The organism is Hydrogenophaga sp. (assembly GCF_026125785.1).
Taxonomy (GTDB): Bacteria; Pseudomonadota; Gammaproteobacteria; order Burkholderiales; family Burkholderiaceae_C; genus Hydrogenophaga.
This window is the reverse complement of sequence record NZ_JAHCKL010000013.1, coordinates 1-107,542: the sequence shown is the minus strand read 5'-3', so window position 1 is coordinate 107,542 and position 107,542 is coordinate 1. Positions and strand designations below refer to the sequence as shown.

Sequence of the window (107,542 nt, the reverse complement as noted above, 5' to 3'; positions counted from 1 at the left end):
AGAGCCGACGCCGCGCGAAGCTTCGTCTCGGCATGCAATGAGTTCGTGGTGCTGGGCACAGAAGAAGACCCCAACGACCGGCAGCGCCTCTCCGTCTCGACACCTCACGGCTGATACCACCAACCCGCCCGAGCAGAAAATTACCGCTCGTCCGGAAACGCCCCGAAATGGCGCTATAATCTGAGGCTGTTCCCTGATAGCTCAGTCGGTAGAGCGACGGACTGTTAATCCGCAGGTCCCTGGTTCGAGTCCAGGTCGGGGAGCCAGAATAAGTGATCGATTTGCAAGGCCTTCTTCGGAAGGCCTTGCTGCTTTTGGGTCGCTGGTAAGACGTTTGCTAGCGCAGCCTTGGCGACGAACAACAGAACTGCCCAGTTTCCGGGGTGCCTTCACCGCGACACATATCGCTTGTTGTCGATCAGCAGCGTCTGCCCATCGAAGCTGCAGCGCACGGTGCCGCTGGGCACACTCATGCGCTGCAGCACCTTGCCTGACACCGCCTCGCGGTACGTGCCCTCACCGTATACGAAGCGGATGTCGTTCTTGGTGGCGCTAAAACGGAAGTCGATGTCGAACTGGTAGCGGGTGGCTCCCCCACGCGTGATCTGGCGCAGATGGCCACTGCCGCTTCCCCGGCCTTGTAGTGTCAGTACGGTGCCACTGTCGTCGTTCAGAACGAAACGCCCGCTGGCCTGCGCGCAGCCACTGGCTTTGTCGTCGGCCTCAGGCACTGTGGCACCTGCCGCTTTTTCCATCGCGCGCGCGCCTCGCGCGGCTTCATCGGCCAGGCGCTGCTGCTCCACCAAGCCCGCCAGTTCCTGCGCCGATGCCAGTTTTCTGCCTCCGAAGTAGTAGCACTGTCCTTCCGACACGGTTTCTCCTCCGCACTGAAAGGTACCCGTCAACTGTTCGACCGAGCTGCCATCCAGCACATCCGTCCAGTCGCCGTTGAACCAAGTCATGCGTCCTCTGCCTGCGGGGCGCAGTTGGCTCACCGGTCCCGTCCATTGGCGGCCATCGGCCAGCCTCAAGCGGCCTTGAGAAGGCTGTACGCCCTGGTAGCTGCCGACAAAACTGCGGCCGTCCTGCCATGTGGTGTGTGCACCTTCGGGTAGCTGGAAATCCGCTCCCAGACTGGCCTGCGTGGTCCGCCCGTCTACGAAGCGCATGTCCCCTTCGATGGTGGTGGCGCCAAAACGGGTGTTGCGCACGGTGAGGACCGGCGTGCCAGACTGAACCAGCACAAGTTCGCCGCCATCCTGCGCCTGTCCCTGGTACTGCGGGCCGGCATACCGGGCCTGCAGTGCCCCGGTTTTGACGAGCTCGAAGGGCTCAAAGGTGGTCTGCCAGGGCACTGCGACGCCGGAGGCGTTCAGCGCCAGGCGCGTCATGCCATCGTTGGCCGCAGGGAACAGTTTCACCTCGGAAGTCAGGAGTCCTATGTCGGCCAGCAAGGAGGTGGATCGATCCGGCAGGACCTCCACCCACCCTCGGTACATCTCGTCGCCCCGGTTTGTGACGCGTACCAGGTAGCGGTCCGCCCACAGGAGAAATCGCGCCGCCTCGCCCACCTGCAGGGATTTGCTGGCCTGGGGCCTGAACCCCTGGCTGCGCTCGGCACGCAGCAGTTCGATGCGCCAACCCGAAGACGGGCCCACGCCTGCATTCGACAAGAGAAACATCAGCAGCCCGGGCGAGGACTTGTCCACCACGGCGGGCGCAACGCTGCGGGTCGGCGTCAACTCGGCCACCGTCGGACGTGGCGTTGTGCTCATGGTTTCACATCCTGCCAGCATCAGGACAGCAGGTGCCAGTGCCATCGATACGGCCGCATTTCCGTTGATTCGCGTGCCCATGGTTCCAGGCTCCCCCTACGCAAAAGGGCTCAACTTACCACAGCGAAGGGGGGTTCCTTTCGAAGGCTCCTCACATGACGACGGCGTCCAGCGCCGCTACACGATGGCCGGCATGTGTCGGCATCTGCCAGCATCACGCAACGACCGCTGCAGCGACAAACCTGATCCTCCTTGCGCATCAGGATTTGAGTTTCACTCCTGCGCCAACGTCGTCACCAGCGCCCGGACCATGGTGTCGCGCTCCGCGCGCGCGTCCGGGTCGGATGAGCGGGGCCAGACGGCGGTGTGGACCACGACCAGATCCTGGGCCGGGAAGACGGCGACCATCTGGCCGTAGACGCCTTGCATGAGGAAGCCGTCCTGCACCAGCCAGTACTGCCAGCCGTAGCCAAAGCGGGGGCCGGGTTCGTTGAGGCGAAAGCCTGGGGGCTGGCGGGTGTGGTCGGTGGCGCGTTGCAGAAAGGCTTCGGGGACGATCTGCTGGCCGTCGCGCCGGCCGCCCAGTGCGAGCAGGCGGCCCAGGCGGGCGTAGTCGCGGGTGGTGGCGTTGAAGCCGCCGCCGCAGTATTCGATGTCCTGCCAGCCGACGAGCCAGGCCGCGTCGGCCTGGGCACCCAGCGGTTGCCACAGCCATTCGGTGGTGAGGTCGGCGGCGTTGCGCTTTGTAGCGCCCTTGAGCACGTGGCAGAGCACCTGGGTTTCGCCGGTGCCGTACTTGAAGCGTGTGCCCGGTTCGGCGTCCATGGGGCGCCGCCGCGTCAGCACCTGGGTGGGGTTGCCGCCGGCGTGCACGCGGAACAGCGCTCCCCAGAGGTCGCTGACGTCGTCGCGGCCGCTGTAGTCTTCGTTCCAGCGCACGCCAGAGGCCATCTGCAGCAGGTGGGCGATGGTGCTGTCCCCGTAGGCGCTGCCGGCGAGTTCCGGGGCATAGACCTCGGCCTTGTCGTCGACCGACTTGATCAACCCACGCTCCAGCGCGATGCCCACCAGCAGCGCGGTGACGCTCTTGGCCATGGAGAACGAGGCGAAGCGGTGGTCGGCGTTGCGGCCGTACTGGTAGCGCTCCAGGCGGATCTGGCCTTTGTGCAGCACCAGCAGGCTGGTGACGCGCCGGCGGTCGAAGTAGGCGTCCAGCGGCAGCGTGGTGCCGCGAAAGTTGTAGCTCACTGGGGGCAGTGGCTTGCCCTCCTCCAGCACCCACACCGGGCCGCCCCTGAGGCTGGGCCGGCTGGGCAGGATCTCGGCCAGGGCGCTGAAGCTGCCCACCTTGTAGCGCTCTTCGGTCACCTGCTGCGGCGTGCCACGCGGGTAGCCCGCGTCGGCGCCCAGAAAGCTTTCGTCCGGCGCGGCATGCGCCAGAGTGGTCGCCGCTGCCAGCAGCGCCATGATGGTGGCCCGGCCTCGCCGGGCGTTCTGCCAGCCTGTCTCGTTCAAGCCCATGCTCGTCTCCTCCACGTGGGCAGCGCCTGCCCTGGGCGCCGGCCGGCCTATCGTAGTGCGAAGGGCGGCAGCGCGCACGCCTGGTCGTACTCGTCGCTCAGGCGCTGCACGAGCGCCTGCACGGGAGGAATGTCGTGAATGAGGTCTATGCCCTGCCCTGCGCTCCACACGTTTTTCCAGGGCGCAACGCCTTCGGGCAGGTGGTCGTGCCGCATGCTTTTGCCCAGGGGCCGGGGCAGGTTCTGCGGGTCCAGGCCGGCATCGCGGATGGACTGCACCAGCCAGTTGGCGTGCACGCCGGCGATGCCGTCGGTGTAGCTGAGGTCGGCCGAGGTCTGTGACACCAGCAGGTCCTTGTAGGCCTGCGGTGCGCGCGACTCCTGGGTGGCGATGAAGCGGGTGCCCAGGTAGGCCAGGTCCGCGCCCAGGACTTCGGCGGCGCGGATGGTGGCGCCGTCGGACACGGCACCGCCCATGACGATGGTGCCGCTGTAGATGGCGCGCACGGTGCGGATGAGCGCGAGGTGGCTGATGGTGCCGGAGTGGCCGCCACCGCCCGCGCCGATGCAGTTGAGGCCGTCGGCGCCTGCGGCGATGGCTTTTTCGGCGAAGCGGATGGAGGTGATGTCGTGGAACACCTGCAGGCCGGCGTCGTGCGCGCGGCGGATCAGCGCCGTGGGATCGCCACCCACGGTGATGACGATCTTCACGCCATGGCGCGAGCAGGCGTCGAAATGCCGGCCCAGTTCTTCCTCTGGCACGCGGGTGGCCAGGTTGACGGCCACCGGGCCGGTGGTCTGGCCTGTGCGCTGCGTGTGTTCATCCAGCGCGCGGCGGATGCTGCCCAGCCAGTTGTCGAACTCTTCAAAGCTGCGCGCGTTCTGGCGCGGCAGCCCGCCGACGATGCCGGCCTTGCAGGCCTCGGTCACCAGTTCCGGGCCGCTGACCAGGAACATGGGCGCGCAGACGGCGGGCAGCCTCAGCGAGGCGCGCAGCTCGGGATGCAGTGCCATCTTCAGGCCCTCACGACCAGACCGTCGACCGCCACCACGCGTGTAGCGCCGCAGATGATGGGGTTGACGTCGATCTCGGCGATGCGCTCGCGCTCGCCGTGGATCAGCAGCGAGATGCGCGAGACGGCCTCGGCCAGCGCCTCCACGTCGGCCGGCGCGCTGCCGCGGAAGCCCTGCAGAAGGCGGTAGCCACGCAGGCGGCGCAACAGCTCGTGCGCGGCGGCGGGGCTCACCGGAGCCAGCGCGGCCGCGGTGTCCTTGAGCAGTTCCACCAGGATGCCGCCCATGCCCACCACCACCATGGGGCCGAACAGCGGGTCGACGCGCGCGCCCACCATGATCTCCACACCGGGCGGGATCATGGGTTGCACCAGCACGCCGTTGATGCGCTCGGCGGTGGTGGCCTTGAGCGCGTTGGCCATGATGGCGGCGTAGGCTTCGCGCACGGCGGCCTCGTCCTTGAGGTTCAGGCGCAGCACGCCGGCATCGGTCTTGTGCGGCAGGTCCGGCGTCTCGACCTTGAGCGCGACGGGGTAGCCCAGCACACCCGCGGCGGCCACGGCGCCTTCGGCCGAATTCACGAGCTGGTTGTTCACCACCGGCACGCCGCAGGCCTCCAGCACGCGGCGCGACGGGCCTTCGGGCAGGGTGCGCTCGGCACCGGCGGCCTGCAGCGCCGCTTCGACACCCTGGCGCTGCGCGGGGGTGAGCGCGGGTGGCTCGCCGGCATCGGCCGGCTGTGCCTGGCGCCGCGACCACTGGTGCCAGGCGGACAACGTGCGAAAACAACTGGCGGTGGAGCGGAAGACGGCGAGGTCGGGGCTCATTTCCATGTCACGCACGCCGGGCCCTTCCATCCAGCCGGTCAGCTCGAAGATGCAGGCCATCTTGCCGTGCGCGCGCACCTGCCTGCCCAGGTCGATGTTGCGCTGGGCGCTGGCCTGAATGGCGGTGGTGTACGGGGTGACGATGGCGCCGATGTGGGCTTCCTGCAGGAAGGCCTCGGCGCAGGCGGGGAAGGAGGCCGGGTTGTTGAGGATCTGGGCCGTGACGTCGCAAGGGTTGCGCGACGAGCCGAACTCCGGGATGTGGGACTCCAGCACCGCGCGCAGCGCGGGTCCCGGCTGGGGCAGCTCCACGCCGAACACCTCGGCCTGGTCCGCCGCCATGATGCCGGCACCGCCCGATGGCGTGAGCACGGCCACGCCATCGGCCTTGGCCGGCGGCGCCTTGGCGAAGAAGGCCGCTGCCTCCAGCAGGTGTTCGTACTGATCCACCACCACGAAGCCGGCGCGCTCGAACAAGGCGTTGTAGCCGGCGGCCGAACCGGCCAGAGCGCCGGTGTGAGAGAGCGCGGCCTCGGCACCGCTTTCGCTGGTGCCAATCTTGTAGACGACCACGGCCTTGCCCGCGCGGCGGGCGATCTCGCCGGCCTCGATCAGGCGGCCGGGGTCGGTGACGCCTTCGAACACGCAGGCGATCGCATCGCAGTCGGGGTCTTCCGCGAGGTAGGCGATCTGGTCGGCCGCGTCCACGTCGCAGCCGTTGCCGGAGGTCAGCACGTGGCTGAAAGACACGCCCCGCTCCACCGCCTGCGCCATGCCCACACCCAGCGCACCCGACTGGCTGATGAGGCCGATGGAGCGGCAGCCTTCGATGCGCAGGCGCACGGGGATGTGGGTGAAGGTGCCCAGCGCGCCATTGACGGCGTTCATCATGCCCAGGCAGTTGGGGCCCAGCAGGCGGGTGCCGGTGTGGCGCGTGAGTTCGACGATGTCGCGCTGCAGGGCCTGGTGCGCGGGGTTGCTGCTCTCGCCCAGGCCGGAGGCGAAGATCACCACGCCACCCACGCCCAGGCGCACGCATTCTTCCACCACCGCCTTGACGCCGTCGCGCGGCACGGCGACGAAGGCGCAGTCCGGCACCTCGGGCAGGTCAGACAACGAGGCGTGGCAGGCGCGGCCGTCGATCTCCTTGTACTTGCCGTTGATGAGGTGGATGGGGCCGCCAAAGCTGTGCAGGTTGCCCAGCGTGCGGGCTCCGAAGGACGCGGGATTGGCGGAAGCGCCAACGATGGCGATGCTGGCGGGGGCGATGAGGCGGCGGGTCTGTTCGCGGCGGTAGACGGGACGGCTGGAAACGGGTGGCATGACGGGTGTTCAGGAAGAAGATATCTCGGCGTGTCCGTGGGAGAGCACCACCACGTCGCGCTCGGGCACGCGGGCACGGAAAGCGACGCCATCGGGCTGGCGCCAGCATTCCACGCGAACCGTCTCGCCCGGGTACACGGGAGACGACATGCGCGTGCGCATCGCCTTGAGCCGCGCGGGATCGTTGCCGCAGAAGGCGGCCAGCAGCGCGCGGCAGGTGACGCCGTAGGTGGCCAGGCCATGCAGGATGGGTTTGGGGAAGCCCGCGCGCGTGGCGATGTCGGGGTCGGCGTGCAGCGGGTTGAGGTCGCCCGAGAGGCGGTAGAGCAAGGCCGCGTCCGCGCGCGTGGGCAGGTCCACGCTGATGTCGGGCGCGCGCTCGGGCGTGGCGACCAGCGCGGGCCCGGGTTCGTCACCACCACCCCCCACCTTGGAAAAGCCGCCGTCGCCACGGCAGAACACGGACTGCTCCACGGTGGCGAGCAATTGGTCGTTGGCGGCGTCGAAAAGTTGCTTCTCGGTCTGGATGATGGCGCCCTTGCCCTCGCCCTTGTCCACGATGCGCGTGACGCGGGTGCGCCCGATCACCGTGCCGGCCGCCGGCAACGGCGCATGCAGGCTCACGGCCTGTTCGCCGTGCACCAGCTTCACGGCGTCGATGCCGAGCTCTTTGTGCTCACGCATCCAGAAACCCGGCGAGGCCAGCACGCTGGCCATCACCGGCACGGCGAGCAGGTCTTTCTCGTAGACGAAGCGCAGCTCGCCGCGGTCCAGCGGGTCGGCGCCGAAGCCTATGCCCAGGGCATAGAGGATGGTGTCGCGCGTGGTGTAGGTGTGGCGCACATCGTCGAACTTCAGATGGCGCGTTTTCTGGTAGTCAAGCATGAGGGAGGGCTCAGTTTTTCTCGGGGAAAGGTTCACGGGCCGGCCAGCGGAACTGCGGCGGCTCCTTGGCGACAAAGCGGCGGGCGGATTCCTTGAGGTAGTCGCTGCTGGCGGCCACCGCCTGTCCGGTGGCTTCGAGTTCCAGCATGGTGGCCAGGTCGCTGCCCAGGGATGCATTGAGACCACGTTTGGCCAGGCTGAGGGCGGCTTCGGACGCGCCGCAGAAGCTGGCGGCCATGGCCAGGGCCCGGGGCATCAGGTCCTGCGGCGGCAACACCTCCATGGCGATGCCCATTTGCAGCGCCTCCTGCGCGCCGATCTCACGGGCGGAGAACACCAGTTCCTTTGCCCGCTGCAGGCCCACGCAGCGTGGCAGCGTGTACAGGGCACCGAAGTCCGGTATCAGCCCGATGCGCTGGAAGACCATGCACAGCCGTGCGCGGTCGCTCAGCAGCACGATGTCGGCCAGCAGCGCCAGGCTGAAGCCGGCGCCGTAGGCCACACCGTCCACCGCCGCGATGACCGGTCTGTCCATGTTGATGAGCGCCTCGGTGGTGCGGCGGTAGCGTTCCATGCCGGCACGCACCTGCGCCGACGTGCGCGGGCCGGCGTCGTTCATGCCACGCACGTCGCCGCCGGCGCAGAAGGCGCCACCGGCGCCCGTGAGCACCACCGCCCGCACCGCCGGGTCGGCCTTGGCCTCCAGCACCGCCTCGCCAAGTTCGCGCGAGAGCGTCGGGCTGATGGCGTTCTTGGCCTCGGGACGGTTCAGCGTGATGGTGGCCACGCCACCGGACACCTCGTAGGCAATGGTCTCGAATGTGCTCATGTCACTGCAGCTTGATGTTGTTCTCGCGGATGACCGTGGACCACTTCTGCATCTCCTCGTCGAGCTGCTTCTTGAAGGCTTCCGGCGTATTCGTCATGGGTTCCCAGCCAAAGCTCACCACCTTGGCCTGCACTTCGGGGGTGGCCAGGACCTTGGCCACGCCCTGCGCGTACTTGTTGACGATGGCCGGCGGCGTGCCGGTGGGAAGGAACAGGCCTGTGAAGCCCGCCAGGTTGGCCTCGGGATAGCCGGCCTCGCCCAGTGTGGGCACATTGGGAAACGCCTTGAGCCGGTGCGGGCTGGCCACTGCCAGCAGCTTGACCTTGCCGCCGGAGAGGTGGTTGGCGTAGAAGCCGACCGAGCCCCAGGCGGTGGTCACGCGGCCGTTGACCAGGTCGGCGAAAGAATCCGTCTCGCCCTTGTAGGGGATGTGCGTCATGTCCACGCCGGCCTTCTTGTTGAGGGCCACGCCGATGATGTGCGCACCCGAACCCACGCCGTAAGAGCCGTAGCTCACGCTGCCAGGTTTCTGCTTGGCCATCGTCAGCAGTTCGGCCAGATTGGAGGCCGGCAGTTGCGACGGTGCGGCCAGTGCGATAGGCAGCACCGCGACCATGGAGACCGGCGTGAGCTCTTCCATGCGGTAGCCCGGGTTGGGCTGCAGCAGCAGGTTCTGCACGATGCTGCTGAGCGACATGTAGATGGTGTAGCCATCGGCTGGCGACTTGGTCAGCGCCTGCGCGGCGATCATGCCGTTGGCACCGGTGCGGTTCTCCACCACCACCGGCTGGCCCCAGGCCTGGGTGAGGCCTTCGGCGATCATGCGCGCGGTCGCGTCGGCGCTGCCGCCGGGCGCGGTGGCCACCATGAGCTTGATCGGGCGGTTCGGAAAGTCGCCCGACTGCGCGTTGGCCGTCAGCGGCATGCTGAAAGACACGCCCACGGCGGCGGCGAAGGATGCCAGGAAGGCGGTAGGACGAAAGGCCGGGAACTTCATGGTTTGTCTCCTGTTGTGATGGTCAGGTTGGGGCTAACGGCTGCGCGGCCAGGTGCGAGAGCTGGCTCGCACTGTCGCCGAACAACTGGTCGATCACCGTGATGCGCCGCAGGTAGTGACCCACGGCGTACTCCTCGGTCATGCCGATGCCGCCATGCAACTGGATGGCGTTCTGGCACAGGGTGCGGCCGTGCTGGCCGATGATGTATTTGGCGCGCGCGAGATCGCCCGGCTGCACCGAATCGGGGTCGTCGATGGCAGCCGCTGCGAGCAGAGCCATGCTGCGCGCGATCTCCAGGTCGACCATCATTTCGGCCACGCGGTGGCGCAGCGACTGGTACTCGCCAATGAGGCGCCCAAACTGCTTGCGCGTGTTCAGGTAAGCGGTGGTGAGCTGGTAGGCCCCTTCCATGGCGCCGACGGCGTCGGCACACACGGCGGCGAGGCCGGCGCGCTGAACCGAGGCGATGGCCGCGCCCGCACCACGCGGATCGCCCAGCGCACGCGCGACGACGCCGTCCAGATGCAGCTCGCCCGCGGGCGTGTCGTCCACCAGGGTGTAGTTGCGGCACACCAGCCCGGGCGAGCGGGCCTCCACCAGGAACAGGCCCAGGCCGTCGTTGTCTTGCGGCGAACCCGAGAGGCGTGCGCTGACCACGAAGGCGTCGGCCTGCGCCGCGTGCAGCACCAAACACTTGCTGCCCGAGAGGCGCCACTGCCCGTCCATCTGGCGAGCGGTGGTCTCCACCCACAGCGGTGCATGGCGCGCGCCCGCCTCGTCGTGCGCCCAGGCCAGCACGCGTTCGCCGCTGGCCACCTGCGGCAGCCATTCGGCGCGCACCGCCGCGTCGCCAGCCACGGAGAGCGCCGTCGCGCCCAGCACGGCGCTGGCCAGGAAAGGTTCGTTAAGCAAGGCCTTGCCAAAGACCTGCATCACCGGCAGCAGGTCGGTCGCGCGGCCGCCGAAACCACCATCGGCCTCGGCGATGCGCAGGCCGCATACGCCGAGCGCGGCCAGTTGGCGCCACACCGCCGGGCTGGTACCGCCTTCGCTGGCGGCGATGGCACGGCGCTGCTCAAAGCCGTAGTTGTCCGACAGCAGGCGCTCCACGCTGTCGCGCAACTGCACCTGGTCTTCGTTCAATTCAAAGTTCATGCCGTCCTACCCCAGGGCCGCCTTGGCCAGGATGTCTTTCTGGATTTCGCTGGAGCCGCCGTAGATGCTGGCCGCGCGCGACTGGAAGTAGCGCGGTGCCGCCGGCGCGGCCCAGTGTTCGCTGCCCGGGCCGTCGCCGGGTCGGCGCTCCAGGCCGGTCGGGCCGGCCAGGCGCGCAATCAGCGCCACCAGCGCCTGCTGGATTTCCGTGCCCTTGAGCTTGAGCACCGAGGCAAAGGATTCGCCGGCCAGCGCCGTTCCCGGCGCCAGCAGCATGCGCCAGTTGGTCACCTCCAGCGCCCGCACCTGCGCATCGAGTGCGGCCAGCTCGGCCTGCAGTACCGGGTCCTCGGCCAGCGGCCGGCCAGCCTGGGTGATGGTTCGCGCCAGGTGGCGCGCATGTTCCAGGCGTTCGCGGCAGTAGCTCACGTTGGCGATGCCGGTGCGCTCGTTGCCCAGCAGGAACTTGGCGCAGGCCCAGCCCTTGCCCTCTTCGCCCACGAGATTGGCCACGGGCACGCGCACGTTGTCGAAGAACACCTCGTTGAGGTGGTGCGCGTGGTCAATGGAGACGATAGGACGCACCGTCAGACCGGGCGTCTTCATGTCGATCAGCAGGAAGGTGATGCCGTCCTGTTTGCGCGCGGCCTGCTCGGTGCGCACCAGGCAGAACATCCAGTCGGCCTGGTGGGCCGAGCTGGTCCAGATCTTCTGGCCGTTCACGACGTACTCGTCGCCCTCGCGCCGCGCGGAGGTGCGCAGCGAGGCCAGATCGGAGCCGGAGCCGGGCTCCGAGAAACCCTGGCAGAACCAGAGGTCGGCGTTGGCCAGCTTGGGCAGGAAGTGGGTGCACTGCGCCTCGGTGCCATAGCGCAGCAGCAGCGGCCCCAGCATGACCACATTGAAGATGGCGGGCATGGGAGCCGGTGCGCGCTGGATCTCTTCCTGCAGGATCAGCCGCTCGGCCTGTCCGAGGTCGGCCCCGCCGAACTTCTTCGGCCAATGGGGCGCGGCCCAGCCACGCTCGTGCAGGATGCGCTGGAACCGGACCACGTCCTCCTTGCGGGCGGGGTGTCCGTTGCGCAGGCGTTGACGGATGTCGTCGGGCAGGCGCTCCTGTATGAAGGCGCGCACCTCGGCACGAAAGGTCTGCTGTTCGGGTGTCAGTCGGAAGTCCATGGGGCTCAGTCCACCTTGATGTTGTTCTGCTGGATCACCCTGGACCAGGTGTCCACTTCAGTGGCGATGTAGCGTGAGAACTCTTCCGGCGAATTGCCGACGGACACGAACCCGACCTCCTGGATCTTGGCCTGCATGTCGGGCATGGCGATGATGCGGCGCACCTCGTCGGAGAACTTGGCCACCACCGCCTTGGGCGTGCCGGCCGGCAGGAAGAGCCCGTACCAGCCCGGCAGGTTGGCCCCTGGGTAGCCGGCCTCGGCCAGCGTGGGGATGTGCGGGTAGCGCGCGACCCGCTTGGGCCCGGTGACCGCCAGCACCTTGACCTTGCCTGCGGCTTCCTGCGCGGCATAGAAGCCGGCCGAGCCATAGCCCACGGTCAACTGCTCGCTGAGCAGATCGGCCAGCGAACTCACCTCGCCCTTGTAGGGGATGTGGGTCGCCTGGAAGCCTGCCGCACCCGCCAGCGCGGCACCCACCAGGTGCGAGCCCGAGCCGGTCCCCGACGTGCCGTAGGTGATGCCATTGGGCTTGGCCTTGGCGTACTTCACCAGATCGGCCACCGACTGGATGTTCAAGGTGCTGCTGACACCGAACGCGATGGGAATCGTGGCCACCAGCGTGACGGGGGCCAGCTCTTCCATCTTGTAGCCCGGGTTGGGCCGCAGCAGCACGTTCTGCACCACCGAGCTGATGGAAAGGTAGGCCACGTGCCCGTCGGGCGGCGCCTTGGCCAGCGCCGAGGCGGCGATCATGCCGTTGGCCCCCACCCGCTGCTCCACCAGCACCGGCTGCCCCCAGGCCGCGCTGAGCTTGTCGGCCATCAGGCGCGCCAGGATGTCGGTGGCACCGCCGGGCGCCGTGGCCAGCATCAGCCGCACGGGCTTGGTGGGAAAGGCCACCTCCTGTGCCGTGGCCGGCAGGCCCAGCCCCAGCACGCATGCCGAGGCCAGCAGGGAAAAGAGAGCGCCGCGCCGTCGGCGCGTGTGCTTGGGTGTCATGGCTTGTCTCCGTGTCGCTTGTTCTGATCGGGCCAGGGGCGCTTTGCCTTACACGCTGATGTGGAAGCCGCCGTTGACGCCAATGTGCTGGCCGGTGATGTAGGAAGAGCCGTCAGACAGCAGGAAGCACACCGTCTTGACCACCTCCTCAGGCGTGGACCAGCGGCCCAACGGAATCTGCGCGAGCATCTGGTCGCGGAATTTCTCGCCGCGCACCACCTCGGTCATGGGCGTTTCCACCACGCCGAAGCAGACGGAGTTGGTCCGCACGTTGTAGCGGCCCCATTCCTTGGCCGCGGTCATGGTCACGCCGAACATGCCGGACTTGGCCGCCGCGTAGTTGATCTGCCCGATCGAGCCCTTGCGCCCGGCATCGGAGGAAATGTTGACGATGGAGCCACCGGTGGTGTCGCCCTCCCGGGCGCGAGCCACCATGTGGCGCCCCACCGCCTGCAGCCAGTAGAAGGTGCCACTGAGGTGCACGTCGATGACCTCCTGCCACTGCTGCAGGGTCATCTTTTCGATCATGGCCGGGCGGATGATGCCGGCGTTGTTCACCAGGCCGTGCACCGCGCCGAAGCGGGCCACGGCGTCTTCCACCGTCTTGGCGGCCAGGGCCGCATCGGCCACGCTGCCGGCGACGGTCATCACGCGGTCGGCCGGCAACGCGCCGGCCAGCGCCTGCAGCCCGGCGGCATTGAGATCCACCGCGACGACGTTGCCGCCCAGTTCGATGGTCCATTCGGCGATCGCCTTGCCAATGCCTTGCGCGGCGCCGGTCACCACGACGGTGCGGCCCTGGAGCGAAACGATAGGTGTCATGAGCTTGTTCCTTGTCCTTTTGACGGTTCTTGAGATCGGTTGAAAATTCAATTAGTTTTAAGGTCAGACCAATGGTAACATCAGCCAGACCGCCCTTCGACCAAGGGAAATCCCTAGCCGAGGGGCGTGTTCGCAATCCACCCATACGAGGAAAGGCAAGGCACCAGCCATGACGATCAAGAAGAAGGCCTGCATCGCGGGCGCGTGGGAGCACCCCACCCGCAAGGCCCCGGACAAGACCACCCCCCAACTGCATGCGGAATGCGCACGCGGCGCGCTGCAAGACGCCGGCCTGTCGCTGTCGGATGTCGACGGCTACTTCTGCGCCGGCGATGCGCCCGGTCTGGGCGCGCTCAGCATGGCCGATTACCTGGGCCTGAAGCTGCGCCACACGGACACCACAGACACCGGCGGCTCGGCTCCCCTGATCCATGTGGCGCATGCGGCCCAGGCCATCGCAGCGGGCAAGTGCGACGTCGCGCTGGTCACACTGGCTGGCCGGCCGCGCAGCGAGACCAGCGGCGTGGGCGTGCAACCGCGCAACGTGACGGCGGCCACGCCGGACGTGGCTTTCGAAATGCCCTACGCGCCGGTCACAGTGAACATGTACGCCCTCGCCGCGGCCCGCCACATGCACGAGTACGGCACCACCAGCGAACAGCTCGCATGGATCAAGGTGGCCGCCTCCACGCACGCGCAACACAACCCGCACGCCATGCTGCGCGACGTGGTCACGGTGGAGGACGTGCTGAACTCGCCCATGATTTCCGACCCGCTGCACAAACTGGACTGCTGCGTGGTCAGCGACGGTGGTGGCGCGCTGGTGATCGTGCGCCCGGAGATCGCGCGCTCGCTCAAGCGTCCGGTGGTGAACATCCTGGGCGCAGGCGAAACCATCAAGGGCCAGAACGGCGGGCAGATCGACCTGACCTGGTCGGGCGCCGCCATCTCCGGCCCCATCGCCTTCGCCGAGGCCGGCGTCAAGCCCTCGGACATCCAGTACGCATCGATCTACGACAGCTTCACCATCACGGTGCTCATGCAACTGGAGGACCTGGGCTTCTGCGAAAAGGGCCAGGGCGGCCGCTTTGTCGCCGACGGCAACCTGATCTCCGGCGTGGGCCGACTGCCCTTCAACACCGACGGCGGCGGCCTGTGCAACAACCACCCGGCCAACCGCGGCGGCATCACCAAGGTGATCGAAGCCGTGCGCCAGTTGCGCGGCGAAGCCCATCCCAAGGTCCAGGTGCCCGATTGCCGGCTTGCGCTGGCCCAGGGCACGGGTGGCCTGCTGACCTCGCGCCACGGCAGCGCGACCTTGATCATGGAACGGGAGTGAACACGATGAGCCAGACGAACTACCAGGAACGCCCGCTGTCGCCGGTCGTCAAGGACGCGGCCACCGAACCCTATTGGCAGGGCGCGCGCGAAGGCGTGTTGCGGATCAAGCGCTGCACCGCCTGCGGCAAGGTGCACTTCTATCCGCGCGCGCTGTGTCCGTTTTGCCTGGGCGACACCGAATGGGTGCAAGCCAGCGGCAAGGGCACCATCTACAGCGTGAGCGTGGCGCGCCGAGTCGGCCCCATCCCGTACGCATTGGCCTACGTCCAACTGGAGGAAGGCGTCGCGATGCTCACCAACATCGTGGATGGCGACCTGGACCGCCTGCGCATTGGTGACCCGGTGGAACTCTGCTTCAAGGAAGCCGAGGGCGGAGACAAGGTGCCCATGTTCAGACCCGCCACCTAGCGCGGCGGGCCGCTGAGGGCGCTGTGCGATCATCCAGGCTCAGCCACTCGTCCGCTTCCGCCTGCTCCATGCGCCGCACCAGCACCCCGCCCCCGACCACCCTGTCCGATCCGGTCACGACCGACGCGGACATCCTCGCGGGGCTGGGCCTGCGCGAGGTCCGCAGCCAGCGCGGCTTCGAGGCGGTGTGCGAGCAGATCCGCCAGCAGGTCGCGCGCGGCGAACTGCGCACCGGTGACCGCCTGCCCGGCGAGCGGGATCTGGCGGAGCAACTCGCCGTCAGCCGCAGCGTGGTGAGGGAAGCCATCCGCAGCCTGGAGTCCATGGGCGTGGTGGAGTCCCGCATGGGCGCGCATGGGGGCATTTACATCCGGGCCAGTACGTCGCAAGGCATCACCCAGGCCATGAGCGACATGGTGGCGCTCGCGCAGATGCCCATCGGCCAGGTGACCGAGACCCGCATCGAACTCACCTGCACCGCCATTCGGCTGGCCTGCGAACGCGCCACCGAGGCGGACCTGGACGCGATCGAGGCGGACATCGAGATGCACGCGGAACTGTTCCGCCAGGGCCATGGCTCGCGCAACGCGCGCTCCATGGGCCACTTCTACCGCCTGCTGGCCCAGGCCACTCACAACGACCTGATGGTGATGCTGGTCGATTCGGTTTCCGAGGTCATGCGCATGTTGCTGCTGCGCATCGACCCACGCCCCCACCCGGACATGATCCCCGTGCGGCGCAAGGTACTGCGCCTCATCCGCGCACGCGACGCCGAAGGCGCCTGCGAAGCGCTGCGGGTGCACCTGCAGCACCTCACGGCCTACCTCGAATCCGAGAGCAAGACCGCGCCTCGCGTGGACACGTCCAGCGCAAACGCTCTTTGAACCACCGCATGCTCCTCCTGCGCCTCATCCAGGCCGGCTTCTGGCTCAGCGTAGCCGGCCTGACGACCGCCTCCCTGCTTCCCGTGGACATGCTGCCGCCCCAGACCTTCGATATCTGGGACAAGGCCCAGCACGCCGGCGGCTTTGCCTGGCTGGCCTTCTGGGGGCTGGTGGGCTACCCGGCGCGGCCCGGTCGGCTGGCGCTGTGGCTGCTGGTGCTGGGCGGCGCCATCGAACTGGCGCAGGCCGCCACCGGCTGGCGCTACGGCGAATGGAGCGACTGGCTGGCCGACGCGGTGGGCATCGCCGCAGGCGCCGCCCTCTGGTGGCCATTGCGCCACCACACGCCCGGCAGGGCTTGAAGCCCGCCCCGCACTGCGCACAATAGGGGCCATGTCACACACGCCCCCCACCCGCGCCCTGCCCTGGCTGGAGCCTGGGCAGGCCTTCCCGCCCGTCCATACCGCCTGGGGAGAAAACGATCCCGCGCCAGGACTGCTCGCCGCCGGCGGCGTGCTGGACGTGCCGACCCTGATCGCCGCGTACTCACGCGGCATCTTTCCCTGGTACAGCGCGGGCCAGCCCATCCTCTGGTGGAGCACCGATCCCCGTATGGTGCTGGAGACTGCCGCCTTCCGGCTGCACCGCTCGCTGCGCAAGACCATCCAGTCCTTGCTGCGCGAGGGTCGCCTGCAGGTGCGTTTCGACAGCGACTTCGAACGTGTCATCCGCGCCTGCGCCTACACGCCACGCGCCGGCCAGAACGGCACCTGGATACTGCCGGCCATGGTGGAAGCCTACCTGCGCCTGCACGAAACCGGTATGGCACACAGCGTGGAGACCTGGATAGACGGCGACCTCGCAGGTGGGCTGTACTGCATCAACCTCGGGCAGATGGTCTATGGCGAGTCCATGTTCACACGGCGCAGCAACGCCTCCAAGATCGCTCTGGCCGCACTGGTGGCCTTCAGCCGCGCGCAAGGCGTGCCCCTGATCGATTGCCAGCAGGACACCGCGCACCTCGCTTCGCTGGGCGCCCGACTGATGCCGCGCGCCGAATTCTGTGACCATGTCCGCATGGCGCTGCCGCGCCCCGCGCCTGCATGGGAATTCCTCCCCGTATACTGGGCCCCACTCCTCCAGGATGACGGTCGTCTGGCGTGACCCACCTCAAAGAACTTCCCCTGCAGGCGCTGCAGTTCTATGCCACGGCGCCCTACCCGTGCAGCTACCTGCCGGACCGCCAGGCCCGCTCCCAGGTCGCCACGCCCAGCCACCTCATCCACAACGACGCCTACTCCGACCTGGTCACCCACGGTTTCCGGCGCAGCGGCATGTTCACCTACCGTCCCTACTGCGACGGCTGCCAGGCCTGCGTCCCGCTGCGCGTACCCGTGAACCGCTTCCAGGCCAGCCGCAGCCAGCGCCGCACCCAAGCCCGACACGGACACCTGCAGACGCGCGTGCTCAAGCTGTGCTTCATTCCCGAGCACTACCAGCTCTACCTGCGCTACCAGAACAGCCGCCATGCGGGCGGCGGCATGGACCATGACAGCATCGACCAGTACACGCAGTTCCTTCTGCAAAGTCGCGTCAACTCGCGGTTGATCGAATTTCTTGAGCCCGCCACCAACGGGCAACCGCCTCGCCTGAAGATGGTGTCCATCGTCGATGTGCTCAACGACGGCCTCTCGGCGGTCTACACCTTCTACGAACCCGAGGACCGGGCGAGCTACGGCACCTACAGCGTTCTCTGGCAGATCGAACAGGCCAGGGCCTTGGGCTTGCCGCACGTCTACCTTGGCTACTGGATCGGCGAGAGCAACAAGATGAACTACAAGGCGGGTTTCCAGCCGCATGAACTGCTGATCGACGGCCGCTGGACACCTTCCGTCTGAGCTCGGGCGCTCTATTGCGCCCCGCCTCACGGATTTCAATTTCATCTTGTAAAATTGCGGCCAACCGATTGCCGCCCATGACCAAACGCACCGAAACCCTCCCCAGCACCCCCACCGTGCAGGTGATCGAACGCATGTTCAACCTGCTGGAGGTGCTGGCCTCTCGCGAAGAGCCGGTCTCGCTGAAAGAAATCAGCGAGAAAACCGGCCTGCATCCCTCCACCGCCCACCGCATCCTCAACGACCTCACGATAGGCCGTTTCGTCGACCGGCCCGAGGCCGGTAGCTACCGGCTGGGCATGCGCCTGCTGGAACTGGGCAACCTCGTGAAGGCGCGGCTGAGCGTGCGCGACGCCGCCCTGCAACCCATGCGCGAGTTGCACAAACTCATCCAGCAGCCCGTGAACCTCAGCGTGCGCCAGGGCGATGAAATCGTCTATGTGGAGCGGGCGTACAGCGAACGTTCCGGCATGCAGGTGGTGCGGGCCATTGGAGGGCGCGCACCACTGCACCTGACTTCCGTGGGCAAGCTGTTCCTGGCGGATGACGAACCGCCCAAAGTGCGCGCCTACGCCACCCGCACCGGCCTGGCCGGCAACACCCGCAACAGCCTCACCCAACTGGCCACGCTGGAACGTGAACTCGCCCAGTGCCGCCAGGCCGGCGTGGCGCGCGACAACGAGGAACTGGAGTTGGGTGTGCGGTGCATGGCCGCGGGCATCTACGATGACCAGAGCAAGCTGGTCGCGGGGCTGTCGATCTCGGCGCCGGCCGATCGCATCGATGAAAGCTGGCTGCCCAAGCTCAAGGCCACGGCGGCCGAGATCTCCACGGCCCTGGGCTGCCCCAAGGTGCCCGCGCCCGCCAGCGCCGCCCGTTGAGCCGCGTTCAGCCCTGCGGCTGGTGGCGCACCATGGTGGCGCGAGGACCGTTGTGCAGCTCCACCCAGCGGCGCACGCGCTCGGCATCCTGCACGCGGGCCAGTTTGCCTGCGGAGTCCAGGAACACCATGATCAGTTGGCGCCCCGCCACCTTGGCCTGCATCACCAGGCAGCGGCCGGCCTCCGAGATGTAGCCGGTCTTCTGCAGGCCGATGTCCCAGTCTGAATTGCGGATCAGGCGGTTGGAGTTGATGTACTGCAGCGTGCGGCGTCCCAGATCGACCTCATAGCCGGGCGAGGTCGAGAGGTTGCGCAGGATCGGGCGCTCATAGGCCACCGAGACCAGAGTGGCCAGATCACGGGCACTTGAACGGTTGTCGCTGGACAGCCCCGTTGGCTCCACGTAGTGCGTATCGGCCATGCCCAGGGAAGCTGCCTTCTGGTTCATCAGCCGCACGAACTCGCGCAGGCCACCCGGGTACGTGCGGCCCAGCGCATGGGCCGCGCGGTTCTCGCTGGACATCAGCGCCAGATGCATCATCTCGCCCCGGCTCAGAGTGGTCCCCACAGCCAGACGCGAACGGCTACCCTTGACCGTGTCGATGTCGTCGCTGGTAATGGTGATGGATTCGTTCATGTCCAGATTGGCATCGGCGATCACCAGTCCGGTCATGAGCTTGGTGAGCGAAGCGATCGGCAGCACCGCGGAGTCGTTCTTGCTGAACAGCACCTCGTTGGTCTCTTGATCAATCACCAGCGCCACGCTGGAGTTGAATTCGAGCGCGTCGTCCTTCTCGCGCAGACCCAGCGATTCACCCACCGAGGGACGGTGCTGGATGGCGGCACGCACCACGGATGCCTGCTGGCGGGTTTCCGGCTTGCGCTTGACCGAGACGGCGTGCATGGTGGTGGCCTTGCCCCCGGCCATCTGCACCTTGACGCGTTGGCCGGCCTTGCTGGAAGCGGCCACCTTGGCCGAGCCCGAACGGCTCTTGCTGGCGACGGGGCTCTTGCGGGAAACGTCCTTGCGCTGGGCGACCTTCTCGCGCTGGGTGGACTTCTTGGCCACCGGAACCTTCTTCTGGCTCTTGACGACCTTGGTCTTGCCCTGGTTGCTGGCGGCCTGGGCAACCTGGGGCACCCCCAGCCATGTCAGACAGGCAACCAAAGTTGCACCCAGGAGGGCATTCTGGATCCGACCGACAGCTTTGACCATGACTTCACTCCGCAAACAAGAACCACGCCGGAGCGAAGTATAGTCAGCAGCAAAAAAACTAGCAATATCAAAAGCTTGGAAAATGTTCTTCAATGAACGGTAGAACAGATGGTACTTTTGGCATCATTTTTCGCGTTCATCGACAACATGTTCCCAAGTCTTTGATTCAGAACGAATTTACCCTTGCGCTGCGACCCGTTCGCCCTTGCTGTGCAGCTTGTTCAAGGCACTGAGGTACGCCTTGGCCGAGGCCACGACGATGTCCGGATCGGCACCCACGCCATTGACCACGCGGCCACCGTGCTGCAGACGCACCGTCACTTCGCCCTGGCTTTCGGTCGAGCCACTGGTGATGGCATTCACCGAATACAGCAGCAGCTCCGCCCCGCTCTTGACGTGTTGCTCAATGGCCTTGAGTGAAGCATCCACCGGACCGTTCCCATCGCTCTCGCCGAGAAACTCCTTGCCATCGACTGTGAACACCACACTGGCGTGAGGGCGCTCGCCCGTTTCGCTGCGCTGTGACAGCGACACCAGGCCGTACTGCTCCTTCTCGGGCGTCACGCTCTCATCGCTGCACAGGGCCAGAATGTCCTCGTCGAAAATCTCGCTCTTGCGGTCGGCCAGTTCCTTGAAGGCCGCGAAGGCGGTGTTGATCTCACCTTCCGAGGCCATTTCGATGCCCAGCTCCTGCAGGCGCTGCTTGAAAGCATTGCGGCCGCTCAGCTTGCCCAGCACGATCTTGTTCGCACTCCAGCCCACATCCTCGGCGCGCATGATCTCGTAGGTGTCGCGCGCCTTGAGCACGCCATCCTGGTGGATGCCGCTGGCATGCGCGAACGCATTGGCCCCCACCACCGCCTTGTTGGGCTGGACCACGAAGCCCGTGGTCTGGCTCACCATGCGGCTGGCCGGCACGATCTGTGTCGCATCGACGCCGACCGACAGGCCGAAGTAGTCCCGGCGCGTGCGCACCGCCATCACGATCTCCTCCAGCGAGCAATTGCCAGCCCGCTCGCCCAGACCGTTGATGGTGCACTCCACCTGGCGCGCACCACCGATCTTCACGCCAGCCAGAGAGTTCGCCACCGCCATGCCCAGGTCGTTGTGGCAATGCACGGACCAGACCGCCTTGTCGGAGTTGGGGACGCGCTCGCGCAGGGTGCGGATGAATTCGCCGTACAGCTCGGGCACCGCGTAGCCCACCGTGTCGGGAATGTTCAACGTGGTCGCCCCCTCCTTGATAACCGCCTCCAGCACACGGCAAAGAAAGTCCACGTCGCTGCGGTAGCCGTCTTCCGGGCTGAACTCGATGTCGTCCACGAGGTTGCGTGCAAAGCGCACCGACTGGATGGCCTGCTCCATCACCTGTTCGGGCGTCATGCGCAGCTTCTTTTCCATGTGCAGCGCGCTGGTGGCAATGAAGGTGTGGATGCGCGCACGGTTGGCGCCCTTGAGCGCCTCCGCGGCCCTGGCGATGTCGCGGTCATTGGCACGTGCCAGCGAGCAGACCGTCGAATCCTTGATGGTGTTGGCAATCGCCTGCACGCAATCGAAATCGCCATTGGAACTGGCCGCGAAGCCCGCCTCGATCACATCCACCTTCAGGCGTTCCAACTGGCGTGCAATGCGCAGCTTTTCGTCCTTGGTCATGGAGGCGCCGGGCGATTGCTCGCCGTCGCGCAAGGTGGTGTCGAAAATGATCAGTTTGTCGCTCATGGGGAAAGCTCCGTGGAGAGGTCGGTGGAGGCGCTGGTCTGTTCTTGTAGGCTGCACGCGCAAAGCGCATCAGGATACCCGAAGCGCGTCGGTCCGACGGCTGTGCGCCATACGCTGCAGGCCCGAGACGATCGCCTTGAAGGACGCGGACACGATGTTGGCGTCCATGCCGACGCCAAACACGGTATGGCTGTCGTCGACAAGCATTTCCACATAGGCCACAGCCTGGGCATGCGCGCCCGAATCGATCGCGTGCTCGTGGTAATCCAGCACGCGCAACGTGCGCCCCGTGGCCACCGTGAGACCGTTGACAAATGCATCGATCGGGCCGTTGCCGGCACCATCGATCGACACGACGCCGCCAGACAGCGGGACGCGGGCCGTCACGCGCACGCCTCGCCCCAAGGTGTCTTCCATGACCGGATGCAAGGGGGCCTGCACCTGATCCAGACCGTACTCGCGGGCAAAGATCTGCCAGAGATCCGCGGCGGACAACTCCTTGCCGTGGGTATCCATCACCGACTGCACCACCTGGCTGAACTCGATCTGCAGGCGACGGGGAAGCTCCAGGCCGTACTCGGTCTCCAGCAGATAGGCCATGCCCCCCTTGCCAGACTGGCTGTTCACGCGGATCACGGCCTCGTAGCTGCGCCCCAGGTCCTTGGGGTCGATGGGCAGGTAGGGAATGTTCCACACGTCGCCTTCGCGCCGCGCCGCGAAGGCCTTGCGGATCGCATCCTGATGGGATCCGGAGAAAGAGGTGTAGACCAGATCCCCCACATACGGATGGCGCGGATGCACGGGCAATTGGTTGCAGTGCTCTACCGTGCGGCGGATGTCGTCGATATCAGAGAAATCGAGCCCGGGCGAGACACCCTGCGTGTAGAGATTGAGCGCGACGTTGACGAGATCCAGGTTGCCCGTGCGCTCGCCATTGCCGAAGAGGCAGCCTTCGAGACGCTCGGCACCGGCCATGAGCGCGAGCTCTCCTGCCGCCGTGCCGGTTCCCCGGTCGTTGTGCGGGTGCACGGACAGAACAATGGCGTCGCGCCGCGCGAGGTGCCGGTGCATCCACTCGATCATGTCGGCAAACACGTTCGGCGTGCTGTGCTCCACCGTCGAGGGCAGGTTGATGATGCACTTGCGCTCAGGTGTGGGCTGCCAGACCGCCGTCACCGCATCGACGACACGCTTGGAAAAAGCCATCTCCGTACCAGAGAACATTTCGGGGGAGTACTGGAAGGTCCATTGTGTCCCCGGCTGCTGGGCCGCGAGCTCGCTGAACAGACGCGCGTGAGAGGCGGCGAGCTCGACGATCTGGTCCTCGTCCATGCCCAGGACCACCCGCCGCATCACGGGTGCCACCGCGTTGTAGAGGTGAACGATGGCGCGCGGCGCACCCTGCAAAGCCTCGAACGTGCGGCGGATCAGCGGTTCGCGGGCCTGCGTGAGCACCTGGATGGTGACGTCATCGGGAATCAGCCGCTCGTCGATCAGCCGGCGCAGGAAATCGAACTCCGTCTGTGAAGCCGAGGGAAAGCCGACCTCGATCTCCTTGAAGCCGATCTTGACCAGCAGACCAAACAGGCGCAGCTTGCGCTCGACGTCCATGGGCTCGATCAGGGCCTGGTTGCCGTCCCGCAGGTCGGTGCTCAACCAGATCGGGGCCCGGGTGATCACCGCATCGGGCCAGGTGCGGTCTTTCAGGCCCACAGGCTGGAAGGCGGCGTACTTGCTGGCGGGTTGCTTCAACATGATGGTCTTTCGTTGGAGGAAGGACCCGCAGCCCCAAATGAAAACGGCCCGCTGCGGGTGCAAACGGGCCGTTTGTAGGAAATCGCTCGCGCGCTACCAGTCCCGCCCGTGATGGACACCCAGTAGTAGCGAGAGCGAAATCTGGAACATGGGGAAGCAATGTATCACAAAGCGCGGGCAGGCCGCTCAGTCGTGCAGGCCGCGTTCGTCGGGCTCGTCCGTGGAGGTGCTGATCACGCTGGTAGGACGGCCTTTGGATTTGCGCCAGAAATAGAGCCCATAACCGGAAAGGCCATAGATCACGAACAAGCCGAACAGCACAGTAGGCGGGTGGATATTGATGACCGCGATGGCCAGCGCCACCAGCACGATTGCAGCAAAAGGCACGCTCTTGCGCAGGCTCAGATCCTTGAAGCTGTAGAACGGCACATTGGTGACCATGGTCAGCCCTGTATAGAGCGTGAGGGCGAACATCACCCATGTGACCTCCTGGGGCGGCACCTCAAGCTCGGTCATGAGCCAGATGAAGCCCGCCACCAGCGCCGCTGCCGCAGGTGACGGCAACCCTTGGAAATAGCGCTTGTCCACCACACCGGTGTTCACGTTGAAACGGGCCAGGCGAAGCGCCGCACAGGCGCAGTAGACAAAGGCCGCGATCCAGCCCCAGCGCCCCAGATCGCGCAGGGTCCACTCGTAGGCGATGAGCGCGGGAGCAGCACCGAAGGACACCATGTCCGAGAGCGAATCCATCTGCTCACCAAACGCACTTTGCGTGTTGGTCAGCCGCGCCACGCGGCCATCCAGGCTGTCCAGCACCATGGCCACGAACACGCCCACGGTGGCCAGGTCGTAGCGGCCATTCATGGCCATGACCACCGCGTAGAAGCCGCCAAACAGCGCCGCCAGTGTGATCATGTTGGGCAGCATGTAGATACCCTTGGGTCGCCGGGGGCGATCCTCGCCGATGGGTGTCTGGGGGTCGGTGCCGTCGTGCATATGTGTCTTGGGAGTCACCGGTCGGGCCCGGCACTGCTGAAAGCCGCAGTGTAAGCGAGTCGGGCAAAAGAAAAAGGCCACCGAAGTGGCCTCTTCAAAGCGCGCTGAGCAGCGCAGGCAGCAGCGCAGGCTGCTCCGTCAGTTCCGCGTCTGATCGACCAGCTTGTTCTTGGCGATCCAGGGCATCATGGCGCGCAGTTGGGCACCCACCACCTCGATGCTGTGATCGGCGGTGTTGCGGCGACGGGCCGTCATGCTCGGGTAGCCGGTACGGCCTTCCAGAATGAACATCTTGGCGTAGTCGCCATTCTGGATGCGCTTGAGCGCATTGCGCATGGCCGCGCGGGACTGCTCGTTGATGACTTCGGGGCCGGTCACGTATTCGCCGAACTCCGCGTTGTTGGAGATCGAGTAGTTCATGTTGGCAATACCACCTTCGTAGATCAGGTCCACGATCAGCTTGAGCTCGTGCAGGCACTCGAAGTAGGCCATTTCAGGGGCGTAACCGGCCTCGACCAGGGTCTCGTAACCCATCTTGATCAGCTCGACGGCGCCACCGCACAGCACGGCTTGCTCGCCGAACAGGTCGGTCTCGGTTTCTTCCTTGAAGTTGGTCTCGATGATGCCGGCCTTGCCGCCACCATTGGCCATCGCGTAAGACAAGGCCAGATCACGGGCCTTGCCGCTCTTGTCCTGGTGCACGGCCACGAGGTGGGGCACGCCGCCACCCTGGGCGTAGGTGCTGCGCACGGTGTGACCAGGCGCCTTGGGGGCCACCATCCACACATCCAGGTCGGCACGCGGGACGACCTGGTTGTAGTGGACGTTGAAGCCGTGCGCGAACGCCAGCGAACCGCCCTGCTTGATGTGGGGCTCGACGTTGTTGCGGTACACCTCGGCGATCTGCTCGTCGGGCAACAGGATCATGACCACGTCGGCCGCCTTGACGGCGTCATTCACTTCCATCACGGTCAGGCCCGCCTTGCCGACCTTGTCCCAGGAGGCTCCGCCCTTGCGCAGGCCCACGACGACCTTCACGCCGCTGTCGTTGAGGTTCTGTGCGTGTGCGTGCCCCTGGCTGCCGTAGCCGATGATGGCCACGGTCTTGCCCTTGATGAGGGACAGGTCACAGTCTTTGTCGTAGAAAACTTTCATGTTGGCTCCAGTTGAAGGCGTTTTTCAGGTTGTCTGAGAAGGGATTGTTCTGGTGAACGGCGGATTGTCGCTCACACCCGCAGGATGCGTTCACCGCGACCGATGCCGCTGGCACCGGTGCGCACGGTTTCCAGGATGGCCGCGCGGTCGATCGCCTCAAGAAAGGCGTCGTTCTTGGCCTGGTCGCCGGTGAGCTCGATGGTGTAGCTTTTCTCGGTCACGTCGATGATGCGGCCACGGAAAATGTCGGCCATGCGCTTCATCTCCTCGCGCTCCTTGCCCACCGCGCGCACCTTCACCATCATGAGCTCGCGCTCGGTGTAGGAGCCTTCGGTGAGGTCGACCACCTTGACCACTTCGATCAGGCGGTTGAGGTGCTTGGTGATCTGCTCGATGACGTCGTCCGAACCCGTGGTCTGGATCGTCATGCGCGACAGACTGGGGTCCTCGGTGGGTGCGACGGTGAGCGACTCGATGTTGTAGCCGCGGGCAGAGAAGAGCCCCACCACGCGGGACAGGGCGCCGGGTTCATTTTCCAGCAGGACAGCGATGATATGTTTCATGTGCGATTCCTCTTTTCGTCGCCCTCCCCCACGCACGGTAATGCGTGGGCTTGGCGAACAATAGATTCGTCTGGGGGAGGTCGAGCGTCGAGCGTGCGGCGTTGAGCGTGTTTCCCGCTCGGTACCGGACGCTCAACGCCCAACAGCGGATGTTCAAAGGTCTTCGGACCCCAGCAGCATCTCGGTGATGCCCTTGCCGGCCTGGACCATGGGGAACACGTTTTCCGTCGGGTCGGTGCGGAAGTCCATGAACACGGTGCGGTCCTTGAGCTTGCGCGCCTCGCGAAGGGCGGGCTCCACGTCCTGCGGACGCTCGATCAGCATGCCCACGTGGCCATAGGCCTCGGCGAGCTTCACGAAATTGGGCAGGGCATCCATATAGCTGTGGCTGTAGCGGCCTTCGTAGTCAAGCTCCTGCCACTGCCGCACCATGCCGAGGTAACGGTTGTTCAACGACACGATCTTGATCGGCGTGTTGTACTGCAGGCAGGTGGAGAGTTCCTGGATGCACATCTGCACCGAACCCTCACCGGTCACGCAGTAGACCTCGCTGTCCGGCTTGGCCAGCTTGATACCCATCGCATACGGAATGCCCACGCCCATGGTGCCCAGGCCGCCGGAATTGATCCAGCGGCGCGGCTCATCGAAGCGGTAGTACTGCGCGGCCCACATCTGGTGCTGCCCCACATCGGACGTGACGTAGGTGTCGGCGTCCTTGGTCATGTTCCACAGCGTCTCCAGCACGAACTGCGGCTTGATCACGTCCTGGTTGGTCCGGTCGTACTTCAGGCAGTCGCGCGAACGCCAGCCTTCGATGGTCTCCCACCAGGCCGCCAGTGCCTTGGCGTCGGGCTTGGAAGTGCTTTCGCGCACCATGCCGATCAACTCGGTGAGAACGTCCTTGACGTCGCCCACGATAGGCACGTCGACCTTGACCCGCTTGGAGATGCTCGAAGGGTCGATGTCGATGTGGATGATCTTGCGCTCGTTCTGAGCGAAGTGCTTGGGGTTGCCGATCACGCGATCGTCGAACCGCGCACCGACCGCCAGCAGCACATCGCAGTTCTGCATGGCGTTGTTGGCCTCGATGGTGCCGTGCATGCCCAGCATGCCCAGGAACTTGCGGTCCGAGGCCGGGTAGGCGCCCAGGCCCATCAGGGTGTTGGTCACCGGATAGCCCAGCATGTCGACCAGCGCACGGAGCTCCCCCGTGGCCTCGCCCAGGATCACGCCGCCGCCGGTGTAGATGTAGGGACGTTTGGCCGACAGCAGCAGTTGCAGCGCCTTGCGGATCTGCCCGCCATGGCCTTTGCGGACCGGGTTGTAGGAGCGCATCTCCACCGACGTCGGGTGCCCGTGATAGGCAGTCTTGTTGAAAGACACATCCTTGGGAATGTCGACCACCACCGGCCCGGGACGGCCGGTACGGGCGATGTGGAAAGCCTTCTTCAGCACCTCGGCCATCTGCCGCACATCCTTGACGAGGAAGTTGTGCTTGACGATAGGGCGCGTGATGCCGACGGTGTCGCACTCCTGGAAGGCGTCCAGGCCAATGGCGGCCGTCGGCACCTGGCCCGAGATGATCACCATCGGGATGGAGTCCATGTAGGCGGTGGCAATGCCAGTCACGGCATTGGTAAGGCCGGGACCCGAGGTCACGAGCGCCACGCCGACTTCGCCGGTGGCGCGCGCATAGCCGTCCGCCGCATGCACTGCGGCCTGCTCATGGCGCACCAGCACATGCTGAATGGTGTCCTGCTTGTAGAACGCGTCGTAGATGTGCAGCACCGCACCACCGGGATAGCCCCAGATGTACTTGACGCCCTCTGCCTGAAGGGACTTGACGAGGATTTCCGCGCCGCGGAGTTCTTGGGTGGCACCGCCGTGAGCGGCGGCAGCCGAGGCCAGTTCGGCCTTGCTGATTTCCATGATGAACCTTTCGAGAATTTCTCTGACGAAAAACCTTGGGTGCCTCTAGACCAACCCTTGTGGAGCGGTGTCGAGACTTGAGACCAATGGCCATGGGCGGACACATACCCCGCCGGACCCTGATCCGTTTGCCTTGTGTTGAATTGCAGCCGGGATTATCGCACCGCAACATCGCGTTGCCGCGTCCGCGCGGGACGGTCATGCAAAAAAACCGTCGTTTCGGGCGGCAATGCGACAATTCCGGACTTTGCACGGCTATCCGCCACTTTTTCGCGCCATGCCCGCTTCGTCAGCGCCGTCCTCTGCCTCCTCGCTTCCCTCGCCCGACCTCGTGGCGCCGCCGCTTCGTCGGCGCATGGCCTGCTGGCTCTATGAAGGCATGCTGATGTTCGCCGTGGTGTTCCTGGCGGATTACCTTTTCAGCTCGCTCAGCCAGAGCCGCCATGGCCTGGACAACCGCCTGCTGCGCCAGTCCTACCTCTTCGTGGTATTTGGCATCTACTTCACCTGGTTCTGGCACAAGGGCCAGACCCTGGCCATGAAAACCTGGCAGATCCGCATCGTGGACCGGCAGGGCCTGCCCGTAAGCCAGCCACGTGCTCTCTGGCGCTACGTGCTGGCCTGGTTGTGGCTGCTGCCGCCACTGGCCCTCGCGGGAGCCTTGCGGGCGTCTGGCGGCGAGTTGCTGGTGCTTTTGATCGGCTGGGTGCTGGTCTGGGCGTTGCTCTCGCGCTTCCATCCGCAGCGCCAGTTCCTGCACGACGCCCTGGCAGGCACCCGCCTGATCGCCGTGGTCGCCGTCCCCGCTCCTCGCACCACCACGCCCTGATCCACCCGCCATGCGAGAACCAGCCAATCGGGAACCCGTCAACGCCCAGAAGCAGCGAACCGGCCTCTCGCGCCTGTGGCATGCCTTCGGCTATTCCCTTGCCGGCCTGCGCGCGGGCTGGGGCGAGACGGCCTTCCGCCAGGAAGCCATTGCCGCCCTGTTGCTGCTTCCGGCGGCTTTCTGGCTGGGCCAGAACTGGCTGGAAACGGCCTTGCTGGCATCCGTGGTGGTGCTGGTCATGGTGGTCGAACTGCTCAACACAGGGATTGAAACCGCCATCGACCGCATCGGCCCCGAATGGCACGATCTCTCCAAACGCGCCAAGGACATGGGCAGCGCTGCCGTGCTGCTCAGCCTTCTGTTGTGTGCCGGCGTCTGGCTGGCCGCACTCTGGGCGCGCATGGGCTGACCCCTCACCTACCGCCCCAGTTTCCGATGAGCTCTCCCGCCTTTTCACTCTGCATCTACTGCGGCTCCCGTCCCGGCGCAGACCCTGCCTTCGCGGCCGTGGCCGAGCGCGTGGGCGCGTGGATCGGCCAGCGCGGCGGCCAGCTCGTTTACGGCGGCGGCCGCAACGGGCTCATGGGTATCGTGGCCGAAGCCACCCTGGCCGCCGGCGGGCGGGTGGTGGGCATCATTCCCAAGGCGTTGGTCGAAAAGGAATGGGCGCACCAGGGTTGCAGCGAACTGCATGTGGTGGACACCATGCACGAGCGCAAGCGCATGATGGCCGAGCGCGCCGATGCCTTTCTGGCGCTTCCTGGCGGCATCGGCACCTTCGAAGAATTCTTTGAAGTCTGGACCTGGCGCCAACTGGGCTACCACGACAAACCGGTCGGCCTGCTCAACACCCAGGGCTACTACGACGGCCTGATGGCCTTCGCCCGCAGCGCAGTGGCGCAAGAGTTCATGAACCCCTGGCAGATGGACCTCATCCGCGTGGACGACGATCCTGCCCGTCTGCTGCCCGAACTGGTCCAGGCCGCCGGCCTCGCGCCAGAAGCCCGCATCGAAGCCATCTGAAGCGGCGATCGGCCCCTCGGGAAACCGCGAAGCGGCGGAGCGTGGAGGCTATCGATCCGGCGCCGGGCCGCCTCCAAGCCGGATCAGCCCCCCTGGGGGGCAGCGACCCGCGCAGCGGCGGAGCGTGGGGGGTCTGTTCACACCGCCGTTTCGTCTTCTTCGCCAGTGCGGATGCGCACCACCCGCTCGACGGGGGTCACAAAAATCTTGCCGTCGCCGATCTTGCCGGTGCGGGCGGCGCGGATGATGGCATCCACACAGCGGTCGACGTCGTCGGTCTTGACCACCACTTCGACCTTGACCTTGGGCAAAAAGTCCACCACGTACTCGGCACCGCGGTAAAGCTCCGTGTGCCCTTTCTGGCGGCCGAAGCCCTTGACCTCGGTCACGGTGAGGCCGGTCACTCCCTGTTCGGCCAGCGCTTCGCGCACCTCTTCCAGTTTGAACGGTTTGATGACGGCGGTGATCTGCTTCATGCGGTGTCTCCGGAGCTGTGCAAAGAGGGTGACGGACGATTATGCCCAAGCCCCCGAGGGCCCTTCGTACACTCGGACATTGCCCGCTGGAGACCTTCATGCCCGCCGCCACCGCCCTGCCCCGCCATGTGCCTGTCGCCGTCGCTTACCGGGGCGGCCATCCGGAGAACATCCACCATGGCTCCGTCGCCGTGGTGAACACGCGAGGTGAGCTGCTGGCCAGCGTGGGTGACGTGGAGACCCCGCTGTTCACCCGATCCGCCCTGAAGCCCTTCCAGGCCATGCCGCTGGTGGCCCGCAATGCAGAAACACAGCGGCTGGAAGATGCCGACATCGCGCTGCTTTGCGCCAGCCACAGCGGTGAACCCATGCATGTGGAACGCGCGGCTTCGCTGCTGGCGCGCATTGGCGCGGACGAAACAACCCTGGCCTGCGGCACCCACGTGCCGTTCTTCTTCGGCGCCAACGGCTTGACGCCGCCACCCGAGGCGCGCTTCAACCGGCTGCACCACAACTGTTCAGGCAAGCACACGGGCATGCTGCTGCTGGCCGACGCCCTGGGGGCACCGCTGTCAGGCTATCTGGACAGGGCCCATCCGGTGCAGCAGGAGATCGCGCGCAGCGTCAGCCACTTCATGGACGTGCCGATGCATCGGTTGGTGCTCGGCACCGATGGCTGCAGCGCACCCAACTACGCAGTGCCGTTGAGGGCGCTGGCGCAGGGTTTCGCGCGCCTCACGCTGGCCACGCCGGACGCGGCCTACGGCGAAGCGCCCCTGCGCGTCGCACGCGCCATGAGCCGTCATCCCGAACTGGTCAGCGGCCGGGGCCGCAACGACCTGAGCCTGATGCGTGCGGGCCGTGGCGACTGGGTCAGCAAGGTCGGCGCCGACGGCGTGCAGGCCCTGGCGAGCTTCAGCCGCGGCATAGGCATCGCCGCCAAGGTGAGCGACGGTCAGCTCACCCCGCTCATGGTGGCCGTGATCGAGGTGCTGGAGCAACTTGGCTGGCTCGACGACGACAGCCGTACTGCGCTGGCCCGCCTCATGCCTGCGCCACTGAAAAACGCCGCCGGCATCGAAGTCGGCGAGATGCGTGCTGTGCTGTCCCTGTAAGGCCACTGCGGCGGGACGCGCCGTCTAGGCCCTGTACTTGCTGGTGATCGGATAGCGCCAGTCCTTGCCAAAGCTGCGGTGCGTGACGCGGATGCCCACCGGAGCCTGCCGGCGCTTGTATTCGTTGATCCGGATCAGCCGCACCACCTTGTCCACGTCGGCGCGCGCATAGCCTTCTGCCACGATGCTCTCCGGACTGTGGTCGTCTTCCATGTAGCGCGCGATGATCGCATCGAGCACGGCGTACTCGGGAAGGCTGTCCTGGTCTTTCTGGTCCGGGCGCAGTTCCGCACTGGGTGGCCGGGTGATGATGCGCTCGGGTATCGGGTTGGCACCGGTTCCAAAAGGGTCGTGCGCATTGCGCCAATGTGCCAAGCGGAACACCATGGTCTTGACGACGTCCTTGATGACCGCGAAGCCGCCGGCCATATCGCCATACAGCGTGCAGTAGCCGGTGGCCATCTCGCTCTTGTTGCCAGTGGTCAGCACGATGCTGCCAAACTTGTTCGACAACGCCATCAGCAGCGTTCCGCGGATACGCGCCTGCAGGTTCTCCTCGGTGGTGTCCTCGGGCAGGCCGGCGAACTCACTGGCCAGGCTGGCCTTGAAGGCCTCGAACTGCGGCCCAATGGCGATCTCGTCGTAGCGAACGTCCAGGCGAGCCGCCATATCGCGCGCATCGATCCAGGAGATGTCGGCGGTGTAGGGCGAGGGCATCATCACCGCGCGCACCTTGTCCTTGCCCAGGGCATCGACCGCGATGGCGAGCACCAATGCGGAGTCGATCCCACCCGACAAGCCCAGCAAGGCACCGGGAAAACCGTTCTTGCCGATGTAGTCGCGCACGCCCAGCACCAATGCGTGCCAGAGATCGGCCTCCGGACTGTGGGCGCGATCGGTCTCAGCGCTTATCTGCCACCCTGCGCCCGCGCGTGAAAACGCCACGTCGAACAGGGCCTCCGCAAAGCTCACGGCGCGCCCGGCCAGCGAGCCGTCGGCGGCGAGCACGAAGCTGCGCCCCTCGAACACGATTTCGTCCTGACCGCCCACCAGATGGGCGTAAACCATGGGCAGCCCCGTGGCCAGCACACGCTCGCGCATCGTGGCCTCGCGCTCGCCGCCCTTGCCCGCATGGAAGGGGGAAGCGTTGATCACCACCAGCAGTTCGGCACCGGCCGACTTGCAGTCGGCGGCGGGCGCGTCGAACCAGGCGTCCTCGCAGATGAGCAGGCCCGCACGCACCACACGGCCATCGTCCCCGGTCACGTCGAACACGCAAGGCTTGGCGCCCGGCTGGAAGTAGCGCCGCTCGTCGAACACCTGGTAATTGGGCAGCTCCCGCTTGGCGTAGGTGTGCGTGATACGCCCCTCGCACAGCACGCTGGCGGCGTTGTGCAGCCGGGCCACCGCCACGCTGCGTTCGCGCCGCAGCGCCTCGCCCTCGACCAACCGCGCCGGATGCCCCACCACGATGCACAGGCCTTTGAGGGCGGCCGTCTCACGGGCCACGGTTTTGAGGGCATCATCACAGGCATCGATGAAAGCCGGACGCAGAAACAGGTCCTCGGCGGCGTAACCGCACAGAGCCAGTTCGGGCGTGAGCAACAGGCGCACGCCGCGCGCATGGGCTTGCTGAGCGGCGTCGATGATTTTCCGGGCATTGCCCGCCATGTCGCCCACCACGAAATTGAGCTGGGCCACACAAATGGAGAGAGTCATGAGGTCTGGAAAACGGGCAGAGAAAGCGGCGCGCGGGCCGCGCGCGGGGGCCGGGCTTGGCTGAAAACGATTATGTCACCCGGGTCCTGTCCTCGCCGGCGGAGGTCTGCGCCGCGGACTGGAATGCCCTGCTTTCACGGGAAGCCGACCCCAGCCCCTTCATGCGCCACGAGTACCTGCTGGCACTGCACGACAGTGGCTGCGCGAACGAAGCCACCGGCTGGCAGGCCCGGCTCCTGACACTGTGGAGCGGCGCAGAGGAGCTGCAGGCGGCATGCCCGCTCTACCTCAAGAGCCATTCCTACGGGGAATACGTCTTCGACTGGGCCTGGGCGGACGCCTATGCGCGGCATGGCCTGCGCTACTACCCGAAAGCGCTGGTGGCCGTGCCGTTCACGCCAGTGCCCGGCGCCCGGTTGCTGGCCCGTGATGCGCCCGCGCGCACGGCGCTGCTGCATGCCCTGCTCGCCCTGGCGGAGGACGAAAAGCTCTCATCGCTGCACCTGTTGTTTGCCCAGCCGCAGGACGTGGCAGCGGCGCAGGCAGCAGGCCTGCTGTTGCGGCAAACCGTGCAGTTCCATTGGGAAAACAAGGCGCCTCATCTCCCGGCTGCGCCGGGGTCGGCCCCCTACTACCGGGACTTTGAGCACTTCCTGGCCGGCCTGCAGCAGGAGAAGCGCAAAAAGATCCGCCAGGAGCGGCGCAAGGTGGCCGAGGCCGGCGTGCGCTTTCGCTGGGCGCAGGGCACCGACATCACGCATGCAGACTGGGACTTCTTCTACCGCTGCTACGAACGCACCTACCTCGAACATGGCAACGCACCCTACCTCAGCCGGGATTTCTTCGAGCGCATGGCCAGCACCATGCCCGAGAACTGGCTGCTGTTCGTGGCCGAACACGAGAGCCAACCCATCGCCAGCAGCCTGATCGGCATTGACCCGGTTCGCAAGGTGGCGTACGGGCGCTACTGGGGTGCGCTGGCGCGGGTCGACTGCCTGCACTTCGAGGCCTGCTACCACCAGCCGCTGGCCTGGTGCATCGCGCACGGCTACCTGCGCTTCGAAGGCGGCGCGCAGGGTGAACACAAGATGGCACGCGCTCTTTTGCCGGTGGCCACGACCAGCGCGCATTGGCTGGCCCACCCGGGCTTTGCCGAAGCGGTGGAGCGCTACCTCGCGCGCGAGGGTGAAGGGGTCGGGCAGTACCTGGCGCATCTGGCGCAACGCTCGCCGCTCAAACAGGCGCCCCCCTCGCCTATAAACTCCGACTGATGGACGACGCCGACGCCTTCTTCACCCAGACCATCGTGGGTCCGCCCGTGACAGTGCTGCTTGGCCACCGAATGGACACGGCACAACTGGCGGCAGAGGGCCTGCGGGTGCAGCCGGCCACGGGTCTCGCACAACTGAGCGAGCAGTGGCTGTCCTGGGTGCTGCTTGGGCACGGCGCCACACCCGATGGACGGCCACGCCGTCGACCAGGCATCTGGCGCCGGCGGCTGGAACGCCACGCCCTGTGGCTGGCCGCCCTGGGGCTGCTGAGTCTGATGGCCACCCTTCTCGTTGTGCTGATGGCCCGCGCGGGCTGGATTCCACTGGGCTGACCATGGACCCCAAGGCGACTCAGGACACGCTCACCATCGATCCGATCGCGATGGCGGTGGTCAGCCGGGTCGCCGCGGGCAGCGTGCTCAGCGGCGACCTGGAGTTCGATGGCGGCCTGCTGGTACAGGGCACGCTCTCGGGCAACATCCGGGTTCGCGGACGACTCATCATCTGGACCGGCGGCTCGGTGCGAGGGCGCGTGCAAGTCGATGGCGACCTCTATCTCTTCGGTCAGTTGGGCGCCAGCGGCGCCAGCCCGCACGAGACCCACCTCGAATGCCAGGGCATGGTCTACATCTCCAAGACCGGGGTTTCCACCGGCACCCTGCTCGCGCGGCGCCTGCAACTCTACGAGGGAGCGAGCTTGCAAGGCCCTTTCAAGACGCTCAAACTCGACGCCAGCCCGCCAACACCCACGCAACGGCCCTGAACCCCATTTGCCATGAACGACTCCTACACCCCTTCCATCGTTGACGTTCCCGTGCCCCAGCATGCACCCCACCCACCCGTGCTCCAGGTGCCGGTGGGCAATGCCCTGAGTGCTGGCGCACCGCCCCAGGTGCAGCCGGTGGTGCTGACCGACGTGATCGACGGACCGCCCACGCGCAGCCTGATTGCCGAAGGCATGCTGTTCACCGGCAACGCGCAGTTGCGCGGCCCGTGCAGCATTGCCGGCGTGGTCGAGGGCAACCTGAGCCAGGCACCCGGCTCCGAGGCCGCCGTGGTGGTCACCGAGACTGGCCGTGTCAAAGGCGACATTTCGGCGGTCAAGATCTCCGTGATGGGACAGACCGAGGGCATTCTCGACGCTGGCCAGGGTGAGGTTTCGCTGCACGACACCGCGCGCGTGCAGGGCACCATCCGCTACGGTCGCATCCAGGTCAATGGCGCCGATCTCAACGCCACGCTGGAACGCGCCCTGGCGCCAGGCCAGACAGGCTGAGCCCCATCACCCCGTGAGCCACGTCCACCGTGACGCCCGAACCGCTGCCCTCCTCGCAGGCCCCGCACCCGCAGGCCGAGGCCATCCGGGTGGCCGCGCTGCAGGCGAGCTGGCGGCGCGACCGCCAGGTAGGCCGCAGGCGCCTCGCCTTGCGCTGGCTGGCATGGGCCTTCTGGCGCTATGGGCTCGCCTTGCTGCTGGTCCTGGCCTTTGCCGCCGCCGTAGGCCTGTGGGTGCATGGTGCCTCCCGGCCCACCCCGGCCATGCCCCGTTTCCTGGTATTGCCCCATACGCCCGCCACGGTCGAGCCGCCTGCACAGCCACCGCGCGCCCCATCCAACACACCTTGAAACGCCTGGAGCCCTAAGTCCATGACTGCCCAACCCGCCCCCACCCGGCTCGTCCCGGCCGAGCGCCTGAGCGCGATCACCAGCCTCATCGCCGAGGGTTCTGCATTCGAGGGCCATTTCCAGTCCAGCAGGGACCAGGGCATCAAGGTCGACGGCCACCTGCGCGGCAACATCAGCTTCGAATCCGGCGGCACCTTGCACGTGGGGGCCACCGGTGTGATCGAAAACACCCGCCTGGAAGCGGACTACGTGTTCATCGAGGGCAAGGTCACCGGCACGGTGATCGCCCGCAAGGCGCTGGAGATCGCCGGCTCGGGCACCCTGGTGGGAGACGCGAGCTACGACGACCTCATCGACCTGCACCCGCGCGCGCGAGTGCGGGGCAAGATCGAGTACCGCGGCGAACTCTGAACGCGCGGGGGGCGTTCAGCCCTTCTGCTGCTTCTGGTAGTTCGCGATGCCCTCGAGGATTTCCTGGTGGGCAGCTTCTTTCTCTTCCCAGCCCAGCACCTTGACCCACTTGCCAGGTTCCAGGTCCTTGTAGTGCTCGAAGAAGTGCTGGATAGTCTTGAGGCGCATCGGATTGAGGTCCGACGGTTTCTGCCACTGGGTGTAGATCGAAAGAATCTTGTCGATGGGCACGGCCAGCACCTTGCCGTCCTCGCCTGCCTCGTCCTGCATCTTCAGGATGCCGATGGCGCGGCACGGCACCACCACGCCCGGAATCAGCGGCACCGGGGTGATCACCAGCACGTCCACCGGATCCCCATCGCCCGAGATGGTCTGCGGCACATAGCCGTAGTTGGTGGGGTAGTGCATCGCCGTGCTCATGAAGCGGTCGACGAAGATCGCGCCGGTTTCCTTGTCGACCTCGTACTTGATGGGGTCGGCGTTCATCGGGATTTCGATGATCACGTTGAAGGATTCCGGAACGTTCTTGCCGGGAGTGACTTTGTCGAAGGACATGTTCGGAGAAGGCTTGGTTGAGAAAGACGTCGGACCACCGTGAAAGATGGCCGCCGAGGCGCCCGGCTATCGCGCGTGGGACCCGGACCCCTAGGATTTACCCTGATTTTACTGATTCCAGGCTGACATCCCGGGCCCCGCGCTGGTGCATCCAGGCCAATTGCCGCTAAATTCACGCCGTTGGCCAATCGTCCTGCTCGAGTACCGCTCACTGCGGTACCTGCCGGCAGCGAGGAAGCAACGCAGCGGGGGCATCCCCGGAGGCGTTGCCCCCTCCAAGTCGAAACAAGCAGGAGTCATTCATGGTTGGACAAAGTGCGTTGGTGTTCGCGCTGGTGTGCGGGCTGGTGGCCGTGGTCTACGGTTTCTGGTCGCGCAGCTGGATCCTTGCGCAGGACGCGGGCAATGCCCGCATGCAGGAAATTGCCGGAGCCATTCAGACCGGCGCCGCGGCCTATCTGGCCCGGCAATACAAGACGATTGCCATCGTGGGCGTGGTGATCACCATCCTCATCGGCATCTTCCTCGGTCTCACATCCGCCATTGGCTTCCTGCTGGGCGCGGTGCTCTCGGGAGCCTGCGGCTTCATCGGCATGAACATTTCGGTGCGCGCCAACGTGCGCACCGCCCAGGCGGCCACCAAGGGCATCGGCCCGGCGCTGGACGTGGCCTTCCGCGGGGGCGCCATCACCGGCATGCTGGTGGTGGGCCTGGGCCTGCTCGGCGTGGCCGGCTTCTTCTGGTTCCTGATCGGCGGCGGCGCTGCCGCTTCGGGCACCAGCCTGGCCGCCACGCTGAACCCACTGATCGGCTTCGCCTTCGGGTCCTCGCTGATCTCCATCTTCGCGCGCCTGGGCGGCGGCATCTTCACCAAGGGCGCCGACGTCGGTGCCGACCTGGTGGGCAAAGTCGAGGCGGGCATCCCCGAGGACGACCCGCGCAACCCCGCCGTGATCGCCGACAACGTCGGCGACAACGTGGGTGACTGCGCCGGCATGGCGGCCGACCTGTTCGAGACCTACGCGGTCACCCTGATCGCCACCATGGTGCTCGGCGCGCTGATGGTCGCGGCCGCTCCCATGCAGGCCGTGCTCTATCCGCTGGTTCTGGGCGGCGTGTCCATCATCGCATCCATCATCGGCTGCTTCTTCGTCAAGGCCAGCCCCGGCATGAAGAACGTGATGCCCGCGCTCTACAAGGGCCTGGTCATTGCCGGCGTGCTGTCGCTGATCGCCTTCTGGTTCGTCACCGCATGGATCATCCCGGACAACGCCATCGCCGCCAGCGGCAGCCAGTTGCGTCTCTTTGGCGCCTGCACCGTGGGCCTGGTGCTCACCGGCCTGCTGGTCTGGATCACCGAGTTCTACACCGGCACCCAGTACAGCCCGGTCAAGCACATCGCGCAAGCCTCTACCACCGGCCACGGCACCAACATCATTGCCGGCCTGGGCGTGTCCATGCGATCCACGGCCTGGCCGGTGCTGTTCGTCTGCGCCGCCATCGTGGCCGCCTACGCACTGGCGGGCCTCTACGGCATCGCGGTCGCGGCCATGGCCATGCTGAGCATGGCCGGCATCGTGGTGGCACTCGACGCCTACGGCCCCATCACCGACAACGCCGGCGGCATCGCCGAGATGGCCGAACTGCCCAGCAGCGTGCGCGACATCACCGACCCGCTGGACGCCGTGGGCAACACCACCAAGGCGGTGACCAAGGGCTACGCCATCGGCTCGGCCGGCCTGGCTTCCCTGGTGCTGTTTGCCGACTACACCCACAAGCTGGAAACCTACGGCGCCAAAGTCAGCTTCGACCTCAGCGACCCGCTGGTCATCATTGGCCTGTTCATCGGCGGCATGATTCCCTACCTCTTCGGCGCCATGGCCATGGAAGCGGTGGGCCGCGCGGCCGGCTCTGTGGTGGTGGAGGTGCGGCGCCAGTTCAAGGAGATCCCCGGCATCATGGAAGGCACGGCCAAGCCAGAGTACGGCAAAGCGGTGGACATGCTGACCTCCGCGGCCATCAAGGAAATGATCGTGCCCAGCCTGCTGCCGGTCGTGGTTCCCATTCTGGTAGGCGTTTTCCTGGGGCCGAAGGCCTTGGGCGGCCTGCTCATGGGCACCATCGTGACCGGGCTCTTCGTGGCGATTTCCATGTGCACCGGTGGCGGCGCCTGGGACAACGCCAAGAAGTACATCGAGGATGGCCATCATGGCGGCAAGGGCAGCGAGGCCCACAAGGCCGCCGTCACCGGCGACACCGTGGGCGATCCCTACAAGGACACGGCGGGACCGGCGGTGAACCCGCTCATCAAGATCATCAACATCGTGGCCCTGCTGATCGTGCCGCTGCTGCCGCTGGCCGGCTGACGCGGGCCACCCAGCCCGATGCTCAGGAGGCCCGCTTCGGCGGGCCTTTTTTCCGCCCGGCGTGCGGGCCCGCCAGCCTGCGCACCACCTCGCTGGCCGCAGGCACCAGGCGATTCAGTTGCGCCGCCTCGCCTCGCTCGATGGCCAGCAGAATCAGCTCATGGATGCCGCCAACCGCTGCCACGGCCATCTCGGGCGGCAGGGACGCTCCATCCGCATCGATGGTCTGCAGCATGAAATCCGCGAGGTGCTGCATCACCTCGCGGCGCACCTGGTCACCAGCGGGCCCGAGGTAATGGATCTCGACGAACAGCATGCGCACCAGTTCGGGACCAGCCGCCAGGTGCGCCAGGTAGGCACCCAGCGCACGCTCCAACTGGTCCTGCCACGGCTGCTGGGCATCCACCGCGTCGCGCAGTGTGCGCAGTGCGGAGGCACTGGCGGCGCGGTAGAGCGCGAGGAAACAGTCTTCCTTGCCGGTGAAATGCTCGTAGAAGGTCCGCTTGGACACCCCGGCCTCGGTCACCACGGACGCGATGGACGCCGCAGCCAGGCCCTGGCTGGCCGCCACGCAAGCCATGGCCTCCAGCAGGCGGTTGCGGTGGTCGCTGGCGGGGGAAGCGGCGTGGGACTGCGGCGTGCGGCTCATCGCGCGATTATCCGTTGGCTGGCTTGACAGACCGGCTCCAGGCCCTCACCATGGCGAGTTGGTACCGATTGGTACCAACCCCTTCCCCATTCGATTCAGAACCATGACAGAACTCGTCGTCCGCCGTCTCCTGATCGACCTGGAACAGCCGGTGCCACGCCATTGGTGCGCCAACGATGCGTTCCTCACCGCCTGGTTCAATGCCTTGTCCATGAGCTTTCCCATCGGAGAGCAGTTTTTCATCGACTCGGTGCGCCAAGGTTTGAAAGCACTGCCCCCCGACCAGCAGGCCGCATGGCAGGCGGAGGTGCAGGGCTTCGTGGGCCAGGAGGCCACGCACCGGCGCATCCACGCGCTGTTCAATGCGCAGATCGAAAAACACGGCCTCGCCAATGCCTGGGAGCCCCGTGCGCGCCAACGGCTGCAGCTTCTGCAAGGTACCGATCCGCGGCACGGCCTGGCCATCACCGCCGCCAATGAGCACTTCACGGCGCTGTTCGCGGAATGGCTGCTGTCGCACCCCGGTGTGCTCGACGGCAGCGAGCCGCGCCTGAAGACCCTGTGGCTTTGGCACAGCGCGGAAGAGGCCGAGCACAAGTGCACCGCCTTTGACCTCTACATGGCGCTCGGCGGCAGCCACCACTGGCGCGTGAAATGGATGCGGCGCGTGACGCTGATCTTCCTCACCGATGCCCTTCGCCAGACCGTGAACAACCTGCGGCATGACGGCACCTTGTGGCGCTGGAGCACTTGGCGCAACGCGGGGCGCCACCTGTTCGCGCGCGACGGACTGCTGCGAACCAGCCTTCGCCCGTGGCGCGCCTACTTCCGCCCGGACTTTCACCCCGCGCAGCAGCACAGCGAACTCTCGGCCCGGTGGCTGGAGAACAACCGCGACGCCTACACGCCGGTGGGCCGCCCGGAACCGGCCTGACACGGCCGGCCGGCGCTCGCCCAGGCGCGCCGGGAATACCCGCATGCCACAGGCATTTGCGGTCCGCACGCGAGCCCCTCGCCCATAATCTGCCCATGTCCGAACGCGTCATCCCCCTGATTGACCAGCGTCTGGTTTCACAGGCCGCCGCCATTCCGCCGCACCCCATCCCGGCCACCGGTCTGCTGGGCGATGCCTTGGGCCGGCCGCTGCGCGACCTTCGCATCAGCGTGACCGACCGCTGCAACTTTCGCTGCAGCTATTGCATGCCCAAGGACATCTTCGACAAGGACTATCCCTACCTGCCGCACAGCGCCCTGCTCAGCTTCGAGGAGATCACGCGCGTGGCACGCCAGTTCGTGGCACACGGCGTGCAGAAGATCCGCCTCACTGGCGGAGAACCGCTGTTGCGCAAGAACCTGGACATCCTGATCGGGCAGCTCGCCGCACTTCGCACGGTGCAAGGCGCGCCGCTGGACATCACGCTCACGACCAACGGGTCCTTGCTGGCGCGCAAGGCCAGCGCACTCAAGGCCGCAGGACTGCAGCGTGTGACGGTGAGCCTCGACGGGCTGGACGATGCCGTGTTCCGCGGCATGAACGATGTGGACTTTCCTGTCACCGACGTGTTGCAGGGCATCGAGGCGGCGCAGGCGGCGGGGCTCGGCCCGATCAAGGTCAACATGGTGGTCAAGCGTGGCACCAACGACCATGAGATCGTGCCGATGGCGCGCCACTTCCGCGGCAGCGGCATCGTGCTGCGCTTCATCGAGTTCATGGACGTCGGCGCGACCAATGGCTGGCGCATGGACGAGGTGCTGCCCAGCGCGGAGGTGGTTCGCCGCGTCCACGAAGCGTTCCCCCTGGTGCCGCTGCAGGCCTCTGCCCCGGGCGAAACGGCCGAGCGCTGGGCCTATGCCGACGGCGCGGGTGAGATCGGCGTCATCAGCAGCGTCACCCAGGCCTTCTGCCGGGACTGCAACCGCGCGCGCCTGTCCACCGAAGGCCAACTCTACCTCTGCCTGTTCGCCACCCAGGGCCACGATCTGCGCCACCTGATCCGCGGAGGCGCGAGTGACGAGGAACTGGCCAGTGCCATCGCGGCCATCTGGCAGCGGCGGGACGATCGCTACTCCGAACTGCGGGCCTCGCTCCCGCCCGAAGCGGCTGGCGGCCGGCGTCGCGTCGAAATGAGCTACATCGGAGGCTGACATAGGTCCTGGCGATATCACCGGTGTGGTGCTCGCGGGCGGGCGAGGCTCGCGCATGGGCGGCATCGACAAGGGCCTGCAACCCTTCCTGGGCAAGCCCCTGGCCCTGCACGCGCTGAGGCGCCTGCAAGCGCAGGAAGGCGATCTGCTGGGCCACCACCTGCTCAATGCCAATCGCAACCTCGACACCTACCTCGCCTTTGGTGTGCCCGTACATGCCGATGCGCTGCCCGACTTCGCCGGCCCGCTGGCGGGGTTCCTCAGCGGGCTGGCGCACAGCGAGTCGCCCTACGTGCTCACAGTGCCCTGCGACACACCGCTGTTTCCGCTCGATCTGGCGCGGCGCCTGGCGCAAGCCTTTGACCGGCCAGGCACCGAGATCGCCATGGCCGCCGCGCTGGAGGAAGACGGACAACTGCGCCCGCAACCCGTGTTCAGCCTGATGCGTCGCGGGTTGATGGACAGCCTGCTGCGCTTCACGCAAACCGGTGGACGCAGGGTGGACCACTGGACCGCCGAACATGAAACGCGGCTGGTGGCCTTCGACAAACCCACGGACAACCCGCGCGCCTTTTTCAACGCCAACACGCTGAGCGAGCTGAAGGCACTGGAAGACGACCCCGACCTGACATGAAGACCCTGGAGCAGATCGCTGCCGCCCTGGACAACTACGAACCCACGGCGTTGCACGCCGATGCCGTGGGGCTGTTTCTCGCCCGCTGGGTCGAGCCCCTGGCGCAAACGGAAGAACTCGGCATCCTGGAAGCCTTGGGGCGCGTGCTGGCGCAGGACGTGATCTCGCCCATCAGCGTGCCGCCCCACGACAACTCGGCCATGGATGGCTTCGCGCTGGATGGCGCGCTGCTGCGCGCCGGGCGGCCGCTTCGTCTGCGCGTGGCCGGGACCGCCCTTGCGGGCCGGGCCTGGAGCGGCCGGCTGGCTGGCGACGAATGCCTGAAGATCATGACCGGCGCCATCCTGCCGGCGGGCCTGGACACCGTCGTACCGGTGGAGCGCGTGCGCCTGGACGGGGCCTACGTGGAACTACCGGCCGACGCCGTCCGAGCAGGCGACAACCGCCGCCTGCTCGGCGAAGACCTGCGGGCCGGGCAGGCGGCTCTGCGCCAGGGTCAGGTCCTGGGCCCCGCCGCGCTGGGCCTGATCGCCAGCCTGGGCTTGCCCACGGTGCGTGTGTTCCGTCGCGCGCGCGTCGCCTGCTTTTCCACTGGCGATGAAATCCTCAGCCTGGGCGAGGCGCCGCGCGAAGGCGCCGTCTACGACAGCAACCGCTACACGCTGTTCGGCCTGCTCAGCCGCCTGGGCGTCGAGGTGGTCGATCTGGGCGCGGTGAAGGACGAGCCGGCACAACTCGAAGCGGCCTTCCGCGAAGCGGCGGCCAGGGCCGACGCGGTCATCACCACCGGTGGCGTGAGCATGGGAGAGGCGGACCACACCCGAGCCATGATGAAAAAGCTGGGCGATGTGGCCTTCTGGCGTATCGACATGCGACCCGGCAGGCCCATGGCGGTGGGTCGCATCGTTCAAGAAGACCGCAGCGCACTGCTGTTCGGCCTGCCTGGCAACCCGGTCGCGGCGATGGTGACCTTCCTCGCGTTCGTCCGCCCCGCCCTGCAGCGCCTCATGGGCTGCACGGCCTGCGCGCCGGTGCTGCTGCAGGCGCACTGTGCGGAGCCGCTGCGCAAGAAACCTGGCCGCACCGAGTACCAGCGCGGCATCGTCTCACGCACGGCAGAGGGTCAACTGAGCGTGCGCACCACCGGCCACCAGGGCTCTGGCGTGCTGCGCTCCATGGTGGAAGCCAACGGCCTCATCGTGCTGCCGCACGACCGCGGCGATGTTGCGGTGGGCGACACCGTCGAGGTGATGATGTTCGAAGGCGTGCTGTAGAGGCTCGCCGCCCCTCCTCCCACTGCCCCCATCGCTCACTTCGCCGGTATCGCGCCGGTGGGCTCTTCGTGGGTGGGCTTGGCTGGCTGGTGAGCCCGGTCGCGGGAGAGCAGTGTGTACATGGTGGGCACCACGAACACCGTGAGCAGCGTGCCCAGGCTCATGCCGCCCACGATGACCCAGCCGATCTGCTGGCGGCTCTCGGCGCCCGCGCCAGTGGCCAGCGCCAGCGGTATCGCGCCCAGCACCATGGCGCCCGTGGTCATCATGATCGGGCGCAGACGCAGGCCAGCCGCCTTCTTCACCGCCTCCAGTTTCTCCATGCCCTGCTCCCTGAGCTGATTGGAGAACTCCACGATCAGGATGCCGTGCTTGGTGATCAGCCCCACCAGCGTGATCAGCCCGATCTGGCTGAACACGTTGAGCGTGCCTCCCGTGAGCTTGAGCGCAAGCAAGGCCCCGAGCATGGACAGCGGCACCGACAGCATGATGATGAACGGGTCGATGAAGCTCTCGAACTGCGCCGACAGCACCAGGTAGATGAACAGCAGGGAGAGCACGAACACCATCGCCAGCGAGCCCGACGCATTGCGGAACTCCCGGCTCTGGCCGTTGAGATCGGTGGCGTAGCCCGCGGGAAGGATCTCGCGCGCGGTCTGTTCCATGAACTGAAGCGCTTCGCCCAGCGAGTAGTTGGGCGCGATGTTGGCGGTGATCGATGCGCTGCGGCGTTGGCCAAAGTGATTGAGCTCGCGCGGCACCACCACTTCGCGCGTGGTGATCAGCGAGGCCAGCGGAATCATGGCGTCACCGCGGCCACGCACGAACAGGCGGTCGATGTCCTCGGGCGTGCTGCGGTTGGCCGAGACGGTCTGCACCACCACGTCGTACTGCTCTCCGTCGCGCTTGTAGCGGGTGACGATGCGCCCGCCCAGCATGGTCTCGACCGTGCGCGCGATGACGTCCACGCCCACCCCCATGTCGGCGGCGCGTTCGCGGTCCACGTCCATGCGGATCTCGGGTTTGTTCAGCCGCAGGTCGGTGTCCACCTGCACCAGGCCGGGGTTCTGCGCCATGCGCTCCTGGAACTGGCGAACCACCGCCGACAGGTTCTCATAACTGTCGCCGGTGACGATGACGAAGTTCACCGGCCGCTCGCGAAAGCCCTGGCCCAGCGAGGGCGGCGTGATCGGGTACGCGCTGATGCCCGGCAGGCGCCCCATGGCCGGCGACATCGAGCGGGCGATGTCCATCGTGGTGCGGTCACGCTCTTCCCAGGCCTTACCGCGCATGACCACGCTGCCCTGCGCCACCGAGGGGTTGCCTACCACCGTGAAGATGCGGTCGAACTCGGGCTGCTCCATCGCCATTCTCTCGATGGCCTCGGCGTAGCGCCGCGTGTAGGCCAGCGTGGCGCCGTCCGGGCCGTTGATGTTGGCCAGCACCACCCCTCGGTCTTCCATGGGGGCGAGTTCGGAACGCGTGCTCTGCAGCAACCACCAGCTTGCGCCGGCACTGGCCAGCATCACGCCCACGACCAGCCAGCGCACCTTGAGCGAAGCGCCCAGTGCGCGCTCGTACCCCGATGTCAGCCGCACCAGCACGGACTCCATGAAGCGGTCGAAGCGGCTGGGCTTGTCCACATGGCGCAGCAGCTTGGAGCACATCATGGGCGACAGCGTGAGCGCGACGAAGCCGGAAACCACCACGGCACCGGCCAGGGCCAGCGCGAACTCCGCGAACAGCCGGCCTGTGCGGCCGGGCGTGAACGCCAGCGGCGCGTACACGGCCGCCAGCGTGAGCGTCATCGCGACAATGGCAAACCCGATCTCGCGCGCCCCTTTGATGGCGGCGTCAAAGGGTTTCATGCCTTCCTCGATGTGCCGGTAGATGTTTTCCAGCATCACGATGGCGTCGTCCACCACCAGGCCGATGGCCAGCACCAGCGCCAACAGCGTGAGCGTGTTGATCGAGAAGCCGAACAACGCCATCAGCGCGAACGAGCCGATCAGGCTCACGGGAATCGTGATCAGCGGGATCACCGAAGCGCGCAGCGTGCGCAGGAAGACGAATATCACCAGCGCCACCAGCACCACGGCTTCCAGGATGGTGGTGTAGACCGCCTTGATCGACCGGTCGATGAAGATAGAGTTGTCGTTAGCGACCTCGATGCTCACGCCCGCAGGCAGCTCTTCCATCACGCGCGGCAGCATCTGCTGCACGGCAGCGGAGAGCTCCAGTGGGTTCGCGGTCGCCTGGCGGATCACGCCCAGCGAGACCGCGTCGCGCCCGTTGTAGCGCACGGAGGTGCGTTCATCCTGCGGCGCCTGCTCCACGCGTGCGACATCACCAATGCGGATGGTCTGCCCGTTGATGGTGCGGATGCCGATGGCACGGAACTGCTCAGGCGTCTGCACGTCGGTCGCGGCGGTGACGTTGAACTCGCGCAGTGAACTCTCGATACGGCCGGCGGGCACCTCCAGGTTGGAGCGGCGCAGCGCATCCTCCACGTCCTGCACCGTAAGGCTGTAGGCCGCCAGGCGGTCCGGGTCCAGCCAGATGCGCATGGAGAAGCGGCGCTCGCCCCAGATGCGCACGTCGGCCGCGCCCGGCGCGGTCTGCAACCGGGGCTTGATCAGGCGGTTGGCCAGGTCGCTGAGCTCCAGCGGAGAGACGTTGTCGGAATTGAGCGCCAGCCAGATCACCGGCGTGGCATCGGCCTCGACCTTGGCGATCGTGGGCTCGTCCACGTCGCTGGGCAGCCGCTGGCGCACGCGGCTGACCTTGTCGCGCACGTCGGCGGCGGCGGAGTCCGGGTCGCGTTCGAGCTTGAAGCGCACCGTGATCTGGCTTTGTTCCTGGCGACTGATCGAGGTGATGATGTCCACGCCCTCGATGCCCGCCAGCGAGTCCTCCAGGACCTTGGTCACCTGCGACTCGATCACTTCGCTGGAGGCCCCGCCAAAGCGTGTGGTGACGGTGACGGTGGGTTCGTCGATGCGAGGGTATTCACGCACCGTCAGACCGTTGAAGGACACCAGCCCCACCAGCAGGATCAGCAGGGAAAGCACCGAGGCGAAGACCGGGCGCCGTATCGACAGTTCAGGCAGTTGCATGGAGACTCCCGTGCGAGGGATGCGTCATCGGGTCAGGGCTTGGTGCGGTTCTGGGCCGCTGGCGCGCCGCGCGCCATGTCGACCACGCGCACCGCGGTGCCATCGCGCTGCAGGCGCTGCTGGCCTGCAACCACCACCGTGTCGTTCGCGCCCAGGCCTTTGACGATCTCGACATCGGCGCCGCGCCGCATGCCCAGTTCGACCTCCACGCGGCGAGACACCATCTTTTTCGCGTCTCCCTGCCCTTGCTCGTCCAGCACGTAGACGAACTGCTTTCCACCCTGCGGGACCATGGCCTCCTCAGGCACCACCAGCGCGCCGTCGTTGACGGAGAACACAATGAGCACGCGCGCGAACATGCCAGGGCGCAGGTCGGAACCGCCGGTGCGCGGCATGGCGGCGCGCACGGAGATCGAGCGGCCGTTCGCGTCCAGCAAGGGATCCACCGCCACCACCTTGGCCTCGAAGCTTTTGCCGGGCAGCGCATCCAGCTGCACCTGCACCGCCTGGCCCGGTGCGATACGACTCTGGTAGCGCTCCGGCAGACGGAAATCCACCGTCAGCTGCGACGTGTCCTCGAGGTTGACCAAGGCATCGCCATCCTTGACGTACTGGCCTAGGTTGATGCTGCGCAGGCCCAGCGTGCCATCGAATGGGGCCGTGATGCGCATGCGCTGCAGGCGCGCTTCGGCCAGCGCAACCTGGGCCTCGGCCACCTGCAGATTGGCCTGGCTCTCATCCACCACGCGCTGTGCCACGAAGTTCTGCGCCACGAGTTCCTGGTTGCGTTTGAGGTTGGCCCGCGCAATGGAGAGCTGGGCCTGGGCCTGGCTGAGTTCGGCACGCTGCAGGGTGTCGTCGAGCTGCACCAGCACCTGGCCTGCGCGCACCTGGGCGCCGTCCGCGAACGCGATGCGGGCAACGCGCCCGGCGGTCTCGGGCTTGACGGTCACGCTCTGGCGCGAGCGCAGGGATCCCACAGCTTGCGCATCGTCCCGCAGCGAGACCGTCTTCACCTTGGCGACCTCCACGCTGGGAGCGCCCCCTGCACCGCCGCCACTTCCGCCGCCTCCCTGGGGTGCCGATGCCGGCACCTTGGCCGCTGACCCGGCGCTGGCGCCAGCACGGTGCTGGTTCTGGTACCACCAGGCCGCACCCGAGGCCAGGCCGATACCGGCCACGGCCACCACCACATACAGCGCCTTGTTCGCCATGAATGAATACGCCCCAGGGGAAATTGCACACCCAACGACCGAGCCAACTGGACGTTGACACGTCAAAGAAACGAAATGTAGCAGTGCTGAGCCACGGCGGCAGTGAGAAGTTCCTCATTCCGAGCGCACTGAGGGTCCATGGCCCAGGCACCCCAACGCTCGGTCGTCAATTCGGCACCCCGCGGTTGGCCAGGGCATCGGCCCGCTCATTGCCGGCATTGCCTGCGTGCCCCTTGACCCAGTGCCATTCGATCTGGTGCACGCCGCTGTGCACCAGCGCGTCCAGCTTCTGCCACAACTCGGCGTTCTTGACCGGCTGTTTGGCCGCCGTGACCCAACCCTTGCGTTTCCAGCCGTGAATCCACTCGGTGATGCCCTTGCGCACGTACTCGCTGTCCAGATAGAGCGAGACCCGGCACGGGCGCTTGAGGGCGCTCAAGGCTTCGATCACGGCGGTGAGTTCCATGCGGTTGTTGGTGGTGCTGGGCTCGCCGCCCCAGAGTTCCTTCTCCAGCCCGTCGGACTTCAGGTACGCACCCCAGCCGCCAGGGCCAGGATTTCCCTTGCACGCGCCGTCGGTGTAGATCACCACATGTTTCAAGCCAGGCTCCTTCAAAAATGCAAAAAGTAAAGATGGTGTAAAGCAGCCCGCAAACGGACTCAGCCGGGCGTCTCAGCGGCGGTTGGCCACCTGCACGGGTGCCGCCGCGCCGGCCCGGCGGGGCTTCCAGGCCGGGCCCAGCAGACGCATCCCGCGCACGCGCTTGACCGCCACCATGAAATACACGGCGCCAAAGATCGGCCAGGAGCGGGCCCCGGCGCGGTCCAGCCAGGCGTAGCGCTGCAGCCATTTTTCGCTGCGCACCGCCGGCCGGTAACAGCCGAAGCGGTCGGCCTCCACCTCGAAGCTGAGCAGCCGCAGCCAGTCGCGCAGGCGCCAGGGGCCGATGAATTCGCCCGCTTCGGGCAGGTAGAGACTGGACGCACCCAGCGCGGTAATGCCCAGCTGCGCGCACAAGCGGCCGCGCGCCTGCCGAAAACCCCACAGGCTGGCCGGGTTGAAACCCGACACCACCACGCGCCCCTCGGGCACCAGCACGCGCTCCACCTCGCGCAGCACCTGATGGGGATCGGCGCTGAGCTCCAGGGTGTGGGGCAGCACCACCAGGTCCAGGCTGGCCGCGGGAAACGGCAGCGCGGCCGCGTCGGTGACCAGGGCTGCGCGCGGGCTCGGGGCGGGCTCGGATTCCGGGGCCAGCGGCAACTCGGGCGCCGCCAGCCAGCGGTGCGGCATGCGGTTGCTGCGCAGCGTTTCCAGCTCGGGCAGTCCCAGTTGCAAGGCATTGAACCCAAACAGGTCGACGGCGGCCTGGTCGAATTGGGTCTGCTCCCAGTCCAGCAGGTAGCGGCCTGGCGCGGTCCCGAACCACTCGGTCAACCCTATAATTTTTGCGGTCATGGTGTGTAAAGCCGGGCGCGCGCCCGGCCCGAAGTCTGCGACACTGCGGGACGCCGCAACGGCCAGCCCGCACTCTACACGCCCCCACCCGAAATCCAGCGCCAGCCGATGCACCTCACCCCCATTCCCGCCTTCAGCGACAACTACATCTGGGCCTTGCACGATGGTGAACGGGCGCTGGTGGTCGATCCGGGCGAGTCAGAGGGTGTGGTCGCCTGGCTGCGGCGCCAGAACCTGCGGCTGGAAACCATCCTCATCACCCACCACCACCCGGACCACACCGGCGGCGTGGCCGCGCTGCGCGAGGCCACGGGCGCCCAGGTGACAGGGCCGGCGCGCGAGCGCATGCCCGAGCCGCTGCGCCGCGTGGGCGGTGGCGACGAGGTGAACGCCATGGGCCTGCGCTTCGAAGTGATCGATGTGCCCGGCCATACCGCCGGGCATATCGCCTACTACGCGGCACACGCCGAAGGCGCGCCACTGCTGTTCTGTGGCGACACCCTGTTCTCGGGCGGCTGCGGCCGGCTGTTCGAAGGCACGCCCGCCCAGATGCTGGATTCACTCTCCCGCCTGGCCACGCTGCCAGACGACACGCGCGTCTGCTGCACGCACGAGTACACGCTGTCCAACCTGCGCTTCGCGCGAGCGGTCGAACCGCACAACGCCGACCTCGCGGCCTACCAGCGCAGCTGTGAAGCCCTGCGCGCGCAGAACTTTCCCACTCTGCCCAGCTCCATCGGCCTGGAAAAACGCATCAACCCCTTTCTGCGGGCAACGCAGGCCGAGGTGGTGCGGTCCGCCCAGGCCCATGCGCCGGGCCAACCCACCGATGCCGTGAGCGTGTTCGCCACGCTCCGGGAATGGAAGAACGTATTTTGATGACCCTTTCCCCGCCTGCCAGGACCCCATCCCGCTGGCTGCTGAGCGCCGGCATCGCACTCCTGCTGGTGCTCTCGGGCTGCGCCACCTCGCTGCCGCCGTCCGCACCCGCATCCACCCCCGCACCTCAAAGCGCCCCCGCCGCATCTTCGACCCCCTCGCTGCCGGTCTATCCTCAGGCCCCGCTGAGTTCCATCGGCACCGCCGAGACCCGCCCTCCCGCCGTGGCCAGCCTCGCCGCCCCCGCGGATCTCTGGGACCGCATCCGCCGCGGTTTCGCCATGCCCGACCTGCAGGGTGACCTCGTGCGCGACCGCGAACAGTGGTATGCCACGCGGCCGGACTACATCCAGCGCATGACCGAGCGCTCCAGCCGCTACCTGTTCCACATCGTCGAAGAGATCGAGCGCCGCAACCTGCCCATGGAGCTGGCCCTGCTGCCCTTCATCGAGAGCGCGTTCAATCCGCAGGCGGTCTCCAGCGCGCGTGCCGCCGGCATGTGGCAGTTCATGCCGGCCACCGGCGAGTCGTTCGACCTCAAGCAGAACGTGTTCCGGGACGACCGGCGCGACGTGCTGGCCTCCACCCGCGCCGCGTTGGACTACCTGCAACAGCTCTACGCCCGCTTTGGCGACTGGCACCTCGCGCTGGCCGCCTACAACTGGGGACAGGGCAATGTGAACCGCGCCATCACCCGCAACCAGCGCCAGGGCGAGCCCACCGGCTACACCGATCTGGCCATGCCCGCAGAAACCCGCCTCTATGTGCCCAAGCTGCAGGCGGTCAAGAACATCATCGCCCGGCCCGAGGCCTACAACACCACCCTGCCCTTGATCGGCAACCACCCCTTCTTTGACACCGTCACGATCAGGCGCGACATGGACGTGGCCGTCATCGCCAGGCTGGCGGGCATCAGCGAGGCCGATTTCCGCGTGCTCAACCCCTCGCTCAAGCAACCCATGGTGATGGCGGCGGGCACGCCCAACATCCTGCTGCCCTGGGACAACGCGGTGATCTTCGAGGACCACCTGCAGAGCTACGCCGGTCCCCTGGCCAGTTGGACCGCATGGGTGGTGCCCAGCACCATGACCGTGGCGCAGGCGGCCGCGCGCACCGGCATGACCGAAGCCGAGCTGCGCCGCGTGAACAACATCCCGCCGCGCATGCAGGTGCGCGCGGGCTCCAGCCTGCTGGTACCGCGCTCGGACCGCCACCATGGCGACGTGCCGGTGCACGTGGCCGACAACGCCAGCCTCAGCCTGCAGCCAGAGATCGTGCTCACGCGCACCACGGTGCGCGCGCGCCAGGGCGAAAACCTTGCGCGCCTGGCGCGTCGGCACGGCGTGAGCCCGGTCAGCGCGGCCGAATGGAACAAGCTCGCCGTCAATGCCCCGCTCAAGGCGGGTCAGCGCATCACCCTCCTGTTGCCCAAGCGGGCCGCGGTGGCCAGTGCCGCCAAGAAGGCACCCGCCCAGCGGACGTCCACCGCCAAGGCCTCGGCCAGCAAAGGCAAGACCCAGGCCACCACCACCGTGGCCAGCAAGACCGCCAAGGGCAAGACCAAGGCCAGCAGCAGCGGCCACAGCAACAGCAAGACGCGCGTCGCCTCCAGCACCAAGCCAGAGCGCAAGCCCTGAAACAGCCACAGGCTTCAGGGCTGGTCAGGCCCTGAAGCGCGCCTTGGCTTTGCGGGCGAAGTCATTGGTGAAGGTGCGCGCGAGGTCCACGCGCCGCACCGACTCGGGCTCCTCGAACAGTGCCAGCATGCGCGCTGCGGTGGCAGGACCGGCCTCGGGCATGAGACCGTCCACCGTCCAGGCCTCACGCACGCGCGCAAACGCTGCGAGGTAGAGCGCACGGTCTCCGTGGAAGTAGCGCTCGGGCACCGCCTTGATCAGATCCGACGGACCTGCTGTCTGTAGCCACTTCAACGCGTGCACCAGGGCATCGGCCATGGCCTGGCTGACCTTGGGTTGCTGGGTCAGGAACTCGACCGGCGCACACAGGCAGCCCGAAGGCATGGGCCCACCGAAAACCTCGGCCGTGCCGCGCGTGCTGCGCGTGTCGACCACCACCCGCAATTCGCCCCCCTGCTCCAGCTCGGTCACAGTCGGATCGGTGTAGCTGATGGCATCCAGTTGGCCCCGCCGAAAGGCCTGCAGGGCCAGAGCCGGCGATGGCTGGGCCACGTACTGCACCTCACCAGGCCGCAAGCCGGCCTTGCCCAACACGAGGCTGGCCACGCGGTGCGAGGCCGAGCCGTCGGCGACCACGCCCACGCGCCGCCCGCGCAGGTCGGCCAGTTCGCGGAAATGCCCCATGGTCTTGATCGAGATGCCCAGCACCACCTGCGGTGCCCGACCCTGCAGCACGAAGGACTGGAAGCTCTGCCCCCGGGCCTGCAAGCTGATGGCGGAGCTGTAGGAGGCAGAGAGCACCTGAGCCGCTCCACCCAGCACCGCCTGCGTGGCTTGCTGGGCGTCGGCGAACTCGCGCACATCCACGTCCAGCCCTTCCTGCGCAAAGAAGCCCAGCCGCTCCGCAATGGTCAGTGGCAGGTAGCAGAACGAGGCGCGGTCATAGGCCGCGATCACCTGGCGTGCGGCGGCGACCCGCGCAGCCGGGGCAGAGGCGCCTTGCGCACGCAGGGGCGGCAGCGCGGTGGCCAAGGCCCCCAGCGCAAAGGCTCGACCCCAATGTCGGCGACTCCACATGACCCGGCATTCCTCTCTGGATAAGCTGCGTATATCGGGTCTTGAGACTAGAGGCGGGGCGCGAGTTCCGCATCGGGACCATTCCCGACCGGGTTTGTACCGAGCCCAAAAGCACGCGCCGATGTAACAAAAAGACCTTGCCCGTTTCGGCGGGTTTCAGGCAAAAAGAATGGCAACGTTCACCAGAAACGCCAGCGCCCAGATGAGGCTGCGCGCAGTGGCCATGTCGGCCACGTACATCATGATGTAGAGCAGGCGCAGCACGACGAACACGAAGGCCAGCACGTCCACACGGATCTGCGTGGCGCCCAGTTGGTGCGCGATGACCACCGCGCCGATGAAGAAGGGCAACGCCTCGAAGCTGTTGGCCTGCGCGGCGTTGGCGCGTGCGCGCCAACCGGTCTGGCGCGACATCCAGGCACGCGGATCGTGGTTGTCGAACCCGCCCTCGCGCCGCGGCTTGCCCAAAGCGCCCGACTTGGCCAGCCAGCCACACACCAAGGGCAGCAGGGCCGCCACCAGCACCGACCAGTAGGCCACCGTCAATCCAGCGATCTTCATGGGTTCCTTCCTCGCGGACCGCTCAGCGCCGGTCCACCAGTGCATGGGCAATGGTGCCCAGGTCCACGTACTCCAGCTCACTGCCCACCGGCACCCCCCGCGCCAGCCGCGTCACCTGCACGCCACTGCCCTTGAGCGCCTGCGCGATCAGGTGGGCCGTGGTCTCGCCTTCGGCGGTGAAGTTGGTCGCCAGAATCAGCTCGCGCACGGCGGGCTCCTCGGGCACGGTGCCCGCGACGCGGTCGAAAAGTTTCTGCAATCCGATGTCGCGCGGGCCCACGTCATCGAGCGGACTGAGCTTGCCCATGAGCACGAAGTACAGCCCCTTGTAGGCCCCGGTGCGTTCCATCGCCGCCTGGTCTGCCGGCGTCTCCACCACGCACAGCTGCCCGTGGTCACGCCGCGGGTCGCGGCAGGTGGCGCAGACCTCGTCTTCCGTGAAGGTGTGGCAGAGCGCGCAATGCTTCACCGTGGTCACGGCGTGGTCCAGCGCACGCGCCAGTTGCTGGGCGCCCTGCCGGTCGTGCTGCAGCAAATGAAAAGCCATGCGTTGCGCCGACTTCACCCCCACACCCGGCAGGCGGCGAAGCGCCTGCACGAGCACCTCCAGCGAATGGTTGTCGGCCATGGCGAGCAGGCGGCGGACGTGCTCAGAACGGGAACTTCATGCCGCCAGGCAGGCCCGGCATGCCGGCGGTGATCTTGCCCATCTTTTCGTTGGAGGTTTCTTCTGCCTTGCGCACGGCGGCGTTGAAGGCCGCGGCCACCAGGTCTTCGAGCATGTCCTTGTCATCGGCCAGAAGACTGGGATCGATGGTCACGCGCTTGACGTCGTGCTTGCAGGTCATGACCACCTTCACCAGACCCGCGCCGGACTCGCCCGTCACTTCGATGTTCGCCAGTTCTTCTTGCGCCTTCTTGAGGTTGTCCTGCATCGCCTGGGCCTGCTTCATGAGGCCGGCGAGTTGTCCTTTGTTGAACATGGTCTTCCTTGTGTCTGTCTGAATGAGAGAGAAATGGCCAGCGCGCCTCAGACGCTGCTGGCCTTGAGCGTGCCGGGCACGATTTTGCCGCCAAAGTCGCGCATCATCGCCTGCACGAACGGGTCGCCCAGGATCACGGCCTCGGCTTCCTGCTGACGCCGCTGGGCCTCGTAGGCCAGACGGCGCGCAGGTGAGTCGGTGACGGTCCCGATCTCCACCGCCAGACGCACCTCGTGGCCCAGGGTCTTGAGGGCGTTCGCCAGCCGTTCGCGGCCATTGCCCTGGTTGAGCGATTCGCGCTCCACGCGCAGCAGCCACTGGCCCTCGTCACGCGCCACGAGCTGCGACTGCAGCCCGAGTTCGCGCACCAGCGCGGTAATTGCTTCGGCCTTGACCAGTTGCATCACCGTCTCGAACCAGAAATCCCCCTCCACGCTGCCGCCAGGGGCCGCCGGCAGCAAGGCCAGCGCACCGCGCTCGGCGCGCGGTTGCGGCTGGTCCAGCGGCCCGGGGTCGCCGGCATCGCGCACAGGCACGGCCACCACGCGGCGCGGCGCCGGGCTGGCTTCCTCCCAGGGTGGGCCATCGTCGTCAGGCCAGGGGGCCTCGTCCAGTTCGGCCGGTGGTGCGGGCTCGGCGGCGCGGGGTGGTGTGCTCACGACCGGCACGGCGCGCGTAGGCGGCACGGGCACCACGGCAGGCGGCCGGGCCACCACCGGCATCGGCACCGGCACCGGCGCCGCAGGCGCCACCGCCGGAGCAGCCGCCACCACGGGCGGCGTTTCAGCCGTTTTCAGTGTTTTTTTTTCCGCCGGGGCCGCCGCGGCCGACCCACCGGGCTTGAAGGCCAGCAAGCGCAGCAGCACCATGGTCAAGGCGGCGTACTCGTCGGGCGCGAGGCCCAGCTCCGCACGGCCATGCAGGCACAGGCTGTAGAGCAGTTGCGTCTCGTCGGCCGGCAGCGCCTGGGCCAGTTCGGCAATGCGCAGCTCGTCCGGGTCGTCATGGTCTTCGGCTGGCGCACGCCCAGGCACGGCCTGCAGCACCGCCATGCGCTGCAACACACCGGTCATTTCCTCCAGGGTGGACGCCGCGCTCAGGCCGTTGACGCGCAACGCCTCGGCCGTATCCACCACATCGGCTCCGTCGCCACGCGCCAGCGCATCGATGAGGCGCAGCACATACGAGCGGTCCACCGCCCCCAGCATCTGGCGCACCGCCGCTTCCTGCAACTGGCCACCGCCAAAGGCAATCGCCTGGTCGGTGAGGGAAAGCGCGTCGCGCATGGAGCCGCGCGCGGCGCGCGACAGCAGCCGCAGAGCCTGCACGTCGGCCGTCACCTGTTCGGCCTGCAGCACCTGCTGCAGGTGCTCCAGCACCGTCTCGGGTGCCATGGGGCGCAAGTTGAACTGCAGGCAGCGGGAGAGCACCGTCACCGGCACCTTCTGCGGGTCGGTCGTGGCCAGCACGAACTTCAGGTACTCGGGCGGCTCCTCCAGCGTCTTCAGCATGGCGTTGAAAGCCGTGTTGGTCAGCATGTGGACTTCGTCGATCATGAAGACCTTGAAACGCCCCTGCACCGGCTTGTAGACCGCCTGCTCCAGCAGCGCCTGGACCTCGTCCACACCCCGGTTGGAAGCGGCGTCCAGCTCGGTGTAGTCCACGAAGCGCCCACTGTCGATGTCGGTGCAGGCCTGGCAGACACCGCAGGGCTCGGCGGTGATGCCGCCCTGCCCGTCCGGCCCCACGCAATTGAGCGACTTGGCCAGGATGCGCGAGACCGTGGTCTTGCCCACGCCGCGCGTACCGGTGAACAGGTACGCGTGGTGAAGCCGCTGGGACGTCAACGCGTTCGAAAGCGCCTGCACCACATGCGCCTGCCCCACCATTTCGGCAAAGGTCTTGGGGCGGTACTTGCGGGCGAGCACGAGATAGGACATGCCCCGCATTCTACGGGGCACCCCCCGGCGGCCCGCCCCGGCGATCCCGGATAATCCCCCCATGTCATCCCCCACCTCCCCCGCCGCCGAAGGCACGCTGAGCTACGAACAGGCCGGCGTCAACTACGACCTGATCGACCCCCTGAAAGTGGCAGCCCAGCGCGCCGCCGCCGCCACCGGCGCCCACCTGGGCGCACACGGATTCTCTGAAATCGCCGCCTCCCGCGGCGAATCCGCCTACGTGGTGGACGTGGGCCCGTTCTACCTCGCCAGCATCGTCGAATGCCTGGGCAGCAAGGCCCTGGTGGCCGACGAAATGGCACGCCTGACCGGCCGCAGCTACTACGAAGGCATCGCGCAGGACACCATCGCCATGGCGATCAACGACCTCATCACCGTGGGCGCCACGCCCCTGGTGGTGCAGGCCTACTGGGCCGCCGGCGGCAGCGACTGGTTTGGCGACGCCCGGCGCGCCCAGGCCCTGGTGGCCGGCTGGAAGAAAGCCTGTGACACCTGTGGCGTGGCCTGGGGCGGCGGCGAGACCCCCGCGCTCGCCGGCATCGTGGAGCCCGGCCGCATCGACCTCGCCGCGTCCTGCACCGGCCTCATCAACCCCAAGGAACGCCTCTCCGTCGGTGACCGCCTGGGCGCGGGCGACGCCATCGTGCTGCTGGCCTCCAGCGGCATCCACGCCAACGGCCTGAGCCTGGCGCGCAAGCTGGCCGAACGCCTGCCGCAGGGCTACCTCACCGAAGTCACCCCCGGCCTGAGCTACGGCGAAGCCCTGCTCGCGCCCACCGTGCTCTACTCCCCCGTGACCGAAGCGCTCTACCGCGCCGGCATCACCCCGCGCTACTGCGCCAACATCACCGGCCACGGCTGGCGCAAGTTGCTGCGCCACCCCGCAGAACTCACCTACCGCATCACCCGCATCCCCGAAGTGACGCCCGTGCTCAAGTTCATGCAGCAGCACGCCAAACAGGACGACCGCGAGGCCTACAGCACCCTCAACATGGGCGCCGGCTTCGCACTCTTCGTCCACGCCGACGAAGCCGAACGCACGGTGGAAATCGCCCGTGCACAAGGCGTGTCCGCCCTGGTCGCCGGCCAGGTCGAAGCCGGCCCCAAGCAACTCATCATCGAACCCATCAACGTCACCTTCGGCAACGAGGACTTGCAATTGCGCTGACCAGGCGCCCCCCTCACCTCGCCTACAATAGCCCTCGACGGGCCTTCCCGCATGGTGAAGCGGCCAACCGGGTCAGGTGGGGAACCAAGCAGCCCTAACTGTGTAGCCAGTGCCGGGGTCAAGGCTCGTCACCCTTCTATAAAAAACCTGTTGTGCATCAACAGGTTGTCGAGACCAAAGGCCTCATAAGGCCCTCTTGTAGCACCCGACTGTGACACGTTGCGTTCAACGTGAGGTCACATGGCAGGTTTGACCGGTCTCTGTATGAGTCGAAACACCGCCGACCAAAAGAAAGCCCGAGAGATCGCGTTTGTCCGCATTGCACGGGAAGCCTTGCCCGGAGTGTGGCCTCATGAGTTGGGAGAAGAAGTACCGGGTGAAAGTCCAGATGTGATGCTTGCGGGAGGCTCTGTCGGAATCGAGGTGACGGAACTCGTGAATGAGACGGTAAAGAGCGGCGAGGCACAGCGACGGAAAGTGTGCACTAGAGCGCGGAACATCGCCCATCTGGGACTCGGCATAGATGTCGCTGTTTTGTTTCAGCGCGAGATCGATCTGGCACGAACTGTCGATAGAGAGGACGCTGCGCGGCAGATCGCAGAACTCGTGCTTCAGCACGCCTCAGGCCGTGAAAGTAAAGATTGGAAAGTTCGGGTCGATTGCTTGGGGTCTCCTCTCTGGACCTACGTATCGACCGTATTTATTCACTATATTGAGGACTGGCAGTTCGAGCGGTGGCACTCGGTGAAGGCGTGGTCGGTTGGCTCTCTAGACCCGGCGAGACTCCGCAAGGCGATACATGGGAAAGAACCCAAGCTGAGTGCGTACCGCCAAAAGACGTCAACCGTCTATCTGCTCATCGTCGCAGAGGGATTCACAGGCTCCACGGCGGTGCACATCCCCTCCCACACATTGGAGGCCACATACTCAACCGGCTTCGACGGTGTGGTCCTGCTCGACAGAGCTATGGGTCAAGCACACCTTCTTGCGACAACGCGGCCAACGAGCATTGCAACGACGTAGGTTCTGGAGTTGGAGTTGGACTCGGCTAGCATGGGGTTCGCACCGCCCTGTATCACTTGCGACGAATAAAAATCTCACAAGTTATTTATTTAGTTGTATTTTTCAGCAACTTGGCAATGCCAAGGCTCGTCACCCTCCCTTCCCCCATCCCGAATGACCGCTCGCAATCCCAGCCACATCCACAGTTGGCACGCCCACGTCTACTTCGATGCCGCTTCGCGCGATGCTGCGTGGGCCTTGCGTGAACTGGTGGGGCTGGAGTTGGCGGCGAGGGTGGAGATGGGGCGGTTTCATGAGCGGCCTGTGGGGCCTCATCCGGCTTGGAGCTACCAGTTGGCCTTTGAGCCGGCGAATTTCAGCCATGTGGTGGGCTGGCTGGCCCTGAACCATGGGGGGCTGGATGTGTTCATCCACCCCAATACCGGCGACGAGCTGGGTGACCACCGCGACAGTGCGCTGTGGCTGGGCCGGTCCTATACGCTGGATCTGTCGGTGCTGGGTGGTAGCTGAGACGGTGTGAGCTCTGTGGCGAGGTAGGCGAGCACGCCCTGCCCGGCCACCACGCCGCTGGCCAGGCAAGCGGTCAGCAGGTAGCCGCCGGTGGGCGCTTCCCAGTCCAGCATCTCTCCCGCACAGAACAGGCCCGGGCACGCCGACACCATGAGGTGCTCGTCCAACCCGTCCAGCCGCACCCCGCCTGCGGTGCTGATGGCTTCGTCGATCGGCCGCGCCTGCGCCAGCGTGACGGGCAGGGCCTTGAGCGCGCCGGCAAGCCGGGCCGGGTCGTGCAGGCTGGCTTTGTCCAGCAGTTCGTTGACGATGGCCATCTTGATGCCGTCCAGACCCAGCCGGCTTTTGAGGTGGCTGGAGACACTGCGCGAGCCCCGTGGGTGGGCCACCTGGGCCAGCACCTGCTCGGGCGTGCGGTCGGGGAGCAGGTCCAGCTCGAAGCGGGCCTGCCCGTGGTCTTGGATCTGTTCGCGCAGCAGGCTGGAAGCGGCATAGACCAGGCTGCCCTCCACGCCGGTGGCGGTGGCGACAAACTCGCCCTTGCGGTGGAACAGCACCTGACCCGCGTCGTCTCGCACGCGGATGGCGACCGACTTGAAAGGCTGGCCCGCATGGCGTTCGGCAAAGAACGGGGTCCAGCCACCCACCACGTCGAAGCCGCAGTTGCTGGGTTGCAGCGGTGCCACGGGCACACCCGCGGCCTGCAGCCACGGGAACCAGGCGCCGTCTGAGCCCAGACGCGCCCAGCTGGCACCACCGAGCGCCAATACCGTGGCACGCGCCTGGACCGTGCGTTCGCCCTGCGGGGTGCCCAGGCGCAGCGCGCCCTCTGGCGTCCAGCCCAGCCAGCGGTGGCGCATGTGCAGTTGCACCGGTGCGCCACCGGGCGCTGGGTGCCGCAGGCGGTGCAGCCAGGCGCGCAGCAGCGGTGCGGCTTTCATGTCGGACGGAAATACGCGCTGGGAGCTGCCCACGAAGGTGTCTATGCCCAGCCCGTTCGCCCAGTCGCGCACGGCCTGCGGACCGAACGCCTGGAGCCATGCCTGCACGCGTGTTGCCTGCCTGCCATAGCGGGACACGAAGGCGGGCAAGGGTTCGGCGTGGGTGAGGTTCATGCCGCCTTTGCCTGCCAGCAGGAACTTGCGCCCCACCGAAGGCATGGCGTCGAACACGTGCACGGACACGCCGGCGCGGCTCATCACCTCTGCCGCCATCAGGCCGGCGGGGCCACCGCCGATGACGGCCACTTCCAAGAACGTTTCCGAAACGGGATTGCTCATGACGAGGACGGGAGTTCGATCAGGTGGCCCTGGGCATTGATGAAGGCCAGGCGCACGGGTTCACCAGGCCGTGCGGCGACCATGGCCTCGCGGTAGCGCTGCATCTGCGCCAGCAACTCGGGCTGCTGCTGTGGCTGGGCGGCGCTCTTGAAATCCAGCACCCACCAGTCGCCCGTGTCTCGTCGGCGCACCAGGCGGTCCAGCCGCCACGACTGGCCTTCGTGGAACAGCGCCACCTCGTTGCCCCAGTGCCGAAGCTGGTCGGCATCCCAGGCCCACGCAGCGGGACCGGAGACGATGCGGCGGGCCATGGCCAGGGCTTCGCGGGCCAGCGGGGCATCCAGCTCGAACTCGCGCGCCACGGCCTGCACATGGACGTCGCTCCAGGTGAAGTCCCGCACCGGTGTGGGCCGCCATTGCAACAGCCGGTGCATCGCCAGGCCGAGGCGCGTGGCGGTGTCGTCGCGCGCCTCGGTGGGCTCCACGGGCGCGCGCGGCGGCACCATGGCCGCGTCCAGCGCGGGCAGGCACGGCAGGCTGGGAATGGGCATGGCCGACTGCGCGGCCTCGGTGATGGGCACCGGCACGCTGGGCACGGCATCGGCCCGCGGCTGCAGGCGCTCGTACCAGGTGGTGTTCTGCGCGCTGCGCTGGTGGGGCTGGAAACTCGAGATCACCAGGCGCGTCGCGGCGCGTGTGATGGCAACGTAAAGCGCGTTGAGTTCTTCGAGCGAACGGGCCTGCTGCTCAATGGCCAGCGCGTCGGCGGCGCATGCGGGTGGCTGCTTCTCGCTGGCGAGAAAGACGAAGCGGCGCGGCGCCGGGTCTTCGCCCGGCCAGTCGACGAGCACGCCCATGCTTTCCGGGCGCGCGCTGCCGGTATCGGTGTCCAGCATCAGCACGGTGTGCGCCTCCAGCCCCTTGGCGCCATGGATGGTGAGCAGGCGCACGGCACCGGGCGTGTGCACCGGTGTGGCCTTGATGCCACCGGCTTTGAGCGCGCGCACCAGGCGGTACGGCGTCAGGAAACGCCCGCCTTCCAGCGCCAGCGACTGGGAGAGCAGGTCGCGCAACTGCGCCTGGACGGCCAGCCGCTGTGCGGCGGGCACGGCTTGGGCGAAGCGAGCGAGAACATCGCCCTGGGCATAGATGGCCGAGAGCGCGTCGTGCGGGGGCAGCGCCCATACCCATTCGCGGTAGCGGGCAAGGCGTTGTGCGGCATCGGTGATGCGGACGGCGCGGGCGGAGTCCCCTGCGGCACTCACCTGATCGGCGCTGGCCAGCCCGGCCAGCCGCTGCATCACGTCCCACCAGGACAGGCGAGCCGGCGCCTCCAGGCTGCCGGGGGCGCGGGCCGGCGACCATTGCTGCCGCAGACGCGCCAATTGCGCGAGGTCGTCGTCGTGCCAACCGAACAGCGGTGACTTCAGCGCGCGTGCCAGGCTCAGGTCGTGGCCGACGGAGACGAGCACGTCGAGCAGCGCCACCACGTCCTGCACGGCCGGTGCGTCGCCCAGTTCGAGCTTCTCGGGTTGCTCGCTGGCCACCCCGCGCTCACGCAAGGCCTCGAACATCCAGGTCAGGCGTTCGCGCCGGCGCGAGAGCACCATCACCTCGTCCGGGCGCACCCGCCCGGCGGCGATTTCACCGACCACCCAGTCGGCCGCCTGCGCGGCCTCGCGCGACGCCATGCTGTCCTCAGGCGTCACGCGGGGGGTCAGCAGGCTGTCACGCCAGCCGTCGTCCGCTGCCTCGGCGGCCGGTTCCCGGGTATCACGCGCCAGTTGGGGCAGGCACAGCACGGCGCCGTCTTCCCTGCTCTCGGTGGTGTGGGCTCGGAAGTCGCTGCTGTACTGCCCTTGCTGGACCGCCTCGCTCATCACGCTGTTGAGTGCGACCACGACCGCTGGCGCACAGCGCCGCGTGTGGTCGCAACTGAGCAGCGCGCCGCCCAGCCCTTCCACCACGAAGGCCTGTGCCGCCTTGAACACCTGCGGCTCCGCGCGGCGAAAGCGGTAGATCGATTGCTTGGGGTCGCCCACCAGGAACACGCCCGGGGCTTCACCTGCGCCCGCACCTGCGTAGGCGGAGAGCCAGCCGTAAAGCGCCTGCCATTGCAGCGGATTGGTGTCCTGGAATTCGTCGATGAGCACGTGTCGCACGCGCGCATCCAGACGCTGCTGCAGCCAGCCCGAGAGCTCGGCGTCACCCAGCAGCCGGCGCGCCGCCCCTTCCACGTCGTTCATGTCCACCCAGCCGCGTTCGCGCTTGAGCTGGGCGTAGCTCTGCAACAGCGCGCGGGTGAGACGGGCCATGCGATGGTGGTGCAGCCAGGCCGTGTGCTGCGCCTGGGCCGCCACGGTGCGCTGGGCCAGATCCTGCGCGGTGCGCACCGAGTCGATGCCAGCGATCTTTTCGCCGAACTTGCGCGGCTCGCCTTTCTGCGTCAACAGGGCATCGAGCACGCCTGCGGCATCGCCGCCGTCCAGCGCCTGCGCAAGCTCGCGGCCTTTGGCGGCAAAGCTCGGGGCACTGGCACCAGCCAGCGCCTGCGCGGCTTCGCGCAAGAGGGTCTGGGCACGGGCGTCCCGCACCAGCCATTGCCGGGGCTCCCCCTCCGTACCTGCGAATTCCGGGAACAGCTCCGCCACCGGCTCCACCGACGTGTCCACCACGCCCGCTGCGTCGGCCAGCGCGAACTCCACGCGTTTCTGCAAGGCCTTCCTCAAGGCGTTGCCCATCTGCGCGCGGCCGTGCAGAGCCACGCACGCCATGAAGTCCTGCCGCAGCGGAGGTGCTTCGTTGAGCGCGGCGTAAAACCGTGGCCACACGAGGCTCACGGCTTTTTCGTCGTCCTCCAGCAGTTCGTATTGCAGAGGCAGTTGCAGCGACTGCAGCACGCTCAGCGGCGCGCCACGCAGCAAGGCCGCAAACCAGCCGTGAAAGGTGCGCACCTGTACCGGGCGCCCCTGGGCCACCACCTGCGCCTGCAGGGCGCGTGCCTGCGGTACACGCTGCCGTGCCATGTCCGCCGGCAGCCCGCGCGCTCGCAGTTCGGCGGCCAGGGCACTGTCGTCCAGTTGGCTCCAGCGCCGCAACTCGGCGTCAAGGCGTTCGCGCATCTCGCCAGCGGCCTTGCGGGTGAAGGTGATGGCCAGGATGTCCTGAGCGGCGCAGCCGTCCAGCAGCGCGCGCAGCATGCGCGACACCAGCATCCAGGTCTTGCCTGCGCCGGCACAGGCCTCCACCGCCACGCTGCGAGCAGGGTTGCACGCGACAGCGTAAAAAGCCTCGCGCGCCGTGAGCACGCCGTCGATGCGGTAGGCCGCCTGGTCCAGCGGGTTCATGGGAACACCCTCCGCGCGGTGCGCCGTGGATGCGGGCGCTTGTGGAACCACCGGGCCGCGCTCATGCGGCATGCTCCCAGAAGTCCTTGCGGCACAACCCGCGCGCGGCGCAGTATTCGCACACGCGGCCTTCACCCAGCGCGGGCATGGCTTGCCCCGCTGCCACCCGGGCCATGTCATGCACCAGCCCTTCGCGCAAGGCCTCGCGCGCGGCCAGTACCTCTGGCTGCTCCACCAGCAGCGTCGGCGCATCGCGCGGTCCATCGCCGCGCCGGTCGGTGATGCTGAGGTAGGCCGCGCGCAAATTCTCATCCGGCATGAGCGCGGCGTAGAAGGCCAGTTGCGTGTCCTCCAGCGGCAGCTTCACCCGGTCCAGGGTTTTCTGGCGGTTCTCGGTCTTGTAGTCGATCACGATGGGGATGCCGCCCTCGGGGCTGTCCTGCCGATCGATGCGATCGAGCTTGCCCAACAGGCTCCAGGGGCCGATCTTCACGGTCAGTTCGGCCTCGGCGCGCTCGAAACGCGGCCCACTGCCGGAGCTCGCGGCCTCAAACCCGGCCAGCCAGTCCAGGTAGCCCTCGCGCAGGGCCGGCCACAACGCCTGGTACGGCAAGAAGCCCGCTTCGCCCTCCCCACCCTGCAAGCCCATGGCCCGGGCCGTGGCATCGGCCAGGCGGTCCAGCGCGTCACGGTCGGCCTCGCGGCCTGGCCGGGCGTCACCGCGCTGCTCGTGGAACGCGCGCAGCACGGCATGCAGCCAGTTGCCCATGTCGCGCTGGTCGGGTTCCGCGTCCAGTTCGGCGGTCTCGGCCAGCCGCAACTGCCGCAGCGCATAGAAACGGTAGGGGCAGTCGCGCAGATCCTGGTAGGCACTGGCCGACAGTGCGGCGGGAAGTACGTCTGCGGCGCTGGGTGCCGGCGGTGGGTCGACGTGGGGCGTCAGCGCGCGCAGGCCCCTGGGATCCTCGGTCGGTGCCGGCGAAAACCCTTGCAGCCAGCCGCTGGGCTGGACCGACTCGCCACGGTCCTGCGTGCGCCAGAGCAGGTCCAGCTCGGGCCACTCGCGCGCATGCAGCCAGGCCAGTTGCGCCGCCCGGGCCAGGGTTTCGCGCGACGGCAGGCCCAGCCATTCGCGCTGCGCGGCCGTCCATTCACCGGGTGGCTCGGGGCTGGGGTTCAGATGAACCTCATCGCAACCGGGCATCACCGCGGCCGGGAAGTGCCTGCCGAGCAACTGCGGCAGCGGCAGCACGACCACCATGGCCTCGCCTTCCTGGCGCGGCGTGAAGCTGGCTCCTTCAAGGACATCGCGCACCCAGGCAGTGAAAACAGCCAAAGGCATGCGCGCGCCACGCGCGCGCCCATCGGCGGCGGCGATGCCCTGCCCGACGCTGACCAGTTCCATCGCGGCACCTTCGTTGAGCCTGAGCACCTGCAGCATCTGCTGACCGGCCGGGTCCGCGTCCAGGCGCGCCCACAACCCGCTCTCCCGCAGGGCAGCGGCCAGATCCTCCAACCAGTCCGGCAACGGGCGGCTGGCACCCAGGCCTTCCAGAAGCGCCGCCAGCCCTTCGGGCAGCAGCGTGGCCAGCGCATGATGGCTGCGCGCGGCACTCCAGCGAGACACGCCCAGTTCGCGCGCCTGGTGTTCAAAGGGGCGCACCTGCGCATCGGCCCAGCGCGGCGCCTGCTTGAGCAGATCCAGCACGTCGTCCATGGACGCGCGCGCATCCGCGGCCCTCAGCAGGCTCATGAGACCTGCCGCTGCGTGCGTGGTCGACAGTTTCCAGCCGGTCTCGTCGCGCACAGGCAGTCCCACTTCGTGCAGCATGGCGCTCACCCGACGTGTGAGCAGGCGGTCGTTGGCGATCAGTGCCACCGGCGCGCAACCAGCGTTGATCCGCGCGATCACACAAGCCGCCGCCCGCTGGGCCTCGTCCTCGGCGTCGCCACAGGCATGCTGGCGTGCGGCTGGCACCGGAACCCCGGCCTCACTCGGTTCATACAGCGGCAGCACGCTGGCCCGCTCACCCCAGCGCATGGCCAGAGCCTGGGCCAACGGGTCCTGCTGAAACCCTTGCAGCACCACCAGCAGGTCGGCGTCCTCGCCAGGGCGGGCACACTCACCCCAGAGCACGTCGGTGGCGAAGGCGGAAGTCCCCACCCAGGTCAATGCCAGCGAGGCGAGCAGGTTTTCCCACTGCAAAGAGGGCTGTCCCAACGCCGCCGCCTGGCGCAACCCGTCGGCCCAGGCCAGCCGATCCTGGGGCCGCACAGCGGCCGCCAGAGGCGCCAACTGTCGCGCGGCCTCGACCAGGCGGCTGGCCATGACGGCCCGCAGCCCGGCTTCCGTGCGCACGGGCGCCACACGGTCGACCAACGCCGCGGCCACCAGACTGTCGCGCGCCATGTCCAGCCCGATGTCTCCGGGTCCCGGCGCGAACGGCTGGAGGGAGGCTGCCCAGTTCCGGCTGGATTCGAAGCGCGGAGAAAAACCACTCGGGCAGGCACAGGCCCAGGCGCGCCGCCCTGGCTCCATCAGTTGCGCATAAGGCACCAGAACCACCACGCGCCCCGGCGACACGTCGCGCTCGGCCATCAGTTCCCGCAAGCGCGCAATGGCCCGCTGCCAGAGCCGCTCGGAAAGATGGACATCCCGCACCGCGCCGCCCGGCCCGTGGGCCTGCGGCGGGTGGTCGCGGGATGGGCTCACAGGCGTCATGAAAAAGGGGTTTCTGTCACAATGGTGCGGAGTCTGTGCGCAGAGGGTGCTCCACCCCGCTGTATCCGCCCAGGCAATGGACCAAACTGTAACCTCCCCGTTCAACGCTAATTAGGATCAATCATGGCCAGCGACCTGATCAAACACGTTTCCGATGCGAGCTTCCAGGCCGACGTGCTGGAAGCCAAGGCGCCGGTGCTGGTGGACTTCTGGGCCGAATGGTGCGGCCCCTGCAAGATGATCGCCCCGATCCTCGACGAAGTGGCCGGCTCCTACGACGGCAAGCTCAAGATCGCCAAGCTCAACGTCGATGACAACCGCGACGTGCCCGCCAAGTTCGGCATCCGCGGCATTCCCACGCTGATGCTGTTCAAGGACGGCCAGTTGGCCGCCACCAAGGTCGGCGCGCTGAGCAAGGCGCAGCTCACCGCCTTCATCGACCAGCAACTGGCCTGACCCCATCCCCGATGCCGGCCCCGGTGCAACGCCCGGGCCGGCTTTCCCCAGGCCCTGTTTTCCTGTCATAATTTGCGCCAGCGGGCCTGACAGACACCCGCCCATCTTCTAGCGCACCGTCCGCCACCCGGACGCCGGCGCCCCCTCCCCCGGTTACTGACTCAACTCCTCCCCGGAGTGAATTCCATGCACCTCAACGAACTCAAGGCACTTCACGTGTCTGAAGTCCTCAAGCAGGCCGAAGCGCTCGAAATCGAGAACACGGGCCGCATGCGCAAACAGGAATTGATGTTTGCGATCATCAAGAAGCGCGCCAAGGGCGGTGAACTGGTCTACGCGGATGGCGTGCTTGAAGTGCTGCCCGACGGTTTCGGCTTCCTGCGGGCGCCCGACACCAGCTACACCGCCAGCACCGACGACATCTACATCTCGCCCAGCCAGATCCGCCGCTTCAACCTGCACACCGGCGACATGATCGAAGGCGAGGTGCGCATCCCCAAGGATGGCGAACGCTACTTTGCCCTCAACAAGCTCGACAAGATCAATGGCCTGCCCCCCGAGGACAACAAGCACAAGATCATGTTCGAGAACCTCACGCCGCTGTTCCCCAAGGAGCAGATGCGGCTTGAGCGGGACATCAAGAGCGAAGAGAACATCACCGGCCGGGTGATCGACATCATCGCGCCCATCGGCAAAGGTCAGCGCGCCCTCATCGTCGCGCCGCCCAAGAGCGGCAAGACGGTGATGATGCAGCACATATGCCATGCGATCACGGCCAACCACCCCGAGGTCGTGCTCATGGTTCTGCTGGTCGACGAACGCCCTGAGGAAGTGACCGAGATGCAGCGTACGGTGCGCGGCGAAGTCATTGCCTCCACCTTCGATGAACCTGCCGCGCGCCACGTGCACGTGGCCGAGATGGTGATCGAACGCGCCAAGCGCCTGGTGGAACTCAAGAAGGACGTGGTGATCCTGCTCGACTCCATCACCCGCCTGGCCCGCGCCTACAACAACGTGCTGCCCTCCAGCGGCAAGGTGCTGACCGGCGGTGTCGACGCCAACGCCCTGCAGCGCCCCAAGCGTTTCTTCGGCGCGGCGCGCAAGATCGAGGAAGGCGGTTCACTGACCATCATCGCCACCGCGCTGGTGGACACCGGCAGCCGCATGGACGAGGTGATCTTCGAAGAGTTCAAGGGCACCGGCAACTGCGAAATCCACCTCGATCGCCGCCTTTATGAAAAGCGCGTGTTCCCCTCGATCCAGCTCAACCGCAGCGGTACCCGCCGCGAGGAGCTCCTGCTGCAGCCGGAGATCCTGCAGAAGACACGCATCCTGCGTCAGTTCATGTACAACATGGACGAGATCGAGGCCATGGAAATGGTGCTCAAGAGCATGAAGTCGACCAAGAACAACTCCGAGTTCTTCGACATGATGCGAAGGGGCGGCTGACCCGCTGCGCTCGTCTGGCGGCGCTCCCGTGGATGGTGGCGCCGAAGACGGTATAATCCGAGGCTTTGCACATTGCGGAAAGTACGGGGAAATGGGTTCCCTGCGGCTGCCGCACCTGACCTGAAAGATCCGCCATGAAAGAAGGCATTCACCCGAACTACCGCGAAGTCTGCTTCCAGGACCTCTCCAACGGTTTCAAATTCGTGACGCGCTCCTGCGCCAACACCAAGGAAACCATCAAGATGGAAGACGGCCGCGAACTGCCGCTCTTCAAGCTGGATACCTCCAGCGAATCGCATCCCTTCTACACCGGCACGCAGAAGAGCGTGGACAACATGGGCGGCCGCGTCGAACGCTTCCGCAACCGCTACGCCAAAGCCGCCAAGTAAGCGGCCCTCTGCCCCGGCAGAAAAAGCAGCCTCGCAGGCTGCTTTTTTTTGCCCTGAGGGCACCCGTCACACGCCCGTGACAGGCCTTGTATATTTCCTGCAGTGAATCAGCCCACCCCAGCCATCGTCAGCCAGTCGGCCGTGCGGCGCCTGCCCCGGCTGGCGCTGGTGCTCTTCTGTGTGGCCTATGTGCTGCCCGGTTTCCTGGGTCGTGAGCCCTGGAAGAACGACGATGTCTCGGCCTTTGGCGTGATGCTGGAGCTGGCCGGCGGACGCAGCGCCTGGTGGTCACCCGAAGTGCTGGGGCTGGCCGCGGAAGAACCCGGGCCTTTGCCCTACTGGCTGGGGGCGCTGTTCATCCGGCTGTTGCCGTTCCTGTCGCCCGAATTCGCGGTCCGCGTCCCGTTCGGTCTGCTGCTGGCCCTGACACTGGTCTGCACTTGGTACACCGTCTACCACCTCGCTCGCCAGCCGGCTGCCCAACCGGTGGCGTTCGCGTTCGGCGGCGAGGCCCATCCCAAGGACTACGCCCGCGCGCTCGCTGACGCCGGGCTGCTGGCGTTGGTCGCCTGCCTGGGCCTGGCGCAGCTCTCTCATGAAACCACGCCGGATCTGGCCAGACTGGCCCTGGTGTCTCTGCTGCTCTTCTCTGCCGCCCGCATGGCCCACGCCGGAGGCCGCAGGCCAGTACGCAGCGTGGTCGCCTGGGCACTCGCCACCTTGTCTCTGATGCTCAGCGGCGCTCCCTGGACCGCACTGGCCCTAGGCGCGGGCCTGCTGGCGGTACTCTGGCTGGCCCGGCGCGGCCCTGCCGTAACGCCGGAGACCGACTGGCTGATGGCCTCCCCGGCCTCCGGGCAACCTGACGCCCTGCGCTGGAGCAGCATCGCACTGCCTGCTGCGCTGCTCCTGGCCTGGCTGGCCGGGCAAGTGCCGCCACCCGAGTTGTACACACCTCTGGCGGATGTCCAGTGGCGAAGCTGGTTCAAACTGCTGATCTGGTTCACCTGGCCCGCCTGGCCACTGGCGCTGTGGACACTGTGGCGATGGCGCTACCAATTGCTGCGGCCACACGTGGCCCTGCCGCTGTGGGCCACCCTGGTGAGTGTTTTCAACAGCGCATTTGCGGATGAGCGCGACCGTGCGCTGCTGCTGGCCCTGCCGGCCCTGGCGGCGCTGGCGGCCTTTGCGCTGCCCACGCTGCGGCGCAGCGTGTCCGCCTTGGTGGACTGGTTCACGCTGCTGTTCTTTTCCAGTTGCGCCCTGGTCATCTGGGTCATCTGGTTCGCCATGCAGACGGGTGTGCCCGCCAAGCCGGCGGCCAATGTGGCCAAGCTCGCGCCCGGTTTCGTTCCGTCGTTCTCCCTGGTGCTGTTCGCCGTGGGCGCGCTGGCCACCGCTGCATGGATCTGGCTGGTGGTCTGGCGCGTGGGCAAACACCGCCAGGCCATCTGGAAGAGCCTGATCCTCCCGGCCGCGGGCAGCACGCTGTGCTGGCTGCTGCTCATGACGCTCTGGCTGCCGCTGCTGGACTTTGGTCGCAGCTATGGCCCGATCTCGCGCGGCATCGCAGGCATCGTCGACCGCACGCAATGTGTACTGGTCGATGGCCTGACGCAGGCCCAGATCTCGGCACTGCAGTACCACGGCCAGATGCAACTGGTGCGAAGCAGCGCCCCGCAGGCAGGCACATGCCGCCACATGGTGGTCTCACCGGACACGCAGCCCACGCTGGATCAACGTGTGGACCTGACCCAGTGGGCGTTCAAGGCGACCGTGCGGCGCCTGACGGACAACAAGGAAAGCTTGCTGGTTTACCAGCGCATCAACCGCTGACGCGCTCGCGCACGCGGGACGCCGGCAGCGCGATCACAAAGGTCGACCCCTCGCCCAATGTGCTTTGCACCTCGATGCGGCCACCATGGCGCTGGGCAACGTGCTTGACGATCGCGAGCCCCAGGCCCGTACCACCTGTCTCCCGTGAACGGCTGCGGTCCACACGGTAGAAGCGCTCGGTCAGGCGCGGCAGATGCTCGGCGGCAATGCCAGGACCGCTGTCGGTGACGAAGAACTCCGCCCCACCGTCTTCCCGCATCCGCCAGCCGGCACGGATGCGGCCGCCGCCCGGCGTGTAGCGCACGGCGTTGCTCAACAGGTTGGACATGGCACTGAGCAGCTCGGTCTTGGCGCCGGACACCCACAGCCCTGGCCCGGCCACCGCGTCGATATCGTGAGGCGTCTGAGCGATGGCGAGCGTGAGGCCTTTGGCCTCCTGCAGTACATGGGTGAGCAGTTCCTCGGCATCAATCCACTCGCCCTGCCCGGGAGCAGGACTGCCTTCCAGCCGCGAGAGCGTCAGCAGGTCGCTCACCAGTGTCTGCATGCGCTGCGCCTGCTGGCTCATGAGCTCCAGGTAGCGCGCCCGGTCGGCCTCGTCCAAAGGAATGGTTTGCATGGTCTCCACGAAACCGCTGAGCACGGTCAGTGGCGTGCGGATCTCATGCGAGACGTTGGCCACGAAATCACGCCGCATGGCTTCCGCCAACTGCACGGCCGTGACGTCGCGCGTGAGCATGAGCTTGCGCTTCTTGCCGTAAGGATGAAGCTGGGTGGATATCTTGGTGGGTTGCGATGGTCGGGGACCGGGACCATCGATCTGGATCTCGAAGCTGTAGTCACCGCCCGCGAGGTAGGCGGTGAATGCGGGATTGCGCACCAGGTTGCGCACATACTGACCCAGGTCGCGCTGGGGATCGAAGCCGAGGTGATTGGCCGCCGTGAGATTGGACCATTCGATGCGACCGCTCGAGTCCAGCAGGATCACACCGTTGGGAGACGCCTGGATGGCGGCCAGAAAGTCCTCGAGCCGCGCATCGCTGTTCTGGGCCTTTTTCTCCAGCTTCTTGATGAGCTTGCGGCAACGGTCAATCACCTCGCCCCAGGTGCCGCCGATGCGTGGCGCCCGCGCGCTATCGGCCTTGCCCAGCCAGCGCACCACGCGGCGCGCGCGCAGGCCATCGATGAACGACCAGGCCAACGCGCCCGTCAACCCGCCAGCAAAGGTCCAGCCGGCTGAGCTTTGCACCCAGCCCAGCACCGCTCCCAGCGCCACCAGGAGCAGCAGCTCGATCGCACGCCGGGTCATGCGGCGGGAATCGCGGTACCTTGAGCCGGCTTGCCGGTGTTGTTCATCGCCGTCAGGCGGTAGCCGGCGCCTCGCACGGTCTCCACCATGCCGGACGCCTCGCCCAGTGACTCTCTCAATCGCTTGACATGCACGTCCACGGTGCGCTCCTCGATGAAAACATGGTCTCCCCAGACCTTGTCGAGCAGCGTACCACGGGTGTGTACCCGTTCCGCATGTTTCATGAGGTAATGCAGCAGCTTGAATTCTGTCGGCCCCACCTTGAGTTCCGAGCCGCGAAAACTCACCCGGTAAGTCGCGGCATCCAGCGACAGTTCGCCGACCTGTACCGAGTCGTTGACGACTTCGGGTGCACGGCGGCGCAGCACCGCACGAATGCGCGCGAGCAACTCCTGGGTAGAAAAGGGTTTGGTGATGTAGTCGTCGGCGCCGGCATCGAGCCCCTGGACCTTGTCGGTCTCGTCGCTGCGAGCGGTCAGCATGATGATGGGGATGGCCTTGGTGCGCTCGTGCTTGCGCCAGCGCCGCGCCAGTGAAGCACCGCTCTCGCCCGGCAGCATCCAGTCCAGCAGGATCACATCTGGCAACACCGCATCGATTTCACGCTGGGCCGCCACACCATCGAACACCACGGTGGGCGCAAAGCCGTTGTGGCGCAGGTTGACCGCGATCAGTTCGGCAATGGATGGCTCATCCTCGACGACCAGGATACGGGGCAGTTTCCTCATGCCACGCCTCCAGCGTCAACCAGCCTCACGGCCGCATGTTCTGAACATCTGCACACCACTTTCATCCGACCACCGACTCCACTTTGGCCATGGGCGTATGGCGCACGTCCTCGCCCTTGACGATAAAGATGATCTGCTCTGCAATGTTCTTGGCGTGATCGCCCACGCGCTCGATGGACTTGGCCAGAAACAGCAGGTCCAGGCTGGGAGAGATGGTGCGAGGATCTTCCATCATGTAGGTGATGAGCTTGCGCAGGAAACCGTTGTACTCGTTGTCGATCTCATTGTCACCCTTGATGATCGCCACCGCCATGGTGGTGTCCAGCCGGGCAAAGGAGTCCAGCGCCTTGCGCAGCAGCGCCGCCGCCAGGTCGGCGGCCACGCGCAGTTCGGAAATCGGCAGGCTGCGGGGAGATCCGCCTTCGATGATGGATTTGACCATGCGACCGATGCGCGCCACCTCATCGCCTGCACGTTCCAGGTTCTGGGTGGTGCGTGAGATGGCCATCAGGAAACGGAGGTCGCGCGCGGTGGGTTGACGGCGGCCTATGGTCGAGATGATCTCGTGATCGATCTGCAGCTCCATCTGGTTGATCCGGTTCTCGTTCTCGATCACCTGCTCGGCCGACTCCAGGCTCATGTTGACCAAGGCATAGACCGCCTGGTGCAGTTGGGATTCCACCAGGCCGCCCATTTCAAGCACCTGCGTGGAGATGGAGTTCAGTTCGACATCGAACTGGCTGGAAATGTGTTTGTCGCTCATGGGGTGTCTCCCGAAAGTGTGCCGATCAGCCGAAGCGCCCGGTGATGTAGTCTTCCGTGGCTGTCTTGCTGGGCTTGAAGAAAATCTGTTCGGTGGTGCCGAACTCGACCAACTCGCCCAGGTACATGTAGGCCGTGTAGTCGCTGCAACGCGCCGCCTGCTGCATGTTGTGCGTGACGATGGCGATGGTGTAGTCCTGCTTGAGTTCATGCACCAGCTCTTCCACCTTGCCCGTGGAAATCGGATCCAGCGCGGAGGTGGGCTCGTCCAGCAACAAGACCGAGGGCTTGACCGCCACACTGCGCGCAATGCACAGCCGCTGCTGCTGGCCACCGGAGAGCGAAAGGCCGCTCTGGTGCAACTTGTCCTTCACCTCGTTCCACAGCGCCGCCTTGGAAAGAGCCCACTCCACGCGATCGTCCATGTCGCTCTTGTCCAGGCTTTCGTAGAGTTTCACTCCGAAGGCGATGTTGTCGTAGATCGACATCGGGAACGGCGTGGGCTTCTGAAACACCATGCCGATACGGGCGCGCAGCAGGTTGATGTCCTGTTTGGGATCAAGAATGTCCTGGCCATAGAACAGGATCCGGCCTTCGGCACGTTGCCCCGGGTAGAGGCTGTACATGCGGTTGAGGGTACGCAGGAGCGTGGATTTTCCACAGCCTGAAGGCCCGATGAAAGCCGTGACCTTGCGCTCCTCGATATGGAGGTTGACGTTCTTCAGACCCTGGAACTTGCCATAGTAGAAATTCAGGTCATGCAACTCCAGCGCATTCCTGGCCGCAGGCTTGGTGGAGGGATTGGGGGCGAGGTCGGGCATGGTCATGTCCATGGCGTGGGTTTCGTGTGTGACGTGAAGGGGTGGCGAGGCTCAACCGGCTTTCTTTTCCCGCAGGAACACGCGGGCCACCACGTTGAGCAGCAGCACCGAGAGCGTGATGAGAAGCGCGCCGGCCCAGGCCAGGCGAATCCAGTTGTCGTAGGGACTGAGCGCGAACTGAAAGATCACCACCGGCAGGTTGGCCATGGGCCCGCCCATGTCGGTGCTGAAGAACTGGTTGTTCAGCGCGGTGAACAGCAGCGGCGCGGTCTCCCCGCTGATACGAGCAACCGCCAGCAGCAGGCCGGTCATGACGCCGCTCTTGGCCGCGCGCAGCGTGACCATGGTGGCCACCTTCCAGCGCGGTGCGCCGAGGGCGAACGCCGCTTCGCGCAGGCTGCCGGGCACCAGGCGAAGCATGTTCTCGGTGGTGCGCACGACCACCGGCACGGCGATCAGCGACAGCGCCAGGCTGCCCGCCCAGCCCGAGAATTTGCCCACCGTGGCCACCGCAATGGCGTAGACGAACAGGCCCAGCACGATGGAGGGAGCCGAAAGCATGATGTCCGTGACAAAGCGGGTGAGCTCGGCCACCCGGCTGCGGTCACCGTACTCGGCCAGGTAGATGCCCGCCAGGATGCCGACCGGCGTCGACACCAGCACCGAAAACCCAACCATCATCAGGCTGCCCACGATGGCATTGGCCAGCCCGCCGCCGTCGCTGCCCGGTGCCGGCGTGGAATGGGTAAACAGGTTCCAGTCCAGCGCCTTGAAGCCGTTGGAGAACAGCACGCTCAGGATCCAGAGCAGCACGAAAAGGCCCAGCACCATGGCCCCCATGGACAGGGTGAGTCCGACGGTGTTGGCACGCTGGCGGCGCTTGTAGAGGGTTCGGTTGAATTCCATGGGGTCGTCCGTTGCGTTGGAGGATCGTGGCCGACTCACAGGCCCTTGGCTTTCTCGGCGCGCAGCACCAGCACCTTGGCCGCAGCCAGCACCACGAAAGTGATGACGAAGAGCAGGAAGCCCAGCGCGAACAGGGCAGAAAGATGGAAGTCAGCGGCCTCGCCAAACTCGTTGGCCAGGGTGGACGCGATCGAGGTCCCCGGCGAGAACAGCGATGTTGGCAAACGGTTGGCGTTGCCGATCACGAAAGTAACGGCCATGGTCTCGCCCAGCGCGCGGCCCAGCCCCAGCATGACGCCGCCGATCACGCCCTTCTGTGTGTAAGGCAGCACCACGCGACGCACCACTTCCCAGGTGGTGCAACCCAGCCCGTAGGCCGACTCGCGCAGGATGGGCGGCACGATCTCGAACACGTCGCGCATCACGGCCGCGATGAAGGGCAGGATCATGAACGCCAGGACGATGCCCGCCGCCAGGATGCCAATACCGTTGGTGGCACCGCCAAACAAAGGCCCGATCAGCGGCATGCTGCCCAGCAGGCCCTGGATGCCAGGTTGCACGTGGTCGGCAAACAGCGGCGCGAAAACGAACAGGCCGAACATGCCATAGATGATGGAGGGCACGGCCGCCAGCAGTTCCACGGCGGTGCCCAAGGGTCGGCGCAGCCAGACGGGACAGTTCTCCGTGAGAAACAGCGCGATGCCAAACGCCAGAGGAACGGCGATCAACAAGGCGATGCCTGCGCTCAGCAGCGTGCCGACGATAGCTATCGCGGCTCCGAACTCTTCATTGACCACATCCCATTCGACGCGCCACAGGAAGCCGATGCCGAACTTCTGAAATGCCGGCCAGGCGTTGATGAACAGGGAAATGATGATGCCCAGAAGCGCCACCAGAACCAACAGGGAGAAGCCTTGCGTCACCCGGTGGAAAACGACGTCCTCGATGCGCTGCCGCCTGGCGATCGACAGCATGTCCGGGTTGCCCGACTCCACAGGCACTGGTTGCGAACTCATGGTGGTTCCCACGTTCATGTTGACTCCGTTGCGATGGCTTCAGCCAGGCCTGCTGCGGCACCCACCCGGGTGGATGCCACAGCCCAGCTTACTTCTGGATCTGGCTCCAGACCTTGGAGCGGATCTCGTTGGTCAGGCTGTCGGGCAGAGCCACATAGTCCAGATCGGCGGCCATCTGCTTGCCGCTCTTGAAAGACCAGTCAAAAAACTTGAGCACTTCGGCGGACTGGGCCTTGTCGACCGGCACCTTGTACATCAGGATGAAGGACGCCGTGCTGATGGGCCAGCTCTCGGCACCCTTGGCGTCGACCATGGAAACGCCCATGCCCGGCACGCTGAACCAGTCCACGCCGGCAGCCGCGGCGGCGAACGACTTGTCGTCCGGGCTAACGTACTTGCCGTCCTTGTTCTGGATCTGCAGGAACGGCATGTTGTTCTTCTTGGTGTAGGCGTATTCCACGTACCCCAGAGAACCCTTGACGCGGCTCACGTTGGCAGCAACGCCTTCGTTGCCCTTGCCGCCGACCGAAGACGCTGCAGGCCATTTGACCGCCGCACCCTTGCCCACCTTGTCCGCCCAGTCCTTGCTGACCGTGTTCAGGTAGTCGGTGAAGTTGAAGGTGGTGCCCGAACCGTCCGAACGGTGGATCACGGTGATGGCCTGGTCCGGCAGCTTCTTGCCCGGGTTGAGGGCCGCCAGCTTGGCGTCGTTCCAGTTGCTGATGGTGCCCATAAACATTTCCGCCAGCACGGGCCCCGTCACGCGCAGTTCACCGGGCTTGAAACCGTCCAGGTTGAACACCGGCACGGTGCCACCGATGATGGCGGGAAACTGGACCAGGCCGTCCTTCTCCAGGTCGGCACCCGACATCGGGGCGTCGGTGGCACCAAAGGCCACGGTCTTGGCACGGATCTGACGGATGCCGCCGGACGAACCGATGGACTGGTAGTTCAGGCCGATGCCCGTCTCCTTCTTGTAGGCCTCGGCCCACTTGCCGTAGACCGGGAAGGGAAAGGAGGCACCTGCGCCGGTGATGTCGGCGGCCAGGGCGGAGCCCATGGCGGCGGTCGCCATGGCGGCGGCGGCCACGCTCTTGAGGAAGGTGCGTTTGGTGAACATTCGAGACTCCTTGCGTTGGGTAAAGGGGAACAAGGAGGACTCTAGGCAGGCAATATGACAGGCATGTGACATCACGGTGGCGTCACACACAGAAACGGGCCGGGCGGGCTGCCAGTGGCCCGGGCATGCGTCACAATGCGGGCTGTCTCACGCTCAGCGCCCATCCCATGGGCCGTTCCCGGCCCGACCGCCCCGTCTCGCATGCAAAACGGTACCCTCCTCGCCGCCATCGACCTCGGCTCCAACAGCTTTCGCCTGGAGATCGGGCGTTACCACTCCGGCCATATAGAGCGCATCGAATACCTCAAGGAGACCGTGCGCCAGGGCAATGGGCTGGATGAGGAAAAAGTACTCAGCCAGGCTGCCATGGAGCGCGGTTGGGAATGCCTGGCCCGCTTCGCCGAGCGTCTGCACGGCTTCAAGAAGCAGCAGGTGCGGGCCGTTGCCACCCAGACTTTGCGGGAGGCCAAGAACCGGGACGAGTTCCTGCGCAAGGCCCAGGCCATTCTGGGCTTCACGATCGAGGTCGTCTCCGGTTATGAGGAAGCCCGGCTAATCTACCAAGGGGTGTCTCGCCTGCTGCCGCACTCGGATGAGCGGCGCCTGGTTGTCGACATCGGCGGCCGCTCCACCGAGATGATCCTGGGCGAAGGCTACCGGGCGCGCACCATGGAGTCCTACCACCTGGGCAGCGTGGCCTGGTCTACCCGCTATTTCCCGCGAGGCCAGTTCAGTGCGGCGGCCTTCAAGACAGCGGAGGTCGCGGCCAAGGCGGTCATTGACGATGCCCTGGACAAGTTCCCGCCGTCCGAATGGACCGTGGCCTATGGCTCCTCGGGAACCGTCAACGCGGTAGCGGACATACTGGGCGCCAACGGCTGGGCAACGGGCGTGATCACCCGCTCGGGACTGGACTGGCTGGTGGACCGCATGATCAAGTCCGGCAGCACCGACCAGATACGGCTGGAGGGCCTCAAGGACGACCGCCGCCCGGTCATCGGCGGTGGGGTCAGTGTGTTGCGCGCCATCTTCGACCTGTTTGGCATAGAACAGATGCTGCCCGCGCAAGGGGCGCTGCGCCATGGAGCGTTGTACGACCTGATCGACCGCGAAACCGATGGTGGCGATGTCCGCGAGCGCACCGTGCTGTGGCTGGCCAATCATTTCTCGGTGGACGAGGCGCAGGGACAGCGCGTGAGCGACGTCAGCACCGCCCTCTTCTACCAGATCGCCGCGCAAGATGCCCAGAATGAACGCTATTCGCAAAAGCTGGCCTGGGCGGCACGGCTGCATGAGATCGGCACCCACATATCGCACGAACGCTCGCATCACCACGGCGCCTACATCCTGGACAACGTGGACGCGCGCGGGTTCTCCCTACTGGAACTGCACCGCATGAGCCAGCTCGTGCTGGGTCAACGTGGCAAGCTGCGCAAGCTGGAGGAGTCGCTGCAGGACGAGCTGTTCGCCAAACAGTTGATGGCGCTGCGACTGGCGGTTTTGCTGTGCCATGCCCGCCAGTTGCCGGAGCATCAGTCAATCAAGCTGAGCTACAAGCCACGCGCCTTCAAACTCTCGACCAACCCGGGCTGGGCCAGACGGTACCCGCAGTCCGCCTGGCTGCTGGGCGAAGAGGTTCTGGCCTGGCAAAAGACCGTCTGGAAGTTCACCGCGGACATTCGCTGAAACCTATTTGTCATTGAAACGTCACGCGTTTGCCATAACAGTATAAACCGTATATACGGTTTAAAATCCGGTTCTTTGCAACCACCCGGAGTCCTTTCATGGCCAGTCAGAACAGCAAGAGCAACCCCAAGAAGCCCAAGCTGGTGCGCGACAGCTTCACCATCCCCAAGAACGAGTTTGCCGCCATCGAGGCACTCAAGACCCGCGCGATTGCACTGGGCACCAGCGTGAAGAAGAGCGAACTGCTGCGCGCGGGACTGGTGGTCCTGCAAGGGCTCAACGACGCCGGGTTCAAGGCCGCTCTGGCCGCCGTGCCCACGCTCAAGACCGGTCGGCCCAAGGTCGAGGAAGCGGCGCCGGTGAAGACGCCCGCCAAGGCAGCGCAAAAACCTGCCACGGCCAAGGCCGTCGTCAAGACCACCGCTGCTCGGAAAGCGCCCGCCAAGCGCGCCCCCGCTGTCAAGAAGACGGCCGCCAGGAAAAAGGCGGCCTGAAACCGGCGCCCGCGCGGATCAGACGAGCTCGGGAGTCTGCACGGTGACCACCACCGTCTGCTCCACGGAACTGCGCTCGCGATGACGCAGCCACCACACGGCCCCTTTTTTCACAGGGCATTCCGGGTCGGCCAGGTGCAGCAGCCGCGCCACCACGCGCCCCAGGGTAGGCTGGTGGCCTACCACCACCACCGGCGACCGTCCCATGGGCCATTGCACCAGCTCCAGCAGGGCAAGCGGGTCGGCATCGGGGGCGATCTCGGCGCGCAGCTTGTATTTGCGTCCCAGTGCCAGCGCGGTCTGCTCGCAACGCTGCGCAGGGCTGCACCAGATGCGAGCGCCATCCGGCAGTTGACGGTCAAGCCAGGACGCCATGCGCGCGGCCTGCTTTTCGCCCCGCGCCGTCAGGCGGCGCGCCATGTCGGCCGCATCACCCGGCAGCCCTGCCAGAGGATCCGGGTGTTCTTGGGCCTCGGCGTGTCGCCACAGAATCAGGTCCATGCCGACCCTCCCCTGGTCAGCCCTTGGAGCCGTAGCGGGCCATGAGACTCGCCTGGGCGGACAGCGGCGCCGCAGCGCGTCCCCGGCTGACCGCAGCCGCCGGGACATAGCGCCCGTCGGCCTGCAGCAGCCAGGCATCGCGGGTGTCGTGCAGGTAGGCCTGCAGGCACTCTTCGATGAGGCGGTGCCGCAAAGCCGGGTCCGTCACCGGCCAGGCCAGTTCGATGCGTCGCAGCATGTTGCGGTTCATCCAGTCGGCGCTCGACAGCCAGAGTTCTTCGTCGTCGCCAGCACGGAAATAGAACACGCGAGAGTGTTCCAGCAGACGGCCGATCACCGAGCGAACCCGTACGTTGTCCGTTGCGCCTGGCACCTGTGCAGGCAGGATGCAGGCCCCCCGCACGATGAGATCGATCTTCACGCCCTGCTGGGACGCGGCCGCCAGCGCACGCGCCAGCGGCTCGTCGGTCAGCGAGTTCATCTTCAGGATGATGCGGGCATCGCGCCCCGCGCGCGCGGCCGCGCCGATGGCCTCGACTTTGTCGAGCATGGCCTTGTGCAGATGGAAAGGCGCGATCAGGGCCTTGTTGAGCCGGGACAGCCTGTTCTGGCTGGCCAGGTGAAGGAAGATCTGTTCCAGGTCGGCGGTGAGCGCCTCGTCTGCGGTCAGGTAGCTCAGGTCGGTGTAGAGCCGCGCTGTGCCCGGGTTGTAGTTGCCGGTGGACAGGTGGGCGTAGCGGCGCAGGCCACCCGCCTCTCGCCGGGTGACCAGCAGCATCTTGGCGTGCGTCTTGAGGCCGACCACGCCGTATACCACCTGCGCGCCCACCGATTCGAGCCGCTCGGCGTAGTTGATGTTGGCCTCTTCGTCGAAACGGGCCTTGAGCTCCACCACCGCGGTCACTTCCTTGCCGCGGCGCACGGCCTCGCGCAGCAGGTTCATCAGTTCAGACTTGGCGCCCGTGCGGTAAATGGTCTGTTTGATCGCCAACACGTCCGGGTCTTCGACCGCCTCGCGCAGGAAGCCCAGCACGGCGTCGAAACTCTCGTAAGGTTGGTGGATCAGGACATCGCCTTGGCGCAGTCGTTCGAAGTAGGACTGCCCGGGCGTGAGCTGCAGGGGCCAACCGGCCTGGTAAGGCTCGAAGCGCAACGAGGGCGCATCGACCTGGTCGATGAGCTGGTTCAGGCGCACCAGATTCACCGGCCCGGGCACGCGGTAGAGCGACTGTTCGGGCAGGCCGAACTGTTCGAGCAGAAAGTTGTAGAGATAGGGCGAACAGCCTGCCGACACCTCCAGGCGCAGGGCCTGACCGTAGTGGCGCTGCTGCAGGCCCTTGCGCAGCGCGGTGCGCAGATTCTTCACCTCTTCCTCATCCACGGCGAGGTCGGAATGGCGCGTCACCCGGAACTGGGAGAATTCGGTCACCTGCCGGCCGGGAAACAAGTCGCCCAGGTGCGATCGGATGAGGCTGGAGATGGAAACGAAGTGCGTCTGCTTCGAGCCTTTGACCGGAGGCATGCGGAAGAAGCGCGGCAGTATGCGCGGCACTTTGACAATGGCGATCTCGTTCTCGCGGCCGAAGGCGTCCTTGCCCGTCAGGCGAACAATGAAGTTCAGCGATTTGTTCGCGACCTGGGGAAAGGGATGCGCGGGATCCAGGCCTACCGGCATGAGCAGGGGTTGGACTTCCTTGACAAAGAACTCCTTGACCCAGCGCCGCTGGCGGGCATTCCGCTCGCCGTGCGCAATCAGCTTGATGCCCTTTTTCTCCAGCAGCGGCAGCAGTTCGTCGTTGTAGATCGCGTACTGCTGGGCCACCAGGGCGTGCACCTGGGAGGACAGCTGTTCAAAGCTCTGGACGGTGTAGATCCCGCGCTGCTCATTGGCCTTGGCGGCCGTCAGGTGCGGAGCTACACGCACTTCGAAGAACTCGTCCAGGTTGCTGGAGACGATGCTGAGGTAGCGCAGCCGCTCCAGCAGAGGAACGTCGGGTCGGCGCGCCCAGTCCATCACGCGTTCGTTGAAGGCCAGGATGCTGTGGTCGCGGTCCAGCAGGGAAAGTTTCTGTTGGTTGGGAGTTCCGCTCATATGTGACGATTATTCAACGAGCGAATGACGTTTGTGTGACACCCAGGTTGCGCACTGGCGCCTGCGGCAGTACGCAGAGTTGCGCGACGAACTGCTCTGCCGCCCGGGCCCAGCCGAATTCCAGTGCGCGGGAGCGGGCCTCGAACCGCCTCACCGTGAGTGCGCGGCGCCAAGCCTTGCGCAGGTCCTGGTGCATGGCGCCAGCGCGTCCCGCCCCCAGCAGTTGCATGGGGCCATCGACCGGGTACGCCGCCACCGGCACGCCACACGCCATGGCCTCCAGCATCGCCAGGCCCAGCGTGGCCTGACGGGTGGGAAACACAAAAACGTCGGCAGCGCCATACACCCGCGCCAGCTCTTGGCGCGGCAGCACGCCCAGCCAGTGAACATTGGGATAGCGGTGGCGCAATCCCGAAGCCAGGGGGCCGTCGCCACAGACGACCTTGCTGCCCGGCACGTCCAGGCGCAGAAAGTCCTCGATGTTCCGGTCGTGGCTGATCCGCCCCACGTAGAGGCTCACCGGCCGAGCCAATGGACCCAGAGGTGGATGACTCAGAGGGGGGTCGGCCAAGGCGAACAGCCGCCCGTCCACGCCCCGGGGCCCCAGGCGAAGGCGCTCCATGCCTGCCTGGCTCAGGTGCTCGAGCGTTTGTGCGCCCGGCACCATCACCGCCTGGCTGACCCGGTGGAAACGCCGGGACAGCCTGCGCCCCCAGGCCAGCGGCAGCCCCAGTGTGGCGCGCAGGATCTCGGGAAAGTCGGCATGAAATGCGGTCGTGAACGGCAGGCCTTGGCGCAAGCAATGTCTGCGCGCCGCCCATCCCAGAGGGCCTTCGGTGGCGAGATGGATGGCCTCGGGTCGCGCAGCCTCCATGAGTGCCTGCAGGCGACGACCTGGAAACAGCACGAGGTCCATGTCTCTCTGGCCCGGGCAAGGCCGGCTGCGGAACTGGCCGGGGTGGATCACGACCACCTCATGGCCTGCCGCCTGCAGGGCGCGCGCCAGCTCCACCAGCAGTGTCACCACGCCCTGCGCGTGCGGCAACCAGGCGTCGGTGACGAACAGTATGCGCATGTGCCGCCCTCGACGTGACGCGTCATCAGGCCACTTCATGCCGTTCGGCACGGGAGTGGAACGCCGATGCGCGGGCCTGCCAGTGGACGATCTCCAGGCGCCCGTCGAAGTGTTCGACCAGGGCCGACAGACTCTCCACCCAGTCGCCATCGTTGCAGTACAGGGTGCCCTCGATCATGCGCATCTCCGGGCGGTGAATGTGCCCGCACACGACGCCCTGGTAACCCCGCTGCCGGGCCTCGGCCGCCACCGCGCGCTCGAAGTCCGTCACATAGTTGAGCGCGCTCTTGACCTTGTGCTTCAGGTACTGGGACAGCGACCAGTACGGCAGGCCCATGCGCGCACGCAGAGAATTGAGATGGCGGTTCAGCCTCAGCGTGAACTCATAGGCGTTGTCACCCAGGTAAGCCAGCCATTTGGCGCACTGGATGACGCCATCGAAATGGTCGCCATGCACCACCCACAGACGCCGACCGTCGGCCGTTTCGTGCACGGTCTCATTGCGCACCTCGATGCCACCGAAGTGATGGCCATCGAACTGGCGGGCGAATTCGTCGTGGTTGCCCGGCACGAAGACCACGCGGCAACCCTTGCGCGCGCGGCGAAGCAGCTTCTGCACCACGTCGTTGTGGGCCTGCGGCCAGTGCCAGCGACGGCGCAATTGCCAGCCATCGATGATGTCGCCCACCAGGTAGAGCGTCTGGCTGGGGTGGTGCTTGAGGAAATCCAGCAGGGCCCGTGCCTGGCAGCCCGCCGTGCCCAGGTGCAGGTCGGAGATGAACACCGTGCGGTAGCGGGCCCGCTCGGGAGGCTCCGGGTCGCTCGTGTCGTCCAGGTCCACCGCGCGGTCATCGGACACCGCCTCCTCGCCGAGGTCGCCAGGCGGGAAGTCCCACGGCGCTGCGGCATCGAAGGTGGTGCGCATCAGGCCCCCAGAAAGTGCTTGCGGTAGCGCGCCGGCAGGTCTGAGATGCGCATGAGCATAGGCAGATCGGCGGCATTGAAATCTGGGTCCCAGGCGGGAGGACCGAGCACCTTGGCGCCGAGGCGCAGGTAGCCTTTGATGAGCGCCGGAGGTTCCACGTCCAGCGTGCTGTCGAGCTGTTCAATAGGCAGTGGCAAGCGAGGCCTGACGTGCAGGTCGATCGATGCCAGATGCGTTTCCCTGACCTGGCGCCAGATGCTGGCGGCAGCGTGACCGCCGCCCACCATGCCATGCGGACCTTCATGCTGCATGGGAATGCTGGCGCAGCCAATCATGGTGTCGAGCTGGTTGCGCACCATGAATGCCGCCAGAGCCCCCCACAGCGCCATGATCACGCCACCATGGCGGTGCTCGCGGTGCACGCAGCTGCGGCCCAGTTCCACCATGCGCTCGCGCACGGTGCGCAGACGGGTGAGGTCGAATTCCGTGTCGCTGTAGGTGCTGCCCACACGCCGGGCCTGCGCAGGTGTGAGCACGCGGTAGGTGCCGATCACCTCGCGGCTGGCGGCATCACGAACCAGCAGGTGCTCGCAAAAGTCATCGAACAGATCGACATCATGGCCAGGCAGCTGGTTGCTCAGGATGGCACCCATTTCCCCCGCGAACACCGCATACCTCAACCTTTGCGCTTCACGAACTTCATCCAGGTGGCGCGCCCAGGTGACCTCGATGCCTGGAGCCTGGGTTTCCGGTGTCCCGTCCACCAGCGGCGAACGGGGATGAAGAGACCTCCGTGGCAGCGAGACTGGCGACAGGTCCAGCGTCGGCGTGGGCAACTCTTTCATGGCGGGCTCCTGGAGCAGCGCGTCCTCCAGGGACGCTGTGGGGGTCAGGTGTGTCGTCATGAATCTGCATTCTTGGCCTCCGTCGTGTCCTTCCCGTGGCAAACGGGTGAAGTTTTCATGACACACGGAAGCGTTCCAGCGCCCTGCCAGAATAGGGCCCCGTGATCCTCCAGCCCGCATCTGCGTTGTCCGCTCCTCTGCAATGCCATCCGGCCACACCGGCGGGCGTGAAGCTTGTCATCGGTGTGCAGGTGTGGATGGATGCGGATGCCTGCGTCCTGCGTTACGAACTGACAGGCCTCCTCTCGGCCCTGAAGATTCCCGCCGCGCAACCCCAAGGTGGTCCGGCCGACGGCTTGTGGCAACACACCTGCTTCGAAGCGTTCTGCTCCGATGGCCAAACCGAGGCCTACCAGGAGTTCAACTTCGCGCCTTCTGGCCGCTGGGCCGCCTACCGATTCGCCGCCGAGCGCGTGCGCGATACCGACGCACAGGCACTGCACGCACCGGTGCTGGACTGCCGGCTCTCGCCTCAGGCGCTGTCTCTCACCGCCAGCCTGCCCCGCGCCGCCCTGCCCCCATCGGCGTCAGGCTGGGCGCTGGGACTCAGCGCCGTGGTTGAGGAGACCGATGGCCGTCTCAGCTACTGGGCCTTGCACCATCCGGGCGCTCGCCCGGACTTCCATCACCCCGGCGGCCGCACCCTGCGACTGGCCCACCCATGACCCCTGCTTCAACCACCATGCAACTCGGCATCGAACGTTTCCTGCAAGACCCCTCTCTGCGAGCGCCGCTGGCGGGCCGGCGTGTGGCGCTGCTGGCGCATCCCGCGTCTGTCACGCGCGGGCTCACCCACTCGCTGGACGCACTGGCGGCTCTGCCGGACCTGAAGCTCAGCGCGGCGTTCGGCCCGCAGCATGGGCTGCGCGGTGACAAGCAGGACAACATGGTGGAGTCCCCCGACTTCAACGACCCGCGCCTGGGTATACCGGTGTTCAGCCTGTACGGCGAGGTGCGCCGCCCCACGGACACGATGATGGACAGTTTTGACGTCCTGCTGGTGGACCTGCAGGACCTGGGCTGCCGCATCTACACCTTCATCACCACGTTGCGTTACGTGCTGGAGGCCGCGGCACGCCACGGCAAGGCGGTCTGGGTGCTGGACCGCCCCAACCCCGCAGGCCGTCCGGTGGAGGGACTCACGCTGCGCGAGGGCTGGGAGAGTTTCGTGGGTGCCGGCCCCATGCCCATGCGGCATGGCATGACCATGGGGGAGTTGGGCCACTGGTTCATCGCCAGCCTGGGCCTGCACTTGGAGTACCGCGTGATCACCATGACAGGGTGGCAGCCCCAGGCCGGTCCAGGTTTTGGATGGCCGGCCGGGCGCACCTGGGTCAACCCGAGCCCGAACGCCGCCAACCTGAACATGGCGCGCGCGTATGCCGGTACGGTGATGCTGGAGGGCACGACACTCAGCGAAGGCCGCGGCACCACGCGTCCCTTGGAGTTGTTTGGCGCTCCCGACCTGGACGTGCGCCGGCTGCTGGCGGACATGCGGCGCCTGGCACCGGAATGGCTGCAAGGCTGTGTGCTGCGCGAGTGCTTCTTCGAACCCACGTTCCACAAACACGTGGGCCAGCTCTGCCGGGGGGTGCAGATCCACGTGGAGGACCCTTCGCACTACGACCACGAGACCTTCCGGCCCTGGCGCCTGCAGGCCCTGGCCTTCCGCGCGGTGCGCCTGCAGGCACCCGGCTACCCGCTGTGGCGCGACTTTGCGTACGAATACGAGCACGACAGACTGGCGATCGATCTCATCAACGGGGGCCCACTGCTGCGTGAGTGGGTAGACGATGTCTCCGCGCCGCCTGAAGACCTGGATGCGGCCGCGGCGGCCGACGAAGCCGCGTGGCGGCAGGCACGCCAGCCCTACCTGCTGTACTGAGCGCACGTGCTGCGCCCAACCAGCGGCGCGCTCAGTTCAGGTCAGCCACTTCTGGAGAAAGACGGCCTGGCCCATGGCCGGGTCGAGTTGATAGCCAGCGAAGCCGATGCGCTCGTACAAACGCATCGCGCCGTGGTTGGCAGAAAGCACCTCCAGCGTGAGCTTGACCGCGCCCCTGTCGCGAGCGATCGATTCGGCCCGCGCAAGCATCTGCCCGGCCACGCCGCGCCCACGGTGACTGGCCAGCACCGCCACGTCATGGACGTTGACCAGGGGCCGTCCCGCGAAAGTGGAAAAACCCTCGAAACAATTGACCAGGCCCACCGGGAGCTCCCCCTCAAAGGCCAACACGCTGTAGGCCTGTGGCCGTGCCGCGAGCTCGGGCACCAGGCGGCTGCGGGCGAATTCGGAGAGTCCCTTCCCACCACCGGCGGGGTCGCGGGCATAGGCATCGAGCAGCGTCACCAGCGCATCCGCATGCGCCGGATGGGCGTAGTCGGCCTGCAATACGGTGATGCCATGCCCGGCCATCAGGCAGGCACCTGCGCGCGCACCGCCGCCACGAGGCGCTCCGCGCAGGCCTGCGCCTGCTTCGCGTCGCGCGCCTCCACCATCACACGCAGCAACGGCTCCGTGCCGCTGGCGCGGATCAGGACGCGTCCGCCATCACCCAGTTCGTCCTCGACCGCACGGGTTTCGTCGGCAAGCAGGGTATTGGATTTCCAGTCCTGGCCGGCCTGCAGCCGCACATTGATCAGTGTCTGCGGAAACAGGCTGACATCCGCCAGCAACTGCGCCATGGTCTTGCCGCTGTCCACGCAGGCCTGCAGCACCTGCAACGCCGAGACGAGCCCATCGCCCGTGGTGTGGCGGTCCAGCACGAGCAGGTGGCCCGAGCCCTCGCCACCCAGTATCCAGCCGTGGCGTTCGAGTTCTTCGAGCACGTAGCGGTCGCCCACCTTGGCCCGCACGAATTTCACGCCGCGCGACTTGAGCGCCACCTCGACCGCCATGTTCGTCATCAGGGTACCCACCACGCCCGGCACGTCTTCGTCGCGCGCCATGCGGTCGGCCGCCATCAGATAAAGCAATTCGTCGCCGTTGTAGAGACGGCCGCGGGCGTCGACCATCTGGATGCGGTCGGCATCGCCGTCCAGCGCCACACCGTAGTCGGCGCCATGGGCCTTGACGGCGTCCACCAGCGCCTGCGGATGCGTGGCACCCACACCCTGGTTGATGTTCAGGCCGTCGGGCGCGCAGCCGATCTTCACCACCTCGGCGCCAAGCTCATGGAAAACGGCCGGCGCAATCTGGTAGGCCGCGCCATGGGCACCATCGACCACGATCTTCAAGCCCTTGAGCGTGAGGCTGTTGGAAAACGTGCTCTTGCAGAACTCGATGTAGCGGCCCGCCGCATCGTCCAGCCGGCGCGACTTGCCCAGTTGGGCGGACGCCACCCAGGCCGGCGGCTCCTCCAGCGCGGCTTCGACCGCGATTTCCCATTCATCGGGCAGCTTGGCGCCCGATGCGCTGAAGAACTTGATGCCGTTGTCTGCAAAAGGGTTGTGGCTGGCGGAGATCACCACCCCCAGGCTGGCCCGCTGAGCGCGGGTGAGATAGGCCACCGCCGGCGTGGGAACCGGCCCCAGCAGCACCACATCGACACCGGCCGAGTTGAAACCAGACTCCAGCGCGGATTCGAGCATGTAGCCCGATATGCGGGTGTCCTTGCCAATGAGCACCGTGGGATGGGCCTCGGTTCGGCGCAGCACCCGCCCCACGGCATGCGCCAGGCGCAGCACGAAGTCCGGTGTGATGGGGGCCTGGCCGACGGTGCCGCGGATGCCGTCGGTGCCAAAGTATGTGCGGGGCATGTTGTCCTCTCTCGCCTGGAAGTGTTCTGTGCAGCGCCCCACGCCATTCTCGACTTCGTCCATGGGAGGCCACTGCGCATTATCTGCGCCGCCGGCGCCTAAGTGCCGGCCTGGACGGCCTGCCAGACCTTCAGGGCGTCGACTGTTTCACGCACGTCGTGCACGCGCACCACACGTGCCCCACGGTCGATGGCGAGCACCGCGGCCGCCACGCTGGCCGCCACCCGCCGAGCCGGGTCCTCCTGCCCTGTGATGCGCCCCAAAGAGGACTTGCGCGACCAGCCAGCCAGCAAGGCGTAACCACCGGCCAGCAACCGGCTCTGCCGCGCGAGCACGCTGAAGTTCTGCGTCACCGTCTTGCCAAAACCGATACCGGGATCCAGGACGATGCGCGCCTGCGCCACGCCAAGGGCGCGCAGCGCCTGGGCACGCTCCCGCAGGAAGGCATCGACCTGTGGCAGCACGTCGCCTTCCATGGGCGCCACCTGCATGGTCTGCGGGTCGCGGTGCATATGCATCAGGCACACGCCACAGCGCGGGTGCGCAGCCACCACCGCTTCCGCGCCGTCACGGCGCAAGGCCCAGATATCGTTCACGATGTCGGCACCGGCATCCAGGGCCGCCTGCATCACCTGCGGCTTGTAGGTGTCCACGGACACGGGAACGCCCAGGCGCACCGCCTCGTGCAGCACGGGCATGACGCGGGCGAGCTCCTCGTCCAGGGGAACGGCCGGGCTGCCCGGACGGGTCGACTCGCCACCGATGTCCAGGATGTCCACGCCGTCACGCATCAGCTGCTCGCAATGACGCAGTGCCGCCGCGGCGCCGGCATGCCGCCCTCCGTCGGAAAACGAGTCGGGCGTGACGTTCACGATGCCCATGACCCGCGGCGTGGTCAGATCAATGTCGAAGCGTGCGGTCTGCCAATGCATGGGGAAAAATCGAGGAGTCACAAAAAAAGAACGGGGCCAAAGGCCCCGTGAGTGCGATCGTCCTTGAGGTCGAGGCTGAATCAGCCTCGCTCAGGCCACGGTAGGCGAGGGATCGGGGTTGACAGCCGGCGTCCCGCCGCCGCCATTGTCACCACCACCCACCGGATTGCGCGGCGTCCAGTCCTTGGGGGGACGGGGCGGCTTGCCGGCCATGATGTCGTCGATCTGCTCGGTATCGATGGTTTCCCACTCCAGCAGCGCCTTGGCCATGGCATGCATCTTGTCGCTATGCTGCTCGATAAGTTCGCGCGCCAGCTTGTACTGCTCGTCGATGATGCGGCGCACCTCGGCATCGACCTTCTGCATGGTCTGCTCGCTCATGTTGGTGGTCTTGGTCACCGAACGGCCCAGGAACACCTCACCTTCGTTTTCGGCATACACCATGGGCCCGAGCGCATCGGTCATGCCATAGCGCATCACCATGTCGCGCGCGATCTGGGTGGCGCGTTCGAAGTCGTTGCTCGCGCCGGTGGTCATCTGGTTCATGAACACTTCTTCCGCGATGCGCCCGCCAAACAGCATGCTGATCTGGTTCAGCATGTACTCGCGGTCGTAGCTGTAACGGTCCTTTTCAGGCAGGCTCATGGTCACGCCCAGCGCACGGCCACGGGGAATGATGGTGACCTTGTGCACCGGGTCGCACTTGGGCAGCAGCTTGCCAATGAGCGCATGGCCTGCCTCGTGGTAGGCCGTGTTGCGGCGCTCCTCCTCGGGCATGACCATGCTCTTGCGCTCCGGGCCCATGAAGATCTTGTCTTTGGCCTTTTCGAAGTCCTGCATCTCGACCACGCGCGCGTTGCGGCGCGCAGCCATCAGGGCAGCTTCGTTGCACAGGTTGGCCAGGTCGGCGCCGCTCATGCCCGGCGTACCACGTGCGATCACGCTGGCATTCACGTCGGTACCGAGCGGCACCTTGCGCATGTGCACGTTGAGGATCTGTTCGCGCCCACGGATGTCGGGCAGCGTCACATAGACCTGGCGGTCAAAACGGCCCGGGCGCAGCAACGCCGCATCCAGGATGTCCGGGCGGTTGGTGGCGGCCACCACGATCACACCCAGGTTCGTCTCGAAACCGTCCATCTCCACCAGCATCTGGTTGAGCGTCTGCTCGCGCTCGTCGTTGCCGCCGCCGAGACCGGCGCCCCGCTGGCGACCGACGGCGTCGATTTCATCGATGAAGATGATGCAGGGCGCATTCTTCTTGGCGTTCTCGAACATGTCGCGCACACGGGCTGCGCCGACACCGACGAACATTTCCACGAAGTCGGAGCCGGAGATGCTGAAGAAAGGCACCTTGGCTTCACCGGCGATCCCTTTGGCGAGCAAGGTCTTGCCGGTGCCCGGCGGGCCGACCAGCAGCAGGCCACGCGGAATACGGCCACCGAGCTTCTGGAACTTGGCGGGGTCCTTGAGGAAGTCCACGACCTCCTTCACTTCTTCCTTGGCCTCGTCGCAGCCGGCGACGTCGGCAAAGGTCACGGTGTTGTTGTTCTCGTCGAGCATGCGGGCCTTGCTCTTGCCGAAGCTGAACGCCCCGCCCTTGCCGCCGCCCTGCATCTGCCGCATGAAGTAGATCCAGACCCCGATCAGCAGCAGCATCGGGCCCCAACTCACCAGCAGCGTCATGAGCAACGAACCCTCTTCGCGAGGGCGCACGTCGAACTTCACGTTGTTGTTGATCAGATCGCCCACCAGACCGCGGTCCAGGTAGGTGGCCGTGGTGCGCACGCGACGGTCGTCCTGCGTGATGGCCACGATCTCGGTGCCGCCCTGGCCTTCCTGGATGGTGGCGCTCTTGATCTGCTGGGTTTTCACCGCATCAAGAAACTCGGAATAGCCCATGTAGCCCGCGCCGGCGGTCGAGCGGCTGTCGAACTGCTTGAAAACGGTGAAAAGCACCATGGCAATGACCATCCACACGGCGATTTTCGAGAACCACTGGTTGTTCAAATGCAGCTCCTGGAGACAAAAGAGACGGTCTTACCCATATACCCGCCATTCTAGGACTTTCAAGTCCGGCTGCCGCCGAACGGTGACGAGCCTGTGTCAACGGCAGGGTAGGCCTGTGCGTGGCGCGTCACGGGCTCAGCGGTGGACCGATGAACGGTCGCCTCATCGGCCCTTTTTCAGACCCATTCCCACCAGGAAGGTTTCCGCGGATTTGTCCCTGGACGCCTTGGGCTTGATCGCCTTGACAGTTCGGAAGGTCTCCCGGAACAGGCTCACCATGGGGTCGTAAGCCCCTCCATGGAACAGCTTGACCACCAGGGCACCTTCGGGTCTGAGGTGATGGAGAGAGAAATCCACCGCCAGTTCCACCAAGTGCTCGATGCGAGCGGCATCGGCCGACCCAATGCCCGACAGGTTGGGGGCCATGTCGGAAACCACCACGTCCACCTGCTGGATGCCACGCTCCGTGAGCGCCTGCTCCAGGCTGGCCAAAACCTCGGGATCGGTGAAGTCGCCCTGGATGAAGTGCACCCCCTCCACCGGCTCCATCGGCAGCAGGTCCAGCGCCATGATCTGTCCCTGCAATTCCCCCACCGCCGCGCCCTGCGGGCTGAGCCGGCGCCGCACGTACTGGCTCCAGGCGCCGGGTGCGGAGCCCAGGTCCACCACGGCCTGGCCCGGCCGGATCAGGCCCAGGGTTTCGTCGATTTCCTTGAGCTTGTACGCGGCACGCGCACGGTAGCCGTCCTTCTGCGCCATGCGCACATAGGGGTCGTTGACGTGCTGGTTGAGCCAGGCCTTGTTGACCTTCTTGCTCTGGGTCTTGACTTTGATGCCCATGCGGGTCGCCTGAAGAGCTGGTAAACGATAATTCTCCCATGCCCCAGATCATTCTCACTCCCGCCCAACGCAAGGTTCACCGCGCCGAGGCCCATCACCTGGACCCCGTCGTGCACATCGGCGCAGACGGCCTCAGCCCTGCGGTCAAGAAGGAAACCGACCTTGCGCTCAAGGCGCATGGCCTAATCAAGATCCGCGTGTTCAGCGACGACCGCGCCCAGCGGGAAGCCATGCTGCAGACGCTGGCCGACGAGCTGGATGCGGCCCCCATCCAGCATATTGGCAAGCTGCTGGTGCTCTGGCGCCCCATCCCCCCCAAGGAAAAGGTGGTGGACGAGGACCGCATGCCCGGTCCGCGCGACGTCAAGGTGCTCAAGTTCAGCAAACGTGGTAGCCAGCGGCCCGAGGTCAAGGTGGTCCGCGTGCTGGGCAACCAGCGCCTGACACCGGGGGGACAGGTCAAGCGGGCGAAAGTGCTCAAGAAGAGCGTGAAGAAAAGCGCCCGCTGACGCCCGGACCGTCGGCTTGAATTCCCCTCACAGCGCCACATCTGAGAACGCATGACCGACTCCACCACCCCTCTCGCGGAAAACCCGCTGCTCGACTTCTCCGACCTGCCCCGGTTCGACGCGATCACGCCCGCTCTGGTGGCGCCCGCCATCGACGCACTGCTCCAGGATGCCGACGCAGCTCTGGAAAAAGTGACCGCCGCCGACTTCCCGGCCGACTGGCGCGCCATTTCGCTGGCACTGGACGTGCCCACCGAGCGGCTGTCGCGGGCATGGGGTGCGGTCAACCACCTCAACAGCGTGGCCGACACGCCAGAGTTGCGTGCGGCCTACAACGAGGCCCTGCCCCGCGTCACCGAGTTCTGGACGCGCCTGGGCGCCGATGAGCGGCTGTACGCCAAGTACAAGACCATGGACCCGACACGGCTCACCCCGGAGCAGGCGCGCGCCCACCACAACGCCATGCTGGGCTTCGTTCTCGGCGGTGCCGAGCTGCAGGGCGAGGCCCGTACCCGGTTCGCCTGGCTGCAGGAACGCCAGGCCGAACTGGCCCAGAAATTCAGCGAAAACGCCCTCGACGCCACCGACGCCTTCGTGCTGTACGCGGACACCGCCGAGCTGGCGGGTGTGCCCGACGACGTGCTGCAGGCCACGGCGGCAGCCGCGCGGGCCGAGGGCAAGGAGGGCCACAAACTCTCGCTGAAGATGCCCTGCTACCTGCCGGTGATGCAGTTCGCGCACAGCAGCGCGCTGCGCGAAAAGCTCTACCGGGCGTACGCCACGCGTGCCAGCGACCAGGCCGACGGCGATGCGGTGAAGTTCGACAACGCGGCCATCATGGGCGAGCTGCTGGCCCTGCGCCACGAGGAGGCCCGTCTGCTTGGCCACCGCCACTACGCCGACGTGTCGCTGGTGCCCAAGATGGCCGACTCGCCCGAGCAGGTGATCGGCTTCCTGCGCGACCTGGCCCGCAAGGCACGGCCCCATGCGGAGAAAGACCTGGCCGACCTGCGTTCGTTCGCGGCGTCCGAACTGGGCCTGACCGATCCCCAGGCATGGGACTGGCCTTACATCGGCGAGAAGCTCAAAGAGGCGCGGTACGCCTTCAGCGAGCAGGAGGTCAAACCCTATTTCACCGCCCCCAAGGTGCTGGCCGGCCTGTTCCAGATCGTCGAGACGCTGTTCGAGGTCGCCATCCGGCGCGACCAGGCGCCCGTCTGGCACCCGGGCGTCGAGTTCTACCGCATTGAACGCCGTGGCCCGGGGGGGACAGAACTGGTCGGTCAGTTCTACCTGGACCCGGCCGCGCGCACCGGCAAGCGCGGCGGCGCCTGGATGGACGACGTGCGCGCGCGCTGGCTGCGCCCCGATACCGGCCGGCTGCAGACACCGGTGGCGCACCTGGTCTGCAACTTCGCCGAAGGGGTCAATGGCAAGCCCGCGCTGCTGACGCACGACGACGTCATCACCCTCTTCCACGAGTTCGGCCACGGCCTGCACCACATGCTCACGCAGGTCAACGAGCGCGATGTCTCGGGCATCAGCGGCGTGGAGTGGGACGCCGTGGAACTCCCCAGCCAGTTCATGGAGAACTTCTGCTGGGAATGGGACGTGCTGCGGCACATGACGGCGCATGTGGACACCGGTGAGCCGCTGCCGCGCGCGCTGTTCGACAAGATGCTGGCGGCCAAGAACTACCAGAGCGGCCTGCAGACGCTGCGCCAGGTGGAGTTCGCGCTGTTCGACATGCTGCTGCACAGCCAGCCCGAACCCTTGACCAGCGGCGCGGCCATCCTGGCGCTGCAGCGGCAGGTGCGCGATGAGGTGGCTGTGCTCAAGCCTCCGTCCTACAGCCGCACGCCCCACACCTTCAGCCACATCTTTGCGGGCGGCTACTCGGCCGGCTACTACAGCTACAAGTGGGCCGAGGTGCTGTCTGCCGACGCCTATGCGGCTTTTGAGGAGGCTGCGCAGCAGAATGGCCACAGCACGCTGGACGTGTCCACCGGACGCCGCTACCGTGAGGCCATCCTGGAAGCGGGTGGCAGCCGGCCGGCCATGGAGTCCTTCAAGGCCTTCCGAGGACGCGAGCCGAGCATCGACGCGCTGCTGCGCCACCAGGGCATGGCTTGAGTTCTGCCGACGACTGCCGATAGGAGCCTTCATGAACGTCACCCGCCCCGCCTTCGCCTTCCTGCCCCGTCTGCTGGGCCTGGGCCTGCTCACCGGCTTGCTGGCTGCACCGGTGCTGGCACAAGGCGTCTACCGCATCGTGGGGCCCGACGGGCGGGTCACCTTCTCGGACCAGCCGCCGCCGGCCGGCCAGGGCAACCGGCCAGCGGCCGGCGCGGCCTCCGGCCCGGCCCCCGCGGCGTCCGCGCAGTTGCCCTATGAACTGCGCCAGATCAGCAGCCGCTTCCCGGTCACGCTCTACAGCAGCCGCGACTGCGCCCCATGCAACAGCGGGCGCAACCTGCTGAACGCGCGCGGCATCCCGTATGTGGAAAAGACGATCGACAGCGCGCAGGACACCGAGGCGCTGCAGCGGCTCAGCGGCGACACGTCGCTGCCGTTCCTGACCATTGGCGGCCAACAGATCAAGGGCTATTCGGACACCGAATGGACGAAGTTCCTGGACGCGGCGGGCTACCCCAAGCAGTCCGCCCTTCCCTCCAGCTACCGCCGCCCGGCACCCAGCCCACTGGTGGCGGTGCAGACCGAAGCAGCAGGTGCGCGTGGCGCCGCGCCGGCATCGACACCTCCGGCACAGCAACAGGCGCCCGCCGCCGAGCCCGCGCCACCCAATCCCGCTGGCATCCGTTTCTGACGGCGACCGTCAGAAGTTCAGCGTCTTCACGCCGTTGGGCGTGCCCAGCAGACAGACATGCGCCTTCTGGTGGGCGAAAACGCCCACCGTCACCACGCCCGGCCATTGGTTCACCTGGCTCTCGAAGGCCAGCGGCTCGGTGATGCGCAGCCCGGTCACGTCCAGGATGTGCTGCCCGTTGTCCGTCACCAGCGGTATGCCGTCCTTGAGGCGGATCTTCGCGACCCCGCCCAGCGCAGCGAACTGGCGCATCAGGCGGGCCGCCGCCATCGGGATCACCTCCACCGGCAGCGGGAAGGCGCCCAGCGCCTGGACCAGCTTGGATTCGTCGGCGATGCAGACGAAGCGCCGAGACTGTGCCGCCACGATCTTCTCGCGCGTGAGTGCCGCGCCGCCGCCCTTGACCATGAAACCCCGGGCGTCGATCTCGTCGGCGCCGTCGATGTAGACCGAGAGTTCTTCCACCGCGTTCGCCTCAAACACCGGAATGCCCAGTGACTTCAGGCGGGCCGTCGATGCCTCGGAACTGGACACCGCGCCGCGGATCTGTTCGCGCATGGAGGCCAGGGCATCGATGAACTTGTTGACCGTGGAGCCCGTGCCCACGCCGACGATCTCGCCAGGGGTCACGTATTGCAGGGCGGCCTGGCCCACCAGCGCTTTGAGTTCGTCTTGGGTCATTTGAGACAATCGGTGAAAACAACAAGTCGGATTATCCAATGTCGCTGCTGCCGTACGCTCTCGCGCGCCCTCTGCTGTTCAAGATGGATCCCGAGGCGGCCCATGAACTGACCCTCGACGCCATCGCCCGCCTCCAGCGTTCGCCGCTGACCTGTCTCTACGGTGAGCCGCGCGTGCACGACCCCTGCACCGTGGCCGGCCTGCAGTTCCCCAACCGGATCGGCCTCGCCGCCGGGCTGGACAAGAACGCCCGCTGCATCGACGGCCTTTCGGCCATGGGTTTCGGTTTCGTCGAGGTCGGCACCGTCACACCCAAGGCGCAAGGCGGCAACCCCAAACCACGCATGTTCCGCTTGCCCAAGGCGAACGCGCTGATCAACCGGCTCGGCTTCAACAACGAGGGGCTCGACGCCTTCGTCAGCAACGTGCAGCGCGCGCGCTTTCGCCAGCAGGCGGGCGTGAGTCCCATGCTGCTGGGATTGAACATCGGCAAGAACGCAAGCACGCCGATCGAGCGCGCCACCGACGACTACCTCACCTGCCTGGACGGCGTCTACCCCCACGCCGACTACGTCACGGTCAACATCTCCAGCCCCAACACGCAGAACCTGCGCAGTCTGCAAAGCGATGCGGCGCTGGATGCCCTGTTGGGTGCGGTGGCGGAGCGGCGCGAGCTGCTCGCGCAGCGCCACGGCAAACGCATTCCTGTGTTCGTGAAGATCGCCCCCGATCTGGACGACGCGCAGATCGAGGTCATCGCCGCCACGCTGATGCGCTACGGCGCCGACGCGCAAGGGCAGGCCACCAACGCCCTCGGCGTGATCGCCACCAACACCACGCTCAGCCGAGAGGCGGTAGCGGGCCTGCCGCATGCGCAGGAAGCGGGTGGCCTCTCGGGGGGGCCGGTGCTGCAGGCCAGCAACCGCGTGATCCGCCAGTTGCGCGCCTGCCTGGGCAAGAGCTTCCCCATCATCGGCGTGGGCGGCGTGCTCAGCGCGGAGGACGCGGTGAGCAAACTGGAGTCCGGCGCCCAGCTCGTGCAGATCTACACGGGCCTGATCTACAAGGGCCCGTCGCTGGTCTGGGAGGCGGCGCGGGCCCTCCAGGCCCATGCCAAGAAGGCCTGATACTTTTCGTCAGAGCAGCGCGGCCACGCGCGCACCGATGGCCAGGCTGCTGGTCAGCCCGGGCGACTCGATGCCGAAGAGGTTCACCAGGCCCGGCACACCGTGCACCTGGGGCCCCTGGATCAGGAAATCGGCCGCCGGCTGGTCCGGCCCGCTGATCTTGGGCCGCATGCCGGCGTAGCCCGGCTGCAGGGCTCCATCGGCCAGGCCTGGCCAGTAGCGGCGCACCTCGCCGTAGAAGGCCTCTGCGCGCGCGGGGTCGACCACCAGGTCGTCGGGCGACGCCACCCATTGCACATCAGGGCCGAACTTGGCCTGCCCGCCAAGGTCGATGGTCAGGTGCACGCCCAGGCCCGCCAGGTGGCGGTCGGGCTCCGGCGCCGGGTAGATCAGACGGGTAAAGGGCGAACGCCCGGCCAGCGTGAAGTAGTTGCCCTTGGCGTACCAGGCTCGCGGTACGTGGCGTGGGTCCAGGCCGTGCGTGCGCGAAGCCAGCGCGCAGGCGTCCAGGCCAGCGGCGTTCACCACCGCGCGGGCCCGCAGGCGCGTGCCGTCGGTGGCCTGCAAACCAATGCCCCCCTCGGACACCACCATGGCCTCTACGCCACTGTGACAGGCCACCATGCCGCCGGCATGCTCCAGGTCGCCCTGGTAGGCCAGCATGAGGCCATGGCTGTCCACGATGCCGGTCGAGGGCGAGTGCACGGCGCCCAGGCATTCGAGCGCGGGCTCCCATGCGCAGGCTTCCTCGCGAGAGAGCAGGCGCAGGTCGTCAACGCCATTGGCCCGGGCCTTCTCGACGATGGCCGGCAGAGCACCCAGTTGCGAAGGCGTGTTCGCCACGATCAGCTTGCCGCAGCGCTGGTGGGCCACACCACGTTCGGCGCAGTAGGCGTACAGCGCGTCACGCCCCTGTACGCAGAGCGCTGCCTTGAGAGAACCGGTGGGGTAGTAGATGCCGGCGTGGATGACCTCGCTGTTGCGCGAACTGGTGCCAGTGCCTATGGCGGCCTCGCGCTCCAGCACCATGACTTCGCGGCCTGCCAGCGCCAGGGCGCGCGCCACCGCCAGCCCGACCACGCCGGCCCCGACCACCACCACATCCACCAGCTCCTCACCCTGCATCGTCATGTCTCCCGTCTCAGAGGTATTTCTTCAGCAGCTCGGCGACATACCGGCTGGGTATTGCGTAGGAAATGCCCGAGGGCTGGCTGAGCACCGCCTCGCGCGTGGTCTTGATCAGGGCGAGGTTCATCACGCCCACGACCTCGCCGGTCTGTACATCGAACAAAGGGCCTCCGCTGTTGCCCGGAAACGCGGTGGCATCGAGCTGGAAGAGCTCGATGCGGCCCTCGCGCAAACTGCGTATGGCCTGCGGCTGCAAACGCTCGGCCGAAGGACTGGGCAAGGCCGCCGAGGTGATGGACGACACCATGGCACGGTGGGTGGCCGGCGCATAACCCAGGGCCCCTCCGACGGGAAATCCGATGAAAGCCAGATCGTCTCCTTCACGCACGCCTGAAGAGTCGCCCAGCCGCAAGCCGGCACCGGCCACCTCGCGCAGGCGCAGCAACGCCAGGTCGCGGGCGGCATCGATTTCCACCACCGTCACTGTGCGCATCTGCCACGCGCCCCCTGCCTGGCGCACCTGCACCACGGGCACCGAGACGTCGGCCCCGCCCTGGGTGTCCGCCAGCGCATGCGCGGTGGTCACCACGAGATCGCCCCGCCCCACCAGGAAGCCAGTACCCCGGTGCTGAAAGTGCGGGCTTTCGTCGGTTTTCACGCTCCCCACCAGCACCACCGAGTTGCGCACACGGGCCACCGTATCCACCAGGCCGGCGGCATGCACCGGCAGGCTCCAGGCCAGGACGGCGAGACCCAGCCACCCCGTCAGCCAGCGCAGCGAGGCCATCACGTCAGGCCTCGCTGGGAGGCGGCGCCGGCCGCAGAGCCTTGCGCAGCAGATGCCAGGCCAGGCGACCGGGCGGCATGCGCAGCCAGTGGCCGCGCAGGTACAGCAGGAAGCGGGCTGTCGGTGTCCAGGCATCGGAGGTCGAGGCATGCGCCGGGCGCAACGCACGCAGGAACAGCGCATCCAGCCAGCGCTGGCGCCGCGCACCCGCATGCACGCGCGCCGTCGCCTGCAGCGCCTGCGTCACCGCTGCCGGCACGGGCGTGCCCAGCAGCAGGGCCAGGTACCGCAGCGCCTGGTGCAGGGGCCACTCCAGTTGCATGTGCTCCGCCCGCTCGACCAGTCCAGGCCAGAAGTTGGGCGTCGCCTCGAATTCACGCAGCAGCGCATCCAGGTCCACCAGGCCCCGCAGGCCCAGTTCCAGGTCGCCCTCGTGAAACAGATGGGCCGCGCTGTGCAGCACCATGTCGGGCTCGCTCAGCACGCGGATGCGAGGGTCCGCCGGCAGCGGCCGCGCGGCGGCCAGCAGCAGGTGCGAATCCGGCTTGAGGCGTGCGCTCAGCGGCATGATGGCGTGGTGCACGTCCAGCACCGTGCCACGGCGCATGTGCTTGAGCGGCGGCAGCTCATGCATCCAGGTGCGGTAGTAGCGCTGGTCGTAGGCATCGCGGTTCATGGACACCCATCCGGCCATCATCAGCGCCGACTCCACTTCGGCCAGCCGTTCGCGCGGCACCAGGATGTCCACGTCCGACACCATGCGCCCGACACTGGCGTCCAGCCCGGCCATCGTGTAGGCCGCCCCCTTGAGCAGCACGGTGGGCACGCCGATCGGTTCGAGCGCGCGCGCCACCTGCACCACCTCGTGGCGCAGCTCGCGGTGCTGGCGCGCCGCCAGCATCATGGCCGAGGCCAGATGGCGCCGCGGCGAAGCGGGCAGCGCGTCCCACTGGCCCGAGGCCTGCGCGCGACCGCCCAGGCGGGCCAGCAGATCGGCCTGGCGGCCCTGGCGGATGAGCAGATCCCAGTCGCGCGGCGCCAATGAGGGCAAGGTCTGCGGACGCTGCAGCGCGGTGACGAGCAGGTCGATGGCTGGCAGCGTCATGCGGCCTCCGCCTGTGCATTGAACCAGGCAATGGCCTCATCGAGCTGGCCGTAGGCGAGGTCGTGGCAAGCGCAGCCATCCACCAGCCGCGCCAGCGCCTGAAAACCGTCGCGGCCATGCACATGCTGGTTGAAGCTGTTGGACGCCAGTTCCACCAGGGCGCTGGCGCGGGGACGTTCGGTGATGGTCAGCGGTGCGTCCTGCTGGTAACGCGGAAACACCACCCAGGCCGGACGGGCGGGTTCGTCGGCGCGCGCCAGGCTGTCGGCGGAGATGCGCATGTGGGCCACCGTGCCCTTCATGGTGTCGCGGGCCACCGGGCCGAAGCCGGCGTCCGGGGCGCGTTGGCGGATCACCTCGATGGACCGGTTCTTCAGGCTTACCGGGCGTGGCGAAGGCGTGACCAGGCCCGTGACCGGGTCCAGCAGCGCCATCTCGTCAGAAAGCAGGCGCCAGCCGCTGAGCATCAGCGCGGCACAGAGCGTGCTCTTGCCCGATCCTGGCGGGGCCGGCAGCAGCACCACGCGCCCGTTGCGCTCGAGCACGGCAGAGTGGATGGTGATCCAGGTGTGGCAGTAGCTGGTGACGCACCAGTTCATGCCCCATTCGAGAAAGGCGAAGGCCTCGCCATAGGCCAGCGGCGTGAAGGGCTGGAAGCCGTCCATCTCGAACACGCAGACCGATTTGAACAGCCGGCGCCGGGGCTTGACCGCGACGTGGAAGTCGACGAAATGGTCTTCCCCTTCCAGCAGCACGTGGTCCGGGTAGAGCGCGCGCAGGCCCTGGGCCACCACTGGAATCGGGCTGCGGATGCGCATGGCAAAAGGAGGCAGGCGCAGCACAATGCCGTCGCCGTCGAGACGGCGGGCCAGTTCGTCGGGCGGCAACGAGGCCACCGTCCGCGGGGCGCTCAGCGCGTCTGCGTGCACTCGATCAGACCCATGGACTCGAATTGCGCCAGCAGGGAGGCCACCAGTTCGACATCCTCCTCCGTGGGCTCGGTCTGCACCAGCGCGTACGCCAGCGCACGGGCATCCGTCGCTTCGGACTGGTTCAGGAGAAGTTCGAAAGCCTCGCCGGCGACGAGGTTCAAGGCGTGCAGGCTGGCGTTGGCATCGTCGTAGACGACCACTCCGTCCGGCCAGCGCTGAAGCACGAAATCGCCGGGCCGCGCGCAATGGCAACCGGCATACGCCGGCGCCAGGGTCACAGGAAGGCCGGGCCGTAGATCATGTCGAAATACGCCATGGTCTGCGCCAGATTCCAGTTGGCACCGGCAAACGGCGACCAGTTGCCTTGGCCATTCCAGATCTGTACGCACTGGCCCTTGGTCAGCAGCACGCGCTCGGAGCTGTTGTTGAACTTGGTTGCCGTCAGGTAGGCCGCGACCACATGGCGCGCCAGCGCAGCGTTGTTCTGGTTGCCCTTGAGTTCCAGCACGTCCTGCAGCGAAAGCTTGCTGTAGGCATCGCGAGGGTTGGCAACGAAGCCGGTGGCACCCAGGAACAGGGTCTTTTCCTTGAAGTTGCTCGGCAGGCCCGAGCCTTTGTTCTTCCAGTAGCCGTGCGACTGGCACTCGTAGTCGGAGCGGATCACGCGACCCTGGCTGACCTTCATGTGGGCAGCGGCCAGCGAGGAGAACGACGAGGGGCGGATGCAGGTGTGGTCACCGGCCAGCACGCTGTTGGTCTTCAGCGCGGCCAGCACGGGCGCGGCGGTCAGGCCGGCACGCACCAGACGGCGTCGAGCAATCCCCGATGCCTGGTGAGACGACGGCGTGGAAGAAGGTTGCTGAGAAGAGTCCATCATGTTGCGTACCTCGTGTTCGCTCCCGAATCCGGAAAACCCCCGGGGGTTCAATCTTTGTACGTCAAGTATAGGGCCGCCCGCAACAAAAAGTAAGCAGAACTGCGTGACAAACCGGCCGAAATCCGTCTGGATCGGCCGGATGTGACGTATTCCTCACCTTGAGCGAGTCGTCCGGCCGCTTCAAGCCGCCCAGCCTGGCATGGCGGTGGCCCGGATCAGCCGGGTTTCCTGGGCCACGATGAGGTGGGCCGAGGCGCTGAGGTAGGCCGGAAAGTCCGGGTGGCTGTCGCGCTGGCGGCTGCGGCGCTCGTAGTCGGCCAGGTCTTCGTAGGCCCACATGTGGATGAACTGGTTCTGCGGCCCGACCATGCTGGTGTAGAAGCCCACCGGGTGCGCCAGGGTCTTCATGAGGATGGGCATGGCCAGACGGTTGAAGACGTCCAGGAACTCGGGCATCTTGCGCAGAGCAATGGTGTAGATCCGGTGGTCCACCAGCGGCTTGCTCAACGAGGTGGCGCTGGTGGAGGTCCAGGGCAGTGGTGTGGTGGCGTTCATGCGGGGCTCCCGGTGCTGCGATCGGCGATGTGGTTGGCGGTAACGTAGCCGAACACCATGTTCGGCCCGTGGGTGATGCCGGCGCCCGGGTAGTTGCCGCCCATGACGCTGGCGCGGTCGTTGCCCACGGCATAGAGGCCGGCGATGGCCGAGCCGTCGCGCCGCAGCACCTCGCCGACCACGCTGGTGTTCAGGCCGTCGAACGATCCCAGGTCGCCCATGACCAGCTTGACCGCGAAGAACGGGCCGCTCTGCACCGGCGCCACGCAGGGGTTGGGCTGCACGGCCGGGTCGGCCAGGTAGCGGTTGAAAGCGGTGCTGCCGCGGCCAAAGGCCGGGTCTTCGCCTTTGACCGCGCCCGCGTTGTACTCGCGCACCGTCTGCTCCAGGCCCACCGGGTCGATACCGGCGTTCCTGGCCAGCTCGGCCAGCGTGTTGCCCTTGACCAGGTACCCGTTGCGCAGGAATTTGCCAATGGGCATGGGCGCGGGCTTGACGAAGCCCAGGCCGTACTTGGCCAGGGTCGGCTTGTCACAGATCAGCCACATGGCCGTCTCGCCCGTGCCCTCGCAGGCCTCGACCATGGCCGCGCCGACGTCGTGGTACGAGTTGGATTCGTTGGTGAAGCGCTTGCCGCTCTTGAGCACACCGATGATGCCGGGCTTGTAGCGGTCCAGCAGGTGAGGAAACACGCCGATCTCGCCGCCGCCATAGTCCACTCGGGACACCGGAATCCAGGCTGCGGGCGACTTCAGGCGAATGTCGACCACACCCCCGACCTTCTCGGCCATGTTCAGGCCGTCGCCGGTGTTGCTGGTCGGCGTGGGCGAGAGGTGTTCATGCCCACGGCGCACGTGTGGGTAGGCCTGCGCCAGGCGCTTGGCGTCGTGCGGGAAACCGCCGGTGGCCAGCACCACGCCGCGGCGAGCGGTGAAGCGCTTCGCACCGCCCTGCCCGCCCGTGCGCACGCCCACGACGCGATCGCCGTCCTGCTCCAGGCCCTGCACCGGCGTGTCGGTCAGGATCGGGATACCCAGGTCCAGCGCCGACTTGGCCAGCCGTGCCGCCAACGCGTTGCCGGTCGTGACGTTGATGCCGCGCTGGTAGAGCGCGAGTTCCTTGAGGTGGGTCAACAGCCGCTTGGTGACGTAGACGAACGAGGTCAGCGACTTGGTGAACTGGAAGAAGTGCTTGAGATCGGCGTTCGACGAGTTGAACATCATCCCGATGAAGGTGATGGTCTTGAGCGGACGCTTCAGGCGCGGCATGTCCTTGCCCAGGCCCCGGATATCGAAGGGCGCGGCCAGGATGGAGCGGCCGATGTCGGCACCACCCGGCAGGTGCGGGTGGTAGTCCGGGTACAGCGTGGGCGCGAACTGCATGGCGGTCTCGCGCTCGAAGAACTCCACCATCTTCGGCCCCTGCTCGATGAAGGCCTCCACCGCCGCTTCGTCGTAGTACTGGCCGGTCTCTTCCAGCATGTAGCGGCGCACCGCGTCGCGCGTGTCCTGCGGGTTCTGCTTGCGTCCGTGCGTGCTCAGTGGAATCCACAGCACACCGCCCGACAACGCGGTGGTGCCGCCAAACACCGGTTCCTTTTCCAGCACCACCACATCCAGGCCGCGCTTCTTGGCGGTCACGGCGCAAGCCAGGCCGGCGGCGCCGGAGCCCACGACGATCAGGTCGTATTCGGTCTTCATGAGAGATATCTCCTCAAGCGGTTTTGTTGTAGCCAGGGCGCGGCACCATGTCCATGAGCATGGAGGACATGCCACCGTCCACGGACAGTTCGGCGCCGTTCATGTAGGCCGAGCGTGGGCTGGCCAGGAACAACGCCACATCGGCAATGTCCTGCGGCTCGCCGACGCGCCGGCTCGCGGTGACGGCCGCGCGTTTCTCTTCCAGGCCCGGTTCCTCGTAGAACTTGGCCGACAGCGCGGTACGGATCATGCCTGGGCAGATGGCGTTGCTGCGGATGCCCAGTGGCCCCCATTCGGTCGCCATCTGGCGCGACATCAGCAGCACACCGGCCTTGCCCGCGCTGTAGGCCCCGCTGCTGGACTGCGGGAACAACCCGGCAATGGACGAGACGTGCACCAACGCGCCGCGGGTACGCGCAAGCTGCGGCTTGAAGGCCCGCGAGCACAGCAGGTAGCCGGTGAGGTTCACACCCAGCACCATGTTCCAGTCGGCCAGGCTGACGCTGTCCAGGCTGCCCGCGCGCAGCAGGCCGGCGTTGTTGATGAGGGCCGCGCAATCACCCAGTTGGGCCTGCACCTGGGCAGCTGCGGCCAGGGTCTGCTCCTCGCTGGCGATGTCGCACCCCACGGCGAGGGTGCGCACCCCCGAGGCACCGAAGGTGGTGGCCAGTTCGGCGGCGAGGCGGCCGGCCCCTTCGAGGTCGCGGTCAATGAGCGCCACGTGGGCGCCCGCCTGCGCCAACTGGCGCGCCACGGAAGCGCCGATGCCGCTGGCGGCGCCGGTCACTGCACAAACACGGCCCTGCAGGCCCAGCCAATGGGAAGACGGTTCGGACAAGCTTGTCTCCTGGTTTTTCGAGGGCTTGATTGTTGGCCAGAGCGGCCGTCCCGGATTTGACGTTTGCAGCCATGAACAGGACAATTCCTGCACATTTTTGACCATCAGGACCTGTGCACGCCCATGGCCCGGAGTATTCCCAACTATGACCTTTACGGCGATCAGGCAGGCCTGGCCTGGTCGAACTCCTTCAATTTCGAGTGGATTCCGCAACGTTCGCGCCTCTACAACTGGCAAATTCAGGTACACCGGCACGACGCCTTCCTGCAGTTGCTCTACCTGACCGAGGGCGAAGGCCAGGTCACGATCAACAGCGCGCGCATCCGTGCCCAGGCACCCTGCCTCATCCTGCTGCCGGCCGGTACCGCCCACGGCTTCAGCTTCACGCCCAAGGTCAACGGCCCCGTGGTCACCATCACACAGAAGGTGCTGGAGTCCCTGGCCACGCTGCTCATGCCCGAACTCCAGAGCGTGATCCGCACGCCGAGGGTCGTCGCGCTGCCCACCGACAGCCGCCACGTGGCCTCGCTCATGCCCATCTTCCTCGAACTCGAACGCGAGTCCCGCCTTCACGCCAGCGGCCAGACCGCTGCGGGCATGTCGCTCATGACCGCGCTGCTGGTGCTGATCGCACGCATCGTGGGCACGCCGGAGAAAGCCGACACCCGCATCGAACTGCCCTTCAGCTCGCGCAAGACGCGGCAGATCGAGCAGTTCAAGACCCTGCTCGACCAGCACTTCCGCGAACACTGGAGCGTGCAGGCCTACGCCAGCATCATGGGACTGACCGCCGGCCAGCTCTCGCGCATCTGCCGCGAAGTGCTGGGCATGTCCAGCCTGGACCTGATCAACGCCCGGCTCATCCATGAGGCGCAGCGCGAACTGGTCTACACCGTGGGCAGCGTCAAGATGGTGGCGCACGAACTCGGCTTCGAGGACGACGCCTACTTCAGCCGCTTCTTCAAACGGCAGACCGGCATGAGCCCGCGCGACTTCCGGGCACAGGCCCTGCGGCAGTTCGACCCCTCGCCCACCGAGGCAAAGGCGTGAAGTGAAGCGGCGATCATCCATATCCATAAAGGTATGAATGAGACGTTTTTTTCATTTTCACCGACATGGATTGCGTCCCATACTCTGAGCCCGTGCACCCCCTGGGTGCCCAGTACGGAACAACAAGACTTGGAGACGCCATGAACCCCGAACGCACGGTCCGCCACGGACCTGACCGCCACCGCCGCTAGCCGGCCCCGGGCCTGCAGGCCCGAAGCCCCCTCGACCCGACTGACACCGCCGCCCGTGTGCCCGGCCAGGGCCGGTGCGCGCCTGCGTCTTTCGCTGACCTCAACCTTCGTCCAACACAAG

The 107,542-nt window shown here is 66.6% G+C and carries 101 protein-coding genes, 1 tRNA gene and 1 other RNA gene; 41 read left to right on the top strand and 62 right to left on the bottom strand.

Annotation, left to right across the window (positions count from 1 at the left end; translation table 11 throughout):
- Positions 1-190: 190 nt before the first annotated feature.
- Positions 191-266, top strand: a tRNA-Asn gene (locus KIT53_RS13565).
- Positions 267-389: 123 nt separating this feature from the next.
- Here the strand turns inward: KIT53_RS13565 and KIT53_RS13560 are convergent.
- From KIT53_RS13560 to KIT53_RS13510, 11 genes are all read right to left on the bottom strand, one after another.
- A complete protein-coding gene (locus KIT53_RS13560) occupies positions 390-1,775 on the bottom strand; it encodes a hypothetical protein (RefSeq protein WP_297753295.1) in 1,386 nt (461 codons plus the stop codon).
- Positions 1,776-2,048: 273 nt separating this feature from the next.
- On the bottom strand, positions 2,049-3,296 hold the full coding sequence (locus tag KIT53_RS13555) for a serine hydrolase domain-containing protein (protein ID WP_297753293.1): 1,248 nt from the start codon (positions 3,294-3,296) through the stop codon (positions 2,049-2,051).
- A 47-nt stretch (positions 3,297-3,343) separates the two neighbouring features.
- Complete coding sequence (locus KIT53_RS13550) at positions 3,344-4,309, bottom strand: nitronate monooxygenase (RefSeq protein ID WP_297753291.1); 966 nt, start codon at positions 4,307-4,309, stop codon at positions 3,344-3,346.
- A 2-nt stretch (positions 4,310-4,311) separates the two neighbouring features.
- Positions 4,312-6,459 carry an acetate--CoA ligase family protein gene (locus KIT53_RS13545; RefSeq protein ID WP_297753288.1) on the bottom strand — a complete coding sequence of 716 codons (2,148 nt, stop codon included), beginning with the start codon at positions 6,457-6,459 and terminating at the stop codon, positions 4,312-4,314.
- A gap of 9 nt (positions 6,460-6,468) precedes the next feature.
- Entirely contained in the window at positions 6,469-7,344 is an 876-nt protein-coding gene (locus tag KIT53_RS13540) for a MaoC family dehydratase (RefSeq protein WP_297753286.1), read from the bottom strand.
- 10 nt (positions 7,345-7,354) lie between these two features.
- Positions 7,355-8,173: an enoyl-CoA hydratase/isomerase family protein gene (locus KIT53_RS13535; RefSeq protein ID WP_297753284.1), complete on the bottom strand. Its 819-nt coding sequence runs from the start codon at positions 8,171-8,173 to the stop codon at positions 7,355-7,357.
- Position 8,174: 1 nt separating this feature from the next.
- Entirely contained in the window at positions 8,175-9,170 is a 996-nt protein-coding gene (locus tag KIT53_RS13530; RefSeq protein ID WP_297753282.1) for a tripartite tricarboxylate transporter substrate binding protein, read from the bottom strand.
- A gap of 22 nt (positions 9,171-9,192) precedes the next feature.
- Entirely contained in the window at positions 9,193-10,326 is a 1,134-nt protein-coding gene (locus KIT53_RS13525) for an acyl-CoA dehydrogenase family protein (protein WP_297753279.1), read from the bottom strand.
- A 6-nt stretch (positions 10,327-10,332) separates the two neighbouring features.
- Positions 10,333-11,505, bottom strand: coding sequence for an acyl-CoA dehydrogenase family protein (locus KIT53_RS13520; protein WP_297753277.1), 1,173 nt, complete (start codon positions 11,503-11,505; stop codon positions 10,333-10,335).
- Between the two features lie 5 nt (positions 11,506-11,510).
- On the bottom strand, positions 11,511-12,506 hold the full coding sequence (locus KIT53_RS13515) for a tripartite tricarboxylate transporter substrate binding protein (RefSeq protein WP_297753275.1): 996 nt from the start codon (positions 12,504-12,506) through the stop codon (positions 11,511-11,513).
- Positions 12,507-12,554: 48 nt separating this feature from the next.
- Positions 12,555-13,328 (bottom strand): SDR family NAD(P)-dependent oxidoreductase, encoded by a 774-nt coding sequence (locus KIT53_RS13510; RefSeq protein ID WP_297753273.1) that lies wholly within the window; start codon positions 13,326-13,328, stop codon positions 12,555-12,557.
- Positions 13,329-13,497: 169 nt separating this feature from the next.
- Between KIT53_RS13510 and KIT53_RS13505 the strand changes: the two genes are divergently transcribed.
- The 7 genes from KIT53_RS13505 (at position 13,498) to KIT53_RS13475 (ending at position 18,740) form a co-directional block, all read left to right on the top strand.
- Positions 13,498-14,667, top strand: a complete 1,170-nt coding sequence (locus KIT53_RS13505) for a thiolase domain-containing protein (RefSeq protein WP_297753271.1) — start codon at positions 13,498-13,500, stop codon at positions 14,665-14,667.
- A gap of 5 nt (positions 14,668-14,672) precedes the next feature.
- The gene (locus KIT53_RS13500; protein ID WP_297753269.1) at positions 14,673-15,077 is read left to right on the top strand and encodes a Zn-ribbon domain-containing OB-fold protein; all 405 of its coding nucleotides are present in this window, start codon (positions 14,673-14,675) and stop codon (positions 15,075-15,077) included.
- 68 nt (positions 15,078-15,145) lie between these two features.
- Complete coding sequence (locus KIT53_RS13495; RefSeq protein WP_297753267.1) at positions 15,146-15,961, top strand: FCD domain-containing protein; 816 nt, start codon at positions 15,146-15,148, stop codon at positions 15,959-15,961.
- Positions 15,962-15,969: 8 nt separating this feature from the next.
- On the top strand, positions 15,970-16,323 hold the full coding sequence (locus KIT53_RS13490) for a VanZ family protein (RefSeq protein WP_297753265.1): 354 nt from the start codon (positions 15,970-15,972) through the stop codon (positions 16,321-16,323).
- A gap of 31 nt (positions 16,324-16,354) precedes the next feature.
- The gene (aat, locus tag KIT53_RS13485) at positions 16,355-17,125 is read left to right on the top strand and encodes a leucyl/phenylalanyl-tRNA--protein transferase (RefSeq protein WP_297753263.1); all 771 of its coding nucleotides are present in this window, start codon (positions 16,355-16,357) and stop codon (positions 17,123-17,125) included.
- Positions 17,122-17,859, top strand: a complete 738-nt coding sequence (locus tag KIT53_RS13480) for an arginyltransferase (protein WP_297753261.1) — start codon at positions 17,122-17,124, stop codon at positions 17,857-17,859. Before aat ends, KIT53_RS13480 begins: the two co-directional genes overlap by 4 nt.
- A 77-nt stretch (positions 17,860-17,936) precedes the next feature.
- Positions 17,937-18,740: an IclR family transcriptional regulator gene (locus KIT53_RS13475; RefSeq protein WP_297753259.1), complete on the top strand. Its 804-nt coding sequence runs from the start codon at positions 17,937-17,939 to the stop codon at positions 18,738-18,740.
- A gap of 7 nt (positions 18,741-18,747) precedes the next feature.
- Here KIT53_RS13475 and KIT53_RS13470 read toward each other — a convergent pair whose 3' ends face one another.
- From KIT53_RS13470 to KIT53_RS13440, 7 genes are all read right to left on the bottom strand, one after another.
- On the bottom strand, positions 18,748-19,956 hold the full coding sequence (locus KIT53_RS13470) for a serine hydrolase (RefSeq protein WP_297753257.1): 1,209 nt from the start codon (positions 19,954-19,956) through the stop codon (positions 18,748-18,750).
- A gap of 177 nt (positions 19,957-20,133) precedes the next feature.
- On the bottom strand, positions 20,134-21,675 hold the full coding sequence (locus KIT53_RS13465; RefSeq protein WP_297753255.1) for a 2-isopropylmalate synthase: 1,542 nt from the start codon (positions 21,673-21,675) through the stop codon (positions 20,134-20,136).
- Positions 21,676-21,744: 69 nt separating this feature from the next.
- Positions 21,745-23,430: a 2-isopropylmalate synthase gene (gene leuA / locus KIT53_RS13460; RefSeq protein WP_297753253.1), complete on the bottom strand. Its 1,686-nt coding sequence runs from the start codon at positions 23,428-23,430 to the stop codon at positions 21,745-21,747.
- A 186-nt stretch (positions 23,431-23,616) separates the two neighbouring features.
- Positions 23,617-24,426, bottom strand: a complete 810-nt coding sequence (gene pssA / locus KIT53_RS13455) for a CDP-diacylglycerol--serine O-phosphatidyltransferase (RefSeq protein WP_297753251.1) — start codon at positions 24,424-24,426, stop codon at positions 23,617-23,619.
- Between the two features lie 138 nt (positions 24,427-24,564).
- A complete protein-coding gene (gene ilvC, locus KIT53_RS13450) occupies positions 24,565-25,581 on the bottom strand; it encodes a ketol-acid reductoisomerase (RefSeq protein WP_297753249.1) in 1,017 nt (338 codons plus the stop codon).
- A 71-nt stretch (positions 25,582-25,652) separates the two neighbouring features.
- Positions 25,653-26,144, bottom strand: coding sequence for an acetolactate synthase small subunit (ilvN, locus tag KIT53_RS13445; protein ID WP_297753247.1), 492 nt, complete (start codon positions 26,142-26,144; stop codon positions 25,653-25,655).
- Between the two features lie 153 nt (positions 26,145-26,297).
- Positions 26,298-28,073 (bottom strand): acetolactate synthase 3 catalytic subunit, encoded by a 1,776-nt coding sequence (locus KIT53_RS13440; RefSeq protein WP_297753245.1) that lies wholly within the window; start codon positions 28,071-28,073, stop codon positions 26,298-26,300.
- Positions 28,074-28,350: 277 nt separating this feature from the next.
- On the opposite strand from KIT53_RS13440, the gene KIT53_RS13435 reads away from it, so the two are divergent.
- Genes KIT53_RS13435 through KIT53_RS13425 form a run of 3 tightly spaced genes read left to right on the top strand, consistent with a single transcriptional unit; the run spans position 28,351 to position 29,925 of the window.
- Positions 28,351-28,902: an RDD family protein gene (locus tag KIT53_RS13435; RefSeq protein WP_297753243.1), complete on the top strand. Its 552-nt coding sequence runs from the start codon at positions 28,351-28,353 to the stop codon at positions 28,900-28,902.
- A gap of 10 nt (positions 28,903-28,912) precedes the next feature.
- Positions 28,913-29,311: a diacylglycerol kinase gene (locus KIT53_RS13430; protein WP_297753241.1), complete on the top strand. Its 399-nt coding sequence runs from the start codon at positions 28,913-28,915 to the stop codon at positions 29,309-29,311.
- Positions 29,312-29,337: 26 nt separating this feature from the next.
- Positions 29,338-29,925 (top strand): TIGR00730 family Rossman fold protein, encoded by a 588-nt coding sequence (locus tag KIT53_RS13425; RefSeq protein WP_297753239.1) that lies wholly within the window; start codon positions 29,338-29,340, stop codon positions 29,923-29,925.
- A 137-nt stretch (positions 29,926-30,062) separates the two neighbouring features.
- Here the strand turns inward: KIT53_RS13425 and KIT53_RS13420 are convergent, their stop codons facing one another.
- Complete coding sequence (locus KIT53_RS13420; RefSeq protein ID WP_297753237.1) at positions 30,063-30,401, bottom strand: P-II family nitrogen regulator; 339 nt, start codon at positions 30,399-30,401, stop codon at positions 30,063-30,065.
- A gap of 98 nt (positions 30,402-30,499) precedes the next feature.
- Between KIT53_RS13420 and KIT53_RS13415 the strand changes: the two genes are divergently transcribed.
- Positions 30,500-31,516 (top strand): asparaginase, encoded by a 1,017-nt coding sequence (locus KIT53_RS13415; RefSeq protein WP_297753235.1) that lies wholly within the window; start codon positions 30,500-30,502, stop codon positions 31,514-31,516.
- Positions 31,517-31,540: 24 nt separating this feature from the next.
- Here KIT53_RS13415 and KIT53_RS13410 read toward each other — a convergent pair whose 3' ends face one another.
- Positions 31,541-33,235 carry an NAD+ synthase gene (locus tag KIT53_RS13410; protein ID WP_297753233.1) on the bottom strand — a complete coding sequence of 565 codons (1,695 nt, stop codon included), beginning with the start codon at positions 33,233-33,235 and terminating at the stop codon, positions 31,541-31,543.
- A gap of 56 nt (positions 33,236-33,291) precedes the next feature.
- Between KIT53_RS13410 and KIT53_RS13405 the strand changes: the two genes are divergently transcribed.
- From KIT53_RS13405 to KIT53_RS13380, 6 genes are read left to right on the top strand one after another with little or no spacing between them, the layout of a single operon-like run.
- Positions 33,292-34,506, top strand: a complete 1,215-nt coding sequence (locus tag KIT53_RS13405) for a GNAT family N-acetyltransferase (protein ID WP_297753231.1) — start codon at positions 33,292-33,294, stop codon at positions 34,504-34,506.
- Complete coding sequence (locus tag KIT53_RS13400; RefSeq protein WP_297753229.1) at positions 34,506-34,838, top strand: hypothetical protein; 333 nt, start codon at positions 34,506-34,508, stop codon at positions 34,836-34,838. The genes KIT53_RS13405 and KIT53_RS13400 overlap by 1 nt, the downstream gene beginning before the upstream one ends.
- A gap of 2 nt (positions 34,839-34,840) precedes the next feature.
- Positions 34,841-35,269 (top strand): polymer-forming cytoskeletal protein, encoded by a 429-nt coding sequence (locus tag KIT53_RS13395; RefSeq protein WP_297753227.1) that lies wholly within the window; start codon positions 34,841-34,843, stop codon positions 35,267-35,269.
- A gap of 12 nt (positions 35,270-35,281) precedes the next feature.
- Positions 35,282-35,782: a polymer-forming cytoskeletal protein gene (locus KIT53_RS13390; RefSeq protein WP_297753226.1), complete on the top strand. Its 501-nt coding sequence runs from the start codon at positions 35,282-35,284 to the stop codon at positions 35,780-35,782.
- A 29-nt stretch (positions 35,783-35,811) separates the two neighbouring features.
- Positions 35,812-36,132, top strand: coding sequence for a hypothetical protein (locus tag KIT53_RS13385; protein WP_297753224.1), 321 nt, complete (start codon positions 35,812-35,814; stop codon positions 36,130-36,132).
- A 21-nt stretch (positions 36,133-36,153) separates the two neighbouring features.
- On the top strand, positions 36,154-36,543 hold the full coding sequence (locus KIT53_RS13380; RefSeq protein ID WP_297753222.1) for a polymer-forming cytoskeletal protein: 390 nt from the start codon (positions 36,154-36,156) through the stop codon (positions 36,541-36,543).
- A gap of 15 nt (positions 36,544-36,558) precedes the next feature.
- Here KIT53_RS13380 and ppa read toward each other — a convergent pair whose 3' ends face one another.
- Positions 36,559-37,098 (bottom strand): inorganic diphosphatase, encoded by a 540-nt coding sequence (ppa, locus tag KIT53_RS13375; protein WP_297753219.1) that lies wholly within the window; start codon positions 37,096-37,098, stop codon positions 36,559-36,561.
- A gap of 302 nt (positions 37,099-37,400) precedes the next feature.
- Between ppa and KIT53_RS13370 the strand changes: the two genes are divergently transcribed.
- Positions 37,401-39,464, top strand: a complete 2,064-nt coding sequence (locus tag KIT53_RS13370; protein WP_297753217.1) for a sodium-translocating pyrophosphatase — start codon at positions 37,401-37,403, stop codon at positions 39,462-39,464.
- 22 nt (positions 39,465-39,486) lie between these two features.
- Here the strand turns inward: KIT53_RS13370 and KIT53_RS13365 are convergent, their stop codons facing one another.
- Positions 39,487-40,113 carry a TetR/AcrR family transcriptional regulator gene (locus tag KIT53_RS13365; protein WP_297753215.1) on the bottom strand — a complete coding sequence of 209 codons (627 nt, stop codon included), beginning with the start codon at positions 40,111-40,113 and terminating at the stop codon, positions 39,487-39,489.
- Positions 40,114-40,216: 103 nt separating this feature from the next.
- Between KIT53_RS13365 and KIT53_RS13360 the strand changes: the two genes are divergently transcribed.
- From KIT53_RS13360 to glp, 4 genes are all read left to right on the top strand, one after another.
- Positions 40,217-41,047 carry a metal-dependent hydrolase gene (locus KIT53_RS13360; RefSeq protein WP_297753213.1) on the top strand — a complete coding sequence of 277 codons (831 nt, stop codon included), beginning with the start codon at positions 40,217-40,219 and terminating at the stop codon, positions 41,045-41,047.
- Positions 41,048-41,142: 95 nt separating this feature from the next.
- The gene (moaA, locus tag KIT53_RS13355) at positions 41,143-42,258 is read left to right on the top strand and encodes a GTP 3',8-cyclase MoaA (RefSeq protein ID WP_297753211.1); all 1,116 of its coding nucleotides are present in this window, start codon (positions 41,143-41,145) and stop codon (positions 42,256-42,258) included.
- A gap of 1 nt (position 42,259) precedes the next feature.
- Entirely contained in the window at positions 42,260-42,892 is a 633-nt protein-coding gene (mobA, locus tag KIT53_RS13350) for a molybdenum cofactor guanylyltransferase MobA (RefSeq protein WP_297753303.1), read from the top strand.
- Positions 42,889-44,166: a gephyrin-like molybdotransferase Glp gene (glp, locus tag KIT53_RS13345; protein ID WP_297753209.1), complete on the top strand. Its 1,278-nt coding sequence runs from the start codon at positions 42,889-42,891 to the stop codon at positions 44,164-44,166. The genes mobA and glp overlap by 4 nt, the downstream gene beginning before the upstream one ends.
- Positions 44,167-44,201: 35 nt before the next feature.
- Here the strand turns inward: glp and KIT53_RS13340 are convergent, their stop codons facing one another.
- The 4 genes from KIT53_RS13340 to KIT53_RS13325 form a co-directional block, all read right to left on the bottom strand.
- Complete coding sequence (locus KIT53_RS13340) at positions 44,202-47,282, bottom strand: efflux RND transporter permease subunit (RefSeq protein WP_297753207.1); 3,081 nt, start codon at positions 47,280-47,282, stop codon at positions 44,202-44,204.
- A 32-nt stretch (positions 47,283-47,314) separates the two neighbouring features.
- On the bottom strand, positions 47,315-48,496 hold the full coding sequence (locus KIT53_RS13335) for an efflux RND transporter periplasmic adaptor subunit (protein WP_297753205.1): 1,182 nt from the start codon (positions 48,494-48,496) through the stop codon (positions 47,315-47,317).
- Between the two features lie 166 nt (positions 48,497-48,662).
- Positions 48,663-49,097: a ribonuclease HI gene (rnhA, locus tag KIT53_RS13330; RefSeq protein ID WP_297753204.1), complete on the bottom strand. Its 435-nt coding sequence runs from the start codon at positions 49,095-49,097 to the stop codon at positions 48,663-48,665.
- Positions 49,098-49,169: 72 nt separating this feature from the next.
- Positions 49,170-49,955: a class I SAM-dependent methyltransferase gene (locus KIT53_RS13325; protein ID WP_297753202.1), complete on the bottom strand. Its 786-nt coding sequence runs from the start codon at positions 49,953-49,955 to the stop codon at positions 49,170-49,172.
- A gap of 108 nt (positions 49,956-50,063) precedes the next feature.
- Between KIT53_RS13325 and gloB the strand changes: the two genes are divergently transcribed.
- Both gloB and KIT53_RS13315 read left to right on the top strand, forming a co-directional pair.
- Positions 50,064-50,834, top strand: coding sequence for a hydroxyacylglutathione hydrolase (gene gloB / locus KIT53_RS13320; protein WP_297753200.1), 771 nt, complete (start codon positions 50,064-50,066; stop codon positions 50,832-50,834).
- Positions 50,834-52,471, top strand: a complete 1,638-nt coding sequence (locus KIT53_RS13315) for a transglycosylase SLT domain-containing protein (protein WP_297753198.1) — start codon at positions 50,834-50,836, stop codon at positions 52,469-52,471. The genes gloB and KIT53_RS13315 overlap by 1 nt, the downstream gene beginning before the upstream one ends.
- A 24-nt stretch (positions 52,472-52,495) precedes the next feature.
- Here the strand turns inward: KIT53_RS13315 and KIT53_RS13310 are convergent, their stop codons facing one another.
- The 5 genes from KIT53_RS13310 to dnaX all read right to left on the bottom strand — a co-directional run bounded on the left by KIT53_RS13310 (position 52,496) and on the right by dnaX (position 57,032).
- Positions 52,496-53,548, bottom strand: coding sequence for an ABC transporter substrate-binding protein (locus KIT53_RS13310; RefSeq protein ID WP_297753196.1), 1,053 nt, complete (start codon positions 53,546-53,548; stop codon positions 52,496-52,498).
- 156 nt (positions 53,549-53,704) lie between these two features.
- Positions 53,705-54,109, bottom strand: a complete 405-nt coding sequence (locus KIT53_RS13305; RefSeq protein WP_297753194.1) for an MAPEG family protein — start codon at positions 54,107-54,109, stop codon at positions 53,705-53,707.
- A 22-nt stretch (positions 54,110-54,131) separates the two neighbouring features.
- Positions 54,132-54,737, bottom strand: coding sequence for a recombination mediator RecR (recR, locus tag KIT53_RS13300; protein WP_297753192.1), 606 nt, complete (start codon positions 54,735-54,737; stop codon positions 54,132-54,134).
- A gap of 22 nt (positions 54,738-54,759) precedes the next feature.
- Positions 54,760-55,092, bottom strand: coding sequence for a YbaB/EbfC family nucleoid-associated protein (locus KIT53_RS13295; protein WP_297753190.1), 333 nt, complete (start codon positions 55,090-55,092; stop codon positions 54,760-54,762).
- A gap of 47 nt (positions 55,093-55,139) precedes the next feature.
- Positions 55,140-57,032, bottom strand: a complete 1,893-nt coding sequence (gene dnaX / locus KIT53_RS13290; protein WP_297753188.1) for a DNA polymerase III subunit gamma/tau — start codon at positions 57,030-57,032, stop codon at positions 55,140-55,142.
- 61 nt (positions 57,033-57,093) lie between these two features.
- On the opposite strand from dnaX, the gene KIT53_RS13285 reads away from it, so the two are divergent.
- Entirely contained in the window at positions 57,094-58,221 is a 1,128-nt protein-coding gene (locus KIT53_RS13285; RefSeq protein ID WP_297753186.1) for an AIR synthase related protein, read from the top strand.
- 36 nt (positions 58,222-58,257) lie between these two features.
- Positions 58,258-58,354: signal recognition particle sRNA small type (gene ffs / locus KIT53_RS13280), an RNA gene on the top strand.
- A 92-nt stretch (positions 58,355-58,446) separates the two neighbouring features.
- Here the strand turns inward: ffs and KIT53_RS13275 are convergent.
- A complete protein-coding gene (locus tag KIT53_RS13275) occupies positions 58,447-58,839 on the bottom strand; it encodes a hypothetical protein (protein ID WP_297753184.1) in 393 nt (130 codons plus the stop codon).
- A 558-nt stretch (positions 58,840-59,397) separates the two neighbouring features.
- Between KIT53_RS13275 and KIT53_RS13270 the strand changes: the two genes are divergently transcribed.
- The gene (locus KIT53_RS13270) at positions 59,398-59,754 is read left to right on the top strand and encodes a DOPA 4,5-dioxygenase family protein (RefSeq protein ID WP_297753182.1); all 357 of its coding nucleotides are present in this window, start codon (positions 59,398-59,400) and stop codon (positions 59,752-59,754) included.
- Here KIT53_RS13270 and KIT53_RS13265 read toward each other — a convergent pair.
- The 3 genes from KIT53_RS13265 to KIT53_RS13255 form a co-directional block, all read right to left on the bottom strand.
- Positions 59,718-61,007, bottom strand: coding sequence for a TIGR03862 family flavoprotein (locus tag KIT53_RS13265; protein WP_366521919.1), 1,290 nt, complete (start codon positions 61,005-61,007; stop codon positions 59,718-59,720). The two genes, KIT53_RS13270 and KIT53_RS13265, sit on opposite strands and share 37 nt — an antisense overlap.
- A gap of 23 nt (positions 61,008-61,030) precedes the next feature.
- Positions 61,031-64,381 carry a UvrD-helicase domain-containing protein gene (locus KIT53_RS13260; RefSeq protein ID WP_297753180.1) on the bottom strand — a complete coding sequence of 1,117 codons (3,351 nt, stop codon included), beginning with the start codon at positions 64,379-64,381 and terminating at the stop codon, positions 61,031-61,033.
- Between the two features lie 61 nt (positions 64,382-64,442).
- Positions 64,443-67,103, bottom strand: a complete 2,661-nt coding sequence (locus KIT53_RS13255; protein ID WP_297753178.1) for a PD-(D/E)XK nuclease family protein — start codon at positions 67,101-67,103, stop codon at positions 64,443-64,445.
- Positions 67,104-67,226: 123 nt separating this feature from the next.
- Between KIT53_RS13255 and trxA the strand changes: the two genes are divergently transcribed.
- From trxA to KIT53_RS13235, 4 genes are all read left to right on the top strand, one after another.
- Positions 67,227-67,559, top strand: coding sequence for a thioredoxin TrxA (gene trxA / locus KIT53_RS13250; RefSeq protein ID WP_297753176.1), 333 nt, complete (start codon positions 67,227-67,229; stop codon positions 67,557-67,559).
- A gap of 186 nt (positions 67,560-67,745) precedes the next feature.
- Positions 67,746-69,008, top strand: coding sequence for a transcription termination factor Rho (rho, locus tag KIT53_RS13245; RefSeq protein ID WP_297753174.1), 1,263 nt, complete (start codon positions 67,746-67,748; stop codon positions 69,006-69,008).
- 134 nt (positions 69,009-69,142) lie between these two features.
- On the top strand, positions 69,143-69,397 hold the full coding sequence (locus KIT53_RS13240; RefSeq protein ID WP_297753172.1) for a type B 50S ribosomal protein L31: 255 nt from the start codon (positions 69,143-69,145) through the stop codon (positions 69,395-69,397).
- 102 nt (positions 69,398-69,499) lie between these two features.
- Positions 69,500-71,233 (top strand): hypothetical protein, encoded by a 1,734-nt coding sequence (locus KIT53_RS13235; protein ID WP_297753170.1) that lies wholly within the window; start codon positions 69,500-69,502, stop codon positions 71,231-71,233.
- Here the strand turns inward: KIT53_RS13235 and phoR are convergent.
- From phoR to pstS, 7 genes are all read right to left on the bottom strand, one after another.
- Positions 71,223-72,542: a phosphate regulon sensor histidine kinase PhoR gene (gene phoR / locus KIT53_RS13230; protein WP_297753168.1), complete on the bottom strand. Its 1,320-nt coding sequence runs from the start codon at positions 72,540-72,542 to the stop codon at positions 71,223-71,225. The genes KIT53_RS13235 and phoR overlap by 11 nt on opposite strands.
- The gene (gene phoB / locus KIT53_RS13225) at positions 72,539-73,270 is read right to left on the bottom strand and encodes a phosphate regulon transcriptional regulator PhoB (protein ID WP_297753166.1); all 732 of its coding nucleotides are present in this window, start codon (positions 73,268-73,270) and stop codon (positions 72,539-72,541) included. The genes phoR and phoB overlap by 4 nt, the downstream gene beginning before the upstream one ends.
- 61 nt (positions 73,271-73,331) lie before the next feature.
- Positions 73,332-74,033: a phosphate signaling complex protein PhoU gene (gene phoU / locus KIT53_RS13220; protein ID WP_297753164.1), complete on the bottom strand. Its 702-nt coding sequence runs from the start codon at positions 74,031-74,033 to the stop codon at positions 73,332-73,334.
- Between the two features lie 25 nt (positions 74,034-74,058).
- The gene (gene pstB / locus KIT53_RS13215; protein ID WP_297753162.1) at positions 74,059-74,853 is read right to left on the bottom strand and encodes a phosphate ABC transporter ATP-binding protein PstB; all 795 of its coding nucleotides are present in this window, start codon (positions 74,851-74,853) and stop codon (positions 74,059-74,061) included.
- A gap of 51 nt (positions 74,854-74,904) precedes the next feature.
- A complete protein-coding gene (gene pstA / locus KIT53_RS13210; protein WP_297753160.1) occupies positions 74,905-75,759 on the bottom strand; it encodes a phosphate ABC transporter permease PstA in 855 nt (284 codons plus the stop codon).
- A 35-nt stretch (positions 75,760-75,794) separates the two neighbouring features.
- Complete coding sequence (gene pstC / locus KIT53_RS13205) at positions 75,795-76,775, bottom strand: phosphate ABC transporter permease subunit PstC (RefSeq protein ID WP_297753158.1); 981 nt, start codon at positions 76,773-76,775, stop codon at positions 75,795-75,797.
- An 88-nt stretch (positions 76,776-76,863) separates the two neighbouring features.
- Positions 76,864-77,895, bottom strand: coding sequence for a phosphate ABC transporter substrate-binding protein PstS (pstS, locus tag KIT53_RS13200; protein WP_297753156.1), 1,032 nt, complete (start codon positions 77,893-77,895; stop codon positions 76,864-76,866).
- Positions 77,896-78,096: 201 nt separating this feature from the next.
- Here pstS and ppx point away from each other — a divergent pair, with 201 nt between their 5' ends.
- Together ppx and KIT53_RS20275 are read left to right on the top strand one after the other, a co-directional pair.
- Positions 78,097-79,581 carry an exopolyphosphatase gene (ppx, locus tag KIT53_RS13195; protein ID WP_297753154.1) on the top strand — a complete coding sequence of 495 codons (1,485 nt, stop codon included), beginning with the start codon at positions 78,097-78,099 and terminating at the stop codon, positions 79,579-79,581.
- 98 nt (positions 79,582-79,679) lie between these two features.
- Positions 79,680-80,075: a hypothetical protein gene (locus tag KIT53_RS20275; protein ID WP_366521918.1), complete on the top strand. Its 396-nt coding sequence runs from the start codon at positions 79,680-79,682 to the stop codon at positions 80,073-80,075.
- Between the two features lie 18 nt (positions 80,076-80,093).
- Here KIT53_RS20275 and KIT53_RS13185 read toward each other — a convergent pair whose 3' ends face one another.
- The 5 genes from KIT53_RS13185 to KIT53_RS13165 are packed head-to-tail and all read right to left on the bottom strand — an operon-like array spanning position 80,094 to position 85,513.
- Entirely contained in the window at positions 80,094-80,576 is a 483-nt protein-coding gene (locus KIT53_RS13185; RefSeq protein ID WP_297753152.1) for a histidine phosphatase family protein, read from the bottom strand.
- Positions 80,577-80,592: 16 nt separating this feature from the next.
- A complete protein-coding gene (ppk1, locus tag KIT53_RS13180) occupies positions 80,593-82,668 on the bottom strand; it encodes a polyphosphate kinase 1 (RefSeq protein ID WP_297753149.1) in 2,076 nt (691 codons plus the stop codon).
- 13 nt (positions 82,669-82,681) lie between these two features.
- The gene (locus tag KIT53_RS13175) at positions 82,682-83,743 is read right to left on the bottom strand and encodes a glycosyltransferase (protein WP_297753147.1); all 1,062 of its coding nucleotides are present in this window, start codon (positions 83,741-83,743) and stop codon (positions 82,682-82,684) included.
- A 25-nt stretch (positions 83,744-83,768) separates the two neighbouring features.
- The gene (locus KIT53_RS13170; protein ID WP_297753145.1) at positions 83,769-84,668 is read right to left on the bottom strand and encodes a UDP-2,3-diacylglucosamine diphosphatase; all 900 of its coding nucleotides are present in this window, start codon (positions 84,666-84,668) and stop codon (positions 83,769-83,771) included.
- The gene (locus KIT53_RS13165) at positions 84,668-85,513 is read right to left on the bottom strand and encodes a GNAT family N-acyltransferase (protein WP_297753299.1); all 846 of its coding nucleotides are present in this window, start codon (positions 85,511-85,513) and stop codon (positions 84,668-84,670) included. The genes KIT53_RS13170 and KIT53_RS13165 overlap by 1 nt, the downstream gene beginning before the upstream one ends.
- Before the next feature lie 227 nt (positions 85,514-85,740).
- On the opposite strand from KIT53_RS13165, the gene KIT53_RS13160 reads away from it, so the two are divergent.
- Positions 85,741-86,238 (top strand): DOMON-like domain-containing protein, encoded by a 498-nt coding sequence (locus tag KIT53_RS13160; protein WP_297753143.1) that lies wholly within the window; start codon positions 85,741-85,743, stop codon positions 86,236-86,238.
- A complete protein-coding gene (locus KIT53_RS13155; protein ID WP_297753141.1) occupies positions 86,235-87,458 on the top strand; it encodes a DUF1343 domain-containing protein in 1,224 nt (407 codons plus the stop codon). Before KIT53_RS13160 ends, KIT53_RS13155 begins: the two co-directional genes overlap by 4 nt.
- 36 nt (positions 87,459-87,494) lie before the next feature.
- Here the strand turns inward: KIT53_RS13155 and KIT53_RS13150 are convergent, their stop codons facing one another.
- From KIT53_RS13150 to KIT53_RS13130, 5 genes are all read right to left on the bottom strand, one after another.
- Entirely contained in the window at positions 87,495-87,989 is a 495-nt protein-coding gene (locus tag KIT53_RS13150; RefSeq protein WP_297753139.1) for a GNAT family N-acetyltransferase, read from the bottom strand.
- Positions 87,989-89,332: a phosphoglucosamine mutase gene (gene glmM, locus KIT53_RS13145; protein WP_297753137.1), complete on the bottom strand. Its 1,344-nt coding sequence runs from the start codon at positions 89,330-89,332 to the stop codon at positions 87,989-87,991. The genes KIT53_RS13150 and glmM overlap by 1 nt, the downstream gene beginning before the upstream one ends.
- Positions 89,333-89,430: 98 nt before the next feature.
- A complete protein-coding gene (gene folP / locus KIT53_RS13140; RefSeq protein ID WP_297753135.1) occupies positions 89,431-90,264 on the bottom strand; it encodes a dihydropteroate synthase in 834 nt (277 codons plus the stop codon).
- A gap of 90 nt (positions 90,265-90,354) precedes the next feature.
- Positions 90,355-92,274, bottom strand: coding sequence for an ATP-dependent zinc metalloprotease FtsH (ftsH, locus tag KIT53_RS13135; RefSeq protein ID WP_297753133.1), 1,920 nt, complete (start codon positions 92,272-92,274; stop codon positions 90,355-90,357).
- Between the two features lie 162 nt (positions 92,275-92,436).
- Positions 92,437-93,108, bottom strand: coding sequence for an RlmE family RNA methyltransferase (locus KIT53_RS13130; protein ID WP_297753297.1), 672 nt, complete (start codon positions 93,106-93,108; stop codon positions 92,437-92,439).
- A 44-nt stretch (positions 93,109-93,152) separates the two neighbouring features.
- Here KIT53_RS13130 and KIT53_RS13125 point away from each other — a divergent pair, with 44 nt between their 5' ends.
- From KIT53_RS13125 to KIT53_RS13115, 3 genes are read left to right on the top strand one after another with little or no spacing between them, the layout of a single operon-like run.
- Positions 93,153-93,623, top strand: coding sequence for a YhbY family RNA-binding protein (locus KIT53_RS13125; protein ID WP_297753131.1), 471 nt, complete (start codon positions 93,153-93,155; stop codon positions 93,621-93,623).
- 51 nt (positions 93,624-93,674) lie between these two features.
- Positions 93,675-95,756: a M3 family metallopeptidase gene (locus tag KIT53_RS13120; RefSeq protein WP_297753129.1), complete on the top strand. Its 2,082-nt coding sequence runs from the start codon at positions 93,675-93,677 to the stop codon at positions 95,754-95,756.
- Between the two features lie 31 nt (positions 95,757-95,787).
- Positions 95,788-96,450 (top strand): glutaredoxin family protein, encoded by a 663-nt coding sequence (locus KIT53_RS13115; protein ID WP_297753127.1) that lies wholly within the window; start codon positions 95,788-95,790, stop codon positions 96,448-96,450.
- 9 nt (positions 96,451-96,459) lie between these two features.
- Here KIT53_RS13115 and rpiA read toward each other — a convergent pair whose 3' ends face one another.
- Positions 96,460-97,131 (bottom strand): ribose-5-phosphate isomerase RpiA, encoded by a 672-nt coding sequence (gene rpiA / locus KIT53_RS13110; protein ID WP_297753126.1) that lies wholly within the window; start codon positions 97,129-97,131, stop codon positions 96,460-96,462.
- Positions 97,132-97,169: 38 nt separating this feature from the next.
- Here rpiA and KIT53_RS13105 point away from each other — a divergent pair, with 38 nt between their 5' ends.
- A complete protein-coding gene (locus tag KIT53_RS13105) occupies positions 97,170-98,258 on the top strand; it encodes a quinone-dependent dihydroorotate dehydrogenase (RefSeq protein WP_297753124.1) in 1,089 nt (362 codons plus the stop codon).
- Positions 98,259-98,267: 9 nt separating this feature from the next.
- Here KIT53_RS13105 and KIT53_RS13100 read toward each other — a convergent pair whose 3' ends face one another.
- The 9 genes from KIT53_RS13100 to KIT53_RS13060 form a co-directional block, all read right to left on the bottom strand.
- Positions 98,268-99,389 carry an NAD(P)/FAD-dependent oxidoreductase gene (locus KIT53_RS13100; RefSeq protein ID WP_297753122.1) on the bottom strand — a complete coding sequence of 374 codons (1,122 nt, stop codon included), beginning with the start codon at positions 99,387-99,389 and terminating at the stop codon, positions 98,268-98,270.
- A 10-nt stretch (positions 99,390-99,399) separates the two neighbouring features.
- Positions 99,400-100,173: a serine protease gene (locus KIT53_RS13095; RefSeq protein WP_297753120.1), complete on the bottom strand. Its 774-nt coding sequence runs from the start codon at positions 100,171-100,173 to the stop codon at positions 99,400-99,402.
- 4 nt (positions 100,174-100,177) lie between these two features.
- Positions 100,178-101,278, bottom strand: a complete 1,101-nt coding sequence (locus KIT53_RS13090) for a nucleotidyltransferase family protein (RefSeq protein WP_297753118.1) — start codon at positions 101,276-101,278, stop codon at positions 100,178-100,180.
- Positions 101,275-102,174, bottom strand: a complete 900-nt coding sequence (locus tag KIT53_RS13085; protein WP_297753116.1) for an HprK-related kinase A — start codon at positions 102,172-102,174, stop codon at positions 101,275-101,277. Before KIT53_RS13085 ends, KIT53_RS13090 begins: the two co-directional genes overlap by 4 nt.
- Positions 102,175-102,188: 14 nt before the next feature.
- The gene (locus tag KIT53_RS13080) at positions 102,189-102,434 is read right to left on the bottom strand and encodes a hypothetical protein (protein WP_297753114.1); all 246 of its coding nucleotides are present in this window, start codon (positions 102,432-102,434) and stop codon (positions 102,189-102,191) included.
- 50 nt (positions 102,435-102,484) lie between these two features.
- Positions 102,485-103,087, bottom strand: a complete 603-nt coding sequence (locus tag KIT53_RS13075) for a hypothetical protein (protein ID WP_297753112.1) — start codon at positions 103,085-103,087, stop codon at positions 102,485-102,487.
- 180 nt (positions 103,088-103,267) lie between these two features.
- The gene (locus KIT53_RS13070) at positions 103,268-103,642 is read right to left on the bottom strand and encodes an NIPSNAP family protein (protein WP_297753110.1); all 375 of its coding nucleotides are present in this window, start codon (positions 103,640-103,642) and stop codon (positions 103,268-103,270) included.
- A complete protein-coding gene (locus tag KIT53_RS13065) occupies positions 103,639-105,342 on the bottom strand; it encodes an FAD-dependent oxidoreductase (RefSeq protein ID WP_297753108.1) in 1,704 nt (567 codons plus the stop codon). Before KIT53_RS13065 ends, KIT53_RS13070 begins: the two co-directional genes overlap by 4 nt.
- Positions 105,343-105,355: 13 nt before the next feature.
- Positions 105,356-106,180, bottom strand: a complete 825-nt coding sequence (locus KIT53_RS13060; protein WP_297753106.1) for an SDR family oxidoreductase — start codon at positions 106,178-106,180, stop codon at positions 105,356-105,358.
- 123 nt (positions 106,181-106,303) lie between these two features.
- On the opposite strand from KIT53_RS13060, the gene KIT53_RS13055 reads away from it, so the two are divergent.
- Positions 106,304-107,230: a helix-turn-helix domain-containing protein gene (locus KIT53_RS13055; protein ID WP_297753104.1), complete on the top strand. Its 927-nt coding sequence runs from the start codon at positions 106,304-106,306 to the stop codon at positions 107,228-107,230.
- Positions 107,231-107,542 lie beyond the last annotated feature (312 nt).

Coding starts and splice junctions, on each gene's coding strand:
- KIT53_RS13560 (WP_297753295.1), bottom strand. CDS start 1,775: ATGAGCACAACGCCACGTCCGACGGTGGCCGAGTTGACGCCGACCCGC.
- KIT53_RS13555 (WP_297753293.1), bottom strand. CDS start 3,296: ATGGGCTTGAACGAGACAGGCTGGCAGAACGCCCGGCGAGGCCGGGCC.
- KIT53_RS13550 (WP_297753291.1), bottom strand. CDS start 4,309: ATGGCACTGCATCCCGAGCTGCGCGCCTCGCTGAGGCTGCCCGCCGTC.
- KIT53_RS13545 (WP_297753288.1), bottom strand. CDS start 6,459: ATGCCACCCGTTTCCAGCCGTCCCGTCTACCGCCGCGAACAGACCCGC.
- KIT53_RS13540 (WP_297753286.1), bottom strand. CDS start 7,344: ATGCTTGACTACCAGAAAACGCGCCATCTGAAGTTCGACGATGTGCGC.
- KIT53_RS13535 (WP_297753284.1), bottom strand. CDS start 8,173: ATGAGCACATTCGAGACCATTGCCTACGAGGTGTCCGGTGGCGTGGCC.
- KIT53_RS13530 (WP_297753282.1), bottom strand. CDS start 9,170: ATGAAGTTCCCGGCCTTTCGTCCTACCGCCTTCCTGGCATCCTTCGCC.
- KIT53_RS13525 (WP_297753279.1), bottom strand. CDS start 10,326: ATGAACTTTGAATTGAACGAAGACCAGGTGCAGTTGCGCGACAGCGTG.
- KIT53_RS13520 (WP_297753277.1), bottom strand. CDS start 11,505: ATGGACTTCCGACTGACACCCGAACAGCAGACCTTTCGTGCCGAGGTG.
- KIT53_RS13515 (WP_297753275.1), bottom strand. CDS start 12,506: ATGACACCCAAGCACACGCGCCGACGGCGCGGCGCTCTCTTTTCCCTG.
- KIT53_RS13510 (WP_297753273.1), bottom strand. CDS start 13,328: ATGACACCTATCGTTTCGCTCCAGGGCCGCACCGTCGTGGTGACCGGC.
- KIT53_RS13505 (WP_297753271.1), top strand. CDS start 13,498: ATGACGATCAAGAAGAAGGCCTGCATCGCGGGCGCGTGGGAGCACCCC.
- KIT53_RS13500 (WP_297753269.1), top strand. CDS start 14,673: ATGAGCCAGACGAACTACCAGGAACGCCCGCTGTCGCCGGTCGTCAAG.
- KIT53_RS13495 (WP_297753267.1), top strand. CDS start 15,146: ATGCGCCGCACCAGCACCCCGCCCCCGACCACCCTGTCCGATCCGGTC.
- KIT53_RS13490 (WP_297753265.1), top strand. CDS start 15,970: ATGCTCCTCCTGCGCCTCATCCAGGCCGGCTTCTGGCTCAGCGTAGCC.
- aat (WP_297753263.1), top strand. CDS start 16,355: ATGTCACACACGCCCCCCACCCGCGCCCTGCCCTGGCTGGAGCCTGGG.
- KIT53_RS13475 (WP_297753259.1), top strand. CDS start 17,937: ATGACCAAACGCACCGAAACCCTCCCCAGCACCCCCACCGTGCAGGTG.
- KIT53_RS13470 (WP_297753257.1), bottom strand. CDS start 19,956: ATGGTCAAAGCTGTCGGTCGGATCCAGAATGCCCTCCTGGGTGCAACT.
- KIT53_RS13465 (WP_297753255.1), bottom strand. CDS start 21,675: ATGAGCGACAAACTGATCATTTTCGACACCACCTTGCGCGACGGCGAG.
- leuA (WP_297753253.1), bottom strand. CDS start 23,430: ATGTTGAAGCAACCCGCCAGCAAGTACGCCGCCTTCCAGCCTGTGGGC.
- pssA (WP_297753251.1), bottom strand. CDS start 24,426: ATGCACGACGGCACCGACCCCCAGACACCCATCGGCGAGGATCGCCCC.
- ilvC (WP_297753249.1), bottom strand. CDS start 25,581: ATGAAAGTTTTCTACGACAAAGACTGTGACCTGTCCCTCATCAAGGGC.
- ilvN (WP_297753247.1), bottom strand. CDS start 26,144: ATGAAACATATCATCGCTGTCCTGCTGGAAAATGAACCCGGCGCCCTG.
- KIT53_RS13440 (WP_297753245.1), bottom strand. CDS start 28,073: ATGGAAATCAGCAAGGCCGAACTGGCCTCGGCTGCCGCCGCTCACGGC.
- KIT53_RS13435 (WP_297753243.1), top strand. CDS start 28,351: ATGCCCGCTTCGTCAGCGCCGTCCTCTGCCTCCTCGCTTCCCTCGCCC.
- KIT53_RS13430 (WP_297753241.1), top strand. CDS start 28,913: ATGCGAGAACCAGCCAATCGGGAACCCGTCAACGCCCAGAAGCAGCGA.
- KIT53_RS13425 (WP_297753239.1), top strand. CDS start 29,338: ATGAGCTCTCCCGCCTTTTCACTCTGCATCTACTGCGGCTCCCGTCCC.
- KIT53_RS13420 (WP_297753237.1), bottom strand. CDS start 30,401: ATGAAGCAGATCACCGCCGTCATCAAACCGTTCAAACTGGAAGAGGTG.
- KIT53_RS13415 (WP_297753235.1), top strand. CDS start 30,500: ATGCCCGCCGCCACCGCCCTGCCCCGCCATGTGCCTGTCGCCGTCGCT.
- KIT53_RS13410 (WP_297753233.1), bottom strand. CDS start 33,235: ATGACTCTCTCCATTTGTGTGGCCCAGCTCAATTTCGTGGTGGGCGAC.
- KIT53_RS13400 (WP_297753229.1), top strand. CDS start 34,506: ATGGACGACGCCGACGCCTTCTTCACCCAGACCATCGTGGGTCCGCCC.
- KIT53_RS13395 (WP_297753227.1), top strand. CDS start 34,841: ATGGACCCCAAGGCGACTCAGGACACGCTCACCATCGATCCGATCGCG.
- KIT53_RS13390 (WP_297753226.1), top strand. CDS start 35,282: ATGAACGACTCCTACACCCCTTCCATCGTTGACGTTCCCGTGCCCCAG.
- KIT53_RS13380 (WP_297753222.1), top strand. CDS start 36,154: ATGACTGCCCAACCCGCCCCCACCCGGCTCGTCCCGGCCGAGCGCCTG.
- ppa (WP_297753219.1), bottom strand. CDS start 37,098: ATGTCCTTCGACAAAGTCACTCCCGGCAAGAACGTTCCGGAATCCTTC.
- KIT53_RS13370 (WP_297753217.1), top strand. CDS start 37,401: ATGGTTGGACAAAGTGCGTTGGTGTTCGCGCTGGTGTGCGGGCTGGTG.
- KIT53_RS13365 (WP_297753215.1), bottom strand. CDS start 40,113: ATGAGCCGCACGCCGCAGTCCCACGCCGCTTCCCCCGCCAGCGACCAC.
- KIT53_RS13360 (WP_297753213.1), top strand. CDS start 40,217: ATGACAGAACTCGTCGTCCGCCGTCTCCTGATCGACCTGGAACAGCCG.
- moaA (WP_297753211.1), top strand. CDS start 41,143: ATGTCCGAACGCGTCATCCCCCTGATTGACCAGCGTCTGGTTTCACAG.
- glp (WP_297753209.1), top strand. CDS start 42,889: ATGAAGACCCTGGAGCAGATCGCTGCCGCCCTGGACAACTACGAACCC.
- KIT53_RS13340 (WP_297753207.1), bottom strand. CDS start 47,282: ATGCAACTGCCTGAACTGTCGATACGGCGCCCGGTCTTCGCCTCGGTG.
- KIT53_RS13335 (WP_297753205.1), bottom strand. CDS start 48,496: ATGGCGAACAAGGCGCTGTATGTGGTGGTGGCCGTGGCCGGTATCGGC.
- KIT53_RS13325 (WP_297753202.1), bottom strand. CDS start 49,955: ATGACCGCAAAAATTATAGGGTTGACCGAGTGGTTCGGGACCGCGCCA.
- gloB (WP_297753200.1), top strand. CDS start 50,064: ATGCACCTCACCCCCATTCCCGCCTTCAGCGACAACTACATCTGGGCC.
- KIT53_RS13315 (WP_297753198.1), top strand. CDS start 50,834: ATGACCCTTTCCCCGCCTGCCAGGACCCCATCCCGCTGGCTGCTGAGC.
- KIT53_RS13310 (WP_297753196.1), bottom strand. CDS start 53,548: ATGTGGAGTCGCCGACATTGGGGTCGAGCCTTTGCGCTGGGGGCCTTG.
- KIT53_RS13305 (WP_297753194.1), bottom strand. CDS start 54,109: ATGAAGATCGCTGGATTGACGGTGGCCTACTGGTCGGTGCTGGTGGCG.
- recR (WP_297753192.1), bottom strand. CDS start 54,737: ATGGCCGACAACCATTCGCTGGAGGTGCTCGTGCAGGCGCTTCGCCGC.
- KIT53_RS13295 (WP_297753190.1), bottom strand. CDS start 55,092: ATGTTCAACAAAGGACAACTCGCCGGCCTCATGAAGCAGGCCCAGGCG.
- dnaX (WP_297753188.1), bottom strand. CDS start 57,032: ATGTCCTATCTCGTGCTCGCCCGCAAGTACCGCCCCAAGACCTTTGCC.
- KIT53_RS13285 (WP_297753186.1), top strand. CDS start 57,094: ATGTCATCCCCCACCTCCCCCGCCGCCGAAGGCACGCTGAGCTACGAA.
- KIT53_RS13270 (WP_297753182.1), top strand. CDS start 59,398: ATGACCGCTCGCAATCCCAGCCACATCCACAGTTGGCACGCCCACGTC.
- KIT53_RS13260 (WP_297753180.1), bottom strand. CDS start 64,381: ATGAACCCGCTGGACCAGGCGGCCTACCGCATCGACGGCGTGCTCACG.
- KIT53_RS13255 (WP_297753178.1), bottom strand. CDS start 67,103: ATGACGCCTGTGAGCCCATCCCGCGACCACCCGCCGCAGGCCCACGGG.
- trxA (WP_297753176.1), top strand. CDS start 67,227: ATGGCCAGCGACCTGATCAAACACGTTTCCGATGCGAGCTTCCAGGCC.
- rho (WP_297753174.1), top strand. CDS start 67,746: ATGCACCTCAACGAACTCAAGGCACTTCACGTGTCTGAAGTCCTCAAG.
- KIT53_RS13240 (WP_297753172.1), top strand. CDS start 69,143: ATGAAAGAAGGCATTCACCCGAACTACCGCGAAGTCTGCTTCCAGGAC.
- phoR (WP_297753168.1), bottom strand. CDS start 72,542: ATGACCCGGCGTGCGATCGAGCTGCTGCTCCTGGTGGCGCTGGGAGCG.
- phoB (WP_297753166.1), bottom strand. CDS start 73,270: ATGAGGAAACTGCCCCGTATCCTGGTCGTCGAGGATGAGCCATCCATT.
- phoU (WP_297753164.1), bottom strand. CDS start 74,033: ATGAGCGACAAACACATTTCCAGCCAGTTCGATGTCGAACTGAACTCC.
- pstB (WP_297753162.1), bottom strand. CDS start 74,853: ATGCCCGACCTCGCCCCCAATCCCTCCACCAAGCCTGCGGCCAGGAAT.
- pstA (WP_297753160.1), bottom strand. CDS start 75,759: ATGGAATTCAACCGAACCCTCTACAAGCGCCGCCAGCGTGCCAACACC.
- pstC (WP_297753158.1), bottom strand. CDS start 76,775: ATGAGTTCGCAACCAGTGCCTGTGGAGTCGGGCAACCCGGACATGCTG.
- pstS (WP_297753156.1), bottom strand. CDS start 77,895: ATGTTCACCAAACGCACCTTCCTCAAGAGCGTGGCCGCCGCCGCCATG.
- ppx (WP_297753154.1), top strand. CDS start 78,097: ATGCAAAACGGTACCCTCCTCGCCGCCATCGACCTCGGCTCCAACAGC.
- KIT53_RS20275 (WP_366521918.1), top strand. CDS start 79,680: ATGGCCAGTCAGAACAGCAAGAGCAACCCCAAGAAGCCCAAGCTGGTG.
- KIT53_RS13185 (WP_297753152.1), bottom strand. CDS start 80,576: ATGGACCTGATTCTGTGGCGACACGCCGAGGCCCAAGAACACCCGGAT.
- ppk1 (WP_297753149.1), bottom strand. CDS start 82,668: ATGAGCGGAACTCCCAACCAACAGAAACTTTCCCTGCTGGACCGCGAC.
- KIT53_RS13175 (WP_297753147.1), bottom strand. CDS start 83,743: ATGCGCATACTGTTCGTCACCGACGCCTGGTTGCCGCACGCGCAGGGC.
- KIT53_RS13170 (WP_297753145.1), bottom strand. CDS start 84,668: ATGCGCACCACCTTCGATGCCGCAGCGCCGTGGGACTTCCCGCCTGGC.
- KIT53_RS13165 (WP_297753299.1), bottom strand. CDS start 85,513: ATGAAAGAGTTGCCCACGCCGACGCTGGACCTGTCGCCAGTCTCGCTG.
- KIT53_RS13155 (WP_297753141.1), top strand. CDS start 86,235: ATGACCCCTGCTTCAACCACCATGCAACTCGGCATCGAACGTTTCCTG.
- KIT53_RS13150 (WP_297753139.1), bottom strand. CDS start 87,989: ATGGCCGGGCATGGCATCACCGTATTGCAGGCCGACTACGCCCATCCG.
- glmM (WP_297753137.1), bottom strand. CDS start 89,332: ATGCCCCGCACATACTTTGGCACCGACGGCATCCGCGGCACCGTCGGC.
- folP (WP_297753135.1), bottom strand. CDS start 90,264: ATGCATTGGCAGACCGCACGCTTCGACATTGATCTGACCACGCCGCGG.
- KIT53_RS13125 (WP_297753131.1), top strand. CDS start 93,153: ATGCCCCAGATCATTCTCACTCCCGCCCAACGCAAGGTTCACCGCGCC.
- KIT53_RS13120 (WP_297753129.1), top strand. CDS start 93,675: ATGACCGACTCCACCACCCCTCTCGCGGAAAACCCGCTGCTCGACTTC.
- KIT53_RS13115 (WP_297753127.1), top strand. CDS start 95,788: ATGAACGTCACCCGCCCCGCCTTCGCCTTCCTGCCCCGTCTGCTGGGC.
- rpiA (WP_297753126.1), bottom strand. CDS start 97,131: ATGACCCAAGACGAACTCAAAGCGCTGGTGGGCCAGGCCGCCCTGCAA.
- KIT53_RS13105 (WP_297753124.1), top strand. CDS start 97,170: ATGTCGCTGCTGCCGTACGCTCTCGCGCGCCCTCTGCTGTTCAAGATG.
- KIT53_RS13100 (WP_297753122.1), bottom strand. CDS start 99,389: ATGACGATGCAGGGTGAGGAGCTGGTGGATGTGGTGGTGGTCGGGGCC.
- KIT53_RS13095 (WP_297753120.1), bottom strand. CDS start 100,173: ATGGCCTCGCTGCGCTGGCTGACGGGGTGGCTGGGTCTCGCCGTCCTG.
- KIT53_RS13090 (WP_297753118.1), bottom strand. CDS start 101,278: ATGACGCTGCCAGCCATCGACCTGCTCGTCACCGCGCTGCAGCGTCCG.
- KIT53_RS13075 (WP_297753112.1), bottom strand. CDS start 103,087: ATGATGGACTCTTCTCAGCAACCTTCTTCCACGCCGTCGTCTCACCAG.
- KIT53_RS13070 (WP_297753110.1), bottom strand. CDS start 103,642: ATGAACGCCACCACACCACTGCCCTGGACCTCCACCAGCGCCACCTCG.
- KIT53_RS13065 (WP_297753108.1), bottom strand. CDS start 105,342: ATGAAGACCGAATACGACCTGATCGTCGTGGGCTCCGGCGCCGCCGGC.
- KIT53_RS13055 (WP_297753104.1), top strand. CDS start 106,304: ATGGCCCGGAGTATTCCCAACTATGACCTTTACGGCGATCAGGCAGGC.